The organism is Pseudoalteromonas undina (genome assembly GCF_000238275.3).
In the GTDB taxonomy this organism is placed as follows: Bacteria; Pseudomonadota; Gammaproteobacteria; order Enterobacterales; family Alteromonadaceae; genus Pseudoalteromonas; species Pseudoalteromonas undina.
Map to the genome: position 1 here is coordinate 519041 of NZ_AHCF03000004.1, position 115343 is coordinate 634383.

General features: G+C 39.3%; 103 protein-coding genes (2 of these 103 running past the window's edge). 65 read left to right on the plus strand and 38 right to left on the minus strand.

What is annotated here, in order from left to right; genetic code table 11:
• On the plus strand, positions 1 to 254 hold the end of the coding sequence (locus PUND_RS17210) for a diacylglycerol kinase family protein (protein ID WP_010389058.1). Its footprint begins 1375 nt before the window's first position; only the last 254 of its 1629 coding nucleotides appear in the window; the start codon falls outside the window, past its left edge; the stop codon is at positions 252 to 254.
• A gap of 40 nt (positions 255 to 294) precedes the next feature.
• Here the strand turns inward: PUND_RS17210 and PUND_RS17215 are convergent, their stop codons facing one another.
• Together PUND_RS17215 and PUND_RS17220 are read right to left on the minus strand one after the other, a co-directional pair.
• The gene (locus tag PUND_RS17215) at positions 295 to 606 is read right to left on the minus strand and encodes a VF530 family protein (protein WP_010389056.1); all 312 of its coding nucleotides are present in this window, start codon (positions 604 to 606) and stop codon (positions 295 to 297) included.
• A gap of 97 nt (positions 607 to 703) precedes the next feature.
• Entirely contained in the window at positions 704 to 1006 is a 303-nt protein-coding gene (locus tag PUND_RS17220) for a DUF1496 domain-containing protein (protein WP_010389054.1), read from the minus strand.
• A 104-nt stretch (positions 1007 to 1110) separates the two neighbouring features.
• On the opposite strand from PUND_RS17220, the gene PUND_RS17225 reads away from it, so the two are divergent.
• A complete protein-coding gene (locus PUND_RS17225) occupies positions 1111 to 1344 on the plus strand; it encodes a TIGR02647 family protein (protein WP_008464346.1) in 234 nt (77 codons plus the stop codon).
• Here PUND_RS17225 and maiA read toward each other — a convergent pair.
• Both maiA and hmgA read right to left on the minus strand, forming a co-directional pair.
• Positions 1341 to 1970: a maleylacetoacetate isomerase gene (maiA, locus tag PUND_RS17230; protein ID WP_010389052.1), complete on the minus strand. Its 630-nt coding sequence runs from the start codon at positions 1968 to 1970 to the stop codon at positions 1341 to 1343. The two genes, PUND_RS17225 and maiA, sit on opposite strands and share 4 nt — an antisense overlap.
• 7 nt (positions 1971 to 1977) lie before the next feature.
• Positions 1978 to 3279: a homogentisate 1,2-dioxygenase gene (gene hmgA, locus PUND_RS17235; RefSeq protein WP_010389049.1), complete on the minus strand. Its 1302-nt coding sequence runs from the start codon at positions 3277 to 3279 to the stop codon at positions 1978 to 1980.
• 152 nt (positions 3280 to 3431) lie between these two features.
• On the opposite strand from hmgA, the gene PUND_RS17240 reads away from it, so the two are divergent.
• Positions 3432 to 3863 (plus strand): MarR family winged helix-turn-helix transcriptional regulator, encoded by a 432-nt coding sequence (locus PUND_RS17240; RefSeq protein WP_010389046.1) that lies wholly within the window; start codon positions 3432 to 3434, stop codon positions 3861 to 3863.
• 48 nt (positions 3864 to 3911) lie between these two features.
• On the opposite strand, the gene PUND_RS17245 is transcribed toward PUND_RS17240, so the two are convergent.
• The 3 genes from PUND_RS17245 to PUND_RS17255 form a co-directional block, all read right to left on the minus strand.
• Entirely contained in the window at positions 3912 to 7061 is a 3150-nt protein-coding gene (locus tag PUND_RS17245) for a TonB-dependent receptor (protein WP_010389045.1), read from the minus strand.
• Positions 7062 to 7388: 327 nt separating this feature from the next.
• Positions 7389 to 10595 carry a TonB-dependent receptor gene (locus PUND_RS17250; RefSeq protein WP_010389042.1) on the minus strand — a complete coding sequence of 1069 codons (3207 nt, stop codon included), beginning with the start codon at positions 10593 to 10595 and terminating at the stop codon, positions 7389 to 7391.
• Between the two features lie 43 nt (positions 10596 to 10638).
• Positions 10639 to 11493, minus strand: coding sequence for a S1/P1 nuclease (locus PUND_RS17255; protein WP_010389040.1), 855 nt, complete (start codon positions 11491 to 11493; stop codon positions 10639 to 10641).
• Positions 11494 to 11729: 236 nt separating this feature from the next.
• Between PUND_RS17255 and PUND_RS17260 the strand changes: the two genes are divergently transcribed.
• Both PUND_RS17260 and PUND_RS17265 read left to right on the plus strand, forming a co-directional pair.
• Positions 11730 to 12599, plus strand: coding sequence for a type 2 periplasmic-binding domain-containing protein (locus tag PUND_RS17260; RefSeq protein ID WP_041709394.1), 870 nt, complete (start codon positions 11730 to 11732; stop codon positions 12597 to 12599).
• On the plus strand, positions 12599 to 13543 hold the full coding sequence (locus PUND_RS17265; RefSeq protein ID WP_010389035.1) for a Rossmann-fold NAD(P)-binding domain-containing protein: 945 nt from the start codon (positions 12599 to 12601) through the stop codon (positions 13541 to 13543). Before PUND_RS17260 ends, PUND_RS17265 begins: the two co-directional genes overlap by 1 nt.
• Positions 13544 to 13672: 129 nt before the next feature.
• On the opposite strand, the gene ushA is transcribed toward PUND_RS17265, so the two are convergent.
• Together ushA and PUND_RS17275 are read right to left on the minus strand one after the other, a co-directional pair.
• Complete coding sequence (gene ushA / locus PUND_RS17270) at positions 13673 to 15292, minus strand: bifunctional UDP-sugar hydrolase/5'-nucleotidase UshA (RefSeq protein WP_010389033.1); 1620 nt, start codon at positions 15290 to 15292, stop codon at positions 13673 to 13675.
• Positions 15293 to 15372: 80 nt separating this feature from the next.
• Positions 15373 to 15564, minus strand: coding sequence for a hypothetical protein (locus tag PUND_RS17275; protein WP_010389030.1), 192 nt, complete (start codon positions 15562 to 15564; stop codon positions 15373 to 15375).
• A gap of 294 nt (positions 15565 to 15858) precedes the next feature.
• On the opposite strand from PUND_RS17275, the gene PUND_RS17280 reads away from it, so the two are divergent.
• Positions 15859 to 16602, plus strand: a complete 744-nt coding sequence (locus PUND_RS17280; protein WP_010389028.1) for a peptidylprolyl isomerase — start codon at positions 15859 to 15861, stop codon at positions 16600 to 16602.
• 44 nt (positions 16603 to 16646) lie between these two features.
• On the opposite strand, the gene PUND_RS17285 is transcribed toward PUND_RS17280, so the two are convergent.
• On the minus strand, positions 16647 to 17066 hold the full coding sequence (locus PUND_RS17285; RefSeq protein WP_041709321.1) for an MAPEG family protein: 420 nt from the start codon (positions 17064 to 17066) through the stop codon (positions 16647 to 16649).
• Positions 17067 to 17230: 164 nt separating this feature from the next.
• Here PUND_RS17285 and PUND_RS17290 point away from each other — a divergent pair, with 164 nt between their 5' ends.
• Positions 17231 to 20113 (plus strand): insulinase family protein, encoded by a 2883-nt coding sequence (locus PUND_RS17290; RefSeq protein WP_010389025.1) that lies wholly within the window; start codon positions 17231 to 17233, stop codon positions 20111 to 20113.
• Between the two features lie 55 nt (positions 20114 to 20168).
• Positions 20169 to 20711, plus strand: coding sequence for a GNAT family N-acetyltransferase (locus PUND_RS17295; protein WP_010389023.1), 543 nt, complete (start codon positions 20169 to 20171; stop codon positions 20709 to 20711).
• Here PUND_RS17295 and PUND_RS17300 read toward each other — a convergent pair.
• From PUND_RS17300 to PUND_RS17310, 3 genes are read right to left on the minus strand one after another with little or no spacing between them, the layout of a single operon-like run.
• The gene (locus PUND_RS17300) at positions 20698 to 21315 is read right to left on the minus strand and encodes a PqiC family protein (RefSeq protein WP_010389022.1); all 618 of its coding nucleotides are present in this window, start codon (positions 21313 to 21315) and stop codon (positions 20698 to 20700) included. The genes PUND_RS17295 and PUND_RS17300 overlap by 14 nt on opposite strands.
• Positions 21315 to 22970 (minus strand): intermembrane transport protein PqiB, encoded by a 1656-nt coding sequence (gene pqiB / locus PUND_RS17305; protein WP_010389021.1) that lies wholly within the window; start codon positions 22968 to 22970, stop codon positions 21315 to 21317. The genes PUND_RS17300 and pqiB overlap by 1 nt, the downstream gene beginning before the upstream one ends.
• Positions 22967 to 24196: a paraquat-inducible protein A gene (locus PUND_RS17310; RefSeq protein WP_010389020.1), complete on the minus strand. Its 1230-nt coding sequence runs from the start codon at positions 24194 to 24196 to the stop codon at positions 22967 to 22969. The genes pqiB and PUND_RS17310 overlap by 4 nt, the downstream gene beginning before the upstream one ends.
• Before the next feature lie 140 nt (positions 24197 to 24336).
• Between PUND_RS17310 and PUND_RS17315 the strand changes: the two genes are divergently transcribed.
• Positions 24337 to 25107, plus strand: coding sequence for a substrate-binding periplasmic protein (locus PUND_RS17315; protein ID WP_010389019.1), 771 nt, complete (start codon positions 24337 to 24339; stop codon positions 25105 to 25107).
• A 3-nt stretch (positions 25108 to 25110) separates the two neighbouring features.
• On the opposite strand, the gene PUND_RS17320 is transcribed toward PUND_RS17315, so the two are convergent.
• A complete protein-coding gene (locus tag PUND_RS17320; RefSeq protein ID WP_010389018.1) occupies positions 25111 to 25920 on the minus strand; it encodes a thioesterase family protein in 810 nt (269 codons plus the stop codon).
• 239 nt (positions 25921 to 26159) lie between these two features.
• On the opposite strand from PUND_RS17320, the gene dnaK reads away from it, so the two are divergent.
• The 11 genes from dnaK (at position 26160) to PUND_RS17375 (ending at position 38815) form a co-directional block, all read left to right on the plus strand.
• Entirely contained in the window at positions 26160 to 28079 is a 1920-nt protein-coding gene (dnaK, locus tag PUND_RS17325; RefSeq protein WP_010389017.1) for a molecular chaperone DnaK, read from the plus strand.
• Positions 28080 to 28294: 215 nt separating this feature from the next.
• Entirely contained in the window at positions 28295 to 29434 is a 1140-nt protein-coding gene (gene dnaJ, locus PUND_RS17330; protein ID WP_010389016.1) for a molecular chaperone DnaJ, read from the plus strand.
• Between the two features lie 102 nt (positions 29435 to 29536).
• Positions 29537 to 29998 carry a Cys-tRNA(Pro) deacylase gene (ybaK, locus tag PUND_RS17335; protein ID WP_010389015.1) on the plus strand — a complete coding sequence of 154 codons (462 nt, stop codon included), beginning with the start codon at positions 29537 to 29539 and terminating at the stop codon, positions 29996 to 29998.
• A 152-nt stretch (positions 29999 to 30150) separates the two neighbouring features.
• Complete coding sequence (locus tag PUND_RS17340; protein WP_010389013.1) at positions 30151 to 30519, plus strand: response regulator; 369 nt, start codon at positions 30151 to 30153, stop codon at positions 30517 to 30519.
• A 131-nt stretch (positions 30520 to 30650) separates the two neighbouring features.
• Positions 30651 to 30902 carry a hypothetical protein gene (locus tag PUND_RS17345; protein ID WP_010389011.1) on the plus strand — a complete coding sequence of 84 codons (252 nt, stop codon included), beginning with the start codon at positions 30651 to 30653 and terminating at the stop codon, positions 30900 to 30902.
• Between the two features lie 161 nt (positions 30903 to 31063).
• Positions 31064 to 31327, plus strand: a complete 264-nt coding sequence (locus PUND_RS17350) for a CBU_0592 family membrane protein (protein ID WP_010389010.1) — start codon at positions 31064 to 31066, stop codon at positions 31325 to 31327.
• A 172-nt stretch (positions 31328 to 31499) separates the two neighbouring features.
• Positions 31500 to 33230: a sensor histidine kinase gene (locus PUND_RS17355; protein WP_010389009.1), complete on the plus strand. Its 1731-nt coding sequence runs from the start codon at positions 31500 to 31502 to the stop codon at positions 33228 to 33230.
• Positions 33223 to 34590 carry a sigma-54-dependent transcriptional regulator gene (locus tag PUND_RS17360; RefSeq protein WP_010389008.1) on the plus strand — a complete coding sequence of 456 codons (1368 nt, stop codon included), beginning with the start codon at positions 33223 to 33225 and terminating at the stop codon, positions 34588 to 34590. Before PUND_RS17355 ends, PUND_RS17360 begins: the two co-directional genes overlap by 8 nt.
• A 174-nt stretch (positions 34591 to 34764) precedes the next feature.
• Positions 34765 to 35721, plus strand: coding sequence for a porin (locus PUND_RS17365; protein WP_010389007.1), 957 nt, complete (start codon positions 34765 to 34767; stop codon positions 35719 to 35721).
• Between the two features lie 11 nt (positions 35722 to 35732).
• On the plus strand, positions 35733 to 37208 hold the full coding sequence (locus tag PUND_RS17370) for an SLC13 family permease (RefSeq protein ID WP_010389006.1): 1476 nt from the start codon (positions 35733 to 35735) through the stop codon (positions 37206 to 37208).
• Between the two features lie 188 nt (positions 37209 to 37396).
• Complete coding sequence (locus PUND_RS17375) at positions 37397 to 38815, plus strand: coniferyl aldehyde dehydrogenase (RefSeq protein ID WP_010389005.1); 1419 nt, start codon at positions 37397 to 37399, stop codon at positions 38813 to 38815.
• Positions 38816 to 38883: 68 nt separating this feature from the next.
• Here the strand turns inward: PUND_RS17375 and PUND_RS17380 are convergent, their stop codons facing one another.
• Positions 38884 to 39609 carry a tetratricopeptide repeat protein gene (locus PUND_RS17380; RefSeq protein ID WP_010389004.1) on the minus strand — a complete coding sequence of 242 codons (726 nt, stop codon included), beginning with the start codon at positions 39607 to 39609 and terminating at the stop codon, positions 38884 to 38886.
• Between the two features lie 311 nt (positions 39610 to 39920).
• On the opposite strand from PUND_RS17380, the gene PUND_RS17385 reads away from it, so the two are divergent.
• Positions 39921 to 40784 carry a DUF6279 family lipoprotein gene (locus PUND_RS17385; RefSeq protein ID WP_010389003.1) on the plus strand — a complete coding sequence of 288 codons (864 nt, stop codon included), beginning with the start codon at positions 39921 to 39923 and terminating at the stop codon, positions 40782 to 40784.
• Between the two features lie 109 nt (positions 40785 to 40893).
• Positions 40894 to 41907: a GGDEF domain-containing protein gene (locus tag PUND_RS17390; RefSeq protein ID WP_010389002.1), complete on the plus strand. Its 1014-nt coding sequence runs from the start codon at positions 40894 to 40896 to the stop codon at positions 41905 to 41907.
• A gap of 12 nt (positions 41908 to 41919) precedes the next feature.
• Here the strand turns inward: PUND_RS17390 and PUND_RS17395 are convergent, their stop codons facing one another.
• On the minus strand, positions 41920 to 42858 hold the full coding sequence (locus PUND_RS17395; protein ID WP_010389001.1) for a LysR family transcriptional regulator: 939 nt from the start codon (positions 42856 to 42858) through the stop codon (positions 41920 to 41922).
• A 117-nt stretch (positions 42859 to 42975) separates the two neighbouring features.
• On the opposite strand from PUND_RS17395, the gene PUND_RS17400 reads away from it, so the two are divergent.
• The 19 genes from PUND_RS17400 (at position 42976) to PUND_RS17490 (ending at position 65134) form a co-directional block, all read left to right on the plus strand.
• Complete coding sequence (locus PUND_RS17400; RefSeq protein WP_010388999.1) at positions 42976 to 44145, plus strand: efflux RND transporter periplasmic adaptor subunit; 1170 nt, start codon at positions 42976 to 42978, stop codon at positions 44143 to 44145.
• A gap of 9 nt (positions 44146 to 44154) precedes the next feature.
• On the plus strand, positions 44155 to 47304 hold the full coding sequence (locus tag PUND_RS17405; RefSeq protein WP_010388998.1) for an efflux RND transporter permease subunit: 3150 nt from the start codon (positions 44155 to 44157) through the stop codon (positions 47302 to 47304).
• The gene (locus PUND_RS17410) at positions 47297 to 48706 is read left to right on the plus strand and encodes a TolC family protein (protein ID WP_010388997.1); all 1410 of its coding nucleotides are present in this window, start codon (positions 47297 to 47299) and stop codon (positions 48704 to 48706) included. The genes PUND_RS17405 and PUND_RS17410 overlap by 8 nt, the downstream gene beginning before the upstream one ends.
• A gap of 11 nt (positions 48707 to 48717) precedes the next feature.
• Positions 48718 to 49743, plus strand: coding sequence for a zinc-binding dehydrogenase (locus PUND_RS17415; RefSeq protein ID WP_010388996.1), 1026 nt, complete (start codon positions 48718 to 48720; stop codon positions 49741 to 49743).
• 292 nt (positions 49744 to 50035) lie between these two features.
• A complete protein-coding gene (locus PUND_RS17420) occupies positions 50036 to 52291 on the plus strand; it encodes an acyl-CoA dehydrogenase (protein WP_010388995.1) in 2256 nt (751 codons plus the stop codon).
• Positions 52292 to 52614: 323 nt separating this feature from the next.
• Positions 52615 to 52932: a heavy metal-binding domain-containing protein gene (locus PUND_RS17425; protein ID WP_010388994.1), complete on the plus strand. Its 318-nt coding sequence runs from the start codon at positions 52615 to 52617 to the stop codon at positions 52930 to 52932.
• Between the two features lie 240 nt (positions 52933 to 53172).
• Positions 53173 to 53877, plus strand: a complete 705-nt coding sequence (locus PUND_RS17430) for a polysaccharide deacetylase family protein (RefSeq protein WP_010388993.1) — start codon at positions 53173 to 53175, stop codon at positions 53875 to 53877.
• 119 nt (positions 53878 to 53996) lie between these two features.
• The gene (locus PUND_RS17435) at positions 53997 to 54509 is read left to right on the plus strand and encodes a DUF4410 domain-containing protein (RefSeq protein WP_010388992.1); all 513 of its coding nucleotides are present in this window, start codon (positions 53997 to 53999) and stop codon (positions 54507 to 54509) included.
• 113 nt (positions 54510 to 54622) lie between these two features.
• The gene (locus PUND_RS17440) at positions 54623 to 55012 is read left to right on the plus strand and encodes a hypothetical protein (protein WP_010388990.1); all 390 of its coding nucleotides are present in this window, start codon (positions 54623 to 54625) and stop codon (positions 55010 to 55012) included.
• Between the two features lie 136 nt (positions 55013 to 55148).
• On the plus strand, positions 55149 to 55535 hold the full coding sequence (locus PUND_RS17445) for a hypothetical protein (RefSeq protein WP_010388989.1): 387 nt from the start codon (positions 55149 to 55151) through the stop codon (positions 55533 to 55535).
• 125 nt (positions 55536 to 55660) lie between these two features.
• Positions 55661 to 56050, plus strand: coding sequence for a hypothetical protein (locus PUND_RS17450; RefSeq protein ID WP_010388988.1), 390 nt, complete (start codon positions 55661 to 55663; stop codon positions 56048 to 56050).
• A gap of 113 nt (positions 56051 to 56163) precedes the next feature.
• Positions 56164 to 56478 (plus strand): hypothetical protein, encoded by a 315-nt coding sequence (locus PUND_RS17455; RefSeq protein ID WP_008466158.1) that lies wholly within the window; start codon positions 56164 to 56166, stop codon positions 56476 to 56478.
• Between the two features lie 84 nt (positions 56479 to 56562).
• Positions 56563 to 57087 (plus strand): GNAT family N-acetyltransferase, encoded by a 525-nt coding sequence (locus PUND_RS17460; protein ID WP_240539521.1) that lies wholly within the window; start codon positions 56563 to 56565, stop codon positions 57085 to 57087.
• A gap of 180 nt (positions 57088 to 57267) precedes the next feature.
• The gene (locus PUND_RS17465; RefSeq protein ID WP_041709397.1) at positions 57268 to 58215 is read left to right on the plus strand and encodes a protein kinase family protein; all 948 of its coding nucleotides are present in this window, start codon (positions 57268 to 57270) and stop codon (positions 58213 to 58215) included.
• 133 nt (positions 58216 to 58348) lie between these two features.
• The gene (gene upp / locus PUND_RS17470; protein ID WP_008466150.1) at positions 58349 to 58981 is read left to right on the plus strand and encodes a uracil phosphoribosyltransferase; all 633 of its coding nucleotides are present in this window, start codon (positions 58349 to 58351) and stop codon (positions 58979 to 58981) included.
• Between the two features lie 9 nt (positions 58982 to 58990).
• Complete coding sequence (locus tag PUND_RS17475) at positions 58991 to 60229, plus strand: uracil-xanthine permease family protein (protein WP_010388985.1); 1239 nt, start codon at positions 58991 to 58993, stop codon at positions 60227 to 60229.
• A 148-nt stretch (positions 60230 to 60377) separates the two neighbouring features.
• Positions 60378 to 62117: an HAD-IIB family hydrolase gene (locus tag PUND_RS17480; protein WP_010388984.1), complete on the plus strand. Its 1740-nt coding sequence runs from the start codon at positions 60378 to 60380 to the stop codon at positions 62115 to 62117.
• The gene (locus tag PUND_RS17485; protein ID WP_008115311.1) at positions 62110 to 63330 is read left to right on the plus strand and encodes a glycosyltransferase family protein; all 1221 of its coding nucleotides are present in this window, start codon (positions 62110 to 62112) and stop codon (positions 63328 to 63330) included. The genes PUND_RS17480 and PUND_RS17485 overlap by 8 nt, the downstream gene beginning before the upstream one ends.
• Before the next feature lie 25 nt (positions 63331 to 63355).
• The gene (locus PUND_RS17490; RefSeq protein WP_041709399.1) at positions 63356 to 65134 is read left to right on the plus strand and encodes an alpha-amylase family glycosyl hydrolase; all 1779 of its coding nucleotides are present in this window, start codon (positions 63356 to 63358) and stop codon (positions 65132 to 65134) included.
• A 76-nt stretch (positions 65135 to 65210) separates the two neighbouring features.
• Here the strand turns inward: PUND_RS17490 and PUND_RS17495 are convergent, their stop codons facing one another.
• The gene (locus PUND_RS17495; RefSeq protein ID WP_010388981.1) at positions 65211 to 66290 is read right to left on the minus strand and encodes an ABC transporter substrate-binding protein; all 1080 of its coding nucleotides are present in this window, start codon (positions 66288 to 66290) and stop codon (positions 65211 to 65213) included.
• A 134-nt stretch (positions 66291 to 66424) separates the two neighbouring features.
• Here PUND_RS17495 and PUND_RS17500 point away from each other — a divergent pair, with 134 nt between their 5' ends.
• The gene (locus PUND_RS17500) at positions 66425 to 66814 is read left to right on the plus strand and encodes a cytochrome b562 (RefSeq protein ID WP_008463840.1); all 390 of its coding nucleotides are present in this window, start codon (positions 66425 to 66427) and stop codon (positions 66812 to 66814) included.
• Between the two features lie 9 nt (positions 66815 to 66823).
• Positions 66824 to 67210: an OsmC family protein gene (locus tag PUND_RS17505; RefSeq protein WP_010388980.1), complete on the plus strand. Its 387-nt coding sequence runs from the start codon at positions 66824 to 66826 to the stop codon at positions 67208 to 67210.
• 50 nt (positions 67211 to 67260) lie between these two features.
• On the opposite strand, the gene ykgO is transcribed toward PUND_RS17505, so the two are convergent.
• On the minus strand, positions 67261 to 67395 hold the full coding sequence (ykgO, locus tag PUND_RS17510; protein ID WP_004586489.1) for a type B 50S ribosomal protein L36: 135 nt from the start codon (positions 67393 to 67395) through the stop codon (positions 67261 to 67263).
• The gene (locus PUND_RS17515) at positions 67392 to 67658 is read right to left on the minus strand and encodes a type B 50S ribosomal protein L31 (protein ID WP_008463845.1); all 267 of its coding nucleotides are present in this window, start codon (positions 67656 to 67658) and stop codon (positions 67392 to 67394) included. Before PUND_RS17515 ends, ykgO begins: the two co-directional genes overlap by 4 nt.
• A gap of 232 nt (positions 67659 to 67890) precedes the next feature.
• Here PUND_RS17515 and PUND_RS17520 point away from each other — a divergent pair, with 232 nt between their 5' ends.
• From PUND_RS17520 to PUND_RS17530, 3 genes are all read left to right on the plus strand, one after another.
• On the plus strand, positions 67891 to 68160 hold the full coding sequence (locus tag PUND_RS17520) for a hypothetical protein (protein ID WP_010388978.1): 270 nt from the start codon (positions 67891 to 67893) through the stop codon (positions 68158 to 68160).
• 266 nt (positions 68161 to 68426) lie between these two features.
• Entirely contained in the window at positions 68427 to 69233 is an 807-nt protein-coding gene (locus PUND_RS17525) for an alpha/beta fold hydrolase (protein WP_010388977.1), read from the plus strand.
• 5 nt (positions 69234 to 69238) lie between these two features.
• Complete coding sequence (locus PUND_RS17530; protein WP_010388976.1) at positions 69239 to 70147, plus strand: GGDEF domain-containing protein; 909 nt, start codon at positions 69239 to 69241, stop codon at positions 70145 to 70147.
• Positions 70148 to 70489: 342 nt separating this feature from the next.
• Here PUND_RS17530 and PUND_RS17535 read toward each other — a convergent pair whose 3' ends face one another.
• Together PUND_RS17535 and PUND_RS17540 are read right to left on the minus strand one after the other, a co-directional pair.
• Positions 70490 to 71530, minus strand: coding sequence for a metal-dependent hydrolase (locus tag PUND_RS17535; RefSeq protein WP_010388975.1), 1041 nt, complete (start codon positions 71528 to 71530; stop codon positions 70490 to 70492).
• A 113-nt stretch (positions 71531 to 71643) separates the two neighbouring features.
• Positions 71644 to 72531 (minus strand): LysR family transcriptional regulator, encoded by an 888-nt coding sequence (locus PUND_RS17540; protein ID WP_010388974.1) that lies wholly within the window; start codon positions 72529 to 72531, stop codon positions 71644 to 71646.
• A 115-nt stretch (positions 72532 to 72646) separates the two neighbouring features.
• On the opposite strand from PUND_RS17540, the gene PUND_RS17545 reads away from it, so the two are divergent.
• The 5 genes from PUND_RS17545 (at position 72647) to PUND_RS17565 (ending at position 76716) form a co-directional block, all read left to right on the plus strand.
• Positions 72647 to 73819, plus strand: coding sequence for an MFS transporter (locus tag PUND_RS17545; RefSeq protein WP_010388973.1), 1173 nt, complete (start codon positions 72647 to 72649; stop codon positions 73817 to 73819).
• Positions 73820 to 73968: 149 nt separating this feature from the next.
• Positions 73969 to 74784, plus strand: a complete 816-nt coding sequence (dkgB, locus tag PUND_RS17550; RefSeq protein ID WP_010388971.1) for a 2,5-didehydrogluconate reductase DkgB — start codon at positions 73969 to 73971, stop codon at positions 74782 to 74784.
• Positions 74785 to 74850: 66 nt separating this feature from the next.
• Positions 74851 to 75138 (plus strand): putative quinol monooxygenase, encoded by a 288-nt coding sequence (locus PUND_RS17555; protein WP_010388969.1) that lies wholly within the window; start codon positions 74851 to 74853, stop codon positions 75136 to 75138.
• A 377-nt stretch (positions 75139 to 75515) separates the two neighbouring features.
• Positions 75516 to 76196, plus strand: a complete 681-nt coding sequence (locus PUND_RS17560) for a DUF4145 domain-containing protein (RefSeq protein ID WP_010388967.1) — start codon at positions 75516 to 75518, stop codon at positions 76194 to 76196.
• A 265-nt stretch (positions 76197 to 76461) separates the two neighbouring features.
• Entirely contained in the window at positions 76462 to 76716 is a 255-nt protein-coding gene (locus PUND_RS17565; RefSeq protein WP_010388966.1) for a hypothetical protein, read from the plus strand.
• A 138-nt stretch (positions 76717 to 76854) separates the two neighbouring features.
• Here PUND_RS17565 and PUND_RS17570 read toward each other — a convergent pair whose 3' ends face one another.
• A complete protein-coding gene (locus PUND_RS17570) occupies positions 76855 to 77508 on the minus strand; it encodes a DUF6058 family natural product biosynthesis protein (protein ID WP_010388965.1) in 654 nt (217 codons plus the stop codon).
• Positions 77509 to 77680: 172 nt separating this feature from the next.
• Between PUND_RS17570 and dapA the strand changes: the two genes are divergently transcribed.
• Positions 77681 to 78598: a 4-hydroxy-tetrahydrodipicolinate synthase gene (dapA, locus tag PUND_RS17575; protein WP_010388964.1), complete on the plus strand. Its 918-nt coding sequence runs from the start codon at positions 77681 to 77683 to the stop codon at positions 78596 to 78598.
• Between the two features lie 68 nt (positions 78599 to 78666).
• Here the strand turns inward: dapA and PUND_RS17580 are convergent, their stop codons facing one another.
• Entirely contained in the window at positions 78667 to 80484 is a 1818-nt protein-coding gene (locus PUND_RS17580) for an Lnb N-terminal periplasmic domain-containing protein (protein ID WP_010388963.1), read from the minus strand.
• 39 nt (positions 80485 to 80523) lie between these two features.
• Positions 80524 to 80991 carry a DUF3015 family protein gene (locus PUND_RS17585; protein WP_010388962.1) on the minus strand — a complete coding sequence of 156 codons (468 nt, stop codon included), beginning with the start codon at positions 80989 to 80991 and terminating at the stop codon, positions 80524 to 80526.
• Between the two features lie 317 nt (positions 80992 to 81308).
• Between PUND_RS17585 and PUND_RS17590 the strand changes: the two genes are divergently transcribed.
• On the plus strand, positions 81309 to 82610 hold the full coding sequence (locus tag PUND_RS17590) for a DEAD/DEAH box helicase (protein WP_010388961.1): 1302 nt from the start codon (positions 81309 to 81311) through the stop codon (positions 82608 to 82610).
• A gap of 28 nt (positions 82611 to 82638) precedes the next feature.
• Here PUND_RS17590 and PUND_RS17595 read toward each other — a convergent pair whose 3' ends face one another.
• Together PUND_RS17595 and PUND_RS17600 are read right to left on the minus strand one after the other, a co-directional pair.
• Complete coding sequence (locus tag PUND_RS17595) at positions 82639 to 84144, minus strand: amidase family protein (protein ID WP_010388960.1); 1506 nt, start codon at positions 84142 to 84144, stop codon at positions 82639 to 82641.
• Positions 84145 to 84236: 92 nt separating this feature from the next.
• Positions 84237 to 85844: an NAD(P)/FAD-dependent oxidoreductase gene (locus PUND_RS17600; protein ID WP_010388958.1), complete on the minus strand. Its 1608-nt coding sequence runs from the start codon at positions 85842 to 85844 to the stop codon at positions 84237 to 84239.
• 188 nt (positions 85845 to 86032) lie between these two features.
• Between PUND_RS17600 and fdxA the strand changes: the two genes are divergently transcribed.
• Positions 86033 to 86356: a ferredoxin FdxA gene (fdxA, locus tag PUND_RS17605; RefSeq protein ID WP_010388957.1), complete on the plus strand. Its 324-nt coding sequence runs from the start codon at positions 86033 to 86035 to the stop codon at positions 86354 to 86356.
• A 141-nt stretch (positions 86357 to 86497) separates the two neighbouring features.
• Positions 86498 to 88744 carry a carbohydrate binding family 9 domain-containing protein gene (locus PUND_RS17610; protein ID WP_010388956.1) on the plus strand — a complete coding sequence of 749 codons (2247 nt, stop codon included), beginning with the start codon at positions 86498 to 86500 and terminating at the stop codon, positions 88742 to 88744.
• A gap of 91 nt (positions 88745 to 88835) precedes the next feature.
• On the opposite strand, the gene PUND_RS17615 is transcribed toward PUND_RS17610, so the two are convergent.
• From PUND_RS17615 to PUND_RS17645, 7 genes are all read right to left on the minus strand, one after another.
• Positions 88836 to 89540 (minus strand): TorF family putative porin, encoded by a 705-nt coding sequence (locus tag PUND_RS17615; RefSeq protein ID WP_010388955.1) that lies wholly within the window; start codon positions 89538 to 89540, stop codon positions 88836 to 88838.
• An 8-nt stretch (positions 89541 to 89548) separates the two neighbouring features.
• A complete protein-coding gene (locus tag PUND_RS17620; RefSeq protein ID WP_010388954.1) occupies positions 89549 to 90766 on the minus strand; it encodes a BCCT family transporter in 1218 nt (405 codons plus the stop codon).
• 166 nt (positions 90767 to 90932) lie between these two features.
• Positions 90933 to 92600 carry a choline dehydrogenase gene (gene betA / locus PUND_RS17625; RefSeq protein WP_010388953.1) on the minus strand — a complete coding sequence of 556 codons (1668 nt, stop codon included), beginning with the start codon at positions 92598 to 92600 and terminating at the stop codon, positions 90933 to 90935.
• A gap of 9 nt (positions 92601 to 92609) precedes the next feature.
• Entirely contained in the window at positions 92610 to 94073 is a 1464-nt protein-coding gene (gene betB, locus PUND_RS17630; protein WP_010388952.1) for a betaine-aldehyde dehydrogenase, read from the minus strand.
• A gap of 1 nt (position 94074) precedes the next feature.
• Complete coding sequence (gene betI / locus PUND_RS17635; RefSeq protein ID WP_081374111.1) at positions 94075 to 94650, minus strand: transcriptional regulator BetI; 576 nt, start codon at positions 94648 to 94650, stop codon at positions 94075 to 94077.
• Between the two features lie 439 nt (positions 94651 to 95089).
• Positions 95090 to 95392, minus strand: a complete 303-nt coding sequence (locus PUND_RS17640) for a hypothetical protein (protein ID WP_010388949.1) — start codon at positions 95390 to 95392, stop codon at positions 95090 to 95092.
• Positions 95392 to 95649, minus strand: coding sequence for a DUF3081 domain-containing protein (locus tag PUND_RS17645; protein WP_010388948.1), 258 nt, complete (start codon positions 95647 to 95649; stop codon positions 95392 to 95394). The genes PUND_RS17640 and PUND_RS17645 overlap by 1 nt, the downstream gene beginning before the upstream one ends.
• A gap of 145 nt (positions 95650 to 95794) precedes the next feature.
• Here PUND_RS17645 and PUND_RS17650 point away from each other — a divergent pair, with 145 nt between their 5' ends.
• Positions 95795 to 97075: a flavohemoglobin expression-modulating QEGLA motif protein gene (locus PUND_RS17650; protein ID WP_010388947.1), complete on the plus strand. Its 1281-nt coding sequence runs from the start codon at positions 95795 to 95797 to the stop codon at positions 97073 to 97075.
• 72 nt (positions 97076 to 97147) lie between these two features.
• On the opposite strand, the gene PUND_RS17655 is transcribed toward PUND_RS17650, so the two are convergent.
• From PUND_RS17655 to PUND_RS17670, 4 genes are all read right to left on the minus strand, one after another.
• Positions 97148 to 97951, minus strand: coding sequence for a DUF1338 domain-containing protein (locus PUND_RS17655; RefSeq protein ID WP_010388946.1), 804 nt, complete (start codon positions 97949 to 97951; stop codon positions 97148 to 97150).
• Positions 97952 to 97978: 27 nt separating this feature from the next.
• Entirely contained in the window at positions 97979 to 99445 is a 1467-nt protein-coding gene (gene astD / locus PUND_RS17660) for a succinylglutamate-semialdehyde dehydrogenase (RefSeq protein ID WP_010388945.1), read from the minus strand.
• 8 nt (positions 99446 to 99453) lie between these two features.
• Complete coding sequence (gene astA / locus PUND_RS17665; RefSeq protein WP_010388944.1) at positions 99454 to 100488, minus strand: arginine N-succinyltransferase; 1035 nt, start codon at positions 100486 to 100488, stop codon at positions 99454 to 99456.
• Positions 100489 to 100557: 69 nt separating this feature from the next.
• The gene (locus PUND_RS17670) at positions 100558 to 101763 is read right to left on the minus strand and encodes an aspartate aminotransferase family protein (protein ID WP_041709403.1); all 1206 of its coding nucleotides are present in this window, start codon (positions 101761 to 101763) and stop codon (positions 100558 to 100560) included.
• 190 nt (positions 101764 to 101953) lie between these two features.
• Between PUND_RS17670 and PUND_RS17675 the strand changes: the two genes are divergently transcribed.
• The 3 genes from PUND_RS17675 to PUND_RS17685 all read left to right on the plus strand — a co-directional run bounded on the left by PUND_RS17675 (position 101954) and on the right by PUND_RS17685 (position 104185).
• On the plus strand, positions 101954 to 102382 hold the full coding sequence (locus PUND_RS17675; protein ID WP_010388942.1) for an Lrp/AsnC family transcriptional regulator: 429 nt from the start codon (positions 101954 to 101956) through the stop codon (positions 102380 to 102382).
• A gap of 256 nt (positions 102383 to 102638) precedes the next feature.
• On the plus strand, positions 102639 to 103016 hold the full coding sequence (locus tag PUND_RS17680) for a hypothetical protein (protein ID WP_010388941.1): 378 nt from the start codon (positions 102639 to 102641) through the stop codon (positions 103014 to 103016).
• Positions 103017 to 103159: 143 nt separating this feature from the next.
• Positions 103160 to 104185, plus strand: coding sequence for a GGDEF domain-containing protein (locus PUND_RS17685; RefSeq protein WP_010388940.1), 1026 nt, complete (start codon positions 103160 to 103162; stop codon positions 104183 to 104185).
• Between the two features lies 1 nt (position 104186).
• Here the strand turns inward: PUND_RS17685 and PUND_RS17690 are convergent, their stop codons facing one another.
• The gene (locus PUND_RS17690; protein WP_010388938.1) at positions 104187 to 105110 is read right to left on the minus strand and encodes a hypothetical protein; all 924 of its coding nucleotides are present in this window, start codon (positions 105108 to 105110) and stop codon (positions 104187 to 104189) included.
• A gap of 376 nt (positions 105111 to 105486) precedes the next feature.
• Between PUND_RS17690 and PUND_RS17695 the strand changes: the two genes are divergently transcribed.
• The 6 genes in view from PUND_RS17695 to glgC are tightly spaced (at most 20 nt apart) and all read left to right on the plus strand, a layout consistent with a single transcriptional unit that may run on beyond the window.
• Positions 105487 to 105789 carry an isoamylase early set domain-containing protein gene (locus PUND_RS17695; RefSeq protein ID WP_010388937.1) on the plus strand — a complete coding sequence of 101 codons (303 nt, stop codon included), beginning with the start codon at positions 105487 to 105489 and terminating at the stop codon, positions 105787 to 105789.
• Positions 105790 to 105798: 9 nt separating this feature from the next.
• Positions 105799 to 107793 (plus strand): 4-alpha-glucanotransferase, encoded by a 1995-nt coding sequence (gene malQ / locus PUND_RS17700; RefSeq protein WP_010388936.1) that lies wholly within the window; start codon positions 105799 to 105801, stop codon positions 107791 to 107793.
• Positions 107794 to 110016 carry a 1,4-alpha-glucan branching protein GlgB gene (gene glgB / locus PUND_RS17705; protein WP_010388935.1) on the plus strand — a complete coding sequence of 741 codons (2223 nt, stop codon included), beginning with the start codon at positions 107794 to 107796 and terminating at the stop codon, positions 110014 to 110016.
• On the plus strand, positions 110009 to 112072 hold the full coding sequence (gene glgX, locus PUND_RS17710) for a glycogen debranching protein GlgX (protein WP_010388934.1): 2064 nt from the start codon (positions 110009 to 110011) through the stop codon (positions 112070 to 112072). Before glgB ends, glgX begins: the two co-directional genes overlap by 8 nt.
• A complete protein-coding gene (locus PUND_RS17715; protein ID WP_010388933.1) occupies positions 112065 to 114590 on the plus strand; it encodes a glycogen/starch/alpha-glucan phosphorylase in 2526 nt (841 codons plus the stop codon). Before glgX ends, PUND_RS17715 begins: the two co-directional genes overlap by 8 nt.
• Positions 114591 to 114610: 20 nt before the next feature.
• On the plus strand, positions 114611 to 115343 hold the 5' portion of the coding sequence (glgC, locus tag PUND_RS17720) for a glucose-1-phosphate adenylyltransferase (protein ID WP_010388932.1). It continues 542 nt past the right edge of the window; only the first 733 of its 1275 coding nucleotides appear in the window; its start codon is at positions 114611 to 114613; its stop codon lies beyond the right edge, outside the window.

Below are 115343 nucleotides of genomic sequence, written 5' to 3' on the forward strand. Positions count from 1 at the left end.
ATGTAAATTGGTTAACGCCAAACAAAGATAATGAAACCACGGTATTAAGTATTGCTGAGCTGATGTTTAGCAGTATTACGCAAACGCATCTTGCTATTAACTCGCATTATACCAATGCAAAACGTGTAGAAATAAGCGCAGGTGAAACGCTAAATTACGTGATTGATGGCGAGGTTAAATCTGCAGATAAAGTGGTGGTGAGCATTAACCCTGCGTCGTTAAATGTAATATGCCAAGAGCAAACACCTGATTAGAAAGGCGTATGTATTACGCCATTGTTATTTTATGAGCCTTTTATTTTTTAATAGAAGGCCATACAAAACCTGATGTATCAGGTTGTGAGGATTCTGACTGCTTAGTCGGTTTATTTCTAGGCTTACGTAACGGCTTGTTATTAATGGTATGGATATAAAGCGCTTCTACTTTATCTCTTGCCCAAGGCGTTTTACGTAAAAATTTTAAGCTTGATTTTATACTTGGCGAATCTGTAAAACATTTGATATTTACTTGCTCGCCCATTGCTTTGAAGCCTAAACGTTGTTCTAGTTCAACAAGAATTTGCTCTAAAGTTACCCCATGAAGCGGGTTTTTTGGTTGATTATTCATAGTCACACTGCTTTTTTAAACTGCATGTATTGTAGCGTATCCCACCGCATCTTAATAGTTTAGAGATGGCTGACAAATCCCAGATTGTTAATCTTGATTAATTTACAGTAATAGTAGAGGGCTTCTTAGGATAAATAAGGTTACCTTGTTTATCGAGCTTTAGCCAAATTAACTGACTGTTGTTATGTTGGGGGTATTTAGCAGCACAAATAAGGGTAACAGAATGAACTTGCAGTATGGCACCTTCGCTATAGCGTTTATTATCATACCAGCACTCAGTATTAGTGTTTATAAGCTGGGTAACATCAACAATAGGAAGCGTTTGTATTGTGTTAGCGTAGCTTAAAGCTGAAAAACACAAGCATAAAACAGCAATCATAAAAGTAAAATAATAACGCATGAATAACCTCAAGGTGTTTAAAATAACTACACTTAGCAAAAAAACATGCTAGGGTAAGTAAGACAACTTTAGTAAAACACAGAACAATAAAAAGGTGAACACATATGCTATTTAATCAAACGATGATTGACGAATTTACACTACTTGCCAAATTCCCACGCGAAAGCAAAATGCAGGGCATTAAACTCCATTCAGATGCTGAACCCGCTTTACTGAGCGCAGCACAACGTTTGTTTGATAAAGGCGTTATTGATAGCCCAGATGGTGGTTATTTAACTGATCTGGGCTTAGACTTAATTGAGCACGTCACTGTAATACACAGTGCGTTAAAAAGTTAGTTTGCGTCGGGTTGATTTTCTGGGGCTGCATCAATAAAGGCGGCCAACTCATTACAACGCTGATAAACGGCTGCTATTTTAGGGTAGGCAGCCATATCTACTTTAAAACGAATGGCATTAAATACCTGCGGCACTAAACATACATCAGCTAAGCTTGGCGACTCGCCTGCGCAAAATGTATTTTTGCTATCAAGCATGCGTTCTATTTTTTCAAAACCAACTTCAACCCAGTGTCGGTACCACTTATTTTTTGCTTCATCATCGACATTGAGTTCACTACTTAAATATTTTAGCACCCGTAAATTATCAATAGGATGAATATCACAGGCAATTGCATAACTTAAATTGCGAATGTGTGCTTTTTGCCATGCATTACCTTGCAATAATGGTGTTTCAGGGTATTGCTCTTCAAGGTACTCTAAAATTGCTAGAGATTGACCTAATACGCCGTCTTCTGTTTCTAAAGCCGGTAACAGCCCTTGAGGGTTTTTCTGTAAGTAATCTGTGCTTTGTTGTTCTGATTTTAATAAGTTAACAGGTACCAATTGATGATCAATATTTTTTAGATTTAATGCGATTCGAACACGATACGCTGCAGATGAGCGAAAATAAGTATAAAGCTTCATAATCTTATTATCCTTGATTGCCATTAAAGTATTTTTTGATTGTGCGCCAGCAATCAGTGTAATTAGCTTGACGCTCTTTACCTTCTAATGCGTATTTAGTCGGCGATATTACATAACGTGACTCAAACATAAACGCCAACGTATTATCGTAGCGTTGTGGCTCTAAATCGGCGTTTGACGCTTTTTCAAATACGTCTGCTTCAGGACCATGCGGCGACATACAGTTATGTAAGCTCATGCCACCTGGCACAAAGCCATGCTCTTTTGCATCATATACCCCTTCTATTAAGCCCATAAACTCACTCATAATATTACGGTGATAGTAAGGCGGGCGGAAAGTGTTTTCAGCCACCATCCAACGCGGTGGGAAAATAGCAAAATCGATATTTGCAACGCCTTCAGTACCCGATGGTGAAGTGAGTACGGTAAAAATTGAAGGGTCGGGGTGATCAAAGCTAACGGTATTCATGACATTAAAGCGAGCTAAGTCGTATTTATAAGGCGCACTATTGCCTGTCCAAGCAACAACATCCAGAGGAGAATGACCAATATCACAACGAAACATATTGCCATTAAATTTAGCAATCAGTTCAAAATCACCCTCAATATCTTCAAAAGCCGCTACTGGATAGTGAAAGTCACGATCATTCGCATAACCGTTGGCACCCACAGGGCCGCGCTCAGCAAGGACATAGGCATGGCCGTAGTTTTCACAAATATAGCCACGGGCAGTGTCGGTTAGTAACATTACTTGAAATTTAATACCACGCGGAATAACGGCAATTTCGCCGGCTTTAATAGTTAAATGCCCAAGTTCTGTTTTAAGTAGTAGTTCACCTTGTTGCGGTACAAATAACATTTCTCCATCGGCATTATAAAAAAAGCGCTTGTCCATGGATTTATTGGCGACATACACATGAATACCAATACCGGCTTGCCCATTCGCGCTGCCATTGGCAGCCATAGTGATTAAGCCATCGATAAAGTCAGTGGGTTCTGCTGGTATATCAATTGGATCCCAGCGGAGCATAGTTGGTGGAGTCGGTACTTCGGTAATGGGAGCGGTTCTAATTAAGCCATTGTCTATGGCTGTATAATCGCCTTGCACAACCGATGGGCGAATACGATACATCCAAGTGCGGCGGTTATCAGAGCGCGGAGCGGTAAATGCAGTGGTACTGAATTGCTCCGCGTATAAATCATATTTTACTTTTTGCGGACTGAATTGCCCAATCGGTAATGCACCAGGCAGCGCTTCGGTTTCAAATTCATTGCCAAAGCCGGTCATGTAGTTTAATCGTGTCGCCATTACAGACTCCTGTGAAAGTGGGGGAGTGTTATGTTTTTGTTATTTACGCTAAGATACTCTCAAGTGAGACTAATATCAAATACACTGCTTATGACCGTTGTAAATAAAAGTGAACAGATAAAAGTCGTATGTAAATAAATAAGTGATTCAATATGAAAATAGATTTAACGACATTTTTACCCTATCAAATAACACACTTAGCAACACAGGTAAGTAATGATTTTTCGAGTATTTATAAAAAAGAGTTTGATTTAACTATTCCTCAGTGGCGAATAATGGCTAATTTAGCGCACTCAGGCCAAAGCACAGCAAAACAGTTATGTATTCAAGCAGATATGGATAAGTCGACAGTATCAAGGGCAGTAAAAACGCTAATAGATGAAGGGCTTATTTATAGTGAGTTAAATAAGTATGATAAGCGCGCTGCATTTTTAATGTTAACTGATAAGGGCATGGCTTTGTATGAAAAAATAACGCCACAGGCATTGCAGTGGGAGCGTGCATTATTAAGCTGCTTGTCGGATGATGAACAAAGCCAGTTAATCGCTATTTTTGAAAAATTAAAAAATAAATTACAGGCATAAAAAAGCCCACAAAGTGGGCTTTTAAATAGACTAATTTAATTAATCAAATTAGAACGTGTAACGAACACCTACACGCATTTCCCATAAAGAGGCATCGCGTTGTACAGATTGCTCAGCACTACGTGCACTGAAGTCTGAGTAGACGTATTGACCTTGATCATTCGTTTTAACTTTAAGCATTCTATTACCTACGAATGAGCCTTTTCTTAATACACCCCAGTCATCGTTTAACATATTAGTTAAGTTATCGATTACGAAGAATGCTTCACCTTTATGGCCGTCCATAAAGCCTGGTAACTCTTGAGTAATTTTAAAGTTAAATTTAACGAACCAATCAGAGTTCTGTTGGTTACGACCTGCGATTTCACCACGCTTAAGACCTTCAGATGCGATAAAGTCGTTAAACTCGTTGATTTCATCAGCACTCATGTCGTAGATCACATTAGGATCGTTTTCAAGCGGTACATATAGCAATTGACGCGAGCGATTAGAGTTTGCGTCACCAAATGCACTATCGCTTCCGTTAAATGTGAAGCTATAAGGTAAACCTTTGTATGCTTCACCAAATAGGTTGAAGCGAGTGTTATAACCATCAAAGAACTCATGCTTATAACCTAGGTTTAATGTAAAGCGATGTGGGATTTCGTAATCAGATGAAGCCACGCCAGGGTTACCCGGGTTTGATGTTGCTAGGTTACCGTAGTTTGAGCTGGCTACAGAACTAGTCATTGGGTTTACATCATCAGCATCAGTGTAAGCGTAAGAGAACTGCATACTTACGCCGTTATCGAATGCTTTGCTTACTGCTGCTGAAATAATTGATGATGAACCGCTATCACCGTTAACATTAGTTAATAATAGCTCGCCATCACGACCTTCAATTGATTCATACAAAGGACGACCGTCAAAACTTACTTCACCAGTAGGGCGAAGTGCGATATCTCGTAATGTCGCTGCATCGCGCTTATCAGTGTAAAGGTAATCTAGAGCAATTACATAATCGTTTTCAGTAGTGTAGGTTGCACCAATCGAATATTTCCATTCTGATGGAATTTCAAAGTTAGGATCTACTGCATTTGTTGTAGCATCACCTGAACCAATTTCAGTATTCGCTACTTTATCAAACATATCTTGTGGAACGTCATAACCTGGCGTACCACCGTTTACATTCGGTGTATCAAATAAATCTACAAATGTTTTAGCATCGTCACCAGTACCTACTACGTAAGAGTTACTGATATCGCCAATTCTAGCTCCGATATTTGTGATGCCATCATTTGAATATGAGTTAGACAACCATACATTTGGGTTACCGCCTGAGAACAAGCCAACACCTGCACGCACTTCTAGTGCATCGGTTGCATACCACTCAAAACCTACACGTGGTTGAATTAAATCAATACCGTCAAACGTTGACTGGTTACTAAAACCGTAGCGATCAGTATAGTTTTGGTTTAATGCTGGTTTGTCATCGCTTGAATAACTATCATAACGAAGACCAAATGTTAATGATGCATCGATATCTGAAAAGCTATATTCATCTTGTACATAGAATGTATTTTGTGAGTAAGCGAAGTTAGCAGCTGCATCTGTTGGATCATTTGTGCCTGCTGCATTATTGTAATACACAGCACTTGCTATACCTTCCTTGTAATCATCGATAGATGCAAAACGCCACTCACCCTCAGTATGCTGTACGAATTGATTAAATACTTCTAACTTCTCATACTCAAAACCAGCAGTAATCGTGTGTTGATCAAGGTAGTAAGTACCTGAGAACTTAGCTGTTGTGGTGTCGTAGTTTAAATCATTTGATTGACGAGAGTCATCAGGACCTACGTAAACAGTGGCAGCTTTAGTATTGATTTGGAACTCACCAAAGCTGCTTGCCGCGTCTAAAGATTGAACACGAGCGTCAAGCTCTGATTTACCTAAGCGAACTTCAGTTGAGAAATCATCATTCCAATCAGAGTAAAGTGATGCAACAATTGAAGTAAACTCAGCACCTTGCTCATAAAAGTGGCTGTCGAATGCAAGCTCATCACCATCTGCATCTGATTGCGATAAGGTAAAGCCATCATTGTAGTTATAAATTAGGTTAGCACGGTGATCATCGTTGATGTTCCAATCTAATTTTACTAAGATTTTTTCATCTTCTACTGGTGAGCTTGCTGGTGTAGCACCGGCTTCGTAACCGTAAACATCACGTGTAATCTGTCTAATTTCATCAATTTCTGCAGAAGACACTAAAGATGAATAGTTAAACTGTTTAACACCTTCAAGTTTTTCGTAAGAGGTGAATAAGAAAAGCGTATCATTGATTAGTGGTAAGCCAACGTTGAAACCATAACGCTTTTCACTGAAGTCACCGTTATCAACGTCATTACCTTCAATCTTATCGCCTTTCATTGAATCGTTAGTGTAATCGTAGAATACACCACCGTGAATGTCGTTGCCGCCAGATTTGGTAACTGCATTGATGTTACATGATGTAAAACCACCATATTGAACATCAAATGGTGCTAATTCTACTGCTACTTGCTCGATTGAATCAAAAGAGAATGGAGCGCGAATTGTAGGGTAACCGTTTGAGCTTAAGCCAAAGTTATCGTTCATGCGAACGCCATCAAGGGTTAAGCTGTTAAAGCGTGGGTTACCACCACCACAGTTGATTGAACCACGGCTATCATCGATAGCAACACGAGGGTCAATACGAATAATATCTTTTAAATCACGGTTAATAGCTGGTTGATTTTCAAGATCGCTTAACGTAAATGTTGAAGCAGGACCCGTACCACCAGACATAGTGCTGATAGGGCGACCTGTAACAACAATTTGCTCAATATCTGAGATATTTTCAAGTGAAGTATTAACAGGGTAGTCGCTACCAATGTTCAAAATAATATTATTGAACTCTTGGTCAGCGTAGATGTCTGAGTCTACGATTACTTTGTAAGGGCCGCCAACACGAAGACCTTTAGCAGTAAAGTAACCAGCGTCATTTACTTGCGTTGTTTTAACAGAGCCAGAAGGCACATGTAAAATTGTTACTTTAGTGCCGGCAGCAGGGTTACCGTTAGGGCCCATAATCTGCCCTTTAATTGCAGAAGTTGTTTCGTTTGCAATTGCAGCACCACTCACACCAACACATGCTGCTATAGCAAGTGACAGAGCTGTTTTGCGAAGTTGAATTTTCATTTTATTTTCCCGTGTAGTTAAATAAACTTTTAATAGCTTTTTTATTTTAATTTTGGACTAAGCGACCGCAAAATACACTTAATCCAAAATACTTACATAGTGTACCTTATTTGTTTGTTACAAATAAAATACAACTGTAATTTTTTTATTATAAAACACTTTATTTTTGAAATTTAGCATTTTATCTATGTTTCAATATTTTACCGTGCAGATAGTAAGTAGTTTTTATGACAAACAGATGAAAAGTTATTTTTTCCATAAAAAAAGCCATTACATGCATGTAATGGCTTTTTTAATTTTATGAGCTTTTGATGTGCAAGTTATAGGTTAAAACTTATAGCTAACACCGATTTTAGCTTGCCAAGCTGATGAGCTAGTTTGATATTGGCTATAGTTACGAACATCAGCGCCATTAAATCTGCTATCAATTATATAACGACCTTGATCGTCTAAGCCGCCAAAGTCGTAAACTGCTTGGTCAGAGAAACCTAAGCGCTTTTCTACGCCCCAGTCACTGTTTAATAAGTTGGCAAAGTTATCAATCATAAAGTAAACCTCACCGCTATGACCTTTTGCAAAACCTGGGATCTCTTGTTTAACGCTAATATCCATAGTGGTAACCCATGGTTGCGTGCCTGAGTTACGGTCTAAGATTTGACCTCGCTCAGAAATACCCGCTCTATTAAGTAGTGTCTCAAGTTCACTCCATGATAGCCCTGATTCATCCCAGTTTACGTTTGCATCATCTGCACCAGTTGGAATATACGCTAAATAAGCTGAGCTTGAATAAAAGTCACGCGTATCACCTAAGTCACTATCTTGATACATACCCATAGTATAGCTAAATGGACGACCAGAGCGACGTTCAAAATACACATTAAATCTTGTGGCATAGCCACTGAAGAACTCAGTGTTATACGCTAAATTAACTTTAAAGCTATGCTCTACTTCATATGCACCACGGGCAGCAAAGTCTTCATTTCGGCTCTTAGTGATATTGTACTGATAGTTGCTTTGTGCACGTGATGAAGAACCTGAAGACGCTTCTGTTACATCTTGATGTGCATAGCTTGCTGAAATATAAAGGCCATTTTCCCACTCTTTAGCAAGTGCTGTTGAAATAATAACAGAACGACCATCATCAGTTGAGTTAGTCATTGCGATATCGAAGTTATCAGCTAAGTCACCGCTGTAAATACTTTCATAGATAATACGTTCGCCGTCTGCCGCTACACCTACAGGTTTAATGGCGGTGTTATGCCACACAGCTTCGTTTTCTTTTTTGTGATAAGCAATTTCTGCTTGCCATTTAAAGCCTTCACCTAATAACTCAGAATCAAAGTCGTACTCAAAACCAAGTTGTGCACGGATGCTTGACGGTAGTTCAAAATTTGGGTCAACATAGTTTGTGCTACCTGCACCTTGAACTAAAGTGCCTTTTATGGCATCTGGTACTTGAGTGATATCAGCTTGATTATTAGCATAATAATCGTTAATAGCACTTTGAGGTGCATCTACAAAAGTAATGCCATCGTTTTGGAATGAGTTATTGTACCAAACGTTAGGGATACCACCTTGGAAACGACCTACACCACCGTTAACTGTTAATGCTTCTGTAGCGTAATACTTAAAGCCAATACGCGGTAGAATAATATCTAACCCATCGAGGTTTTCTTGATTGCTAAAGCCATAGGTGTTTAAAAAGTTTTCGTTGAGTGTTGGTTTATCATCAGAAGATAAACGCTCATAACGAACACCTGCTGTTACTTCTAAATCATCACCAACATAAAAAGTATCTTCAATGTAAAGTGCTAATTGATTACGGGTTGCGTCGTAAGCGGTGTCATTAGGGTTATTTGTAAAGGCATTGCTGTAGCTAAAATCGTACTTTCCTTTGTAGTTACCTACTTCACGATTTTCGAAACCATTAAAGTTATCAAATTCCCATGAACCGAGTGAGTTAGCTGCAAAAAGGTTGTATAAGTTTAACGACTCATATTGCATACCAAAGTTAATTTCATGCTCGTCCATTAAATAAGTGGCATCAAGAGAAAGTGTTAAATTTTCTGTTGCTGAGCTATTTGCATGGCGAAACTCATCGGTACCAAAGTTATAAGAAGGTCCGCGGAAGTATTCTTCAACTTTAACGCTACCAATATCAGAATTTGTTAAACTTCTCGATGATACATCTTTGTATGCAATACCGATTTCAGTTGAAAAGTCTTCGTTCCAATCTGAATATAGCTTGGTAGCAAAGTTATTAAACTTGGTTGCGTAGGTATAACGACTTGATGCAAACTGAACTGATGTGCCACCAGTACCAAAGTTTGTTTCATCTTTGTCATCTTGCCACTGATAGGTAAAATCTAAGCGATGATCATCAGCAATGTTCCAGCTTAATTTTACAAGTAATGTTTCGTTGGTGTCTTTAGGGTCGCCTCCAAGAGAGTCTGTTAAGCCGTATTCGTTATTTAGAATATTAAGGAAACGGTTATAGCTTTCTTCACTCACATCGTATTCGTTGGTTGCGCCTGAACCTTCAAAACCATAATCTAAATCTAGTTCGCTTGACCATTTATTGTAGTTAACAAAGTAAAATAAGGTATCGTCTATAAGTGGGCCGCCAACATTAAAACCGTAGCGTTTTTCAGTTTGGTTAGGTTCTACTTGTTCAACGATGTATGTACGGTGACCATCGTCATCTAAAACAGGGCGGTTATCAGCAAACACTTGAGAAATACTGTCTACATCGCCAGCAATATCTGGTGTTGATGTTTCGTAAAAACCAGAAAACTTAAGTTCGTTAGTACCTGACTTAGTTACCGCGTTAATAGTACCACCACCAAAGTTGCCTTTAGAGGCTGAAAATGGAGAAACATCAACAGAGATCTGCTCAATCGCATCAAGGGCTACAGGGGGCTGAGAAGTAGGGTAGCCGCCGTAACTTAAACCAAAGTCGTCATTTTGGCCAATACCATCTACGGTTAAACCATTTGTACGTGGGTTGCTACCGGCAAAGGTTAGCTCGCCGCTACCATTAATACTAGCAAGTGGGTTTAAACGTGCGATGTCTTTAATGTCACGATTAAAGCTAGGCATGTTGTTGATGGTATCTTCACCAAACGTGCTGCTAGAACCACCCGATTGTTGGACAATTTTATAACCAGACACTTCAATTTTTTCAATATTGAGTGGTGCTAATTGCGACGTTAATCGGTAAGTTTCGCCAAGGTTTAAAAAGATGTTTTCAACGGTGGTATCGTTAAACGTATCAGAGTCGATGATCACTGTATATGGTCCACCAACACGTAAACCATTGGCTATAAAAGTACCACTTTCATTGGTGGTTAGCTCACTGATTGTGCCGGTAGGCTGATGAACGACCTTAATTTTAACGTTTGCAGCGCTCGCACCTGAAGGTGTGGTTATTTTACCACGCATTGCAGACGAGGTGTCAGCAGCCATAGCGCTTGTTGAAACTCCTAGAGCAAGAATTACTGCTCCAGTTAATTTCGAAAGGCGAAGCTTAGTCATAATGTTGATTTCCCATTTAGATGATTTAAGTTAGAAACTGAATTTATTTTTTGGTTTGCTGTGTTAAAGCCATTTTTGATTTCTTGTTAGTAGGATCAAATAATGTATTTAACAATCCAGCTAAGCGAATACCAGCTTGTTGCAAGCGGGTTTTCACAATAGGGGTGTTAGTGAAAATATAGTCGTAGCTAATATTCTCATCTGTTGATTTGTATATTTGTAAAGCAAGGTTATGTGACTCTTCAAGCCAACTTGTTGGCGTACTGTGTAAATACTCGCTAATTAGTTCGCTGTTATTGGTATTTATAAATTGAGCATATTCAGTAAAAGATAAATTTTCATTTTCTACTAGCTTAGTATCCCACAAGCTATGAAGATTGGTTTGTTGGTTGAAGAAAGAAACCTTAATGCGATTACCGCCTCTATCTTCAGCCCTACCTGCATGAAATGGTTGATGGCTGTCGCCGACTAAGTGCACTAAAAAACGTAAACTAAACTGCTTGGCTGCAAGGCTTGCTTTGTCATCCTTCAATACTTTAATTGAATAGTGAATGCCTTCTAATATGTTTGTTACTGATTCTTTATGTTCAGTGTGTTCGTGGTTAAAGCTGAATTTTGCATCGTCATCTGCGTTAATATAGTGCCAGCGTGATGATTTTTTTTGCCAAAAATCACCTGGTGCAGAGCGCATTTCATCTGGCCATGTTGAAACCTGTGCTAAAGATTCACCATTAAGATAAGGAATAAGTGCAGTTTTAGTGTTTTCGCTTATGTGCGACTCTGCAATTTTCCCAACGACGCGGTGGCCATTTTGCCCCCAAGCATTACAGTCTGTGCTTGCAAATATTGCACTAATTAATAGTGTTAATGAAAGCGAATATTTTACATTTATCTGCATCGAGGCATCCTAGTAAGTGTGATATCTAATTTGTAAAAGCTTATAAGGTCAATTGTCCTCACTTTTCATCATGATAGAAAGGACTCAATAAAATTCATACTTTCCTATTTAATGCTCTTTAAAATCAATATCTTGAGTTTGATGGGTAAAATTACCTATTGTAATAAGTAAATAAAATTGTTCAAATGAGTTATTACTCTATTTTAAATCGGTGTTTTTTGAATATTAAAAAGTTAATGTTGCATAAAACGGCAATTGTTACATTTATGTTTATAGCACTGTTGTTTAGTTGGTTTGCAGGTCACTTAGTTGTGGGTGAAAAAGAAATAGTCTTTCCTGTGATGATAAAAACATCAACGACATGTCAAACAACGACAACAGCTAATCAAAATCAGCTTATAGTATTTACCCCCTCAAAGTATGTTGCTCAATTGCTCACTCAAAACCTGTGTGACGATAAAGTCGTGGCAAAGCAATATGGGTCTGTGATTGGTTATTGGGGCTACAGAACAGTGGATAGCTTAGAGTTTGTAGGAAAAGGTATTGCGGATTTAATTTTAGCTAAAAATAATATTATGGAAGCGTTTAGAGCTGAGACTACTTACAATTATCAACCCGTGGTGGGCTTTTCAGATTACACCGCGTTCTTTATATCTTCAAAAGAAAAGCCACTGATCACTAAACAGTATTTTTTAGACAAAAGAATAGGCCTGCTAGATTATCCAACTAGCCGCTCTGGGCATATTTTACCAAAACAAACATTTAAGCAATTAGGGCTTAATATTGCTCAGCTAAAAATAACCTATGCCAGCTCACATAATGAATTGAGGGAATTATTGGCGAACGGGCAAGTTGATCTTATTGCCTCCTTTTGGAGAGAAAATGATAGTAAGCGCTTCTCAAAAAATTATATTACCCCTATAAGCAGTAATGTTGCAGGTACCCGTTGGTACTTAAAAATGCAGCATAACAATACCGATTTACTATGTGCTGTGCAGTCTCACTTACTAAGTATGTCTAAAGAACAATCGTTTCGATACTATCAAGATGTTGAGCCATATTGGCAATGTAATAATTACCCCGTTACCTTTATAGGGGAGTCGTAATGAGAAAGCTTGTATCGTCATTAGGTGTTTTTATATTATTCATCGTTTTTTCTGTCGTGTTTTATATTTCAACAACACATAAACAGCAACAGGTAAACAAGTTACAAATAACCCAAATAGAAAAACAAATCGCTTTAGACTTACCTTTGCTCGATTTATCAAATGAGCTGCTTAAGCACTCGGGTAATAAAGCGGCTTTACAGCATTATATTCAAACAGTAAATGCTCAGATTCAAGGTACGGGTATACAGGTGATTTCGATAGTGCCAAAGCACGAGTTTAACTTATCCTTGAAAGCCGATGAGTTTATTCGAAAACTAAATAGTAATAATAGCGTGGTGTTTATTGTTTTATCTTTAAAGCAAGCATATTTTTCGGCTGATGTAGTGACTATTTATATACTACTTTTTGGTATTAGTGTATTACTTATGTTCATGATGAAGCAGAGTATTACTTATCAAAAAAATAAAAAACTAGGTACTGAGCAAGACTCAATTGCCCCAGAATCAAAGTCATTAACACTCGTGATTGATTTAAAAAGTAAAACATTATCCAATAGTTATTATCCTGATCAACAAGTAGCCTTAGCAAATAAGCCACTATGTTTTTATTTAGCACTTGTTGAATTTTGTACTAATAATCCAGAGGTTAAACTTAACCATAATAAAAATGTGCCCGAGGAGTTGCTAGAACTTGCAAATAAGTACTTTTATCGGTTAGTTGAACTCGGGCATACTATTAGAAAACGGCCAAACTTTAATAACAGTTTAGAAAAAACCTTAAGCGAAATACGTGCGGCGCTAGATGATGTATTAAATGATTGCCCAGAGCAGAAGGAGTTGTATTATCCGCCAAAGGCATTTGGAGAGGGCTCTCGTTCACGGATGCACAGCTATGGCTTAGTAAATGTTAGCCAAGGCAATATAGAAATAATAGGAAAGTAATTTAGTTTTATCGTTTAGGGTGAGTGATTTGTGGGCTGAAATGTTTGATTAACTAGCTTTGCTCTCACATAAAGTTTAATGAAGAGTGTCATTAGCATTTTAATGACACTCTTCGCTGTTCACATTAGATTATTTAGGTGCAAATTCACGAGCATCAACGGGGCTATGTTCAGCAAAAAATCGCTTTAAAGCTTGCGAGTCAGTTTCATCAGTGCTTACAAAACCTGCCATTTGTGTAATTTTTGGATAACTATCGCCACCTGAAGCGTTATATTCATTAATACTCATGCGGTATGTTTTGCTTATATCAAGCGGTTTTCCAGCAATGAACACGTTAGTTACCTGCTCACCTTTCAATTCAAATGCTAAGTTATGATATTGCATGTAAGCCCCAGAGTCGGGTGGAAAACGTGTCACAACGTTTAAATAGGTTAAAATATCACTGCCTTTGAAGTCGATATAGGCGACACGATTTTTGAAAGGTTGTACTTTAAGTATATCTTTATAGCTCACGTCACCTGCATTAATGCTATCGCGAACACCGCCACCACTAATAATACCAAAATCCGCACCCACGGTGTTTATTTGTGCTTGGATGATGACGCGCGCAAGGTTTGTTTGTTCAAAGCGTACTTTGTTGCGATCTCCCTCAAGTCTGTCATTGACGAAGCCAATTTTACCCTCAATTTGCTTTGCTCCTTTTTGTTGGTACGCCGCTAAAAAGGTTTGCAGTTCTGGATCTGGTTTAATGTAATTTGCTGAAAGTACGGATTTTACGCTCCCGTCTTTTTGCTTTTTATCTACGTATAAATTAACGGGTAATAATTGATAACTGAGCAGTGATAATTGGCCACTTTCCAATTTAAACTCCGCTTTTCCCACATACTTGCCCCATTCATGGGCTTGCATTATCCATGTTCCATTTTGCTGATCTGGTTTACAGGCTAAACCCGGTTTAAAGTGCTCATCAGTAACATTTTCAGCAGCCATACACACTGGCTCTTGGGAATGGCCACCAATAATCATATCAAGGGCGTTTTTATCTAAAGAACGAGCAAGTGTGACATCACCAGGGGCATTGATCCCATAATTAGCATCTACATAATGGCCCATATGCGTTACCGCAATGGTAATGTCAGGGTTATATTTTGTTTTTAATGTTTGTGTAAGTGAGGCGGTTATTTCAACCGGATCTTTAAAATCTAAGTGACCAATGTATTGCGGGTTACCAATTTTAGCAGTGTCTGTGGTTGTTAAACCAATAACGGCAATGGTTAAGCCGCCTTTATTAAATATTTTATAGCGCTCAAAAATAGTTTCGTTAGTTTGTTTATCGAAAATATTGGCAGATAAAAGAGGGAAGTTAGCCCATTGCTGTTGTTGTTTTAATACACTTAATGGATTATCAAACTCGTGGTTACCTAATGCCATTGCGTCATAGCCAATTTTCGACATGCCTTTAAAATCGGGCTCAGCAAATTGCAGGTCTGATTCAGGGATGCCGGTATTAATATCGCCACCTGATAATAATAACACCTGATGTCCTTGTGCCTTTGCATCTGCTCTTAGCTGGTCAATTAAAGTTTTACGCGCAGCCATACCATATTCGCCTTTTTCGTTATGCCAAAAGCGACCATGGTTATCATTGGTATGAAGAACTGTTAAATATTGTGCTGCAGGTTTATTGACAGAGTCGCTGGCACAGCCAGATAAACCAAGGAAAAAAACAAGAAAAATAAGTGTACGCATAAAATACCTATCGATGAATAAAAGCTCAATCTAGTAGGTGGCTAGTTTAAACTAGTTCGAGGTTAAAAAAACGCACTTCTTTATGTTTTTTCAGCCAGCGAGGCTTCACGCTGTTGTTCTACAACTCTGTTTCTTCGTGCTAGTTCATCTCGTGCATATTGAGATTTTTGATGATTAACATCAATCATCCACTTCAAAAAGCTAACGGGCAATTGGGTGTAAGGTTCACCTTGGTGTAGTCCAAAGTCACAAATAGTCGTGTTGTTAGTCATTATATTTACTCCTATCACTTTGTGAGTTGATAATAACAAAAAAAAAGTGATTGATAAGGGGCTTTTTAAGTACCTTGCTAGGTTTAAAATTCATTAGAAAGAGTAACCGTGATGCACACTAGGGCACTCAGGCAATTAACTACCCATAACATGTTTAAAATTAAAATGTAAACAGTTGTAACTATGGTGTAATTGATTTGCTATGAATTGTAGCGTTAAGTACTTATGTATCGATTTATAAAATGAATAACACTACTCTATGACGCCTAATGACAATAAAAAATAGGAAAAATAATGAAGAAGCTTATCTTAGCGTCAATTTTAACTGCAGCAAGTTTTTCAACCGTAGCAACCATAGTCGAAATGCAGACGAGCCAAGGAACGATAGAAATTAACTTGTTTGATCAACAAACACCTAAAACAGTAGAAAACTTCCTAAGTTATGTTGATGATGCCGCCTACAATCAAACGGTTATACATCGCTCTGTTGATAAGTTTGTTATTCAAGGAGGGGGTTTTACTTTTTCTGATGAAATGGATCCAATTACAACTAAGCCTGCGGTAATAAACGAACCTGTTTATTCAAACGTTAAAGGGACAATTGCTATGGCAAAGCAGGGCGGTAATGAAAACAGCGCTACTAGCCAATGGTTTTTTAACATGAGTGATAATAGCCAAAACTTAGATTTGCAAAATGGTGGATTTACAGTATTCGGACAAGTCACTGCGCAAAGCCAAGAAACCTTAGATAAAATTGCTGCCTTAGTTCATTGTTCTCAGATGCCATTAGTTGGTGTTACTAAAGAGCAATGTTCAGATGAAAACTTAATCATTAGTAATGAAAACTTGGTATCAATTCAAAGTGTGGTTGTGCTTGATGATGATCCTAATTCAGCACAAAACTTAACACCAAAAGAGAATACATTAATTGATAACGTTGAAGTTACACCACCAAAAACGTCAGACTCTAGTGGCAGTATGGCATGGTTATTAGGTGCACTATTGCTAGTAGCACCTCGCTTAAAACGTGCTAAGTAAACTTTAAAAAAATAACGGCGAATTATTAAATTCGCTGTTATTTTTTAGTTTAAAAGTACACCCAGCAATAGCAAAAACCACATTACAAATACAGATAAGCAGCCTAGTAAAAATACTCTAAAACGGGCTCTTAAATGATTACTACCAAGGTGAATGAGGCTATGAATAATGCGTGTGGCTACAAATATACACGCCAATACTGCGATAGGGACACTTGCCATATTAAGCTGTAAAGCAAGTAAACATCCCGCATAAAAAAGCACAGGTATTTCAAATTGATTGCTAAAATTACGATCCGCTACTCTCACATGATCGCCTGCATTATCGAGGCGCATAGCAGCAAAGTCGCTTAACTGTATTTGTTTATTTTTAGCCGCTGCAAAACGACGTTTTCCCATAACCACCATAACAACTAATGAAAGTGTTACCTGCACAAACATGGCCATTATTATTATCTTTTCCATAACTTACCTTATTATTTTCTTTGAGTATTCGATTGTTATTCACAATGTGTTACATAATTAAGTGCTAATTAGTAGCATAGTATTAATTGATAGTGGTAGTTTATAGCTGATTTAGTCTTTTTAAAACGCTAATACCTTATTCTACGATAACGGATAAAACTAAAATGAAACACATCATCGGCTTAAGTGCAATTGCACTAGCAATATTAAGCGGTTGTTCAAATACCGCCACTCTTTCTCAATCACCACAAACCTCACTTTTATCACCAACGCTCGTTGTAAGCCCTAACGATAATCGTGAATATAAAACACTAAAGCTTGCTAACGATATTGAAGTGATTTTAGTCTCTGATCCAAGCGCAGAAAAATCAGCGGCTTCACTTAGTGTAGGTGTAGGTCTGTTACACGACCCAATGAGCCAGCAAGGTATGGCGCATTATCTAGAGCACATGCTGTTTTTAGGTACTGAGCGATACCCTGACACTAAAGGGTACTCCGATTTTATGACTAAAAACGGCGGCGCGCATAATGCTTACACTTGGCTCGATATTACTAACTACATGTTTAAAATTAATAACGATGCGTTTGATGAAGGCTTAGACCGCTTTTCAGACTTTTTTAAAGCCCCTAAGCTTTACCCAGAATACACAGAAAAAGAAAAAAATGCAGTAAATGCTGAATGGTCAATGCGTCGTGAAATGGACTTTTTCGGCCAATTTAAACTTGCACGTAAAATGATGGGTGAGCATCCGGCTAACCGATTCTTAATTGGTAACCTTGAAACCCTAGGCGATAAAACTGATAGTTCATTACACAAAGAAACGGTTGATTTTTATAATAAATATTACTCATCAAATATTATGAAAGTGGCGCTGATTTCGAACTTACCAATTTCAGAAATGCAGAAAAAAGCACAAAAATACTTTGCTGACATTGAAAATAAAAATATTGAAAAGCCAAGTGTTACTGCTAGCTTAGATTTTGATAATGCCGGTGGTAAACGTGTTTTTTACTCACCAAATGAAGACGTAAAACAATTACAACTCGGTTTCACAATTACTAATAACCAAAATGAATTTGCAGTAAAACCTAATCGCTTTGTTGCCTATTTACTTAGTAATGAAATGCCAGGTAGTCCAGCGCAAATATTACGTGATAAAGGGTGGGTATCTCAGTTATCAGCCTCTGCCTCTCCAAATCAATATGGCAACTACGGTTCTTTGAACGTGAATATAGAGCTGACTGATGAGGGTATGAAAAACCGCGAATCAATTGTCGCGACAATCATGCAATACATTGACTTGATTAAGCGTGAGGGCGTTAATAGTAAGTACTTTAATGAAATTCGCACTTCTTTAAATAATCAGTTCAAATTTTTAGAAAAGGGCGATGAGTTTAACTATGTCAGTGCGTTGACTCAAAGCATGCAAGATTACCCGTTAAACCATGCGATAAACGCACCGTACTACTATGCTCAATTTGATGCTGATGCGGTGAACAATGTACTTAAGCAACTTAATGCCGATACACTTCGCATCTGGTATATTTCTCAACAGGAAGATACAGATTCTGAGCTGCATTTTTACGATGGCAAATATAAAATTAACGATATTAGCGATGCAGAAATTGCCAGCTGGGAAAAACCAAGTGATTTTAATTTAGCATTGCCAAGTGTTAACAATTTACTACCAGAGAGTTTTGCTATTAAAACGCAAGCTTTTAAAGAGCAGAAGCATCCTGAGCTTAGCTATGATAAAAACGGCGTAAAAATTTGGCGCCAAGCAAGTCAGCAGTTTGCAGAGCAGCCTAAAGGTTTAGTTGAGGTGTATATCAACACGCAAACAGGTTTGCATGATATTAACTCAACCGTACTTTATTCTGTTTGGGCTGATCTGTATAACACTCAATTAAGTCAGTTACGAACTGAAGCTGCCATTGCTGGCATGAACGTTAATTTAAGCTCAAGTAATGGATTGGTGCTATCGTTAAGTGGCTTTACCGATAAACAAGATATTTTACTTAAACAAGCGTTAGCTGGGTTTGATGCTGAAATTTCAGCACAAGCGTTTAATCAAGCGATTGACCGTTATCAGCGAGATTTACTGAATCAACAAAAACAGTTCCCTTATGCACAAGCATTTGGTGAGTATTCAAAGCTGACTCGTACTGGCAGTTTCGATACAGAAGCGCTAATTAAGGCTGCAAAAACACTAACGCTTGCTGATTTACACGCTTTAAAGCAAAGCACCTTAGCGAATAATAACTTACGTGTATTTAGCTACGGTAACTACAACCAAAAAGACATTGATGCTATTGCTGCTGAGTTAGCGGCTATCTTACCAAGCAAACATACTCAAACGGAGTTTGCACGCAGTAAAGCGTGGTTACCGCAACCGGGTGAAGCGCGTGTATTACACAAAGATATTGATGTCGCCGATGTAGCTGTGGTCGATATGACCATTCACCCAACTCCTGGTTACAAACAAAAAGCACAGGCAGCTGTATTGCAAGGTCACTTTAGAACAATCGCGTTTGATAAAATGCGTACTGAAGAGCAACTTGCTTATGCAGTAGGCGCATTAGCGCGTCCTATTGAAGATTACTCAGGTATTGGTTTATTTATCCAAACACCAGTGAAAGGGCCGAAAGACATTCAAGTGCGCTTTGACAAGTTTAAAAAAGAGTACGCTTCTGAGCTTAATGCCATGAGTGAGGAAACATTTGCACAGCTTAAAAATGCAACTTTGGTTTCGTTAAAAGAACAGCCAAAGAATTTAAGCGACGAAATGAGTCCATTGATTAACGATTGGTATCGTGAAAACTTTGATTTTGATTCAAGACAAAAATTAATTGCAGAGGTGGAAAAAGTCACGCTTGCTGATATTAAAGATTACTACCAGCAAACAATGTTAAACCCAAAAGCAGCACGTTTAAATGTGCAGCTACGCGGCACTAAGTTTAATGATAGCGAGTTTGCTGATTTGCCAAATCAAACTAAAGTGACGAGTTTAGATGCTTACTACAGCGATATAAAATTGCAAAAGTAAGTTTGAAATTACTCTAAAACCAAAAAACCCAGTCATTGTTGACTGGGTTTTTTTAATGTCGTTAAATTATAGTATTGGACACCAAGGAGTTATTTTGAATATTGCTTTTAAAACTGAACGTTTACTTATACGCTTCGCACAAATAGCAGATGCGGCGGAGTTAGTTAAGTTAGTTAATCAGGCCAACTTTATTAAATACATTGGTGATAAAGGTATTTACACTTTAGACGACGCTAAAAAATACATCAAAGACAGTTTTATATCTGCCCACAAAGAACACGGTTTTGGGCCTTATATAATCACACTTCATGATGAAACGGTTATTGGTATTGTTGGTTTTTATCAGCGAGCGACTATGCAACATCCCGATTTAGGGTTTGCGTTAAAAGACGGCTTTGAAAAAAAGGGATATATTTTTGAAGCAGCTACAATACTTTTAAATAACAGACATAAATTAGGTATAAAAGATGTATGCGCAATTACTTCAACGGCTAATTTAGGATCTCAAAATGTACTATATAAACTAGGTTTTACTGAGGTAGGTAAGGCATTCATCAATGCTGATAAAGCCACTATCAAAGTGTTTATTTATGATTGAGTCTTGTTTTTTCAATTTCTTTTGCCGCAAGAATGTTGATTTGTTGCCACATTTTTTCAAGAGTCGCCACCAATGAATCATAGCCATCATCATCGATTGGCATAACAGATGAAAAATTATGGATGCTTAGTAAACGTCTACCTGATTCTGGGTGAGTGTAGTATAAACGCCATAGCCCTGAAATATCTGCATTACCTTGCAGATCACCGTTAAAGTGGTGTAGTTCGTATTCTAATTCGTAAAATGTTTGTTGCTGTTGGTCGGTAATGACCGGCAATCCTTTAATAACCATCCAGTTGGTCATGGTATTAAATAATGTTTGCTGCGCGCTGGCACTCAGCATAACATCAGGTGATTCCCCCCATAGATGATAATTAGCAGCATGAATTTGATTACTATCTACTTTCATCGCAATACCCCGATTATTCAATGCCCCTCTTAAGGTAACTGTTTGCACTCTGAGTTGTGCCTGTGTATCTTGCACATTACGAGAAGAGTCATTAATGGGTTGCTCAAACTGGTAATATTGAGTTGCAGTTTGAATAGCCGAACTACAACCACTGATAAAGAGCACACTTGTTAAAAGTAAAAATAGTGCTTTCATTATTGTTTCCTCGGTTGCGGGTCACTAGGCAGTGACTTATCAAAAATGAGCGTGTTAGGCTGTTCGTTTAAACCACGAGTAAGTGGTTGGAATTCTTCAGATAAACGTTTAATTTGTAGCAGTGTTTGTTCAAGCTGGTGGTGCATTTGAGATCCTGCTTGGTAGCTTGCCATTGTTTTATCGAATTGACGCATGGTTATTTCAAACTGTTCCATGCTTTTGGTTATTTTTTCGAGATTACGATTAAAGTCACCGGGTAAATTTTGGGTATCAGGTTTACTTAATAATATGCGCATCTCGCTGGCCAATGCCTGATACTCGCTAAAGGTTGTTTGCATTTTTGCCAAGCTGTCTTCAATTTTTAAATTATTTACTTTATTCAGTACATCAGACACTTGGTCAGCAAGCACGGTTATCCCGCTCGATACACTAGGAAATACATCATATTGAGCAAGCTTTTTAAGTTCGCTTTTAGGGGTGTCGGTATAAAAGTCAAAATCAACATAAACTGCACCGGTTAACAAATTCCCTGGCTTTAATGATGCCCTCATACCATTTTTTATCCACTCGATTATGCTTGATTTCCAATACTCTTTAGCTAAGGCGTTGTTGTGGTATAAACGTCCATATTCGACTTTGATCAATACAGGGACAGCGGTGTTTTTAGCACGAAAGTGAGCGGGTTTGCCATCTATTATTACGTTCGCGGGAGCTTCAACTACAGTACCTATGCGTGTACCGCGATATTCTACTGGCGCACCTACACGTAACCCACGAATGGATTGTTCAAATTCGATAAGGTAATAATCAAAGTCATAAAAGCGTTCTTCTAGAGCTTGTTTGTAACTTTGACTTAAAGAAAAGCTATGACCGTCTTTTGCCAAATCGCCGGGAGCTTGCTGGTCAGGTAGACCAACAGAAATACCACCTTTTAATAACTTGCTCAGTGAACCGGTGTTAATATTTATGCCATCAGCAGAAAGATCTATTTCTATTCCTGAGTTAACCCAAAAAATAGAGTTTAAGGTGATCAAGTTCTCGTAGGGAGCTTTAATAAAAATACCGTATTGCATTGCTTGGTTTTTCCAATCAAAGGTGGCGGTTTCTATTTGGCCTATTTTATAGTTTTTAAAAAATATGCCAGTACTCACATCGAGTACTTCTGCATTGTAACTGAGCAACTTAAAGCGTCCACCTTGTACATCTTTGCCTATTAATGCAGGCTCTTCTTGAAGTTTAAACTGCTTCTTTAATTGTTTGCTCTCGCCTGGTGAAAACTCTAAATAAACCCCTGAAAGTAAAGTACTCATACCAGTAATGCCGGTTTCATCTATGCGCGGTTTTACAACCCAAATGCTGGCATCTTCGGTAAGTAAATTATCGTAATTTTTATCTATTTGTGCCCGAGCTATTACGCTGTCTTGGCTGTCGGAAAGGCGTATATGATCTATTTGACCTATTTTTACACTACGCACTTTAATTTCTGTTTTACCAGCAATAATGCCCTCGGCTTGCGGCATAGTGATGTAGATTGTTTGCCCTTTATTTAATTGATACTGATAAAGCATCCAAATACCAACAAATAAGGCAACCGCTGGAATAATCCAAATCGCAGAAATCCGTGTTTTTTGTGCTACGTTGGCTGTTTTAGTCATGCTTTATTCTCTGCGTTTTTATTTTTAGGTGAATCCCACAGTAAACGAGGGTCAAATGCGTGTGCTGCCATCATTTGGCATAATACCATAACAGTAAAAAAGACGATGCCTAAACCCGGTATAACCGACATTAAGTTTCCTAACTGCACAAGGGCGACTAATATAGCCACAACAAATACATCAATCATAGACCACTTTCCTATAAATTCAGTTAGTTGGTACACTTTTGTGTAACCTTTTGTATAAAGGTTGGCGGGCTTTGTAACCATAATGCACAAAAAGCTTAAAATAAGCGCCTTGGCTAATGGCACCACTACACTTGCAAAAAATATAATCAGCGCAATAGGGTATGAGCCACTATTCCATAAGGTAATTACACCGGAAATAAGGGTTGCAGGAGTTTCATCCCCTAGGCTAATAGTGTACATAATGGGCAGTAAATTTGCTGGGATATAACAAATAAGTGAAGTAACTAACCATGCCGCTGCCTTTTGTACGCTGTAGGGGTTTCTTAAATATGTTTTACTATGACAACGAGGGCAGGTGGATTCGATACTTAGTTGGTGGCAAACATGACAGGCTTTTATATTGTCATCTATCGCACGCTCTATGCCAGCACTACCTTCAAGTCGAGTTGCAGGGCTTACCTGAGACCATAACCGGGCACGATTTAACCGTGTTAACGCACTAACATATAAAACTACAAATCCCACATAGGCAAAAAAGCTAGTGCCAAAACTAACATCAGCTAATGACATTATTTTAACCATACTAACCAAAACACCAATCAAAAATATTTCTGACATGATCCAAGGTTCAAGTGCCAGGGTAAATTTTAATAGTCTTCTTGCAATTGCTTGCGGAAGTGTTTTAAGTGCTCCTAAGTGCAATGGGATTAAAATAATGAGCAAGCTCATAGGTAAAATAATAATGCTGATATCAATAAATAGGCCAAGTAGGTCACTATCATAATTAAATAAAATACGAGCAGCGTCAGGTAGGGTAATCGTTTGGGTAATACCGTTGCTACTAAAAGAAATAAATGGATAAAACATACTGCTGAGCAACATCAGCAGTGCGCTGAGGCTCAGGGCGACTATTTCGATGTCATTATTAACATTAATACCGCGAATCTTATGGTTGCAGCGAGGGCACAGTGCGACTTGCTTTGCATCAATGTCGGGAATATCAATGATAAGATCACAGCTTGGGCAGGCAGTTTGCAAAATGTTAGCTTATAGTTAATTCAATAATTTAAATATTGCTATAATTAATAGCTAAATACAAACACTGCGGCTAAATTACTAACAATATAATAAGAAAAGTAACCCCAACAACTGAAAATAAAAACGGATTAGGTGATAGTGTGAAAGTGGTATTTTTATTAGCCTTAGTGTGTTTATGTGGCGATAGCTTGGCATTTGTTAAAGGTATTAATCAGCAGCGAGTTACTATTGCTGCTAACCCTACAGTTGCACCTTATGTAATAAGTGAAAATGATTCAGGTATTCAGCTCGAGATTGTAAAAGCAGCACTTAGTAACCAAAATATAAATAAGGTTGATGTGCAATATATGTCAAATCAGCGTGCCGATGCCTTATTGAATCGAGGGCATGTCGATATTGCATTAAATTATTCGGGTATTTTAATTACTGGCATATATCGAAGCCAATCTGTTGTCAGTTATGAGAATGTAGTGGTGAGTCTTAAAAAGAGTAACTTCACTATTAATACGATTTACGATCTGGCCACTAAAAGCGTTTTAGCATTTCAAAACGCACCCGCTTATTTACCAAAAGAGTTTGGCCACAACTTAGAGAACTTGAGAGGGTACGAAGAAGTACTTAATCAACAAGCGCAGATTCACCATTTAATGGCAGGCTGGGTTGATACGATTATTCTCGATAGACGCATATTCCTTTACTACTTAAAGGAATATCAAAAAACCAATGCCACAAAAGATTTTGTTATCCATGCTATTTTTCCATCTGCGGCAAGGCCTGCGTACTTTAATAATGATTTGCTGAGACAGCAGTTTGACAAAGGCTTAGCCAACATAATTCAAAGCGGTGAATATCGCACCATAATGCTTAATTTAGATAAACAATATACTCAGCGCGACTTCACTCGTTTTTAGTTGTTAATCAAATAACGCCACGGTTTGGCGAGTTAAGGCTATAAGCTCTCCTGATTGCGACCAAATACAGCCATCTTCAAGACCATACCCATCTTTTGAATGATGAGTGATTGCTTCAAACCCCAGCCATTCACCTGGCGCTAAGTTAGGCGCTTGTACAAACTCTAAATACCACGACATGCTACTTGCCGGTGCTGGTTGTTTAAACATTTGCAGCAATGTTGGCGGCCATGCGTCAGTAAGAGCAATAACATGGGCTTCAGTAATTTCTTCTGGCGCATGTTTAAAACGCATCCAACCACCTAAATGAGAGGTCTCAGCACTGCTAAACGGCATGGCTCCTTGTTGAGGGCACAAATCAACATGTTGAAAAAACTCTGGCATTTGCCCAGGCACAAACCCTAAGCAGTGACGTTCGTTCACAGGGTGTAAGCTTAGCGACTTTGATACCGGTACATTAATTGATGAATTACGATTTTTAGCAAAACAGGCCTGCACAATTACGCATACTGAATCATCCTGAATTGCTTTGGCGAGCACTTGGGTGCTGCTTTTCCCTTCACGTAATATTTCTACCGACAAAGAAAATGGCTTTTCAGCCAACAAAGGGCCTACAAAGTTTGTGCTTAAAGAAAGCAGTCGTCTTGTTGAATCAACTTTATTGCGCATTGCTTGATAAAGAAGCGCCGCAGAGAGTCCGCCAAAAGCCGTTCTACCTTGGCACCAATTAGCAGGGAACTGCATAGTATTGGTTTCTGGGCCTGTTTTCTGACTTACTTGAGAGGCGAGTTGTAATAATTGTTCAAAGTGCACAAATAATGTCCTTTTGATGTTATTTACTAAATTTATATCACACACAAACTCATCAGACCAGATAATAAAGGTCCTCTTAAATAACAAAAAATGAGCAATCCTTACTCTTTTTAGGGTTATTTAGTAAATAAATTAAAAAAAATGAATTTTTTTTCATTTTTACAGTTGAATTAAGTTTGTAGCATCCCTATTAACTAGTCATCGAACGTATTAACGAATTTAGAAGTTGGAGAAGATTCATGGGTAGAATTATTGGAATCGATTTAGGTACTACTAACTCTTGTGTTGCAGTACTTGATGGTGACAAAGCACGTGTTATTGAAAATGCGGAAGGCGATCGCACAACCCCGTCTATTATTGCTTACACGCAAGACGGTGAAACGTTAGTAGGTCAACCTGCAAAACGTCAAGCGGTAACTAACCCAACAAACACATTGTTTGCAATTAAGCGTTTAATTGGTCGTCGTTTTGAAGACGAAGAAGTACAACGTGATATCGGCATCATGCCTTTCAAAATTATCAAAGCTGATAATGGCGACGCATGGGTTGAAGCGGGCGGCGAAAAACGCGCTGCACCACAAATCTCTGCTGAAGTACTGAAAAAAATGAAGAAAACAGCTGAAGACTTCTTAGGTGAAGAAGTAACTGAAGCGGTAATCACAGTACCAGCATACTTTAACGATTCACAACGCCAAGCAACCAAAGATGCTGGCCGTATCGCGGGTCTTGAAGTAAAACGTATTATTAATGAGCCAACGGCTGCAGCTCTTGCATACGGTATGGATAAAAACCGTGGCGAAAACGTAGTAGCGGTATATGACTTAGGTGGTGGTACTTTCGATTTATCAATCATTGAAATTGATGAAGTTGAAGGCGAGCACACATTTGAAGTTCTAGCGACTAACGGTGACACTCACTTAGGTGGTGAAGATTTCGATAACCGTGTTATCAACTACTTAGTAGCTGAATTTAAGAAAGATCAAGGTATTGATTTACAAACTGACCCACTTGCTATGCAACGTGTTAAAGAAGCAGCAGAGAAAGCAAAAATTGAGCTTTCATCAGCACAATCTACAGAAGTAAACCTTCCGTATGTAACCGCTGATGCGTCAGGCCCTAAGCACATGAACGTTAAACTAACACGTGCTAAGCTTGAGTCACTAGTTGAAGACTTAGTAACTAAGTCAATTGAACCGCTTAAACGCGCACTTGCTGATGCTGACCTATCTGTGAACGATATCAACGATATCATTCTTGTGGGTGGTCAAACTCGTATGCCACTTGTTCAAAAAACAGTAGCGGAATTCTTCGGTAAAGAGCCACGTAAAGACGTTAACCCTGATGAAGCAGTTGCAGTAGGTGCAGCGATTCAAGGTGGTGTACTTGCTGGCGACGTGAAAGACGTACTATTACTAGACGTATCACCATTATCTCTAGGTATTGAGACGATGGGTTCAGTAATGACGGCACTGATTGAGAAAAACACTACGATTCCTACTAAGAAATCGCAAACATTCTCAACAGCAGAAGATAACCAGTCTGCGGTAACCATTCATGTGCTACAAGGTGAGCGTAAACGTTCAAGCGACAATAAATCTCTAGGTCAATTTAACCTAGAAGGTATTCGCCCAGCACAACGTGGTACACCACAAATCGAAGTAACATTCGATGTGGATGCTGACGGTATCTTACATGTATCTGCTAAAGATAAAGACACAGGTAAAGAGCAAAAAATCACTATTCAAGCATCTTCAGGTCTAAGTGATGAAGAAGTTGAAAAAATGGTTCGTGATGCAGAAGCACATGCTGAAGACGATAAAAAGTTTGAAGAGTTAGTAGCTGCACGTAACCAAGCTGACGCACTTGTTCACGGTACACGTAAACAAATTGAAGAAGCGGGTGATGAACTACCAAGCGAAGACAAAGAAGCGATTGAAGCGGCTGTTGTTGACCTTGAAGGCGCTATTAAGAGCGACGACAAAGCAGAAATTGAAGCTAAAACACAAGCACTTGCTGAAAAGTCTCAAAAACTAATGGAAATTGCCCAAGCTAAAGCACAACAAGCGGGTGGTGATGCCGGTGCAGAGCAACAACAGTCTGCTAAGCAAGACGACGATGTTGTTGATGCAGAGTTCGAAGAAGTTAAAGACGACAAGTAATTGTTACTAACGCTTCTCGCTAACCGAAAACACCATGACTACATTGTGTGTTTAAGTTAGGATGAACACCTGAGGCGCGTAGGCTAAAGCTTAACGCGCCTTTTGCATGTAAGAGATGCAAGTAAAGTGCTTTAAAAATTCAATGATAAATCGATATGATTTATCGGTTTGTCCAGCAGCTAGCGCTGCACATAGAAAAGAGTAGTGTGATAGATATGTCAAAACGCGATTATTACGAAGTCCTCGGCGTAAGCAAAGATGCGAGTGAGCGAGACATAAAAAAAGCGTATAAACGCTTAGCGATGAAATATCATCCAGATCGTACCGCCGGTGATAAAGACCTTGAAACCAAGTTTAAGGAAGTAAAGGACGCTTATGAAGTGTTAACTGACTCGCAAAAACGTCAAATGTATGACCAATACGGCCATGCTGCCTTCGAACAAGGTGGTGGCGGTGGTCACGGTGGCTTTGGTGGCGGTCAAGGTGATTTTGGTGATATTTTTGGTGATGTATTCGGTGATATTTTTGGAGGCGGCGGTGGCCGACGCCAATCTCGCCAGCAGCGTGGTTCAGATTTACGTTACAACATGGATTTAAGCTTAGAAGAAGCGGTTCGTGGTAAAGACGTTGAAATTAAAGTACCGACTTGGGTTAGTTGTGACCCGTGTGATGGCAGTGGTGCCAAAGCGGGTTCTAAGCCAAAAACATGTACAACATGTCACGGTGCTGGCCAAGTACAAATGCGCCAAGGCTTTTTTGCCGTACAACAAACATGTCCAACATGTCATGGACAAGGTCAAATTATTTCAGATCCTTGTAACAAATGTCATGGCCAAGGCCGTGTAGAGAAAACCAAAACACTATCGGTAAAAATTCCAGCAGGTGTTGATACAGGTGACCGTATTCGTTTATCTGGCGAAGGTGAAGCTGGTATGCACGGCGCACCAGCAGGTGATTTGTATGTTCAAGTGTCGGTTCGTGAACATAAGATATTTGTTCGTGAAGCGAACAACTTATACTGTGAAGTGCCTATTAGCTTTACTACAGCAGGCCTTGGCGGTGAAATTGAAGTGCCAACATTAGATGGCCGTGCGAAACTTAAAATACCTTCAGAAACACAAACGGGCAAAATGTTCCGTATGCGTGGTAAAGGTGTTAAGTCTGTACGTAGTGGTGCTCAAGGTGACTTAATTTGTAAAGTGGTGATTGAGACACCTGTGAATCTTAACGAGCGTCAACGCGACCTGCTTACTGAACTTGAAGAAAGCATGGGCAAAGATAGCTCAAAAAATCGTCCAAAAGAGCAAGGCTTTTTTGATGGCGTTAAAAAGTTTTTTGATGACCTGACTAAGTAATTATTAGGGTTAACAGAACTTAGGTAAAAACGGCGCTTTTTTAAGCGCCGTTTTTTTGTTTAATATGGTAAGTTATCAGAAATTTATTAAGGACAATATCAGATGACCCCTGCAATAGAACAGCTAAAAAAATCCCGAATTAAATTTGATATACTCAGCTATGAGCACGATGTAAACAATACTAATTATGGCCTTGAAGCAGTTGAAAAGCTAAATCTTAATAGCGCTCAAGTATTTAAAACATTGGTGTTAGAAACCTCAGAACAACAACTAATTGTTGCTGTGACGCCAGTTACTCAGCAGATTAATTTAAAGCAATTGGCTAAGCTCTGTGTAGTAAAAAAAGTAATGCTGGCAGAGCCGCAAAAAGTACAGGCAAGTACAGGATATATTTTGGGAGGCGTTAGTCCTCTTGGACAAAAAAAGCGCTTAAAGACCTACATACACTCAAGCGCATTAGACTTTGATACTATTTATGTGAGCGCAGGTAAGCGAGGACTTGAAATTACACTCAGCCCAGCATGCTTAGCTGAGCTTATTCAAGCTTCGTTTGGTAATTTCTAATGCTGACTTAATTATCAAACTTGCGTCGTGTAAATAAAACTGATTATTTGCTTCAACAGCTTTAGTTAACTAATGTAAATACTACCTATAGCAGTTTTTGTTAATTCATTTTAATGAAGATTTGTTTGTACCTACTTTGGTTAATCATTCGTATGAGAATATTAGTTGTTGATGACATGCCATTAATGCGTCATGTGCTCATTAATATGTTGAGGCAGTTAGATTATAAAGACATTGTTGAAGCAACCGATGGTCTGCAAGCGTTAACTATACTTAAAAATCAACTTATAGATTTGGTTATAACAGATCTACATATGCCAAAAATGGATGGCCTTACCCTACTGGATGCTATTAGAAAGGATACTGAGCATGCTCAGCTCCCCGTACTTATGGTGACTTGTGAAGACAGCTCTGAGACTGTAAAAAAGATAATTAATGCAAAGGTATCAGGGTTTATTATAAAGCCCTTTAGTATGAATGTGCTGTCAGCTCAATTAACACGTTTAGCTAATAAAGTTTAATCGCACAATATTTTTAATCTAATTACTTAATAAACATAACTCTGATTATTAATTCCTACGCCCATCAATTTCTTTTCTATCATGTGATAGCATATGCTATTAACTAATCAAAAAGTAATGATTGAGGAAGTATGGCTAAGCCCAATAAAAAAGGGCCTACAAAAACGGTCGATATATTTTGTTCTGCGTGTAAGGCACCGTTATTCAAATACCGTAAAGGGGGGAAAGGTGCTTTAGTAAAATGCTTTATAGAAAGAATAACCCAAGATCACACCCATACTGAATGCGTATGTCCAGGCTGTGAGCGGCCTTTTGCTCGCCCAGCGACTATAAGAGGGACTGCAGCTTATAAAATGATAGGTGGTAAAGTCACTTTTAAATAAAGTAGCTATTTAACCCAAACTATCAAGAGGCGGACATAAGCCCTTGTTTGCTTTTTTTTCACTGGTAAACTTCGCTGGTTTTGCTGTTTCAATGATTGAAAAAAACCCTCCCCATGGATTGGGCCAGTCAGTTGGGTTTTAAAATGGAAAAGGATAGACGTGTGATTGCACTTTTATTTGATATTGTTGGTATGAGTGGCACTTTTTTAGTGGTTGGTTCGTTTTTTTTACTGCAACTAAATAAAGTATCGCCAAAAAGTTTGACGTATAATTTAATGAATTTAAGTGGCGCTATTTTGTTACTTATTAGTCTTTGCTATAACTTTAACTTAGCGAGTTTTGTAATTGAAATATTCTGGATCGCAGCCTCATTAATTGGTTTGTATAAGTACTTCAAAGACAAGCCAGCGCTTGCAAAAGCGTAGATTAAGCTAAAACAGCATCCCCTTGCAGGGAATTAAACCGTGAGATATTTTTAGTTTCACGGTTTTTTAGTTTTAATACACTTGTTAACAAAAAGTTTCTTCTGCAAAGACCTATAAATCGATACAATAGTGGCTATTACTTATTATTGGCACCTTGGTGTCATAGGCGTTTATGTTCTCCATCCCTAAAAAAATTATTTTTGCTTGTATTCTGTTAGTGCTGTTATTAGTGGTTACATTTTCATTTGGCCGTGCTTATGATTTAGGCCAAGCTAAAATTCAAGCTGACCAACAGGTCATTCAATTAAATAATTATATTGATAATGAACTCGCGCGCTTTGCAGCTATTCCTCAGCTCCTTACTGAAAATAATTTATTGATTCGTTTTACTAATAATGAATCACAACACTTCAATGCAATTAATAATTACTTGGCTGATATTCAACAAGCCAGCGGTGCCTCAGATGTATATATATTAGATACTCATGGCGACGTTATTGCCAGTAGCAACTGGCAAACCGACTATACGTTTTTAGGGAGCAACTTTGCATTCCGGCCTTACTTTAAACAAGCTTTTGCCGGAGAAAAGGTCGCCTACTTTGCTCTTGGACAACGCTCGAAAGAACGCGGAATATACTTCTCGCAGGCTATTTACCAAGATGGCAAAGCCATTGGCGTTGTGGCACTAAAAATTAATGTGGCTAAATTTGAAAACGATCGTTCGTTATTAAATACTTCAAAAGGCAGTCATTTTTATTTACAGCTTGCGGATAAAATTATTGCTATGTCAGATGAGCCAGCATGGCGTTTAAACACGTTTACAGAGCTTGATATTACTACACGTCGCGATATTAAACAGCGCCGTGCTTACTTAGATCATCAACCGTTACAAATAAAGCAGCAGCGCTACAAAAGTCAGGGCATTGAGCAATTTAAAATTGCTAAAGATGAATATGTTGCCGCTTCAAGACCACTGACACACCTAAATGCAACCATGACGGTATTGGTTGATATTTCAAGCATAAATGCATTACAGGTGCCCAGATTGTTATGGCTGGTGTTGTTTTATTGGGTATTTATTTTTGTCGGATATAGCTTATTGGCACGCTTTGCCGGATATAAAAAATTACTGTACTCGCGTCACAGTTTAGAACTTGAAGTATTAGAGCGCACCCAAGCGCTTGAAAAAGCGCAAACAGCACTAGTACAGTCGGCAAAATTAGCCACAATAGGGCAACTAAGTGCGGGTATTAATCATGAAATTAACCAGCCACTGAGCGCCATGAACACTTATTTGGCAAGCGCTAAAATTTTCCTCAAAAAGGGGAAACTCAATGCATTAAGTGAAAATTTAATTATTATTGAGAATTTGGTAGAGCGGGTGCATAAAATAGTGGCGCAGCTTAAACACTTTAGTAAGCCGGCGACAATGCAATTGCGACCACATCCACTGTCGGCGTTACTAAACAATGCGTTGATGATCACCCACCCGCAACTTAAACAAGACGATGTTAACGTCAGTGCTCCGCAGTTTTCGCAAGAGATCACGGTGTGGGTTGATGCATTAAAATTTGAACAAGTACTGGTTAATGTGATCACCAATGCGTCACAAGCAATGAAAGGTGAGCCTAAACGAGAGCTTAGTTTCGATGTTGAGTGTTTTGAGGAGCGCGTTAAGCTTTCTATTTTAGATAGTGGTCCAGGTATTGAACACCATGTGCTGGGATCTATTTTTGAACCCTTTTACAGTACCAAGTCAAGTAATGGTTTAGGGCTGGGCTTATCAATATCAAAGCAAATTATTGATTCATTTAATGGTTACTTAACGGCGCACAATCGCCCTCAAGGCGGTGCACAGTTTATTATTAGTTTATCAAGCATAGAGGCCCCAAAAAATGATTGAAGCCGTTGTTTGTAAGCAAGTGGTTGTTATTGATGATGAGGCGATGATCCGTGATTCGTTAAATCAGCTTTTAACCCTCGAAGGGTATGAGGTGCAGTGCTTTAGTGATGCGAGTATTGCTTTAAGCCGTTTAAGTCGCAATTTTTATGGCGTTGTCCTCAGTGATATAAATATGCCAACTATGGATGGTTTAACTTTTATTGAGCAGGTAAAAGCATTCGACAGTGAACTTCCGGTAATATTTTTAACAGGTTATGCCGATGTTTCTGTGGCGGTTAGAGCAATGCAGTTAGGTGCTTATGATCTATTTGAAAAACCCCTGAACGAAAATTTATTAGATTGCATTGCTAGGGCCTCAGACAAACGTGCTTTAGTTATGGAAAACAGAGCTCTGAAGCGTGCGGTTGAAAAGACCTCCGCGCCCGGTGTGCGCATTTTAGGCGAGACCCTTAAAATGCAGCACATGATGAACTTACTCAACACAGTGATTGATACACCCGCAGATGTATTAATTGAAGGTGAAACTGGAACAGGTAAAGAATTGGTTGCCCGTTACTTACATGATCATAGTAACCGTTCAAGCTGTCAGTTTGTGGCTATTAACTGTGGCGCGGTGCCTGAGCAACTAATAGAAAGTGAATTGTTTGGTGCTGTTAGTGGTGCATATACCGGCGCAACACAAGATCGCAAAGGCAAGTTTGAGTTTGCACAAGGCGGCACGGTTTTTTTAGATGAAATTGAAAGCACTCCCTTGTCACTACAAGTTAAATTACTACGGGTGCTTGAAGAGCGAAAAGTTACCCCTGTAGGGGCAAATAAAGCCATTGACCTTGATATTCGTATTGTTGCGGCCACCAAGGTCGATTTACTTTCGTTAGTAGAAAAAGGTGAGTTTAGAGCCGATTTATATTATCGATTGAGTTTAGTTAAAGTGAGTATTCCCGCATTAAGAGATAGAAAAGCCGATATTCCTTTGTTGTTTAAGTACTTTAGCTCTATTGCGGCCACTCGTTTTCATAAACCTTTGGGTGCGCTTAATATTGAGTTACAACAGCGCCTACTTGCGCATGATTGGCCTGGCAATGTTCGTGAATTAAGAAACCAGGCTGAACGAGCGGTATTACTTGGCCCCGATCTGGCTTTTGCACAGAGTGACTCAAGCAGTAGTGGCTCTTCGTTATCATTGGATTTAAGCCTTGCAGAAAAGGTCAGCTTTTATGAACAGTCTTTAATTGAAGAAGCCTTAGAGCTTAATCATGGCAGTATTAAAGACACCATGGCAACGTTGCAAATCGCGCGCAAAACCCTCTACGATAAAATGAGTAAATATAACCTTAATCGAGATATGTTTACCGATTAGTGGGTGGAAATGGTGAAAGTAGGTATTTAAAGTGTGTGGAAATCCGCACATTTCAAAGCTTTTTATCATGGTTTTATTTTTTAAGTCACTGAAATTTATTGTTATTATCTAGTTGGTCATGTTCTTGCTCTACAGTTGTAGACAACAAGTAACATCACATAATTAGGATACATAATGAAAAATAATCTATTCCAAGGTTCAGTACTTGCTGCGTTATGCAGTGCTGCCACACTACCTGTAACAGCGTTTGCTGCAGATTACACTGTGTATGGTAAAGCCGAAGTACAAATTGCCAACACCGATACTGGCATTATGCGTTACGCAGATGAAGGCACACAAATAGATGCCCCTTTTTCGCGTATTGGTATTAAAGGGGACCATAAATTAAATGAGTATTTTACTGCCGTATTTAAATACGAGGTTCAAGTAAAAGGTTTTGAACACGACGATACCAATGAGCCTTTTGCAGCACGTAATACTTACCTTGGCCTAAAAGGTGCGTTTGGTGAAGTGGTCGTAGGGCGAAACGACACTCGCTTTAAATATTCAGAAGGCAAGCTTGATAACTTTAACGAAACCCAAGCAGATATTTCACAAGTTATTGCCGGACAAGACCGATTAGGCGACACCATTACTTATACCTCTAAATACTGGCACAATGCACAGTTTTCATTTACCTATGCGCCAAAAGATGACAACAAAGATAACGAAGCAGGATTTGCGGCAACCCTGATTTATGGTGACCGTAGTTTAAATAAAACACCTTACTCTATTTCAATTAGCCATGTTGACTCACTTAATAACATTAAAGCAAGTCGTGTTGCAGGCGTGTATAAATTTGAAAAGCTAAAATTAGGTGCGTTATACCAACATTCAGAATCAATTGATGGTACTAAATCAGGGAATGGTTATGTGTTAAGTGCAAGTTACAAGCTCGATAAATGGGTTCCTAAAGTACAATTTGCAAAAGATGATTCAAAACTACGTCAAGCATCAGACGCTACTCAGTGGACTACTGGTGTAGACTACATCTTTGATAAGCAAACTACCGCTTACCTTTTATATACTGACCTCGACCTAGAAGAGAATGCTGATAACAGTGTTGCGCTTGGTCTTAAATATAAATTTTAAAGGCTGTTAATATGACAAAACGTATTTTAGAAAATAACGCCAATAAAAAGCCGTTTATGCAATGGCTGTTGTTGTTACTTGGTCCATGTGTAATGTTACTGACCTGCTTAGTTGAGCCGCCAGTAGGAATGTCGGTTGCTGCTTTTAAAACTGCAGGCTTAGCATTTTGGATGGCGTCGTGGTGGGTAAGTGAAGTTGTGCCCATTCCTGCTACCGCATTACTTCCTTTAGTGATTTCGCCTATCGTAGATATAGCGGCTATAAAAAGTGTTGCAGCTCCTTATGCGCATCCATTGATCTTTTTATTTTTAGGCGGTTTTTTAATATCAATTGCTATGGAGCGTTGGGGGTTACACAAGCGTATTGCATTAAGAACTATGCTTTATGCAGGTAAAAAACCAAGCTTACAAATTTTAGCCATGATGTTAGTGACTGCATTTTTATCAATGTGGATGTCTAATACCGCTACCGCAGTAATGATGTTGCCTATTGCCTTATCTATCACTCATTTAGTTAAAAGCTCAGATCCTAGTAATGAGGGGTTTGGTAAAGCACTTTTACTATCTATTGCTTATGGTGCGAGTATTGGTGGTATTGCTACTTTAATTGGTACTCCTCCGAATGCATTAATGGCTGCATACCTATCAGATAGCTACCAGATTGAAATTGGCTTTGCCCAGTGGATGATAGTTGGTGTGCCATTAGCACTTGGCATGTTAATCATCAGCTGGATTTGGCTAACTAAATTTACCTACAAAGTTGATGCGAATGTACAAGCAAACAAGCGAATTGATACTAAAGCGGTATTCTCTTCGCAGCTAAAAGAATTAGGTGAAATGCAACGTGCTGAAAAGGGCGTGTTGTTTGTATTTGCGTTTGCAGCTATTTGTTGGATATTTAGACCATTACTAGGCGATGTAACCGGCCTTAAAATTTCAGATACGGGTATTGCTATTGCAGCGGCATTATTATTATTTGTACTACCTGCAAATAAAGGCAGTGATGAGCGAATTTTAGATTGGGAAAGTGCAGCTAAAGTACCTTGGGGTGTGTTGCTTTTATTTGGGGGTGGCTTGACGCTAGCCTCGCAAATTAAATCATCTGGATTAGCTGTCTACATTGCCAACATGATTGAGGGTGCCAGTGCAATTCCTTTAGTTATGAGCATTCTTGTGGTGGTGGCACTCATTACTTTCTTAACGGAAATTACCAGTAATACGGCAACAGCCGCAGGCTTTTTACCATTGCTGGGGCCTGTTGCTGAGTCAATAACTGGCAGTCCGTTAGTGTGGGTTATTCCAGCTGCGATTGCGTGTAGTTGTGCGTTTATGATGCCAGTAGCCACACCACCCAATGCGATTGTGTTTGGCTCGGGTGAAATTAAAATGAAAGACATGATCCGTGCTGGCTGTGTGTTAAATATTGTCGCTATAGTTTTAATTACCTTAGTAACAATGACCATAGCAGCCCAGGTTTTTGGCTTTTAATAACCCACTTTAATCAACTAACAAAACAGATAACCGATGCACATAAAAGCTGTGCATCGGTATGAGTTCCAACCAACCTTATGAGTGTTTTTGCAACGCTTTTCATTATGTTGCAAAATCACTCTTTATTGCTCGTGTAACAGATCAAGGTTATAGTCTTGAAAACGTTATAAATCGAGTAGCCTATTTTGACCACTGATACATTATCTACAGGGACTTTGCGTTCACAATTTAATGAACTAAAGCACTCTTTTGAAAACACCCCTTACTTACCCATTGAGCAACGCCTTGCTTTACTCAAGAAAGTACGCGCTAACATTGTAACGCTAGAGCAAGACTTAATTGCTGCAGTATCTAAAGATTTTGGTTACCGAACGGCCTTTGATACCTTAGTAGGTGATATTTTGCCCACCATGCAGGGGCTTGCACATATTATTAAAAAGTTACCTCGCTGGTCTAAGCCTAGTCATCGCAGCGCGGGGTTAAGCTTATGGCCCTCAAAAGTAAGTGTAACCTATCAGCCTATTGGCGTGGTGGGTGTGATTGCACCGTGGAACTATCCTATTCAATTGGCATTGGTGCCGGTCATCACCGCGATTGCAGCGGGCAACAGGGTTATGCTAAAGCTCAGTGAATTTACGCCTAATACCAATGCGGTTCTTGAAAAAATATTTATAGGTGAATTAAGCCAACACTGCACCATTATTCAAGGTGGCAGCGAGGTGGCGAGTGAGTTTTCATCATTACCCTTTGCACATTTATTATTTACTGGCTCAACAGCGGTCGGTAAGTTGGTCATGGGCGCAGCGAGTAAAAATTTAACACCAGTCACTTTAGAACTAGGCGGAAAATCGCCAGTCATTGTGTTAGAAAAAGCAGACGTAAATAAAGCCGCTCGTGCTCTATTATTTGGCAAAATGGCCAATGCAGGGCAAATATGTGTGGCTCCTGACTACGTATTTGTTCCTAAAGCACTAGAACATCAGTTTATTAAAGCTTTGTGCACACTTTATAAAAAGCACTTTAAGCAAGGTGTTGAAGGGAAAAACCTGACCTCTATTATTAGTCCAGCTCATTATCAACGTCTGCTAGGTTATTTAGAACAAGCACAACAACAAGGCGCTAAAATAACAAAGCCACTTGAGCAAAATCAACAAGATGCTGAAAAACACCGGATGGGTCTGCATATTGTGACGCATGTCACCGACGAGATGCAATTAATGCAAGAAGAGTTATTTGGGCCTATTTTACCGATTATGAGTTATGACAAATTAGATGATGCGCTTAATTATATTCGACTACGCCATCATCCATTAGCGGTTTATATTTTGGGCCAAGACAAGCAAGCGCAACAGTACATTATTAAGCAAACACTTAGCGGAACCGTTGCCGTTAACGATACATTAATACAAGTAGCTGCCGATGATGTACCATTTGGCGGGGTGGGTCATTCAGGAATGGGGCATTATCATGCTAAAGAAGGCTTTTTAACCTTTAGCCATGCAAAAAATACCTTAGTATCAGGCTCGTTTAATCCGCGTATAGGTTTATTACTTAAACAAAATAAATTACTGATCAAAGTGCTAAAGTGGCTTTATGTAAAATAGCCTGTAGTACTTAAAATAAAAAAGCTGAATGAATCACTTCATTCAGCTTTTTTAGTTATTCTTTTGGCTTAAAACATTCGCCCTTCACCCGCATAAGTACCCGCTAAAATTTTATTATAAATAGCATCGGCTTTTTCTTTAGCCTCAGCGACTTCCTTAGGGAGCATAGTGCGTTCATCAAGTTTACGACTGTGACTAGCTTGCATATTACCGTTATACTCAGCAATGGTATTCCACACATACGACATTTCAAGGTTTTTTGGCATTCCTAAGCCTTCGAAATACATCAGTGCTAAATTAAATTGTGCAAGAGTGTAATTATTTGCGGCGGCTTTTTCATACCATGTTCTGGCGGCTTTATAATCTTGGCTCACGCCATCGCCGTTGGCGTACATTACCCCTAAATTATACTGTGCAGCAGGAAGGTTTTTATTGGCTGCTTTCTCAAATAAGCTAATAGCCATTTGTTTGTCTAACTTTACGCCATTGCCTTCGTCATACAATACTGCAAGTGCAAACATCGAATCTACATGATTCTTTTTAACTGCTTGTTGATAAAGCTCTGCAGCTTTGTAGTAGTCGCGAGTAACTCCATGTCCGCCCTCGTACAACTTACCTAGTTCGTAAATACCTGGGGCATAGCCTTTGTCTGCAAGGTAATTAAACTCTTTTAGTGCTTCCTCAAATTGCCCTGCGTTTGCAGCTATTATGCCTTCCTCAAGCCCTGCATAAGCATAAGGTGTAGCAAGTATAATGCCCGCAAAGAACATTGCTTTTAAATTAGACTGTGACATATGCATGTCTCCAAATTAGTTATCGTTGTTGGTAAGCATCATAACGATTAATCATTTACTTCTTACTCGAGTAGCTAATAAATTATGAGCTAAATCAATAACGCCAACGTTTATAAATTAGATATACAAACGTATTAACAAGTAGCTTTAACTATAGCTCAAAAATTCTAAACTTAAGCACATAGCTATGATATAAATTGCGTTAGCTTGCGATTCTATAGAAAAATGAAAAAAATAAAAGCAAGCAGTAGCTTACATAATTACTTATGATGATTTTTGGCAACCAAAGCATCATACAACGGGGTCTTTTCATGTTAAATAATTTAAAAAATATAAAACTAGGCAAAATTATTTTTATAACCAGTTTGTTATTTATTACCAGCTGTTCAACGACATTTGCCTATAACAACCTAGGTTGGTTATCGTCATTTTGGATAGATGATTACGTTGATCTTAATAAAAGCCAATCTAAGCAGTTAAAAGCGATTATTAACGACACCCGAGATTGGCATCGTGAAGTTGAATTACCAAAATATAAAGCCGATTTACTCGACCTAAGACAATTGCTAAACAATGAAGCCGATACTGCGCAGTTGATGGATAAAATAACCCAAGTGAAGCAGCATTGGCGAAACTTGCTGTTGCATACTAGTGACCCTTTAATTGAGTTAGCGCTGACCTTAACCCCATCACAGCGAAGTGAAATGGTAGAAAATATTCGCGAGCAAATTAATGATGAAATCCAAGAGCACGCTTCATTAGCTAAAGAGGAGCACCAACAACAACGCTTAGAGAGGCAACTAGATTATTACAAGCAGTGGCTTGGCAAACTCACTTCTGAGCAGCAAACGCTCATATCACAAGCCAATAGTGGGCATATCTCTACCAGTGATTTATGGTACGACTATAAACTAACGCGTTTAGCCGCACTTGAAGCCCTTTTTAGCCAGCAAACACTTAGCGAGGCAGAGTTTACCCAGCAATTACACACCATTATCACTGAGCGTGAGCAATATATGAGTAATGAGCTGCTTGAGCAAAATGAACAAAATTTAAAAGCTTATGCGCATTTGCTACTCAAGTTAAATAAAACGCTGAGCGTTAAACAGTTAGCGCATGTTGACGAAGAATTTGCAGATTTAGTGGGTACTGTTAATGACTTGCTTACAGATTGAGGTTGTTTTCTAATTCTTTTTGCTTGTTTTTACTGGCTTATTTAGCTGAAAATTGTGATTTTTGCATTTCAGGGGTATTATAAGCCATCAAAAATATTTTAAGTTATCCATGGATATAGCTGCTCTTAATAGTACAAAAACGCTACGCAAGCACGTTCTTAAATGGATGTGTATTTGCTTTGGTTTTTTGTCGTTGGTGTTTGCCGTTTTTAATTTATCAGTAAATAATTTACACCTTGTTGGTGGTCTCGAAGTCGGCTTTTCCTTATTATGCTTGTATATTTTTAAGCACTCACAAAAACACTACCCTAAGCGCTGGCATGCCATTATCATGTGTTTAGCCATCTCTTTAATTGTGTTGTGCGGCACTTACTTAGCCCCCCTTAAAAACGGTCTGTTTTTATGGACATTTATTTTGCCTATTCTTTATTACTTACTACTTGGTAGGCGTTATGGGTTAATTTTGTCTTCGGCATTACTTTTTTTGCAGTTGATGGTGTTATCTCAAAAACTGCCACATTCATCGTTTTCAGCTTTTAACATAGGGCTTAACTTATTATTCGTATACATAAGCATATGGGCCATATCTCATGTTTTTGAAGGTAATAGAGCTGATTTTTCGAAACGTTTAAAAAATTTAGCGTTACTCGATCCCCTAACCGGTGCTGGTAATCGTTTATCAATGAACCAGTATTTTGAAGTAGAGCTCAGAGATAAATCTCAACTTTACTTATTTTTACTCGATTTAGACTACTTTAAACAAATTAATGATCAGTATGGGCACGAGGTGGGCGATAAAGTGTTGGTTGAGCTAGCAACATTATTGCGTGTCACTTTTGCTAAAGGGTATGTATTTAGAGTGGGAGGTGAAGAGTTTTCACTAATGAGCAATTTTGATAGCCCGCAAGCAGCCTTAGCAATTGCAGAAAAGTTAAGACTCGCAATACAAAATAAGCACATCATTGCCAATGGTGAAACCATTAAGTTAACCGCTAGTATAGGCGTTGTTCAATACCAGCAACAAAGCCTAAGTGAACTAATAGACTTGGCTGATAAACAACTTTATAAAGCCAAAGAAACTGGTCGCAACGAGGTCTGTACTGATATTTTAGTGCATGGTTAAGTTTATTGCGGCTTAATACATTTGTTCAAAATCAGGAATACTGTTTTCCCAAATCGGTTTTTCTTTACCAATATATTCACGTACAGCATCAAAAAATAACCGGGTTCTTACCGGTAAATCACGATGTGGGTATACTGCATACATGGCACTGTGTTCCATTAATTTTAGATCCGTTAATAAAGGCACCAGTTGTCCATCAATCACTTCTTTATCCAATATAAACGCGGGAGCTAAAACGTAAGTGGTCCCAGAGAGTGTTTTCATTAACAGTGCTTCAGCATCATTGGCTCTAAATACACTTTTAATTTTTTGTTCGCATTGTTCACCCAGGTGGTTGTAGTAACTTACTCCATCAACTCGCAGTGAACTACTTGCGTAACTAGCGGCGGGTAATTGTGCTAAATCAGTTATGTTTTTCGGCATTCCATAGGTTTCGATAAATGCAGGGGAAGCTAAAAGTAATAAACGATTACGCGCAATCTTTCGAGCAATCAAAGAGGAGTCTTTTGGCTCACCTACTCTAAATGCTAAATCAAATCCTTCTGAGACAATATCGACAAGCCGATCATCTAAACGAAGTTCTACTTCTACTTGCGGAAAGCGCTTTTGGAAATCGTTGATCACTGGTTGTAAATAACGCCGACCAATTAAAGTCGATGAGGTAATTTTTAATACGCCACGAGGTTCTAAGTGATAATTCTCTGCCATACGCAGGGTATCGCCGAGTAGGCTTCGCAACTCGTCCGCTTTTTTTATCATTTCAGCGCCTGCTGCGGTAAGTGAAAACGAGCGGGTGGTTCGATTTAATAGCCTCACGCCTAGCTCATCTTCTAAACGACTAATTTGTTTAGAGATCACGGAACGATCAATGTTGCGTATTTCAGCAGCTTTAGCAAATGATCCCTGCTCAACCACTTCAAGCAGCATTAAGAGTCGGCTTGTTGTATCCATTATTGCACCATTGTGTCACTTTGATGCCATTTTGGCACTAATGAATTTAAAAATCTATTGTTTTTGTCAACAAGTATGTTCCGTATTATGTATCGCCTAATTAACAGGAGCGTCGTTATGAACAAACACTTAGTTGCTACAGCCTTATCTGTTGCATTGATTACTCTGACCGGTTGTGCTGAGGAAAGCACAGCGCAATCAGCACCCGCACAACAATATCAAGCTATTGATGTAGCCCAAGTCCTGGTCAAGCCTGTACAAAGTTGGCATACCTATACAACGCGCTTAGAGTCACCGCAAAAAGTGGCATTAATGCCGCGTGTATCAGGCATTATTGAGCAAATTGAATTTAAAGAAGGGGATGCTGTTAAGCAAGGTGATGTGTTATTTCGCCTTGATGATCGTTCATTTAGAGCCACGGTAGCTAGTTTACAAGCTCAAGTTAAAAGTGCACAAGCGGCTCTTGAACAAGCAAAAAGCGAAGCATCACGTGCGGTGCGTCTAACTGAGCGTAAAGCAATTTCTACAGAACAAGCGCAAGCTCGTACCTCAACGTTACGTCAGCGTGAAGCACAACTTGCTGCACTTAAAGCGCAGCTTAAAGCCGCAGAACTTGATTTAGAGTTTACCTCTGTGGTTTCACCTATTGATGGAATTATCTCTCGCGCAAACATCACTAAAGGTAACAACATCCTTGCCGGGCAAAGCGTGCTCACTTCAATTGTGTCTAATGACAAAATGTATGCTTACTTTGATGTCGATGAACGCACTTGGAACAATGCATTTGATGATGTTACTGCATCAAGCAAGCAACCTGTCGTTATGCAAAAAGTAGGGCAGAGTGATTTTAATTACAACGGCCACATCAACTTTATAGATAACCAAATTAATGCTTCTACTGGCACATTACGTGTACGAGCGGTATTTGAAGATCGTAGTAACGAGCTACGCTCAGGCTCTTTTGCACGGATTAAATTGGCTGCCAATGCAATACGCGAAACCGTCATTATTCCAGATAGAGCTATTGGTACTGATTTAAAAAATCGTTTTGTTCTTACTGTGGGCGAAAATAATGTACTGCAATATAAATTGGTTACTGTAGGTGAGCGCTATGGCGCATTACGTGCCATTACCTCTGGCCTTGAACAGGGTGATGTGATTGCCGTGAATGGGCCAGCTCGCGTAGGGCCGGGCATGCCAATATCACCAAATAAAGTGACAATTAATACCCAAGGTGTGGCATTTACACTCACTGCTAACCCTGCCGATTTAGTTGCTAAGCAATAAGGTTATTAAATGAAATTTTCACACTTTTTTATCCAGCGACCGATTTTTGCGGCCATGCTGTCGCTGATTATTTTGATTGCGGGTGGCATTTCTTTATTTCAGCTGCCAGTCAGTGAATACCCAGAAGTTGTGCCACCCACAGTGGTAGTGACAGCCAGTTACCCGGGCGCAAACCCAACGGTTATTGCACAAACAGTGGCAACACCGCTTGAACAAGAAATAAACGGCACTGAAAACATGTTATATATGTTTTCACAAGCGACCAGTGACGGGCGCATGACTTTAACCGTAACATTTGCCTTAGGGACGGACTTAGACCGTGCTCAAGTACAAGTGCAAAACCGAGTAAATAGTGCATTACCGCGGTTACCACAAGAGGTACAGCGTTTAGGGGTAGTTGCTGAAAAGTCATCACCCGATTTAACCATGGTGGTGCATTTATATTCACCCCAGAATAGCCATGATACGGCGTATTTATCAAATTATGCCGATTTAAACATTAAAGATGAAATAGCACGTTTACCTGGCGTGGGTGATATTCAGTTATTTGGTGGTGGTAAATATGCTATGCGTGTGTGGTTAAATCCAGATGCATTAGCAGCACGTGAGCTTACAGCAATCGATGTTGTGGCTGCTTTGCGCTCGCAAAATCAGCAAGTTGCAGCGGGTAGCTTAGGTGCTCAACCAATCTCTAACGATAGCCAATTTCAAATTTTATTAAACGTGAAAGGCCGCCTAAACAGCATTGAAGAGTTTAAGCAGGTTATTATTAAAGTAGGTGAGCAAGGGCAACTTACGCGTTTGTCAGATGTGGCGCGTGTTGACTTAGGCCAAGACTCGTACTCACTGCGTGCTGAACTTGATAATCAACCCGCATTGGCAATGCCAATATTTCAACGTCCGGGTTCAAATGCAATTGAGCTTTCAGATCAGGTCCGTGAAACCATGGCACGTTTATCGAAAGATTTTCCTGAAGGTGTTGAATACGACATTGTTTATGATCCAACTGTGTTTGTTCGTGGCTCTATTGATGCGGTAATAGCGACATTGCTTGAAGCAATCGCATTGGTTGTTATTGTAGTTATTGTATTCTTACAAACGTGGCGCGCATCTATTATTCCGCTTATAGCTGTGCCAGTTTCACTCATTGGTACCTTTGCTGTAATGCAATGGCTTGGTGTTTCTATTAATACCTTATCGCTATTTGGTTTAGTACTGGCTATAGGTATTGTGGTTGATGATGCGATTGTAGTGGTGGAAAATGTTGAACGAAATATAGAAAACGGCTTATCGCCGCTTGAAGCAACACGCGTTGCAATGACAGAGGTAACCGGCCCAATTATTGCCATTGCATTGGTATTGTGTGCGGTATTTATTCCAACGGCCTTTATTACTGGACTTTCTGGACAGTTTTATAAGCAATTTGCTTTAACCATAACTATTTCAACAGTTATTTCAGCGTTTAACTCACTGACATTGTCACCGGCGCTAGCAGCCTTATTGTTAAAATCGCACGACGCAAAACCAGATGCGTTTACCCGCTTATTAGATAAGTTATTTGGTCGCTGGTTATTCAAGCCATTTAACCGACTGTTTAACCGTGGTGCAACAGGGTATGAAAAGCTAGTACAAAAGCTTATTCGTATGAGCGTGGTGGTAATCGTTGCTTATGTTGCTTTAGTTGGCGGCACGATTAAGTTGTTTGACGCGGTACCTGGTGGCTTTATACCACAGCAAGATAAGCAATACTTAGTTGCCATTGCGCAGCTACCAGATGCAGCAAGTTTAGACAGAACTGAAGCGGTAGTAAAACAAATGCAGCAAATAGCGCTCGAGGTTCCTGGTGTTGCAAACACCGTGGCGTTCCCTGGTCTATCTGTAAATGGGTTTACTAATAGCCCTAACAGCGGCATTGTGTTTACACCATTGGCGCCTTTTGCAGAGCGTACCGATCCGAGTATGTCGGCTTCGGCTATTGCAGCGCAACTAAACCAACGTTTTGCAGCTATTGATGAAGCGTTTGTGGCTGTATTTCCGCCACCGCCAATTCAAGGATTAGGCACTACAGGTGGCTTTAAACTGCAAATTGAAGATAGAGCAAACAAAGGCTTTGAAGCATTATTTAATAGCTTGCAATCAGTGATTGCTGCGGCGCAAAAAGATCCGGCGTTAATGGGGCTGTATTCAAGCTTTAGAATTCAAGTACCGCAAATGGATATTGATATTGACCGCGAACAAGCACTTATCCAAGGTATTGCGCTTGATGAAGTATTTAACTCATTGCAGATTTATTTAGGCTCAGTGTATGTAAACGACTTTAATATGTTTGGTCGTACCTACCAAGTAAATGCTCAAGCAGATGCTGAATTTAGGGTAGACCCAGAGCAAATACTAAACCTAAAAGTACGTAATCGTGCAGGTAATATGGTGCCACTAGGCTCAGTGCTTACGGTAACGCCAACTATAGGCCCTGATCGTGTTATGCACTACAACGGTTACCCAAGTGCTGAACTTAACGGCAGCCCAGCGCCAGGTTACAGCTCAGACCAAGCGCAAACAGCGATTGAAAATGTATTGGCGAAAACGCTACCTACTGGTATTGAATATGAGTGGACTGAGGTAACGTATCAGCAAGTACTTGCCGGCAATACTATGGTGTACGTGTTCCCACTGGTGGTATTGCTTGTGTTTATGGTACTGGCTGCACAGTATGAAAGCCTACGTTTACCATTGGCCATTATTTTAATTGTACCTATGACTATATTCTCTGCGTTATTAGGGGTGTGGTTTGTAGGCTCAGACAACAATATATTTACCCAAATAGCGTTAATTGTACTGGTGGCACTGGCCTCTAAAAACGCCATTTTAATGGTGGAATTTGCCAAAGATAAACACGACACTGGATTATCGCACCTTGAGGCTATGTTGGCAGCGTGTCGCATGCGTTTACGTCCTATTTTAATGACCTCAATTGCCTTTACCGCGGGTGTTATTCCGTTAGTGTTGGCAACCGGTGCCGGTGCTGAAATGCGTCATGCAATGGGTAACGCAGTATTCTCAGGTATGATTGGTGTGACTGTATTTGGGCTATTATTTACGCCAGTGTTTTACATGCTGGTGGTAAAAAAGCAGCGCGCTGAGGAGTCTTCAAATGACTAAATTACATTTAAACAAATTTAAAATGCCGGCATTTTTAGGCTCAGTGTTAGCGATTGCAGTGTTATCTGGCTGTGCGAGCAAAATAGATACAGCAGCTGAGCAACAACAAGTAAACGAGTTTGTTGCTCAAGCAATATCAGCAGAACAGTATGTTGGTGAAGATGAGCAAAACTGGTGGTACAAGCTCGGTTCAGCGCAATTAAACCAGCTTGTTAGCAAGGCTTTGGCTAATAACTACGACTTACAAACGAGTCAGTTAGTGCTTAAAAGTGCGCTGGCACGTATTGGTGAACAACAAGCACAATACTTACCGCAAGGCGGTGTTGAGGTTGGAGCTAAACGAAGTGGACTAGGCGATACCAATAGCCGACAGTCAAGTGCAAATGTTGCACTTGACTGGCAGCTCGACTTATTTGGTCGAATAACTGCACTCGTTGATGCCGCAAATTCACAAGCTATGAGCCAAGCAGAGCAAGTTAGGCTATTACAAATTGAAGTTGTGTCATCTGTGGTTAAAGGGTTTGCTAGCTATCAGGGCAACCTGCAAAAGCAACAAATTATTGAAATGCAAATAGAAGCACTTGAACAAAGCATTCAAGTGCTGCAGGCGCAAGTAGATGAAGGTGTGGCAAATGAGCTTGATTTAAACCGCACCATGGCGCAACTTAGGCAGCAACAAGCGCTCATTCCGGCGATTGAATATGCTAAGTTTCGTGACTTATCTACGCTGTCGGTATTGAGTGCACAACCAACGCAATCACTGAGTATTGATGATGAACGCGCTATATTGAGTAAGGCATTTCAAGTGTCATTAGCAAAGCCTAATCAAGCGATTGCACTAAGACCCGATATTAGCCGAGCATTATATAACTTTAGCCAAGCAAATAGTTTAAGTGTGGCAGCCAGTAAAGCTCTATTACCCGATATCAGCTTAAGTGGTTTTGCGGGCGTACTAAGTCTGGGCAGTAATGGTTTTAGCGACACCCAGCAGCAGTGGCAAGTTGCACCACAAGTACAATGGTCTTTATTGAGTTATCCTGCGTTGTTGGCTCAGCGTGATGCGCAGCAGTTTTTAAGTCAAGCTGCTTATACTGACTATCAACAAGTGGTGTTAAAGGCCATTAACGAGAGTGAACTTTCATTGCAATACTTGGTCAATCAAGCACAGCAATCGCGTTTTGCTGAGCAGCGGTATCAGTTTGCTAATAATGCATTTTTACAAGCACAAGCAATGTATGAAGAAGGGCAAATTCCTTACTTAGAGTTGTTAGATGCACGTCAGGATGTTTTAATAGCACAAGAAAATGCTGTTGATTCAACTATTTCATCGTTACTGGCTAAGGTAAATGCTTACCAGTCATTTAATGGACGATGGAGTTACGCGTTAAGTAATACTAACTAGTAGAGTTTTTGATGCCTAATACTGTAGTTACAAACCCAGATACTATTCCTTCATCTATGCAGGCTATTGCCTTAATAGAGCCTAATGAGGATATTAACTTAACGGATATTCAATTACCTGTGCCTCAATGCACAGGTAATGAGCTGTTAGTAAAAGTGGAGTATGTTGGTTTAAATCCGGTGGATGCGCAATTTGCTAAATCTGGCTTTTGTTTATGGCAGTATCCGCATGTTTTAGGCTTGGATGCAGTGGGTGTAGTGGTTAAAGCGGGTAAAGGCGTATTTCCTGGCGTGGGTGAGCGTGTAATGTGGCACGCCAGTATTGGTGAGCAAGGGATATTGAGCGAATACGCAAAAGTGCCTAATTATGCAGTGTCTATCATTCCGCAGCAATTAGCCAGTGATAAGGCTGCTACTTTGCCCTGCGCCGGAATGGCAGCGCTTATCAGCTTAGATAAATTAGCCGTAACTGAAGGCGATACCCTCTTTGTTGAAGGCGGGGCAGGTGCTGTAGGTCAATTTGCTATTCAATTTGCAAAGCAGCGTGGTGCCGATGTATTTACAACCGCCTCCAAGCGTAACCACAAATTGGTTAAGCAGCTAGGGGCTGATGTAGTCTTTGATTACAATGACAAAGCCTTATGTGACAAAATTCGCCGAGAGCTTGGCCCACAAGGATTTGATGCCGTTATTGATATTATGGGTGGGGAATCGACCATTCAAAATATCGAGCTAATGCGTTTTTGTGGTCGTATTGCTTGTTTAAATCCACTGCCTAATTTTGAACAGCAGCTAATGTACCGTAGAGCACCCAATATTAGTATTGTATCCTTAGGTGGCGCGTGGTTAGCCAATAGCCTATGCGCGCAGCAGCGCATGAGTTTTATGGGTAATTTGTTGCTTGAAACGGTCTCTAATGGCGAAATAATTCCTCCAGAAGTATTAGCTGTTGATTTTAACGCAAAGGCTGTTTCTAGCGCATTAAACAACCAGTTAGCAGGTGGTTTTACAGGTAAACAAGTGGTTAAAATAAGCTAGGTTTACTCACATTCCCATATTTAAAAAGCGCAGCCTAATTTTAGGCTGCGCTTTTTTGTTTCTACTTTATTACCAAATCCGTATTTGCGGCGCCAACAACCAGAATTATTAAATTTTTAACAAAAAAAATAATAATTCAGCGTACATGTGTAAGCCTTTTTATTTCAACAGTTTACGTTCAGGTAAAGAAAATAAATTGAAAAAACTGTTAATTAATTGAATAGAGTAATTGATCTAAACCGATTTTTATGACGTAATGTAGGTATTATTTATCTGGTCGGATGAGTTCGTTATGAGTTTACGTACAAAATTAAAAAAAGTATTACCAAGTATTTCAGTTACTGAGCAAGAAGCGCTAGACGCTGGCGATGTATGGCTAGAAGGGTCTATCTACCAAGGTAAACCAGATTTTAGCGCGCTACGCGATGTACCTGCGGCAAAATTAACCGCAGACGAACAAGCGTTTCTAGACGGTCCAGTACAAGAACTACTAGGCATGATTGATGATTCAGTCATTCAAAATGGTATTCATTTACCAAACGACATTTTAGAGTTTTTGAAAAAAGAGCGTTTCTTCTCGCTGATCATCCCTAAATCGTTTGGCGGTTTAGAGTTCAGCCCATACGCTAACTCAACAATTGTAGGTACTATTGCAACGAAAAGTTCAGCTGTTGCGGTAACTGTAATGGTACCAAACTCGTTAGGCCCAGGTGAGTTACTACTTCACTTCGGTACAGATGAGCAACAAGCACATTACTTACCACGTTTAGCAAATGGTACAGACATTCCATGTTTTGCATTAACCAGCCCAGAAGCAGGTTCTGATGCCGGCGGTATTCCTGATGTAGGTACCGTAACTAAAGGCATGTACAACGGCGAAGAAGTACTTGGCCTAGAAATTACATGGGACAAGCGCTACATTACACTCGCACCAATTGCTACTGTACTTGGTTTAGCGTTTAAAGTAGTTGACCCTGATGGTTTATTGGGTGGCAAAGAAAACCTAGGTATTACTTGTGCACTTATTCCAAAAGAGCACCCTGGTGTAGAACTTGGTAACCGTCATGATCCTATGGGTATCCGTTTTTACAACGGTACTACACGTGGTAACAAAGTATTTGTACCAATGGACTTTATTATCGGTGGTCAGAAAAACATCGGTCGCGGTTGGCAAATGCTAGTTAGCTGTTTAGGCGCAGGTCGTGGTATTTCATTACCAGCATTGGGTGTAAGTACAGCACAAGTTGCATTTAAATCAGCTTCTGAGTACGCAGCAGTGCGTGAACAGTTTGGTTTATCAATTGGCCAATTTGAAGGTATTCAAGAAAAGCTAGCTGACATTGCAGGTAAAACATACCTACAAGAAGCAATGCGAGTATTGACAACTGAAGGTTTAGGCATGGGCTTAAAACCATCGGTAGTAACTGCAATCGCTAAATACCATATGACAGAGCTTGGCCGTGATGTGCTTGACTCAGCAATGGATATTCAAGCGGGTAAAGCAATTCAGAATGGTCCTCAAAACACGCTTGCTAGCGGTTATGTGGCGCAGCCAATTGCCATTACGGTAGAGGGCGCAAACATTCTTACTCGTAACCTGATGATCTTTGGTCAAGGTGTTATGCGTTGTCACCCATATCTACAGTCTATGGTTGAGTCTATCCACAGCGATGACAAAAACGCAGATGCAGAATTTAACGGTATTTTACGTAAAACAATTGGTTACAGCACAGCAAACAGCTTACGAGCCTTCCGCTTAGGTGTGCTACCGTTTACCGCGAGTGCAAACTCAGCATTACCAGAAGTACGTGACTACGAAAAAGCAGTGCAAAAACTATCAGCTAAATTAGCTGTCTATGCTGACTTCTCGTTACTAGTACTTGGCGGTAAATTAAAGCAAGCTGAAATGCTTTCAGCACGTTTAGGCGATGTAATGAGCTTCTTGTATGCAGCTATGGCATCTATTAAGTATTACGAGCAAAAAGTAGCAAGCAGCGAGCGTGAGCAAGCGGCTCCTTACTTCCATTATGCGACTCGTTTTGCACTACAAAGTGCAGAAGAAGCATTGCACAAGTTCTTAGACAACTTCCCTGCAAGTGGTACTCGTAAGTTCATTCGTTTCATTACTATGAACTACTCAACTAAAATGCCAAAAATTAGCGATGATTTAATTCGTGAATTAGCAAAACAAGCTCAGCTTGATACGGCATTTAAAGCGCAAATCACGCATTTAGTTAAGCCAATTGAAGGTGATGGTCATCACATCAATGAGCAAGCTTACAAAGCTAAAATGGCGTCACTTGAGCTATTAGCTAAAGTGAAAAAAGCGCTACGTGCTAAAACCTTTAAGCCGGGTACGCGTTTTTCAATCACACTTGAAAATGCACTTGCTGCCAAAGTAATTAACGACGCTGAATTTGTTCAGTTAAGTGACTACAACAAAAAGCGTGAAAAAGCGATTCGTGTTGATGAGTTCGACTTCGATATGAACATCCTAGACGACAACGCACAGCCAGTTAATCCGCTTAAAAGCGTGGTTAACCAATAAAATTCAATAATGCAAAGCGCCTGCAGTTTAGGCGCTTTTATTGATACAAAATTAGTGTGGAGTCCTGCTTGAGTAACATCAAGCGGGGCTTTTTTATGGGTGTGATTTAAGCTCATAACTAATGACGACTAATTTAATGGTACAGAACATTATTAAACGTTGTTGTAGTGTGTTTTAACAATGGGTGGTAAATAACCTACGTAATTACTTGTTTACATTAGAGTTGTTTAGTGGAATTATTAAGCGTATGTAATATACGCCGTTTTGAGGGTTATAACCCCCAAAGTGGTGTTTAATAAGCTGTTATGTTTTAGGGAAAAATTATGATTTATACGACAACGGAAACTGTTCCTGGTAAAGAAATCGAAGCTGTATTGGGCATAGTTAATGGCAACATGGTTCAGTCTAAACATGTTGGTCGAGATATCATGGCTGGTTTAAAAGGAATAGTGGGCGGCGAACTCAAAGGCTATACCGAGATGTTGATGGAAGCTCGAAATGTAGCGTTAGAACGATTAATAGAAGATGCAAAAAAGTTAAATGCCGATGCAATAGTAGGAATACGGTTTACAACTAGCTCAGTTACTGATGGGGCATCAGAAATATTAGTGTTTGGCACAGCCGTTAAACTTCGAACATAACAAACAATTTAAGCAGATTCGAAACGCTTGGCATTTTTGGTGTTTTCTTCCAAAGCCAAGAAATGAGGACGCTTTCCTCTTTTCTGCACTGTATTAAAAGAACAGCCTGACTAAAAGTTTAAAGTTGGCAATGTGTTAACTTATTTGTTAAAAAGAAATTAATAAATATATTAGTGGGGCGCTGGCAGAGATATGCGCGATGAGCACACTATAAAATTGTTATGCGCAAATGGAGTCTGCATGAGTAAAATAATCAAACTATCAGCATTAGTGCTGATCATATTTATTGCTTTATGGCAGCTGAGTAAGAATGAAAAATTTCAATTTTTTGGTAACCTTATAGATCGAGTAGAAACAACTGAAAAAGTAGTCGCATTAACTTTTGATGATGGTCCGACTAGACTTAAAACAAAAGAAATTCTCCAAATCCTAGATGAATCAGAAATTAAAGCTACCTTTTACCTAGTCGGCAAAGCTATAGAAGAAAACATTCAAGAAACAAAAAATATCATTGATAAAGGTCATGAAGTTGGAAACCATTCATATACTCATCAACGTATGGTTTTGAAAAGTTATAACTTTGTTGCAGATGAGCTAGAAAAAACTAATGAGTTAATTACAGAGGCAGGTTATAAAGGTGAAATACATTTTAGACCACCTTATGGTAAAAAATTGTTTTCGCTACCTTATTATCTAAATAATAATAATATAACTACCGTTACGTGGGATGTGGAGCCTGAAACTTATTTAGATAAAAATGCTAGTGCAAGTGATATATCCGATTACGTTGTCCAAAATACTAAGCCAGGGTCAATTATTCTTTTACATGTAATGTTTAAATCTAGAGGTAATTCAATGGCTGCGGTACCTTTAATTGTTCAGCAGTTAAAAGATAAAGGTTATCGCTTTGTTACAGTATCTGAATTAATAGGCAGTAGCGCATAACAAGGTGCTTAAAAGGACTAAAACAGTTTGCTCGTTTTTTGCAAAGTACCGCAAAAAAGCCAGCCAACCATTTTAGCCTCTTAGCAAAGTGTTAGCTATTCAAGGAAATTTAGCATTCAATGAAGAACTTTATTTTAATCATCTTAGTAAGCTTAATTGCGGGTTGTGCTGCAAACATTAAGCAATCAGTAAAAACATCGAACATGCAGCAAGGAGCCATACCAAATAGTATATCAGTAGCTATATCCTCATCTAATTCAATCTCTAAAAGTAGAGATTTAACTAAAAGTATCACTGAACTTAATACATTAATAACTACAGATTACAAAGGTAATTTGATACCAAGCAACTCATCTAATCAGGCTGATATCTCCGTGGAAATAACAATAGAGCATTTTCGTTATGTTTCAGGGTTTGGTCGATTTATGGCAGGTGTAATGGTAGGTGATGCCGAATTGATGCTAAACGTTAAGCTCGTAGACCTATCCACAAACCAAATAGTTAGTGAATCGCAACTAGACACTCGTTCAGAGTTTAGTGAAGGAATATTCGGTGCTACAACTTCTAGACAGTTAGAAGCTATGTCTAAAAAGATAGTTGATATCATCAATTCAAGTGCAAAGAATAGCTAACAAGCAATCAGGCAGGGACAAATGCTAGTTGGCCAAACAACGGCCAAAACGCTCCCATGAGCACCTGTTGTAAGGTGTTATATGAAATTAGGAGAGAACTTATGTTGAGAAGGATGTCTTTGATATTGCTGGTTTGTACATTTTGTGCCCATTCAAGTGAAGAGGTACTTTCTATTGATAGAGTTGTACCTAATAGTTTTGATTTGGCCTTCCCAAATGAATCAAACATTCAGCCAGAGCAGAGTGATTTTAGTGTAAATAATTTTGTATTAATGAGTAATGATTCTGGTGAGCGTTGGGCGGTAGTAACCTTGACTAATATGGCATCAGGTCGAAGAAGTCTAACTAATAAACACCTAATGGCTATCGTTGCAGACGGGCAACGAATTGCACCATTGGAGTTTTTACAATCATTCAAAGCAGATGAGACACTATCGTTAACCATCAACTTTGGTGAAAGTAAGTTTCCTTTGCTATCAATCTATTCAAGGTCTGGCAAATAACAAACACATCAAAATGCTCGCAATCTCGCTAGGATATCAAAACTACACGGGGATTGAGTTTGGGCTTGGCCAAGTTTAACTAAATCGCCGTTACGTTTTAGCCCTTTATACGGGCTTATTTGCACAAGGAGGCAAAGTGAATATCAGACATATTTTATTACTCGTTATCATCTTATTTATATCTGGTTGTACTACGTCAGGCCAGCTTTATTATATTGATGCTAAAGGTAATGAGAAACTTGGTTGTGATGTAGAATTTGTAGGTATGCCAAGTGTTGATAAATTTGCTGTTGAATATGCTTTAAGCCTTTGCGCTAAAAGCATTGTTAAAAAAGGCGGTGTGATCCAGGAAGAACACCTTTTAATGATTGATACAGCTATTCCCTTAGCCTCATGTGAACAGGCTTGGACTCACGAATTAGCTAAGCAACAATATCAGGCTAAAAAGTTAACTAAGAAAGAGTATGGCTACATTGTTGCAAATATAGATTTAGGTTTAGCAACAGTCAACAACTGTACATAACAGGCGCTTTAAGCGCGGAACTGCTAACAGTTGACTCAGCTTCGTTACATACACTTTAGCCAACAATTATCAGCCCATTATGCGGGCTTTAGGTTTTTATCAAAATATGGAGTTTTATTCTAATTATGGAAGAATCAGTTCAAGTCGAAAATAATGAAGATAGTATAGAGAAATCTCGAAGTGTAGAAAAAAATAAAATCCAAAATGAAACAATTACAACAGAGTTACATTTTGAGTTGTTAAAACAGTATGCATGGCTATCATCTGCAATAATAGGTGCTGTTGTTATACTTATTCAATTAAAAGTACTTACCTTAGGCTCAAAGGTTTATATTCCTTTAGGTTGTTTTTGTTTTTCAATTCTTAACTCTTTAATTGCTCAAGACTATATAGTTGAGTCATTAACAAAAGGTAAAACTATTTATGATATCTCTAAAAAAGTCTATATATTACGCAACTTCTCTATATTTGGTTTAGGGGGTGGCGTAGGGTTACTTGCTTATAGTTTTATTTAGACAACAAACACATTAAGCAGGACAAAACAGTTGGCTTTTGTTTCTACGTCGCTTATTTTAACCAACTATTTTATTGCCTCTAATGGGGGGTTAAATACCTAAATGGAGTTTAGATGAATATTCAAGTTTTTAGACCAAAACAATTTGTAGATATGGCGAGAGACTATAAGTTGTTTGCGGATGACGTAGAAGTTGCCACTATAAAAAGAGGGGTTACGCAAACAGTAAACATCCCTGATTCAACTAAAACTATTCAAGCGAAAATAGATTGGTGTTCAAGCCAAACTTTTCCTGTAGCCTCAATTACTGACAAAGGAATTATTATTAAAAATTCTTTTGGTAGTAATATATTCAAATTGCTTTTTTTAACTATTTATTATGTCAGTTTCGGTAAAAGCAAATACTTATCGGTAACAAACGGTATTTAGCATTTACATTAAACGGACAATGCTCTTCCCCCGTTCTAGTGAACACATCCTCATCAATTTAATTAACAATTTTAAGTCTGATGTTTGGCGAAAGGATTAGAGGCTCATATGGTGTTTGACAAACTGGCTAAACATCATGCTAGTCAACTGTTAGATTTTGAATTAGAAAATAAGCAATGGTTTGAAACGCTAATTGAGCCTAGAGCTAAGTCGTTTTATTCAATAAAAGGTGTTACCGAGCACATTGATTTATTAATTAATCAAATGAATGAAGGCACTTGTTATAGTGGGGTATTACTTCAAAATAACATTATAGTTGCACGAGCAAATATTAAGGACGTCTCAAATAATGAAGCGTTTGTTGGCTATCGTGTGGCTGAAGCTTTTACTTCTAAGGGGGCTGCTAGTTTTTGTTTGTCACAGCTTATAAATATTGCTCAAAGTAAATTTAATATTACTCAGCTGAAAGCGTTGGTCTTGGAAAATAATCCCGCATCAATGCGTGTACTAAAAAAATTTGGTTTTCAAGCCATAAATACAAATGTAAACGCTATAACTATAAATGGTAGGCGACTAAGTTGTATAGAGTTCTGTGCAAAATACGCATGACAAGCTGCTTTTTGTGGTATGACTAATTTGGCCATCCATTCAAAAACTAGCATTCGTTTTTTATATACTGGTTTGTGTAAAACCATATGAACTTATTTATTAAGAGCTTTGTTTTAAGACCTTTTTTTTAAAACACTGTCTAATGTTAAACTAACTAAAATTTAGCAACCTAATATGGCTATGTCTTTTTATCTTCCATTACTTACCCCGCATTTTCAACGTATAGCTATTGGCGAAACCCTAACCTCGCTTTGGAGTGGCTGTGGTCAAATTGTGAAGTGCCAACTTGATGAGCAAGCCTGTGTGATTAAAGCGATTAAAGTACCCGATCATATTAATCACCCTAAAATTAAACAAAGCAGCTTTGCGCTTAATAGAAAGCGTGACTCTTACCACGTTGAATATGCGTTTTATAAGCAATTTAGCCATAAATTGCCTAAGCAAGCAGCAAGTATTGAATGCATTAAAGCAATCAACAAGGGCGATGAGTTTGCCTTGGTTTTTAAAGATTTTTCAAAGCTGGGGTACAGCCAAGCAACCACCGAGAATATAAAAGCCATATTAAACTGGTTGGCACATTTTCATGCCTTTCATTTAAATACAAAGTTTGATGGTTTATGGGCGCAAGGAAGCTATTGGCATTTAGATACACGCCCTGATGAATTTAATAACTTACCTGAAAAGTCCGATATTAAACAGGCTGCATCACTGTTAAACGGCGCATTAGAGCAGTGTGATTATAAAACGTTAATTCATGGTGATGCCAAGCTTGCTAACTTTGCCGCTAATAGCCAAGGGCATATTCTCGGTTACGATTTTCAATATGTGGGGGCGGGTGTTGGGGTGATTGATGTAATGTATTTTATGACCAGCTGTATGGATGATTCTGAGCTTCATAAACACTCACAGAGCTACCTTGATTATTATTTTAGCCAATTGAAGCAAGCTCTGAGTGACTATCAACCGCAAATTAATGCTGATGATGTTGTTACACAATGGACTCATTTATGGCCAGTGGCGTGGGCAGACTTTTATCGGTTTTTACTTGGGTGGAGCCCAGAGCACAAAAAGATTAACAGCTACATGCACGCTCAGGTAAATAATTGGTTAGCGAGTAACAACTCATAAACACAAAAATCTTTATAGTTGTGGCTAAATTAAATATTTTGGCACGAACTATGAAATCAAGACTAAAATTAACAGTCAAACGGCCTGTTTTAATATAAAATACGTAAAATTTTTTATCACTAGGTTTATTACTATGGCTATTCACGTTATTTCTCATCCCCTTGTTCAACATAAGTTAGGTTTAATGCGCGCGCATGGAATTAGCACGAAAAGTTTTCGCGAGTTGTGTTCAGAAGTGGGCACATTATTAACTTACGAAGCCACTAAAAATCTAGAATTAGAAGATAACGAAATTACAGGCTGGGACGGCAATAAACTTAAAGTTGAGCACATTAAGGGTAAAAAAATTACCGTGGTGCCAATTTTACGTGCGGGCCTTGGTATGATGGACGGCGTAATGTCGTTACTCCCAGCGGCTAAAGTGAGTGTAGTGGGTTTAGAGCGTAACGAAGAAACTCTTGAGCCAGTCCCCTACTTTGAAAAACTAGTGGGTAATATTGATGAGCGTTTAAGCTTAGTGATTGACCCAATGCTGGCTACTGGTGGTTCTATGATCGCCACCATTGATATGCTTAAAAAAGCGGGCTGTAAAGAAATTAAAGTAATCGTACTGGTTGCTGCACCTGAGGGCGTTGAAAAAACATTAGCCGCTCACCCTGATATTGAGATTTTTACTGCCTCAGTTGATAGCCATTTAAATGAAAAAGGTTACATTATTCCAGGGCTTGGCGATGCAGGTGACAAAATTTTCGGTACGGTTTACTAAGGTTTAGCAGTGCAAAATAATTCTACATTTTCTATAAAAACCATTTTAACCGGTGCCCAAATGCTATTTGTTGCATTTGGTGCGTTGGTATTAGTGCCAATATTAACAGGCCTAGATCCTAGCGTAGCCTTATTTACCGCTGGTTTAGGTACTTTGTTGTTTCAATTTGTGACTAAAGGCCAAGTGCCTATTTTTTTAGCTTCGTCATTTGCGTTTATTGCACCCATTATTGCCTCAGTGCAAATGTGGGGCATACCGGCCACGATGGGTGGTTTAATGGCGGCGGGCTTTACTTATATGCTATTAAGTTTATTGGTGAAGTTTAAAGGTACAAAAACCTTACATAAAATTTTGCCGCCAATTGTGGTAGGCCCAGTGATTATGGTGATTGGTCTAGCGCTTGCGCCTGCAGCGGTTAATATGGCGATGGGTAAAAGTGGCGATGGTGGCACACAAATCATTGCCTACGACAGCGCTATTATTATCTCTATGTTCTCATTGCTCGTTACTTTAGTGTTTGCCGTGTGGGGTAAAGGGGTATTTAAATTAATACCTATTTTAGCCGGTGTTGTTGCCGGTTACACGCTATCGTTATTTATGGGTATAGTGCAATTTGAAGCCGTAAGTAATGCACAGTGGTTAGCTGTGCCAAACTTTGTGTTACCAGAGTTTAAATGGCAAGCCATATTATTTATGGTGCCGGTGGCAATTGCGCCTGCTATTGAACACATTGGCGATATGATGGCAATTAGCCAAGTTACAAAAAAAGATTATTTGAAAAAACCAGGATTACATCGCACCTTATTTGGTGATGGTTTAGCCACTTCTGCCGCATCCTTATTTGGCGGCCCACCTAATACCACTTACTCAGAGGTAACCGGTGCGGTAATGCTTACTAAAAACTTTAACCCTAAAGTAATGATGTGGACTGCCATTATCGCAATTTGCTTAGCATTTGTTGCTAAAATGGGCGCTAGTTTGCAAACCATTCCGGTGCCAGTAATGGGCGGAATAATGATTTTATTATTTGGCTCTATTGCGGTTATTGGTTTAAACACCTTAGTTAAATCGGGCGATGACTTAAGTGAGCCGCGCAATTTAAGTATTGTGGCACTTATTTTAATTTGTGGTATTGGTGGTATGTACATAGGTAGTAGTGAGTTCAGCCTAGAAGGTGTGAGCTTATGTGCTATTTTAGGCATAGTATTAAACTTAGTATTACCCAAAGCACAGAGCGACCAGAGTTAAGTTTGCACTGTGGTTAAAAATATTGCACCAAAAAAGCGCATTTTAAATGCGCTTTTTTTTTAACCTACTAAAAAGTAACAATAAATAATATTGGTCTAGTAACTGCATTTCCTTAGTCATACCCTATAGTTGACTCAGGGATTGTTACATGGAGATCAAGAGTGTGGATATAAATGCTTTTTTAGTAAAACACCAACTGCCGTTGAAATATCAGTATATTAGCGAGCAGTATTTTTCTGCTATTGCGCAGGACATTCTAACCAGTAAAAAAACAGCCCCTTTATTTGTTGCGATTAATGGCTGCCAAGGCTCAGGAAAAACCACGCTTGGTGATTATTTAGTAACTTGGTTTAGCCAAAATACTCACCTAAACTGTGTTGCGCTTTCTATTGATGACTTTTATTTATCAACTCAAAAACGCCAACAGTTAGCGCAAGATGTGCATTGTTTATTCGCCACTAGAGGCGTTCCGGGTACACATGATGTTGCGCTGATGGATAACACCATTAGCCGTTTATTAAATACTGAAGTAAATGTACCGCTGCCGCGTTTTGATAAGCAACAAGATGAACCCGTAGCAAAAAATAAATGGTTAACTAATAGTCAGCCGGTCGATATTGTTATTTTAGAAGGGTGGTGTGTAGCCAGTGAACCACAGCAGCCTTTTACGCTAGTTGAGCCTATTAACGAGCTAGAAAAATCATATGATCAACAAGGGTTATGGCGTCGCTGTATTAACAGCTGTTTAGCCAATGAATATAAAACCGTTTTTGATAAAATCGATTATACAATTATGCTCAAAGCCCCGAGTTTTGATGATGTGTTTGCGTGGCGCCAAGAGCAAGAACACAAGTTAATTGCCAAACAAGGGCTGGGCGCAGGCACTATGACCGATGAGCAGTTATTGTGGTTTATTTCTCATTTTGAACGCATCACGCGTGAAAACCTCAACACCCTTAGTGCTAAAGCAAATGCACTTATAGAGCTCGATAGTAATCGAGATGTAACTGCGATGGTGCTTACAAGCGATAGTATTGTACAACCTATCATTTTTACCGATTTAGATGGCACATTACTCAATCACAGAGATTACAACACCGATGCGGTAGATACCTTATTACAAGAGCTGCAATACAGCGGTGTACCTGTGGTATTTAATACCAGCAAAACATTTAGTGAAGTAGTGGCACTGCAACAAGCGCTTAATATTACACAGCCTTTCATTGTTGAAAATGGCTCGGCTGTTTATATTCCTAAAAATTATTTTAATCTCAGGCCAATTGGCTGCAGCGAATACCAAGGCTACTGGTGTTACTCGTTTGCTGCACCCATTAGCAATTTATGGACTGATTTAAAACGCTTAAAAAAAGACTACGGCGACCAATATAGTTTGTTTAGTGAGCTGACCAGTGAGCAGGTAATGAAAATGACAGGATTAAACCAGCTACAAGCAACGCAAGCACAAACCCGTCAATACTCAGATCCGCTCTACTGGCATGGCGATGAGCAGCAACTAAATGAATTTATCAATGCGCTATCAGTATATGGCTACGAGGTTAAAGTAGGCGGGCGCTTTGTTCACATTGGAAAAAATACCGATAAAAGCATGGCTCAGCAATGGTTAGTGCAGCAGTTTAATACGCAGTTTACTAAAGCGCTGAGCATTATTGCGCTAGGGGATAGTGAAAACGATAAGCAAATGCTAGAAGAGGCTGATATCGCCATCATCATTACCAATCCAGAGAGTAAAAAGCCAGTTAAATTAACCTATAACAAAGCGCGCTATTCTCAATTGCCGGCACCGCTAGGCTGGGTTGAAGAAATTACAGCACTACCTTGTATTAACAGTATTTTACCCAGTTCTGAGGAGTATAGTTTACATGGCTGATTTTTATCAAAATGGCATTATTACAACACTACATAACATTGCCAATAGACCCGTAGACGATTTAGAAAAAGAGTTACTTGGCTTTAGTAAACAGCGACCAATGGGGCTTATATTGCCTTCATTATTTAGTGAGTTAGAAGGCCCTGCTTTACAAAATATTGTTAAAGAGCTGCAACAAGTACCGTATTTATCGCAAATAACTATAGGCTTAGACAGAGCCGACGAAAGCCAGTATCGCTATGCATTAAACTTTTTTAAATCGCTCGATCAAAACCATAAAGTGTTGTGGAACGATGGCCCACGTTTGCAGGCGCTCGATAAAGAGCTTCAAGCTTTAGGTGTGGCGCCACGCGAGCTCGGTAAAGGCCGTAATGTGTGGTATTGCATGGGCTATAAACTCGCTACCGCGGAGGTTGAGTCAATAGCACTACATGATTGCGATATTTTAACTTATGACCGAGGCTTATTAGCGCGATTAATTTATCCCGTTGCACATCCTCGATTTAACTATGAATTTTGTAAAGGCTTTTACCCGCGTACTGCCAATGGAAAAATAAATGGTCGAGTATCGCGTTTACTGGTTACTCCGTTATTACGCTCGTTTAAAACCATATTAGGCAGCAGAGACTATCTTGAGTATATGGACTCGTTTCGTTACCCATTAGCCGGTGAATTTTCGTTTAGACGCGATGTATTAAACGATATTCGTATTCCTAGTGACTGGGGATTAGAAATTGGCGTATTAAGCGAGATGTACCGTAATTACTCCCATAACCGCTTATGCCAAGTTGATATTGCCGATAACTACGATCATAAACACCAAGAATTATCGCTAGATGACCAAACTGCTGGCCTTTCTAAAATGTCTATTGATATAACCAAAGCGTTATTTAGAAAGCTAGCGACCCAGGGGGTTACCTTTACCAGCGAAACCATTCGCTCATTAAAAGCGACTTATTACCGCATTGGTTTAGACTTTATTGAAACCTATCATAATGATGCGTTAATGAATGGCTTAACACTTGATATTCACCAAGAAGAAAAAGCGGTAGAAATGTTTGCACAAAATATTATGAATGCTGGCCAACACTTTTTAGAAAACCCAATGGAAGCGCCATTTGTGCCGAGTTGGAACCGTGTAGCTTCGGCGATGCCCGATGTACTAGATCGATTAAAAGAAGCCGTTGAGCTTGATAACGAACAATACAGTTAAATTGGTATACTTAAACGAGGCGCCTGTGGACATAGTTAGGGAACAGTTTTTTCAACGAGTCGAACAACATTTACATACTATTTATCAAGGGGTTGAGTTACCTATGTCGGTAGCTGAGTTGGCTGAAGAATTAATCACCTTGATACTAGGTAATAACCCACTTCGCGATCCCACGCCGCACACTAATCGCTGGGATGAACAAGATATTGTTTTAATTGCCTATGGCGATTCTATTATAAATCATGAAGACAGTGAGTTAGCAGTTGGAACTCCCCTAGAGGCGCCGTTAAAAACCTTGCATCGCTTTATAAAAGAGCAGTGCGATCACCAGCTTAATGCACTGCATATTTTACCTTTTTATCCGTACAGCTCAGATGAAGGATTTGCGGTAATGAACTATGCGCAAGTTAATGAAGCGCTGGGCGATTGGCAAGACATTAACGCGATTGCAAAAGATGTAAAGTTAATGGCTGATTTAGTGATTAATCATTGTTCTAGCCGAAGCCTTTGGTTTGAAAACTTTTTAACCGATACTCACCCAGGGAAAGACTACTTTAAAACAGCCAGTTTAACTGATGATTTAAGCCAAGTAGTGCGCCCACGAACCTCGCCATTATTACATACGGTAGCCACAGCAAGCGGTGATAAGCATGTATGGTGTACATTTAGTCATGATCAGGTGGATTTTAATTTTGAAAACCCTGAGGTTTTAAAAGAGTTTGTTGGCATTATTCGCCACTATTTAGATAACGGTATTCGCCTATTTCGCCTTGATGCTGTGGCCTTTTTATGGAAAAAACTCAACACCAGTTGTATAAACTTGCCACAAACCCATGAAGTGGTGCGTTTACTGCGAACGCTGATTGAGCATGCTGAGCCCAGAGTGGTGATTATTACCGAAACCAATATTCCTAATCAAGAAAACCTATCTTACTTTGGTAATGCCAACGAAGCCCATGCAATTTATAACTTTGCTTTGCCGCCGTTGTTATTGCACACTTTACTTAGTGGTGATAGTACCGCGCTTAAGCACTGGATGATGAGCATGCCGCCAGCGCAAAACGGTACCGCATATTTTAATTTTATAGCCTCTCATGATGGCATTGGTTTGAGGCCAATTGAAGGCTTATTACAACCGAGTGAAGTTGCTTCGTTAGTAAGTACGACCATGCAATTTGGGGGTCGTGTTTCAATGCGCACCAGTCACGATGGTACACATACCCCCTATGAGCTAAATATTGCCTTGTTTGATGCCTTACAAGGTACGCATAATGGCGCAGATAAATATGGGCTTGAGCGTTTTTTGTGTGCCCATGCCATTATGTTTGCTATGGAAGGAATACCGGGGCTATACATACATAGTTTACTTGGCACAACTAATGACTATGAGCGCTTTGAAAATTCGCAGCACAATCGCGCAATTAATCGTCATCGCTGGCAAGAATCAAAATTATTAGCGGCTATTGAAGAAAAATACAGCCACCATTACCAGGTGTTCAAGGGAATAAAACAGTTATTATCAGTGCGTAAAAGGCAAGCTGCATTCCATCCTAATGCTACACAATTTACTTTGCACTTAGGAGAGGGGTTATTTGGTTTTTGGCGACAAAGTATAGACCGCCAACAAAGTATTTTTTGTGTTTATAATATTAGCAGTCAGCCACAAAGCTTAACCTTAGCCGACTTAAACTTAATAAATACCCAGCAATGGGTTGAGCTAATTTCTAAAACAACACTTGATGAATCCCAACAAACCATGCTGTTAGAACCCTATCAAACGCTTTGGTTATCCAATAAGGCATAGGGACATTTATTATGGTAGGCAAAATGCGTTCAGAGTTTTAAATAAGGGAATAGTACTGTAAAGGGGCTTTACAGTGCTACTTCTCAAGCGCTAACAGTAAATTCTCTATAGTAAATTCATGCCAGTCAGCGCGTGTTTTACTAAATTGCATAAAGTCTATTTCAGCTAGTCCTGTTTTATTTATCGCGTTGTATAACGGGATGTTCGCAGCGTTAAGCGGATAAAAAATATCAGCTGGACGATGAAGCAAGGGGCTATGTTTTGGTTGAGTATGGTTGTCGAACAAATTAACTAGGGCATAAGCGCCTAACAACACATGGCCTCCAATAGATACATCAAGCTCTGAACCATTATTAGGTGGAGCCTCCCAGTTAATACCACCCACAATAACTTGCGATTGCTTGTTTAGTTGCTTTAATGCCCTTTTTGCGCCAAACGCAATGGCGTCATTCGCACACCATATAATGTTAATTTCTGGGGCTTGCTGCATATACGCTAAGGTTTTTCTAAAACCTTCTTGCTCAGACCAATTGGCAACCTCTTTAGCGATTAACGTAACTTGCGGTGTTTGCGTTAAAAAGTCCATTAACCCTTGGGTACGCATAATAGAAGCAGGCGTTGCATAATCGCCTAATAACGCTAGGGTATGTGCTTGTGTTGTTGTTTTTTTAGAAAACGTATTATAAAGCTCTTGCATTAATAATCTGCCTGCAACGCGATTATTTGGGGTAATACTACCGACTATATTAGTGCCATTTTTGCGTAACTTATCAACTGACGCAGGCGAGGGGCGATTTAATAAAAAGTAAATAGGGACATGTTTACTGTCTATTTTAGAGAGGTACTTACTGGTAACATTTTTTTCGTTTACGAGGATCAGATAATCGGGCTTATCATTTATAGCCTGCTGAATAAGCTCTTTCATTAAAATATGATTTCGGTTTGCGTATTTTATCGTTAATGTAACATCTAAATCAGTGGCTGCATTTTGCATGATTTTAGAAACATCAAACCAAAAGTTTCCGGTGCTGTTCTGTGCATTTTCAGTGTTAGAAAAACCAGGGTTAATAAATATGACTTCTAGGGCATAAGCACTATAACTACCCAACAGAAGGCAGGTAAACGTTAGCAGGCGGTATAATTTAAACAAGGACATACATTTCTCTATAAACTTTTCAAAGCTCAATTTTATCCTTGCTAAAGTGCTCCTTGGTGACATCTAGGCGTTATGCTATATAATACCCCACTAAGTTTAGCATGTATGCAGCAATTATTTTTTAGGATGTATTAATGAAAGCAGTTTTGTTGTTAATGGTATTAATATTTAGCCAAACAGTTGCCGCTAATGAAATGAGCGACTTAGAAAAGACCATGAAAAACATTGGGCTTGCTTATAAACAAAGTGTTGAAGCAACCCAGTTAGCAGAATTTAATGGCGCTATCGATGAGTTTATTGAATTGATAGAGCAAAGTAAGCAAGCCAAATTTTATAAAGAAGCCGAAAAGTCGGTGCAGGGGCTAGATAAGGTACTTACTCAAGCTCAGTTAGCCAAAAAAGCAGCGAACGAGCAGGGGCTTGAGGCGGCAAAAAAACCACTTAAAGCAATTGATAATTTACGCAAAAAATATCACAAATTACATGAGCCTCCAGGCTTTTTTGAATTATTGTTTGGAAAATAAGGATTAGTAATGGAAATTTCGGTTTCAATGTTAGACGGTCAAAAATTAAGTGCTAAGTTTGGTGAGCATGAAGTTATAAGCGATCAAAGCATAAACGCTGGTGGTGATGCAGAACATCCAGAACCGTTTGACTATTTTTTAGTAAGCATGGTGTTGTGTGCTGGTTTTTATGCGCGTAAATTTTGTCAGCAAAGAGAGATCTCGACCGAGGGGATGACACTGACACAAAATAACGAAAATGTAGATGAAAACGGTCAGAAGCTTTTTTCAATCGAAATTGGCTTGCCAGAAGGTTTCCCAGATAAATATAAAAAAGCGCTGATTGCTGCGGTGAATACATGTACCGTGAAAAAGGTTATTCAAGCAGTGCCTGAGTTTTCTGTTGTAGTTAAATAAACAGACCCTAATAATAATGCCGAGTATAAACTCGGCATTATTTTATCTTGCTACTTTTTCTTCATACCCTGCACAGCTTTAAATCTAGGGTTATCTTTACATATCACGAATACTCGCCCTTTGCGCTTTACAATTTGACAACCTGGTCGTTGTTTTGCACTTTTTAATGAACTTAAAACTTTCATTTGCTTTCCTTTTTAGCTGTAGAGAGGTTTTTAAACCGACGATTAAATTGCGCAACGCGTCCATCAGTAGCGAGCGTTTTTTGTTTGCCTGTATAAAATGGATGTGAGTCACTTGAGACATCAATAGGAACATAAGGGTATGTTTTACCCTCAATTTCTATAGTGCGATTGGTTTTAATGGTTGAACCAATAATAAAGTAAGAATCAGCTGCAGTATCATGAAAAGCAACCACATGGTAATCAGGGTGAATATTGGGCTTCATAAAATGTCTTTAGTGTTATGTGATAGTATATCATTTAATTTAACGTATTTATTTTCCCTTTGCAAATCATTTTAAATAGCCTTAAACGCAGTGTAATTGCTTTGTATTTGCACAAAATAGTCAAAAAATAAGCACTTAGATCAAAAGTACTGGCTATTAGTATTTAGGCTGCTATAACTAGACTCAGCGAACAAAATAATAAGAATTTAATAACGTTAATAGAGGTAGTTTTATGAGTGACGCTCAGGCACAACAAGACCAAATCGACCAAGGAGTCATGGATACTCTCAGAGAGCGTGACCACAGTATATTGGCTAAACAAGTTGATTCGTTAGGGTGTTCTCATAACGACATCATTGAATTACTTGCTCATTATTTAGCATTAAGCGAACAAGAAGATGATGAATTATTTGACGATTGGTTTGACGCGCTTTCAAAAGAACAACACACCGTATTAAAAGTATTTGAAGTTTATCGTGGGCAGTACGAGCACCAGAACTAATCCGTTTGGTTGTAATAGCCATTTTATTTAAGATGATGCCGGCTAATTTAATGTTAACAAAAGTGTGTGTTTTTATCCCTAAGCAAAATAAATAATCACACTTTTTAATACAATAGTATGTACTTTTTCTCTTGATGATTTTTCATCTAACTAATTGATGTATAAAGCTTTGCAATGAGTTAAACTTATTTATATAAACAGTAGCCCTCACTATGTTTAATAAATATACTACTTTTATTGGGTGAACAAAGAAAAGGATCATTCTAATGCCGCACTTAAATGAAATACGCAAAAGAAACAACGTCAAAATAATTGGCAAGGGTGATAAAACCTTGGTTTTGGCTCACGGATTTGGTTGTGACCAAAATATGTGGCGGTTTGTTACTCCAGTGCTTGAGCAACATTTTACTTTAGTGCTGTTTGATTATGTAGGCTCTGGTAAGTCTGATATTTCTCAATACAACAAAAAGCGTTATTCGACCCTTGATGGCTATGCCAAAGATGTACTTGAGATATGTGGCGCACTTGCTCTAAGCGATGTGACTTTTATAGGTCACTCTGTTAGCGCAACAATTGGGGCGCTTGCCGCCATTGAGCAGCCAGAGTTATTTACTCAGCTTGTTATGGTTTGTCCTTCACCGTGCTTTTTAAATTTACCCCCTGATTATTTTGGCGGGTTTGAAAAACAAGACTTGCATGAGCTACTTAACCTGATGGATAAAAATTACATTGGCTGGGCCAATTATTTAGCACCTTTAGTTATGGGTAGTTCTCACCCTGATGAATTTATAGCCGAGTTATCGGGGAGCTTTTGTTCAACCGATCCACTGATTGCAAAAACCTTTGCAGAAGCCACTTTTTTATCTGATTATCGCGCGACGCTTAAACATATAAAACAGCCGTCATTAGTTTTACAAAGTGAACATGATGCTTTAGCCGCGCCATCTGTAGGCGAATTTGTCGCAAATGAAATACCTAACGCTACGCTCCAAGTTATAAGCGCACATGGTCATTGTATTCATATGACTCACCCAGAAACAGTCGGCCGTTCGATTATTGACTTTGTGAGTTAACCTTAATGCCACTGCATCAATTAGATGATAATAGAGTTACAGATTACTCTGCTGATTACTTTTTAAGTGGCGCATTGGTGACCAATGCGGATAACGTAATTGTTTATGTAAATACTTATTTTAAAAAGGAACTACACTGGCATTGCAATGAACTTATTGGCAAGTATATTGACAAAATCCTAACTAAATCTTCAAAAATATTTTTACAAAGTTATGTGCTTCCTACCTTAATACACGAAAAAAAATGCCAAGAAATGCAGTTAATTATGCTCAGTGCTCAGGGGGAGCGAATGGCGGTTACCGTTAATGCTCAGCTTGACGAAAAGGGGTTTATATACTGGAGCTTTTTTAATGCTACGCAGCGAGATAAACTCTACGATGAGTTGATAAAAACACGGGAAAAGCTAGAAGCACAAACTGAGCGCTTGCAATCTTTAGCGTCTACCGATGAGCTAACATCGCTATTAAACAGGCGTGAAATGGATTACCGCAGTGTTTTATTACTCGAACAAGCAAAAAGAACACACCGCTCAGTTGCACTATTAGTGATTGATATTGATGATTTTAAACAGATCAACGATACATATGGTCATTTAGAGGGCGATAGGGTGCTAAAAGAACTAGGCCAATGTCTTAAAAAAATAAGCAGACAAACTGATTTAGTTGCACGCTATGGTGGGGAAGAGTTTTTAATTATGCTGCCCGACACCCATAGTGCAGATACCTTAATATTTTGCCAAAGACTACACCAATTAATTGCTGAAATAAAAGTGGGCAGTGAAGGGCTAACAGTCAGTGTAGGTGCATGTATGAGTGATAGTAACAGCACGTTTACAGAGCTGTTTAAGCATGCTGATAACGCTGTTTATCAGGCTAAGGCAAACGGCAAAAACACCACTTACATGCATTCTTAATTCATGTTACTAGGGTCTGTTGACCTTTGCGTATTAAAATTTGTTCAAACTAGGAGCGGTTTAATCGCGACGCGAGATTTGTAACCTAGTGGGCTAAGTAAAAACCGAGCAACAAAGAGTAAATTGCCCCTAGGCAGAACCCTTCGGGCAGCCCCTGTTTGGCATTGATGCTGCGTTATCGCTTATTTATGGGGAATAACCACACTACATAGGCTCTGCCTTGCCTAAATACCAAACAGACTGCTGCAAATATAACCTTGAAAGGTCAACAGACCCTATTCAAGTGATTAAGCAACAATGTTGTTTGGCTCTTTTTACAGGCAGTGCTTGCTTAACCCTTAATTATGGCAACGAGCAGTTATTTTTAGCCAATGGAGATGCCAGCGAGACTTCAGGTTGCCAAATTCGCTGCCAAATATTACCGGCATTACTAAAACTAGGGCGCTGAGAGAGTCGCTCAAAACTACCCACTTTAATACCCGAGTCAGCTTGCTCACCTACCACAAAGTTAAATACATATTGGCATTCCATACCCATTCTTAAATCTGACAAAATCACGTTATCGGTTTGCTGGCGAATAGAATAAAACCCTTTTGTAAACCATTGTAGCCTTTGTATGCCCCATTGGTTGTCAATAGGCTTAATTAAAGACGGTGTTGTATTGTAGGCATTTAAGGTTACATCACTGGGCGAGTCAAACACGGAGGCGTAACCCTCGTAGTAGTGACCGTCAGACATCACTACTACACGCCAAAGTAAAGTAGTGAGCGGGGCAGGCGTACTAATATAGCCGGTTGCGTCAATATCGCGATTGTTCAGTGCTGTTTTTACCTTGTCGTCAATATTGAGTTTAAACACAAAGGCAAGGCATAAATACGCTGTGCTTAGGCTAAGTGTAATTGCATTGATTTTATAGGCTTTACTTGTGCTTATTTTAGGTAATAAAGTAAAAGCTAAACCAATTAATAACGGTAAGGTGTAAAGGGGGTCAATAATAAACATGCTGGATACCCCAAAAGGGTATTCACTTAAGGGCCACATTAGCTGAGTACCATAAACGGTGAGTGAATCTAATAAAGCATGTGTTGATAAGCACAAAAAAACTAACCAAAACCAACGAGCTTTATAAGCCTGCATGCCTGTGTGTATTTTTAATATTAGCCACACAATCAGCGGGCTTATTAATAAATGCACAAATAAAGAATGGCTAAAACCGCGATGATAGGTAAATGCCTCTACACTGCCGCCATAGGGTAAAAATACATCTAGATCGGGTAAAGTGCCTAAAATAGCGCCCCACGCAACGGCTTTTCTACCTACTTTATTGCCTAGTACCGCGTAGCCTACGGCACTGCCTAATGCGACTTGTGTTAAAGAATCCATACTACCTCATCCAAATAATGCAACTGCAGTGTTTATACTCAGCTTAATCTTAAAACCGTCAATAATGTAAATTATTTCATTAAGTTGCTCTTTAAACTCAATTTAAAAGCGATTTATAAACTTAGTCGCGGTTGTATAAAATCTAAAAATGCAACGATACGGGAAGAAACCGCCCCATTTTTGTAATAAACGCCATAAATAGATTCTCGATTATTTGGGCTACTCACGCTGTGGGGTAAAACTTCTATTAATCGTTTTTTGGCTAAATCTTCTGCAATCATAAATTGTGAGAGAAGTGCTATGCCTTGATCAGCAATACATAAATGCCTAATGGTTTCGCCGCTGCTAGCCCTTAAATCAAAGTGCAGTGATTGCTCATGCTTCAAGGGCCATTGATTAAGAGTATTGGGCTCACTGAAGCCAATTAGGTTATGGTTTTTAAGATCTAAAACTTGCTGTAACGGTGGCGCATTTTTTAAATAATCAGCGCTTGCGACCAATTTTAATTTACTTTGGCCTAATTTTCTCGCATGCAGGTTTGAATCTTTTAAGTCTCCAATGCGAATAGCTAAATCTGTTTTGCGCTCAAGTAAATCAATAATATTGTCGTGTGAGGTAATATCGAGCGTGATTTGCTGGTATTGCTTTTTAAATTCATTAACTAGTGGCGCTAGTTGATGTAAAACAAAAGGGCTTGCTGCATCTATACGCAAGTGCCCGCTAGGTGCTTGCTTAAGTAGCTTTATTGTTTCTTCCCCTAAGAGCAGCGTGTTTAAAGCCTTTCGCGCATATTCTATGTATATATGCCCTTCCTCGGTCAGTTCTAAGCGCCGAGTTGTTCTGTTTAGTAATGTGCAGTTTAGCCTGTTTTCGAGGCGAGATAGCGCTCTTGAAACCTTAGCTACATTTAAATCAAGTAAACTAGCCGCACCGGAAAAACTGCCACAATCAACAATGGTAATAAACATTTCTAGATCTTCAGTTTTAGCTTGAACAGGCATAAATTCACTCATTTATATTTGCAAAATAAACAAAAGTATTTTGCCATTTATGCTATTTATTGCAAAGGAGTTTTTACACACACTATGCATCTATATTAAAAATGAGGATGTATTTATGCCATTGGCTTTATGGGCGCTTACCTTAAGCGCATTTGCAATTGGAACAACCGAGTTTGTTATAGTGGGTTTAGTGCCAACTATTGCAAACGATTTAGGCGTGAGCTTACCATCAGCAGGCTTACTAGTGAGCTTATATGCAGTTGGTGTAGCTATTGGCGCACCGGTACTCACTGCATTAACGGGTCGCTGGAACCGAAAAGTGGTACTTATAAGTCTTATGGGCTTATTTGTTATGGGTAATTTATTAGCTTGGCAAGCGCCGAGTTACGAAACACTAATACTGGCACGTATACTAACAGGCTTAGCTCACGGTGTATTTTTCTCTATTGGCTCAATGATAGCAACAAGCTTAGTAAGTAAAGACAAAGAGGCGAGCGCTATCGCAATTATGTTTACCGGCCTTACGGTAGCGCTTGTAACGGGTGTGCCATTAGGAACATGGATTGGCCAGCACTTTGGCTGGCGTGCAACGTTTTTAGTGGTTTCGGCATTAGGTTTAATTGCGCTAATTGGCAGCGCTATTTTAGTACCAAAAAACTTAAAGCAGTCTATTCCGGCGACGTTTAAAGAGCAGCTACAGGTTATTGTTAAGCCGCGCTTATTGCTCGTTTATTTAATGACTATATTAGGCTACGGCGGAACGTTCACCGCGTTTACTTATTTAGCGCCTATATTAGAGCAGCAAACTGGCTTTGCACCATCCGCTATTGGTTTAATAATGCTGGTTTATGGTGTGTCGGTAGCTGTTGGTAATATATGGGGCGGAAAATTAGCCGACAAGCGAGGCCCAATTAGTGCACTGAGTATTATATTTAGCGCGTTAACAATTATTTTATTGGCTTTCACCTTTACTATGGAATCAAAAGTAGCCGCAGTGCTGACTATTTTAATATGGGGGGCATTTGCATTTGGTAATGTACCAGGATTGCAGCTTTATGTAGTAAAACAGGCAAAAAAGCACACTCCTAATGCGGTAGATGTAGCATCGGGCTTAAACATCGCGGCGTTTAACATTGGAATAGCCTTAGGCTCTGTTACAGGGGGGCTTGTAGTCGAGCATATGGAACTAAAAGATACCGCATGGATTGGGGCCGTTGTTTCATTACTGGCTTTAATAGTCACTCGATACAGTGGCAGGCTAGATAAACATAATGTTCAGGCTAAATAAAGCCGAACTCATATAGGTTAGTCTTGAAATAAAAATTAATGACCTCAGTATTCACATGAGGTCAAAATTTTAAATCAAAAAAAGTAATAGGTGTATTTAGTAAACGCGTCGTTTGAATTTTAAACCTATTATTAAACAAGGATAAAGCTATGACACAACGTGTAATTGAAATGCCAGATTTAGGTATGGGTACTTTTCGTTTAGAAGGTAAAACAGCTTATGAATCTGTAAAAATGGCGTTAGAAGTTGGATTTCGCCACATTGATACCGCGCAAATATATGGCAATGAAGAGCAAGTTGGCCAAGCAATTAAAGACAGCAATATTCCTCGTGAAGAATTATTTATAACCACCAAAGTATGGAATAACAAGCTCAACAAAGCTGACTTTGTTGACAGTGTTAAAACATCTTTAGAGAAGCTACAGCTTGATTATGTCGACTTATTGTTAATTCATTGGCCAGCACCGGTAAATAATGAACCCATGAGTGAATATTTAACCGAGCTGCTATTAACAAAAAAGCTGGGATTAACTAAACATATTGGTGTATCTAACTTCACCATTGCCAACTTAAATGAGGCAATGCAAACCTTAGATCCTCGCGAAATATTCACTAATCAAATTGAGGTACATCCATATTTAACCAACACTAAACTGCGCGCTTTTTGCGATCAACATAAAATTCATGTTACCGCCTATATGCCATTTGTTGTGGGTAAGGTATTAACAGATCAAACCATTATTGATATTGCTAACAAGCACGATGCAACGCCAGCGCAAGTGGTTATTGCATGGGAAAATGCCAATGGCATGACCACCATTCCATCATCGACTAAGCGTAAAAACTTAGAAGATAACTTTAACGACAAAGTTAAACTTGATGATGAAGATATAGCGCGAATTGATGGCCTTGATTGCAACGACCGCCAAGCAACGCCCGACTTTGCACCACAGTGGGATCAATAACCAAAAAGCCAGAACCAAAACAGGTGCAGTTGAGCTGCACCTTTATTTTTTAAACAAGGAACACCCATGTTAACGGTAATTGCTACACTATCGAGTGAAAATAGCGATGCAGAGCGTCTATTAACCGAGCTCGAAAACTTACAACAGTCCTCGCGCCAAGAAGTAGGCTGCCTGCGTTACGAGCTATCAGTTAAAAACGATGCTGAGCAAACTAGCTATTTAGTGAGTGAGCAATGGGCGTCTAATGAGCATTTTGAAGCCCATAAAAACGCACCACACTTTAAAGCGTTTGGTGATGCAGTAGGTGAATTTATTACCTCTATTAATATTGATGTGTATAAAACTATCGGTTAAATGACTCTCAGTTAATAGCAAAGCAGGAGCTGTAACTTACAGCTCTTTTTTTGAAATATCATCTCCAAATACCCCCTTCAAATATCATCCTTTCTCCGCTGTTCTTTTAAACCCAAAGCCGTTTATAAAGGCGATTTCATAATAGTTATCTTTAATAAGACACTGCTGTTTGCATCGGTAGTACAGGGTTGCCTGATATTACTGATTACACCCTTTTTGGTATAATTTTGCATAATCATAAACAGGTTAGGAGATAACTAGTTGTTTACAAATATTCTTTGATGGTTAATATAAATACAAAAGGAATGTATGGACATTTGACGGTTTATAAACCGATAGATGTCGTAGACTAAATTGTTATGTTCTACGGAGGAAAAATGATTAATATTGGTAGAAATGGCATCCAAATAGATCAAGAGCCAAACAGTTGTCCTGTTTGCAATCATTTAGTATCTCCAAACAGAACTGAGATATTTAAAGAAATTAATACAGAGAATTCGAATTGGAGTCGATATTTAGAGGGACTATACGAATGTCCATCACTTAAATGTGGGCATCTGTTTCTTGCTCACTTTGAGAGAAAGTCTAAAAGTAAAGGTGCAAGAGATGGCTATTTTACTTATACGCATTCGACACCTAATCTCTTTAAAACAGTTGAGTTTGATGAAAGAATAGCCACTATATCCCCAAGTTTTGTTGAAATATTCAACCAATCAACAAATGCAGAGCAAGCTGGGTTGAGTGAAGTTTGTGGTATGGGCTATCGAAAAGCACTTGAGTTCCTGATAAAAGATTACTGTGTATCATCACAAACTGATGATGCTGAAAAGATCAGGAAAATGATGTTGATGCAATGCATTAATCAATATATCACTGACATAAATGTCAAAGAATGTGCCACTCGTGCAGTTTGGTTGGGCAACGATGAAACACACTATCAACGCAAGTGGAAAGACAAAGATATTGGTGATCTTAAACTGTTGATCAACTTAGTAATTCACTGGGTCGTTAGCAGCCTAATGACTCAAGAGTATATGCAGTCGATGCAACGAACATAAAAAACGCATCAAAAATCGCCCTACGGGCTGGGCTTCGCTGACGCTCCGCCTTTTATGTGAGCGTTATAACAAAATTAACAAGACACCCATTTTTAATTTTGTACCTTCTATGTTTCAAACTAGATTTTGTTCAGTGCAGATAGGAAATTAACACATTAACAGGACTCCCATCTTTAATTTTAAGACAGAAGCAGAATGGTGGAAAATGAAGATTATCTCTAGATTTCTAAGCAAGACCGAAAGAGTAGAGTATTATTTTGCAATCATGTCAGACCATATGGAGCGTCCGTTTATTTTAGGTGCGCAAAGTGTTGATCCAAAGCTTCCTTCAATTGCTCAGTGGGGGGCATCTTCAAGATTTGGACTTGATAGTCTTGATACCATTGAAGGAAAGTTATGGAAAGATTGGCGCTCTTCTTTAGAAATGCTTGGTGCCTCATGGGTAATACCAATTATTGAAGAGTCAGTAATAAAAGATGATGTATCTCATGCGGTTAATGAAATCATATCTAAATCGTAAATCTGCAATTAACAAGGCTTAGTTGTCGGACTGTTTGTCTCGTTGCACTAAAAAATAAGCCGCAAAGCACAGTGTTGGCATTGCTTAATAAAACCAACAATCCATACATAGCTAAATCCCCCAGCCAAACACTACCCTTTATTTAATCGATAAGTCGTATTTTAAAATAAGGGCATCAATATAGCGGCTACGTAATGTGAGTTGCTTTTCGTGATCGGCGCCATGGCTAAGGGCTTTATTTAAAAGCTTCATGGCAGGGTGAATACGGGTGCGCTCATCTTTATCTAAACTGGCTTTGCTGCGCAGTTCGGTTATATCGTCTACTGATAATCTGCCAATATCCACAGCCACAATTTCATCAATTAAGCCGTTTTGGGTGAGCACCCCATATTTACTGCATAAAAATTGTTGCCACACTTGCTGTAAATGCTCTTCTATTTCACAGCCAAACAATTCTTCGTTAAATATAAAGCCTTGCTGTGCAAGCTTTGCCAAACATTGGGTATAGTGCTGGGCAAACAGATTAAAAGCCTGGTTAGATGACTCAATTTTTTGCTTAACTAATCCTTGACCCCAGTTTACACAGCCACGGGGGTAATAATCGTCGTATTCTTCACATTCATATAACCCTGAATAAGAGCTGCAACTCATCTGGTTTTTAATGCAATAACTTGGCTTAGGAAAAATGCTTTGAGCTTGCCAATCTTCAAGAGTTTCAGTGTCTATGTTGAGTGCTTGGCATAACTCATCAGTGTGATAAAAGTGAGTGCTTAAATAGTCAGATAAACGCATAGTGGCTCGCTTAATAGTAAAAAACAAAATACTGTTTATTTATACAGTTTTTTATTTTGTATCATCAAACCCAATAACACAAGCCATTTTATAATTAAATACTGGCTATCACTGCAAATAGCGCGGTAAATATGGTACAAATAGGCCAAGTATTAATAACAATGATTTTTTTATGCGCACCCTAGAACAAATTAAACAAGCAAGCCTTATTACTGCAATTAAAACACCTTACTTAGCCAATGGTGAGATCGATCTTGCAAAGTATGATGAACTCGTTGAAATACAAATTGCAGCGGGTGTTGACGGCATAGTTGTTGGTGGCACCACCGGTGAAGGCCAGTTAATGAACTGGGAAGAGCACTTAATGCTAATTGCGCACAGTGCCAATAAATTTGGTGATAAATTACTGATTGTAGGCAACACCGGAAGTAATAATACGCGCGAAGCAATTAAGGCAACTAAATATGGTTTTGCCAGCGGCATGCATGCCTCATTGCAAATTAACCCTTACTACGGGCGCACATCAATTGCCGGTGTTAAAGAACACTTTAAACGTGTGCTTGATATTGGTCCGGCGTTTATTTACAACGTAGCAGGGCGCACAGGTCAAGACCTCACCCCTGATATTATTGAACCACTAGCACAGCATGAGCACTTTATTGGTGTTAAAGAATGTGGTGGCAATGAGCGTATAGCGCACTATGAACAACAAGGTATTGCGTGTTGGTCTGGGAATGATGACGAAGCACACGATGCACGCCATATCCATAAAGCACATGGTGTTATTTCAGTTACGTCTAACCTGATCCCAGGGTTGTTCCGTCAATTAATGGATAGTAAAAATGATGCGCTTAATAACTCATTACAACCATTAATGAACTGGCTGTTTTGCGAGCCAAACCCAATTGCCATTAACACCGCGATGATCATGACAGGTGCGGTTAACCCCGTTTTTAGAATGCCTTACGTGCCGCTCAACGATGAGCAACAGCAACAAGGTGAAACGCTAATTAATCAGCTTAATGAGCAAGATTTTGTCGGTAGCCGAGCGCAGTGTGTGGATATTAGTAAAGTTTTGATTTTATCTTAAATTCTTAAACTCTTTATTAGACACGCTTTTAAAGCAGCCTACTGTGAACACAGAGGCTGCTTTTTATATTATTGCCAATAGTAGTTGAGTTTAAGCTGCCACATAGCTGAATTAGCGTGAGTGACCGCCAATCTAATATCAATATCTTGGTTAATAGGCACTGCCAGTTCTAGTTTGGTTTGCGCAGGGTTTTTAGCATTTAAGAATGACTTTTCATAGGATGCTCTGAGTTTAATACCTGAGTCAGTACCGGTAATAATCCCCATCTCTACCGACGAATCATAAAAGTGGCTATTTTTAGCTAAATCACCCAAGTAACCATTAACTAAGCTATAGGCTAAGGTGTTGCTGCTAAATTGCCAAGCTTGTCCGGCTCCCCCCATAACAAAACTACGTTTACAGGTTCTGCACAGTGCTGGTTGTCTGTCGAATCCCACATTGATTTTCCACGACCACTTAGATTCATTAGCCCAAGACAATTGGCTTGGATTGAATGACTCCAAATCTAATAAATGAATTTTGTTTATGTAAGTTTCGCCATCTGTAAACATCAGTTCGGTATCTAACATTTCTAAATTAGAAAATGGAATGCGGGCAATATCAGAGGCAAGGGTATCAAAATAGCTCAGCCTAAAACCCACAGTGTACTGTGTTTGCTCAGCCGTGTGCATCGTAGAAATTGAGCTGTTAGAGGGCTTTTGGCCTTTATGTGGTGGCTGCTGGTTAAATTGAAATCTAACTTTGTTTTCGCCCATTGGCAGCTTTAAGCGCGCTTTGATTAGCGCATCTTTTAACTCACTTATTTTTACAGGAGTTTGTTTTTGAATTTGTTTCACTTGTACAAGTTCAAATAGAGCTCCAATAATGGCTTTTTGTGACTGCACTGGCAAAGCTAAAAACGATTCGTTTTTAAGTACTGCTGATTCGGCAAAAATTTGTTTAGCAAAGCTGAGCTCTTTTTCACTTAAAGATTGCACATATTTTGAAAATACAGTGTCGCGCGAGGGAGTAAATGTGATGTTTTTAACCGCTGATTGCTCTTGGTAAGTGGCCGAGTTTAACCTTGAAAAAATAGTGGCAGGTATTACCCAAGGAGAGCTTTCGCTAGTTAGTTGATCGCCAATAATCAACTCAACAATTTGTGCGAGATGAAACGCGCAGTTTTCATCGGCAAAGTAATAATCAAATTCAGTGCCTAAAATCTCCCATAAGTGATTAGCAATAAAAGCTACATCGCGCTCGTTTAGATTTAGGGTATATTCCCATAAGTCTCTTAACTCTATTTCGCCGTAATTATGCTGGTGGCGGTAAAATAGTTGATCTGAAAAACCAGCTTTATAACCACCAAATAAGCCTTTAAGAATATAAACTAAGCCGTTTTCATTGTCAGGAACATGTGCGCCATAGTTAATACTGTAATCTAATAATTTGTTTTTTGATTCGGTTGAGCGATTAAGTTTAAGTAATAAATGACCATATAACGATGCGGGGTTACTCATATAACCAGAGGCAAATACTAAACTAACAGAGTGAATTGCTTGCTGCTCTCGCCATTGCTGTAACTTTGGACACTCTGCAGCTGGCATTGAAAAGGTTAAACCTTGCTCTTTAAGCCATTGATAACGAGAAGGGTAGCGACATTGCATTAAGGGCTGGTTATTAAAAGCATGGATTGTTGCTTTTAATTCGGCAACAGGATCATCACGTCCGTTATCTGCAATAAAAAAGGATGCGTTAGTAATATAACTAATAGTAGTTGGTTGATTTTTGTAATGCCCTAATTTCAACCATATTGGGTGTTTTGCTAAAACAGAGATAGATTGCGTGGCAGAACTTGAGAAAGATATTAATAAAAAAACGCTAATTAAATAAAATAAAGGTTTCATTGTTTAACCAAAAAAAAGGGCTGTTAAGCCCTTTAATTATTAGATTGCAGCGCATTGAGATGAAAAGTTAGTTGTAATTTTACCTTCAACTAATTCATAAAATGCTTGTGCATTGTCTATTGGTGCGTTTGCGTAATCGCTGCGTACCGAAGTGATAATTTGTTGATGAGCAGTTACATCACAACCACGTACGTTAAGCATTGCAGAGATATACTCGCCTTCACCCTGTGCTATTTCTTGTTCTAATACAGGAAAAGTTTGTTGAATAAACTGTGCTGTTTTTACGTTAGCGCCTTCACAGCTCTCTACTGAAGAAATGTTAGACGATACCGCGGTTGTTCCTAAATCCCAAATAATATTAGAAATTGCTGCCGCAACGCCATTGTCTGGGAAAACCATTGCACCAATACCACATTGTTGCCATGGGTTGATGCCACTTTTTGCTTGTGACGGCATTGAAACGAACGCGCTTACTAATACCGCAGCAGTTAAACATCTTTTTATCATTATTAATTTCCTTTAATTTATATACACCCCACAAAACGGGCGAAGAATTTTACCTGTTTTGGTTATTTAAATGCAAATAGTTATGTAACACAATGTAAAATAACGGTGTAAAATTTATAAAAGTGCAATAAAATTGCGAATTAACGGGAATAAATCTTGCGAGTTAATACCATTTAGCTAACTTAAACAACAGCTGATAATCGCTAATTATCCTGCATTTTATAAATTAGCGGTTTCTGGTGTTTAAAACTAACTGTTTAAGCGATTTTACTGTATAATTTGCGACCCTTGATAATGTGGCCGCAGGTTATACAGCAATGAATTTTAAATCTTTTAGTTTTGCCCCTGAACTTATTCAGGCGTTAGACGAACTTAATTACCACACCCTTACGCCCATTCAGCGCTCAGCTATTCCGGCTGTTCGTAAAGGTAAAGACGTTTTAGCAAGTGCACAAACCGGTACAGGTAAAACCGCTGCATTTGCACTCCCTATTATTCAAAAGTTATTTGAGTCAGATTGCAGCACTACGAATGCGCCAAGCGCCTTAGTCCTTGCGCCTACGCGTGAGCTTGCAGAGCAAATAGCGAATAACTTTAAAGACTTTGCTAAGTACACTCAGTTAAAAGTAGTGAGCTTATTTGGTGGTGTTAATACCGCAGGACAAGAAATTGCACTCAAAGAAGGTGTTGATGTTGTAGTAGCAACACCAGGACGTCTACTTGATCATATTCGTTTAGGTAACTTAAGCCTTGCTCAAGTAAAACATTTAGTACTTGATGAAGCTGACCGTATGCTTGATATGGGCTTTATTAATGATATGCAAAGCGTAATAAAAAGCTGTGCAGATGAGCGTCAAATTTTATTGTTTTCAGCTACCTTCCCAGCAGCAATTAAACAGTTCGCCTCTAAAGTGTTAAAGCAGCCTGAAATTGTTCGTGTTGATCAAACTAACAGCACCGCAAGCACAGTACAACACGTGGTTTACCCAGTAGAAGAGCGCCGTAAGCAAGAGTTGCTTTCTGAGCTGATTGGTAAGAAAAACTGGCAGCAAGTGCTAGTGTTTGTAAACATGAAAGAAACCGCAGATGAGTTAGTAACTGAACTTAACTTAGACGGTATCCCAGCGGCAGTATGTCATGGCGATAAATCGCAAGGTAATCGTCGTCGTGCGTTGCGTGAATTTAAAGAAGGCAAAGTACGCGTGCTAGTTGCAACAGAAGTAGCGGCCCGTGGTATTGATATTGACTGTTTACCGCGTGTTATTAATATTGATTTACCTTGGCTTGCTGAAGATTATGTTCACCGTATTGGCCGTACTGGTCGTGCTGGTAACCAAGGACAAGCAATTTCGTTTGTGAGTCGCGAAGAAGAAAACATGTTGTTTGAAATTGAAACCTTAATTGGTCAAAAAATTAAACGTGTTTACTTAGAAGGTTACGAAGTAAGTAATCGTGAAGTACTGATTGATAAAATTGGTAAAAAGCCAGCGCATTTACGCCGCACCCGTGCTAATAAGCCATCAGGCCAGGCTACCGGTGAAGCGAGAGCGAAAAACCGCTCGCGAATTTCTAATGTACGTAAAAGCTTAAAAGGCGAAAAGCTGTCACTTAAAAAGTAAGACAGCTAAGCCATTAAAAAACCTGAGTTTACTCAGGTTTTTTTGTGCCTAATACATTATCGATAATAGCAGCGTACGCATAAGCAGCCGCTTCATCGTTTTGATTAGCAATAACCGACAAACCAACCGGTAAGTGGCTTACTTTGCCAACCGGTAAAGTAATATGGGTAGTCCCTGCAATGGCAGGTAATGAACTGCTACTGCCTTTAAAGTTATCGCCGTTAATTAAATCGGTTTTCCAAGCCGGTGAAACGGTGGGCGAAATTACAATATCTAGCTTATTATTGCGGTATAAATTGCTAATAGCGCGCTTTGCAAGTGCGCGATATCGCGCTTTGGTGCTTTTGTATTGTTGTTTTTCACTCAAATCAACTGCGTTAGCTTGTTGTAAAATATCTTGCTCAAAGTAGGGCATTTCCTGCTGTTTATTTGCGATATTAAATGCGATTAACTCGTCTAAACTTTTTACGGTTACCTGCGTTGGTGTTTTGCTTAAGTAGTGGTTAATTTCGGCTTTAAAGTCGTAAAGTAGGATGGCGTATTCATCAACGTAAAGCGTGCTTAAGTCATCTTTTACTGCAACATTGACAACGGTATGACCTGCGTCTTTTAATGTTTGTAACTGCTTAGCGTAAAGCTTTTGTGTTGCCACAGTAAACTTACTGGCAGGTAACGCGCCTATCCTCAGTGATGGCTTAGGCGCTATGCCATCAAGCGTTCTATTTACGTTGAGTGTCGATACATCGTCTGAATCTTCACCTTGAATGACTGATAATACCGCGAGTGCATCTTTTAAAGAATGCGCCATTGGACCTACCGAATCTTGGCTACTAGAAAGGGGGATCACGCCTGCGCGTGAAACTTGCCCCATACTGGGTTTAATGGCGTACACCCCATTAACCGAAGCAGGGCAGGTAATCGAACCGTCGGTTTCTGTGCCCAGCGCAATAGGCGCAAAATTTAAAGCAACCGCCACAGCAGAGCCTGAGCTTGAACCACACGGATTACGAGTTACATCATGGGCGTTATGGGTTTGTCCGCCAATGGCACTCCAGCCAGATGACGAATACGATGAGCGAAAATTAGCCCATTCACTTAAGTTCGCTTTGCCTAAAATAATAGCGCCTGCTTGGCGTAATTGTTTAACCACAAAGGCATCTTTATTAGTAACGTTATTTTTAAGTGCTAATGAACCCGCTGAGGTGGGTAATGTACCTGTTGTTTCAATGTTATCTTTTAGTAATACCGCAATACCATGTAAAGGGCCTGCCCATTTTCCGGCTTTAAACAGCGCATCGAGTTGTTTGGCTTGTTCAATTGCAGTGGGCTCAATACTAATTACCGCATTATATTTAGGATTGAGCTCGTTTATTCTGTCGATATAAGTGCGGGTAAGCTGCTCAGCCGTGGTGGTATTATTTTTATAGGCATTGTGAATGTCACTAATGGTTTTAAGCTCTGTATTATTATCCGCTGCGTATAAATTAGGTATTGTACAAACACATAAGGTTAAAAGTAGCCGTTTTATAATCATTGTTATTATCTATTTTATGGAAACACAGGTTATTTTTAGCACAAAAAAACCTCACGTTGTGAGGTTTTTCGATAAAGTATAATTTAATAGAGTTAAGCGTTTTCTAACATCGATAACGCAACCGCTTCAGCGGCTTTAATGCCATCAATACCCGCTGATAAAATACCGCCTGCATAACCTGCGCCTTCACCTGCAGGGTAAAGCCCTTTGGTATTAATGCTTTGGAAAGTTTTATCGCGCTTGATACTGATAGGTGAAGACGTACGTGTTTCTACACCCGTGAGTAAGCCATCATTGGTTGAAAAGCCACGAATTTGTTTGTTAAAGGCAGGAATTGCTTCACGTAGCGCTTCAATGGCAAAAGCTGGCAGTACTTTGCTTAAATCAGTCAGTTTTATACCTGGCGTATACGAAGGCTGTACATCCCCTAAATTAGCCGACGATTTACCTTTTAAAAAGTCACCAATCAGCTGTGCTGGGGCATCATAATTTTTACCACCCAGCTCATAGGCTTGCTCTTCTAGCTTACGCTGTAAATCGATACCAGCTAAAGGGTGGCCTGGAAAATCTTTTTCTGGCGAAATACCCACAACAATAGCACTGTTCGCATTTCGCTCACTACGAGAATATTGACTCATACCGTTAGTGACCACACGGCCTTCTTCAGAGGTAGCGGCAACTACAGTGCCGCCAGGGCACATACAAAAACTGTATACGGTTCGGCCATTATTACAATGGTGTACCAATTTGTAATCGGCAGAGCCCAAAATAGGGTTACCCGCGTTATCGCCAAAGCGGCACTCATCAATCATTGATTGTTTATGTTCTATTCTAAAGCCTACTGAAAAGGGTTTTGCTTCAACATAAATGCCTTTATCGTGGATCATTTTAAACGTATCACGGGCACTGTGACCAACCGCTAAAACCACATGGCGAGTTTCAAGCTTTTCACCATTAGAAAGTGTCAGCCCTGTAACTTGGCCGTTGTCTAAATGGATATCGTCAACGCGGGTGCTAAAACGAATCTCACCACCAAGTTCTATAATTCGGGCGCGCATTTTTTCAATCATGGTTACTAGTTTAAAAGTACCAATGTGCGGCTTACTAACGTATAAAATTTCTTCAGGAGCACCAGCCTCTACAAATTCAGTGATCACTTTACGGCCATAATGTTTAGGATCTTTTACTTGGCTGTAGAGCTTACCGTCTGAGAACGTGCCTGCACCACCTTCACCAAACTGAACGTTTGATTCGGTATTGAGGGCCTTTTTACGCCAAAAGCCAAAGGTGTCTTTGGTGCGTTCACGTACCTCTTTACCGCGCTCTAGAATTATTGGTTTAAAGCCCATTTGTGCCAGCACTAAACCGGCAAATAAACCACATGGGCCAAAGCCAATTACTACAGGACGCTCTTTAATGCTGCTATTAGCGTGTGCTACAAATTTGTAGTTGGTGTCAGGGGAGACTTTAACGTGTTGATCTTTTTCAAACGAGGCTAACAGTTGTGCTTCGTTATCTACCTCAACATCAAGCGTGTAAATCAGTAAAATGGCGCTTTTTTTACGTGCATCGTAACCGCGTTTAAACACATTGTAGCTGTGTAGCTGCTCTGGACTTATATTTAATTTATTGATGATGGCTTGGCCAATAGCATTTTCGTCATGGTCAAGCGGCAGCTTTATTTCGGTTAAACGTATCATTAATATCTCTTTTGGTGTCATAGCGGAAAGTAAATACCGCTCACAATAAGGGGAGTGCACAAAGCGCTAATTTATAAGCGCCATATATTACGTTAAATTGTTCGCTTTTGGCACATATTTATTGTGTTTTGGTAAGGGTTGGGTATGATCCGCAGCTGGTAAAGTTAAATATTAGGTATTAAACCACTATGGCGTTTGTAGTCACCGAAAACTGTATAAAATGTAAGTACACTGATTGCGTATCGGTGTGCCCTGCAGATGCATTTTTTGAAGGCCCTAATTTTTTGGCTATTAGCCCAATAGACTGTATTGACTGTGGTTTATGTGTGCCTGAGTGTGCAGCTGATGCCATTTATCAAGAAGATGAATTACCTGAATCGCAAAAAGAATTCACCCAGCTTAATGCAGAACTGGCAGAAATATGGCCACGTATAACGCAAGTCAAACCTGCACCTGAAGATGCCGATAGCTGGAATGGTGTGGCTAATAAATTAAAACTTCTCGACACATAACTACTTCCTAAAACTTATTATTAGTTTTTTGTTAATTTTATTGCAAGTTTTAACGCGCAAGTATTAACAAACGTACCTGTATAATTTACACTCCAGACCAAAGTTTACTTTCAACAAGTAAATAAACCTAAATGGATGTTTATGCAGTACTTTATACCTACAAAAATAATAAAATTGCTGTTGTTGACTAGCTTCAGCCTTGTTTTAACTCTCAGCCCTTATGCACTTGCCGATAAGCTTAATTATCAACTTGCACACATTAATAAAAACATTGATGTAGATGGCGTGCTTAACGAGCCGCATTGGCAAGAAGCAACCCGTGTTGCGGTAAATTATCAAGATGAGCCGAATGAAAAGGGCACACTACCGGTAAAAACCGATGCGTATATTTATGACGATGGTCATAATTTGTATGTAGCTTTTGTTGCTTATGACCCAGAGCCGAGTAAAATTCGTGCGGCGCTTCGTGATAGAGACACGCTTTGGCAAGATGACAACGTCGGTTTGGTAATTGATACCTTTAACGATGAGCGTACCGGCTATGAGTTTTATGTAAACCCACTGGGCGCCCAAGGCGACATTCGCATGACAGATACCGATGAGTGGGTATCTGATTTATCGTGGGATGCTATTTGGGATAGTGCCGGTACCATAAACGATCATGGTTACGTGGTTGAAATGCGTATTCCGTTTAAAGCTCTGCGCTTTGCACAAAATCAAGCCGACTCTACTTGGGGCTTTTCGATGATGCGCAACTATCAGCGTGATGTGTTGTATCAATTATCAAGTACAGGCTTTGACCGTGATATTAAATGTAGTTTGTGTCAGTTTGACAAAATAACTGGATTTAATAATTTAGCACCGAGTAAGAATCTGCAATTAACGCCAACCTTAACCGCATTAAGAAACGATCAAAAAACACAGGTACCTGGTGCGTGGGATAACGGCGATGTAAATACAGAAGTAGGGCTTGATCTGCGTTGGGGCGTCACTAAAGATGCAGTTATTAATGCCACCATAAACCCTGACTTCTCTCAAGTAGAAACCGATTCGTTAGAACTGGATGTAAATACCACATATTCTATTTATTACGCTGAAAAACGTCCGTTTTTCTTAGATGGCGCATCATATTTCAAAAGTAATTTATTTGAACTGCTTTATACCCGTACCATAGCTGAGCCTAATATTGGTGCAAAGCTCACCGGTAAAACCGATAGCCACAGTTATGCGCTAATGTTTGCTGATGACGATAACAGTAATGTTTTACTGCCCAGCAACCAAGGCTCAGGCTTTGCCAGCCTAAATGATAAAACTAAGGCGGCGGTGGCTCGATACCAATATGATATTGGCCAACAAGGCACTATTGGTGTTACTTCAACACATAGAGAAAGTAGTGATTACCATAATACGGTGTTATCGGTTGATGGCAGCTATTGGTTTAATCAGTCAGATACGCTTAATTACCAAATAGCCCATGCTGATACCAACAACTCGCAGTTTTTAGTTGATAACTACAATTTAGCAGAGTCTCAGTCTGATCGGGCTTATGCATTAAAGCTGACCCGCGATAAGCGCGATTATAAGCTTTACGCTACCTATGACAATATAGGTGAGGATTACCGCACCGATTTAGGTTATCAAGAAAAAGTAGACTACGAAAAAGTAGGCTTTGGTGGCGGTCAAACTTGGTATGGTGATGAACATGATATGCTAACAACTTGGTCATACACCGCCGATTGGGATAAAACGTGGGCTCAAAATGGCGACTTGCTTGAAGAAGAATATGAAGGTTACATGACCTTTCAAGGTCAAAAGCAGTCTGTATTTGAGCTTGGTTTATTAAATCGCTATGAAAACTATAATGGCAATTTTTATAACCAAAATATTGGCTATTTATATACGGCTTTTAGACCTACTAAAGACTTAAGACTATCGTTATACGCCGAATACGCAAGCCGTATAGATTACACTAATGAGCAGCTAGGTGATGTTTTAACTACACAATCACAGGCTGTTTGGGATATTAATAATCACTGGCAGTTAGATGTTAGACATAATTATAGTCATTTAGATGATTACCAAGGGCGACGCGTATTTACCGCAAACCTTGTTGATTTTAGGCTTTATTATAAGTTTAGTATGCGCGCTATGCTTAAGTTGATTTTACAGTTTGAAGACATAGACAGAAATGAAGATGCTTATTTTTATCAGGTTAGCGAAATCAACAAAGATTATGGTAGTCAGCTGGTTTACTCATACAAAATTAACGCACAAACGCTATTTTATTTAGGTTATTCAGATAAAGGCTATCAGGATGACTCGTTAAAAAGCATTGAGCGAGACCAACGTACTTTCTTTACTAAAGTCAGTTATGCGTGGCAGTTATAACGCTATAAATACTATAAAAGCAAGATTTTGCTAGGCAATAAAAAACACGCTAACCAGTAGCGTGTTTTTTATAGAAAGCAAAAGCTAACTATTACAAGTCAAAAGTACGTGAGATAGCAAGTACAATTCGCTCATCTGCGTAATCGTAGTCCAAGCTGGTATTCTCAGCAGCTACTTCAATACCAAACCCTTCATAGCTTGTTTGGTAAGCTAAGCGGTAATGATGATACGATTTGTCGCCCTTAGCTTCATCCCACTGAAATTTGTTGCCATCGAGTGAGTTTGAAATATCAAAGCTGGCACGAATTGCATGATTTGGTGCAAGCTCGAAAGTGTGCGCAATCATCGAAATCACATGGCCAGTATCGTAGCCAAAGTAATCCCAGCTGTACCAAAAGTTAAGCTCTGTTTGACCGTAGTCACTGGCGTAACCAAATTTAGTATACGCTTCTGCGTAGTTACCATCGCTGTTATTACCTTGGTAAGTGTAATAAGCAATACCGTAATCAAGGCTTACTTGTTGGTTTAACTGAATGTATCGGCCTACATATGCATCTAGTTCGAAGTCGGTTTCATCACCAAAATCTACGTTTGATGCCCATACACCTGCATAAACACCGTTATCGTACGCATAGTCAAGACTTGCTTGTAGCGCTGGATCGTTATCTGTTTGAGTAACACCATTAAAGGTGTAATCAGATGCAGCAGTAATTGTTGTTGACCAGTTAGCTGCTGCTGTTGTTGATAAAACAGTTAATGGTAAAGCGATAAAAAATTGTTTTAATTTATTGTTCATGTGATTTCCTAGCTGATAGTTTCTATTTTTGTGTAATCAATTTTATTCGCTTTAGGCGATCCTTCGATATTGCTGACTGTTTTAAGTTTGCTGTAGGCAATAAAACCAATGCAAATAAAGAATAACCCTATAACTAAAGCACCAACCCATTGAATTTGCAAAAACTCAAGTTTAAATAACAGTGTTAATAATGATAAAGCGACGACATTCATGGCAATATACTTAAATTTACCAAAGCGTTTTACAGTTAAGTTTAAATTATCTGTGTATAGACGGATCAGTGAATCAAGCGAGTTAATAACAAACACAATACCTACAAACACCATGGCAAAGTTTTTAATGCCTGCAGTTGGAATGCCCGCTTCGTGGTAGTGATATAACACACTGAACCAGATAGCGATTGGTATTGACGGAAAAATTAACATAGCGCCGAGTACTTGGTATGTTTTTAAACCACCCACAAAACGTGATGTAAACTGGCCAATCATGATACTCCACGCAAACCACCAAAATAGGTAAAACTCATGGTAATCATTCAGTGGTAATACAAACTCATTGATATTGGCAAAGTAATTACCAATTAATCCAATGTTTTTAGTAAATGCAGAGAGTTCGCTATCGCCAAATAAGAAGGCATCAGCCCACATAAAACCAATTAACGCGATAAACAACCAAGTAGTAGCAATACTTAAAAAGCGAACATATTTAATATCGGTGCTTGAATACACCGCAAAACAGATAGCGGCAAGCACGATTAAGTAAAACTCAGGAATAACATTTGAGCCGTCTCCGAGTTCAGGTAAATACCACGGTAGGTTGCTCAATAGTAAGTAAGCGGTAAACGCACAAGTACCAATGATAACTACGTTGTTTAAAAATTTAACCCATGGAATTTCAAAAAATTTTACTTTGGGTTCTATTACACAGAAATAAAAGCACGTAAGAAAATAAAATCCCCAAATTAAAAATCCCCAATAACCAAACTCAATAGAGAGAGGGTTGGCAAATGCATATTCTGGGCTTGCTTTTATGTCTGCATAACCGGCAAATTCGGTTAAAGGAAACATAATGAGGCCAACGTCTAGGCCCGAGGTAAACAGGATTGCTATAAAGGTGAATGTTCTCACTGGTGTGACGCCTACTACGCGTACATTGCCCCATTTAATTAAAATAGCAACAATCGCAAGTAAGGTGAAAATAATGCCAGCATTAAGCCAAATAGTCATTATCGCCCTCCCAGAATGAATAAAAGTAACACATATATACTCCGTTTTTTATTGTGCTTGCATTAACACAGACATAACCTATTTATGCTTGTGAGCCACTGCAAGGCGCATAAAGGCACTCCTTAAAGCATTTTGCTTAAAAGAGTGGCCTTTATGGCAGGCTAAATTAAAGGGTTTTATTTCGTTGTGTAGTTTGCCAATCAGTGGCATTCACAACATCAACTCCTGTATGAGCTAAGGGCTTATTTCCTAAAATAATATCAGCGGCTTTTTCGGCAACCATAATGGTAGGCGCATTTAAATTACCGTTAGGTATTGTTGGAAAAATTGACGAGTCAACCACACGCAAGCTTTGCATGCCATGCACTTGAGTGTTTGAATTAACCACCGCCATGGCGTCTTCACCCATTTTACAAGAGCAAGAGGGGTGGTAAGCACTTTCTACTGCTTGGCGTACAAAGGCATCAATTTGCTCATCAGTTTGAACTTGTTGCCCTGGTTGAATTTCTTCACCACGGAAATTGTCAAAGGCAGGTTGTTCAATGATTTCACGCGTCAATCGTACGCACGCTCTAAAGCCTTCAATATCATCTTGATGCTCTAGGTAGTTAAATACAATTTTAGGTGGCTGTGTTGGATCAGCTGATGCAATAGTGACACTGCCTCGGCTCTTAGGCTTGTTATGACCTACATGCACTTGAAAACCATGCCCTGCAAAAGCACTGCGTCCATCGTAACGCATTGCTGCCGGTAAAAAGTGATACTGAATATCTGGCCATTCAACACCTGGCTTTGAGCGAATAAACGCACATGATTCAAAGTGATTAGTTGAACCTAAACCTTTACGGGTAAGCAGCCATTTTGCACCAATCAAGCCTTTAGAAAATAAACCTAATTTACCGTTTAAGGTAATGGGTTGATTACATTTATATTGAAAGTAAAACTCTAAATGATCTTGCAAGTTTTGACCTACACCTGGTAAGTGATGCTTTACTTCAACACCTGCATTTTCAAGTGCTTGCTTATCACCAATACCTGACAATTGTAACAGGTGAGGTGATCCGATAGAGCCCGCACTTAAAATAACCTCTTTACTTGCTTGCGCTGTTTTAACTGCGCCATTGAGTTTGTATTCAACACCAGTTGCTTTTTTACCGTCTAAAATAACGCGCTGAGCAAGTGCACCGGTAACGATTGTTAAGTTGCTACGATGCTTAATTGGGTCTAAGTACTCGCGAGAAGCAGAGCTACGCACACCGTTTTTAACAGTCATGTGCATAGGGCCAAAGCCTTCTTGTTGAGCACTATTGTAGTCATTTGTGGTTGAGTAACCAGCCTCTGCACCCGCTTCAATAAATGCAGTGTATAACGGGTTTTCCATGTTATTGCCGTTATTAACACCTAGCGGTCCTTTACCACCACGATGAGTATTTTCACCTAGGTAAAAGCTTTCTGCCTTTTTAAAATACGGTAAACACGCTTGGTAATCCCAGCCGTTAGCGCCGTGTTGTTGCCATTCGTCAAAATCTTTAGCATGGCCACGTACATACACCATGCCATTAATCGAAGATGAGCCGCCAAGGACTTTACCGCGAGGGCAATGCATTTCACGGTTATCTAAGTGTGGCTCTGGTTGCGTATGAAATTGCCACGCAAACTTATCGGTATTCATTGGAATAGACAATGCGGTAGGCATTTTTATAAAGATGCTTTTATCGCTGCCGCCGGTTTCAAGTAACAATACCTTGTTACTTGAATCTTCAGACAAGCGATTTGCTAACACACATCCAGCTGAGCCCGCGCCTACAATAATATAATCAAAAGAGTGGTTCATAATGATTCCTTAAAACGGGCTTTCTATGTCGGCCATACCAACATAAACAGACTTAGTTTGCGTGTAATGATCAAGTGTTTCTATACCATTTTCACGACCAATACCCGATTGCTTATAGCCACCCACTGGCATTTCTGCTGGCGAGTTACCGTAAGCATTAATCCAACAAATACCGGCTTGAAGTTGATGAATTACGCGATGAGCGCGTTTAATATCGCTAGTGAAAACGCCTGCAGCTAAACCTAAGTGAGTGCCGTTAGCACGTGCAATTACATCATTTTCATCATCAAATACTAAAACGCTCATTACTGGGCCAAAAATTTCTTCTTTAACGATGGTCATTTCATCGTTGCAATCAACAAACACTGTCGGCGCTACAAAATAGCCATTTGGTGCAGATGCTGGAGAAAGCGTTGAACCACCCGTTAATAATGTTGCACCTTCTTTAAGGCCTTTGTCGATGTAACTCATCACTAAATCTTGATGCTTCTTAGAAATAAGCGCGCCAAAGTTAGTATTTAAATCTTGCGGGTCACCGGCAATAATATTGTTTTCGGTACGTGTTTTAAGTTCATCAATAAATTGTTGATACACATTCTTGTGAACATAAATACGAGTGCAGTTCGTACAAATTTCACCTTGGGTATAAAAGTTACCTAGCATGGCAGCACTTACTGCTTGCTCAATGTTGGCGTCATCAAATACTAATAATGGCGATTTACCACCTAGTTCCATAGTCACATCTTTTAATGTGCCTGCAGCACTGGCGACTACTTTTTTACCGGTACCTACTTCACCAGTAAATGATACTTTTTCAATATCTTGATGTGCAGTAAGCCATTGGCCTACTTCACCGGCGCCTTGAACTACATTAAATACGCCAGCAGGGACGCCTGCTTCAATAAACACCTCGGCTAATTTAATTGCACCAAGCGGCGTTTCTTCAGACGGCTTAAAAATAAATGCATTACCCGCTGCGAGGGCTGGGCCTGATTTCCAACATGCAATTTGTAATGGGTAGTTCCATGCACCAATACCGGCACAAATACCTAAAGGTTCTTTGCGTGTGTAGTAAAAGTCATCGCCAACCATTTGTTGTTGACCAACTTGTGCAGGGGCAAGACCTGCAAAATATTCAATTACATCTGCGCCTGTTTCAACATCTACGCAGTTAGCTTCTTGCATTGGTTTACCAGTATCGAGCACTTCAACCAGTGCAAGCTCATCATTGCGCTCGCGTAAAATAGCAACGGCGTTTAGTAAAATACGGCTGCGCTCAATAGGGGTCATCGCTGACCAAACTTTAAAGCCTTGTTTTGCACTTTCTATCGCTGCGTTTTGAACATGCTGGTCAGCGACTTCAACGGCATAAATTACCTGGCCGGTTGCAGGATTTACTACATCAAATGTTTCGCCGCTTTTATTTGCAAGGAATTGGCCGTTGATAAAGTTTTGATAGATAGGTGTAGTCACGTTAGGCTCCATATTGCTTGATAAGTGAATGCACGTAGTTTTTAGCTAGTGATTCACTGTGTTTAAACTGATTTTCGTCTGATTGGCTTAATACGGCACGAAGCCATAAGCCATCAATCATTGCTGCGGTTAATTCAGCCGCGAGGGTTGCTTGCGCTAAAGGCATTAATTGCTTAAATGAAACGGTTAAATTGCTTTGCAAGCGTTTACTGTTTACATTTTGTAAACGATGAAGTTCCTTATCGTGCATTGATTGCGCCCAAAAACTTAACCACGTCCGAGTGGTGTCTTTTCGTTGTTGTACTAGCGCAAAGTTTGATTCAACAATAAACATTAACCTTTGAGTTGCTGTGGTATTTTCATTAACCTTACTAATTAAGTCGTCTTTCAAGTTCGAGAGTAAGTAACGCACAGTTGCTTCAATTAGCCCCTGTTTCCCACCAAAGTAATGGCTAATTATGCCTGATGACATTCCAGCGTTTTTACTAATACTATTGATAGTAGTCGCCTGTAATCCTTTTTGAGCAACTGACTCTATAGTCGCGTCAATTAGCTGCTGACGCCTTACAGGTTCCATTCCAACTTTAGGCATAATTTTTATTAATTGATCGTTCAATAAAGATAAGCTTAAGGTAATAGCTCTAACAATTCAAGGCTTGTGTAAATGGTAAGAGAGTAAAGTATGGATAAATAATTAACAAAATGAGTATGAAATGATGCAAAATTAACAACTCAAGACCTTGTTTAAAGTCCTTAAATAACAATAGTTTGTATGTTTTATTGGTGTTGTTCTTTATAGTGTAATCAATTCTTTACGAGGTGAGTGAAACTTTTAGTGATTTATTTGTTAGTGCGATAACTATTAGAGTACTAATTGTATTTTTTACCAGCAGGGCATTTATATAAAGGTAAAGGGAATAGATATGTTGTTGCGATCAAAATCAGGTTTCAAAGAGAAATATGGGAGGTAAATTAAACAAATGTTAACGCGAAGTAGGGGGAAAATAAGGCGCTGTTTAGCTTTCAACAACACCTTTAAATAATAAGGGATAACGTCTTAAGCGATTGCCAATATAGTCATCGGCCATGATCTGCTCACAAATTTCGTCGATGTTATCAGTAGCTTCAAACACCCAATCAAAACGTTCAATCGCAAGCAAAAAACCGCGCTTTAAGTGTGTTTGTTTGCGGTAATAAGCAAGATTATTTTTTATCAGTTGCAGCCTTTCAGGCTCAGCTTTTAATTGCGCAATAACTTGGTGAATAAACTGCAAATTGCGCGAACTAGTTGGTCTATTTCGTCTATTTGTTGGTCGCATTACTCTTCGTTAGCTATGTTGTAAAGTTTCTTCAAAAAGTCGTCTTTGTGTTTGTCATGTTCGTAATCTAAATGGTAGGTATTATGAAATCCAAAGCGTAATAACACCCCACTGCCTTGTAAGTAAACGGTATAGCCGTCAATATCAGAAAATGCAGTGACTCCCTGATAAAGCTTACCTTCTTCTGTGGTTTCACCTCGTTGCTGGATACGTTCGTAAACCGCTAGAATCTGTTTGTTGTCGATTTCATTTTTCATTGTCTGCACCTTTATTTACTCTTTCATACGCTATAGATATGCGGGTCGATCATCATAAAAACAATAGTCAAGAATGTGTGATATTGCTTTGCTATTTTTAATTTATAAATTATGCTCAGAGCTCACTCTATGTTGAGCTTTTACCATGATAGACAAGGCGTTACTTTTAAAAACTCGTGAATTATCCGACCAACTCATTGCGCTGCAAACCCCCATTAGAATTCTCGATGCAATTAATTGGGATAAACAGACTAAAGAAGAATTTTTTAGGCAAAAATGCCAAAAAAATCCTTTAATAGACCGTGCTTACTACCAACAGCGAGATTTAGGGTTTGTGCCTAGTGAGTTGCGCCAAGCATTTTCAACACTGCACCGAAATATTATTAATCAGTTGGGGCAATTAAACCCAATAACTCAATATATGGGTAAAATGTGTAGCGAATATAAAACAGTGCTTAATATGCTGGAGTACCGAGGTACTGCCGAATTTCATGACTTGTCGGTAGAGCTTTTTGGGCATCCAAAAGACCTTTTTCATGCTGGTGAGCCATCGTTATCTGAGCTTGCTAATATGCTTGAGCAGCCATTAAAAAGTTTGCTTGATGCGAACATTTTGCCTGAAGATCCTAAAAATATTGATGCCAGTGATGCGGTGCGTATTTTGTCTGAGCAGGTCAATGCCAGTATGCAAGGGATTAATGTCGAAGTAATGCTTAGTGATGGAATTGTCAGTGATGCGGCAGCAGGAGCTAACAATATAAAGCTTAATCAAGATGTTAAGTTTTCTCAGCGCGAATTAGATATTTTAGAGGTGCACGAGGGCTGGATCCATGTAGGCACCACTCAAAATGGCTTAGCGCAACCTTATTTAACTTGCTTGAGTAAAGGCACGCCAAGCTCTACCGTTACCCAAGAAGGGCTTGCAGTACTGACCGAAATAATCACTCTTAAATCAACACCACGTCGCTTATCAAAATTAGTAAACCGTATTCAAGCGGTCACCAAAGTGATTGATGGTGCTGAGTTTGTAGATATATACCGAGATTATGTAGCACAAGGGTTATCAAAAGACGACAGCTACACCCTTGCACAGCGTGTATTTAGAGGTAGCACCGCAACCGGCTTACCGTTTACTAAAGACATTGCTTATATAAAAGGCTTTGTATTGGTTTATAACTTAATTCGGGTGGCGATACAGCTTGGCAGAATTGACCAATTACCGCTATTGCTGGTGGGTAAAATATCAATTGATGATTTTAGGTTAATATCGCAACTACATGATTTAGGTGTGATTGAAAACCCACAATTTGTGCCGCCTCATTTTAAAGATTTAAGAGGACTTGCTACGTGGCTGAGCTTTGGTCGTTTTATTGGTAATTTGTCATTTGAACAATTAGAAAACGACTACAAGCCGTTGTTTTTATGATTTATAAGTGAGCTTTTTCTCAGAAACAAAAAAAGCCCAAAAATGGGCTTTTTTTAATTTAGCACAACACAGTTAACGTGCGTTGGTGCTCTCGAAAATTTTATCTGCAGAGGCTGCAACAAATCCAGTGTAAATTTCACCATCAGGTTTTGGATAACGAATAGCAAACTCGTAAAAACAGCTAGGAATGCGCATATCGCCATCGCTAAAGGTCACAGCGTATTCATCAGCTAATGTTGATGATTGCTCTAATAGCACTTCTGGTGAGCCTTTTACTTCGCCTCCTGAGGTATTAAGTGCAAAACCGGCATCTTTAAGAGCTTGGTTTACATCATGGATGTTATCAAATTTAGCTAAGGTATTAATGTTCACAGTAAAATGATTTGCACGGTAACCCCACGCAGACATCCACGCTGCATATTCGCTCTCAGCTAATAACTTTTTGTAAGTATCAGTGCTTACTTGCCAATGTGTGCCTGAATATAAAAAATTATCGGCAGTCACAGCGCTTTCGTCAATTTGTGCCACCATATCCGTAACGATTGCTTGTAGCTCAGGCGAACATTTTTCAACTAATAATTCAGAAATAAACACTTTTGGCTGTGTCGGATCGCTATGCTCATAATGCTTGGCGTAGAGTTTTTTTGCTTCAAAGTGATATTCACCACATTCTTTATAACCAATAGCTAAAAAGTGCGCAGCTAGTTTTTCAAGGCCTACTTTTTCTATGTTAAAAGTACGCAGTGCAATATGGTCGTTAATAATGTCGTCTTTTTGCGTTGAGCCTAATAAGTCATGAATTTTATCAGCTGATGGCGTTACTGTTAGGTAGTTTTGCCATAAGTTATCAAATAATGTGTTTACATCAGTATGCATGGTAAATCCTTAAATTTTCTAAAATTGTTATTCAATAATTAAGCCCGGCGCGAGGGTTTGCGGTAAGTTAACTTTTTCTGACTCTACTGAGGCCACTGGGTATGCGCAGTAATCAGCAGCATAGTATGCACTAGCTCTGTGGTTACCACTGGCACCTATGCCGCCAAATGGCGCTGCGCTTGATGCGCCTGTAATAGGGCGGTTCCAGTTAACAATACCGGCACGAATACGTTTTAAAAAGTGGCTGTAATCATCTTCGCTGTCTGCAAGTAAACCTGCAGATAAACCAAAGCTGGTGTTATTCGCCTCTGCTATAGCGCTATCAAAGTCAGTGTAACGATATACTTTAATTAGCGGGCCAAAGTGTTCTTCATCGGCAATTTCATCGATTTTAGTGACATCAATAATACCTGGGCTGACAAAGCCAGTGCCTGGTTTTAATTGTTTAAGCTCAACGAGTACCTCAGCACCTTGTTTAACTAGGTCAGCTTGCGCTGCAACCATGCCTAAGGCGGCTTTTTCACTGATCATGGCACCCATAAATGGTTGATCGTCAGCAAAGCTATCATCTACAAGGATATTTTTGGTTGCGCTGATCAGCTTTTCTAAAATAGCATCGCCATTGGCTGATTTTTCAATAAATAATCGACGTGCACAAGTACAACGCTGACCCGAAGTAATAAAGCCTGATTGAATAATATCGTGAACGGCTGCGCTCACATCAGCAACATCTTTAACCACTAGCGGGTTATTACCGCCCATTTCAAGCGCTAAGATTTTACCTGGATGGCCTGCAAATTGTTTATGTAATAAATGCCCTGTGTTTGAGCTACCAGTAAAAAATAAGCCATCGATATCTTGATGTGAGGCAAGTGCTTTACCTGTTTCTAGTTCACCTTGAACAAGGTTTATAACCCCAGCAGGTAAGCCTGCTTTTAGCCACAGCTCTAAAGTAAACTGTGCTACGTGAGGAGTTAGTTCTGATGGTTTAAACACCACGGTATTACCCGCTAAAATAGCAGGGACTATATGACCGTTTGGTAAATGCCCAGGGAAATTATATGGGCCAAAAATAGCCACTACACCATGTGGTTTGTGGCGAATAAAGGCTTTTGCGCCAGGCATTGGGTTTTCGGTTGTGCCAGTTCGCTCATTGTAAGCACGGATAGCAATAGCAACTTTGCCTGTCATCGCACCGACTTCTGTGCGCGTTTCCCATAGTGGTTTACCTGTTTCACGAGCAATAATGCTAGCAAATTCTTCGCTGTGTTCTTTTAATTGGGCAACAAAGTTTTCTAAAATGGTAATACGTTGTTCAATTGGCATATCTGCCCATTGAATTTGCGCGGCTCTTGCCGCTTCAATAGCACTGCTAACTTGTTCGGGGCTGGCACCATTACCTTGCCAAACAACTTCGCCATTGCTTGGATTAACAGAATTAAAAGCAGGGCCTTGGCCTGCGTGCCATTGGTTATTAATTAGTTGTGTGTTCATAAATAGTGTTACAGGCGGAAAAATCGCGCTGCATCTCCTTGATTTAAATGAAGTGCATCAGCTACTTCTTGGCTGATAACTAAGGTGTGCTTTGCTTGATTATAATGAGCGTGTTTAGTGAACGTGGCTCTAAAGTCGCTAACCCCTTGATTACAAATAGCAAGGGTATCTGAGCTTTGCTCATTAATATGTTCAAGTTCACCAATGGTAATTGGGCACACTTGTGAATCACGAATACTGCGAATATTACCGAGCTTTGCCTCTACCGTGGGACCTGCGTCAAATAAATCAACGTAGCCACGATGTTCAAACCCTTCTTTTTCAAGCAACTTAAGTGCAGGCTTGGTTTTATCATGAACATGACCAATCACCGCTTGTGCTTTTTTACTTAGCAAGTTTACATAGATAGGGTATTTAGGCATAAGCTCGCTAATAAATACTTTATCGCCTAAACCAACTAAGTGATCAGCTTGTGGAAATTCAATACTAAAAAAGTGTTCTTGTAACCATTGCCAAAATGGAGAGTGCCCCTGTTCATCACTCACGCCACGCATTTCAGCAATTACAGTGTCGGCAAAGCGTTCACTATGTTGTGCCATAAATAAAAAGCGTGAACGTGATAAAAACCGCCCTGTTAAGCCTTTTCTGCTGTCTTCACGTAAAAATAAAGTACATATTTCTGAGCAGCCTGTGTAGTCGTTACACATACTTAAAATATCAACGGTATTGTAAACGTTTAAGGTGGGTGAATGATGGACAGTTTTACCTAAATGGTAGTGATACAAAGGCACAGACAAACCGACGGCCGCTTCTATGGCGGTAGTACCAATTACTTTGCCAGTGTCACTGTCTTCTAAAACAAATAAATAGCTTTCATCGATAGGCTTATTTACATTTTTAGTAAAGCTGTTTTGTGCACGGTCTATTTTTTCTTGTAGTTGTCCATCATCGACAGGTAAAGAGGTGAAACCATGGCCTGATTCAATGGCAATCTCTTTAAGTGCTGCAAAATCATTGACAGTAATAGGACGTAATACTTGCATTAACTACTTGCTCCAATAAAGCCCTGAGGTAAACATTTATCTCAGGGCTTTATATGTTTTACTTAGTGATTAACCGTTTACAACTTCGCTTACTGCTTTTTCAAAGCGAGCTAAGCCTTCCTTAATATCCTCAAATGGGATCACTAATGAAGGTGTAAAGCGGATAACGTTCATTCCGGCTACTAAATTCATTAAACCGTTATTAGCACTTGCAACTAAAAAGTCGCGAGCACGGCCTTCAAATTTTTCATTTAATGCAGCACCAATAAGTAAGCCTTTACCACGGATTTCACTAAATACATGGTATTTTTCGTTAATGGCATTTAGACCATCACGGAACATTTGTTCACGTTCTTTTACGCCATTTAAAACCGCAGGGGTATTTACTGTATCAAATGCAGCTTCTGCAACAGCACATGCCAATGGGTTACCACCGTAGGTAGAACCATGAGTCCCTATTTTTAGGTGTGCTGCAATTTCAGTAGTCGTGATCATAGCGCCAATTGGGAAACCGCCACCTAATGCTTTAGCCGTGGTTAAAATGTCAGGAATAACATCTAGGCCTTCGTATGCGTATAAGTGACCTGTACGGCCAACACCCGTTTGCACTTCATCAAAAATAAGCAGTGCGTTGTGTTTAGTACACAGCTCACGTACTTTTTGTGCAAACTCATTGGTTGGTGGCACAATACCGCCTTCACCTTGTAATGGCTCCATCATTACTGCACAAGTATCATCGCCAATTAAGGCTTCAAAGGCAGCAATATCATTGTAGTCACAATGAACAATATCAGCAGGCTTTGGCCCAAAACCATCAGAATAAGCGGCTTGGCCACCTACAGTTACAGTGAAAAAAGTACGGCCATGAAAGCCTTTATTAAAAGCGATGATCTTAGACTTTTCAGCACCAAATTTTTCCAAGGCAAAGCGACGCGCTAGCTTTAAAGCCGCTTCGTTTGCTTCAGCTCCTGAGTTTGCAAAGTAAACTTTTTCTGCAAAGGTAGCATCAACCATTTTCTTAGCTAAGCGAAGTGCTGGCTCATTGGTCATTACATTTGCTAAGTGCCAAATTTTTTCGCCTTGCTCTTTTAGTGCGCCCACTAATGCAGGGTGACAATGACCTAAACAATTAACCGCAATACCACCGGCAAAATCGATAAATTCGTTGTTATTTTGATCCCACACGCGTGAGCCTTCACCACGAACGGGAATAACTGCAGATGGGTTGTAATTAGGGACCATTACGTCGTTAAATAAATCTCTGGTTACTTGCATTTTTACACCTAAATTAATCACATAAAAAATACGTTGCTGAAAAATAACGATAAGCTCAGGCTTATTCAGCAATACAATGCGTTCATACTTATTAAAAATGTCATTATCAAAGGTTATGGATTAAATTTGCAGTGCTATTTTGTGAAAAATGATTAGAATAATAGTCAAAATAACGAACCTTATTAGCATTATGATAACTCCCCAAGATAAAAAGCTACTATCAGTATTAAAAACGAACGCTAGAGCAAGTATTTCTGACCTTGCAAGGCATTTAAATTTATCCCGTTCAACAGTGCAAAGTCGCATGCTTAAGTTGGAGCAAAGCGGGGTGATTAAAGGGTATAACGTTGACTTTGGAGATGATTTTTTAAATAGCTTAGTTTCTGCACATGTCTCAATAAAGGTCAAACAAAAGCTAACGACTAAAACCAACGTAGAGTTAAAACAAATAGATGCCATATCTCAGTTGTATGCAATTAGCGGTGAATTTGATTTAATTGCCATTGTCGAAGCTCAAAATCTCGAGCAGTTAAGCCACTTATTAGACGATATAGGTAATTTAGATGGGGTAGAGCGCACTCGTTCATCGGTTATTTTAGAAACCAAATTTAAGCGTTAATTAGATTTATTTCTAACCATTCAGTGAGTATTAATTATTTGCATTTAGGCTCACTTAATTGTAATCTCCCCGTTATTAGAAACAAGGATTGTTTTTGACCAAATCAATAGGCTTTTCGCCCCTGCATTTGCCACAATCCTCCAATACTGAACAAACCTGATAAGTATAGTTATTACTTGCAAGAACACTAGTTGATTACAATGTGAGAAACAGGACGTTTTGGCAAAACAGCTCAAAAACATTACAAGGAAATGTTATGAAATATACAACACTAGCTGCTGCAGCCCTATTAATAATAGGTGGCTCATATTTAAGTGCAAAGGCCACTTTATTTGACTCAAGCGATAACATAACGGTTGAAACTTACAGCGACATATTTTTTAAACTAGAATCCTCACCCGTCAATATTGATGAGATTATTACTGGCGCGAGTCAGTTTGCCAATAGCTTATGTGATGAAAGTATTTATCAAGAAGTTATTGGTGAGTCAGTAAACTCATGTAAGCAAAAATTCAAACAATCACAAGCGCAATGTGCTGACTTTATTACAAAAAATAGTCAGGCTATGTACACTGATAAGGTTGCCATAACGCTCGTATCTGAAAAATTTATAAATTGCATGACGAATAGCTAAGTTATATTTTGTTCAAATTTTGCCCGAAACTCCCTATTTGACTGGGTGACATTGGTATTTCAATATTTTAATTAGCATATTATACCCTGTGGTCTATGCTGAATTTATAAGTTGTTAATGCCCAGTTTGCTTTAGGGAGTACAATGCAAGAAAATTTACTAAACTCAGTTATCAAAATAACAAAAAACAGAGACGTAGACTCACTTGAATACAGCTTGATATCGACCATCCAAGAGTTTATTGGGTGTAAAGAAGTTTCAGTTTATAAAGACATAGAAGTTCAGGGTCAACTTACCATTGAACAAAGCCTTTGTTTGAAAGTGACTGGTGAAAAGCAATTTGAGTGGGTACAACGACAAATTGTTGCACACCCCGAGGATGAGCTTTTATCCTGCTTACGTTCTGCTTGCATTATCACGGTGCAATCAACAGATGGCATCGAACGCCGTTGGTTACCCATTACCCGCCAAGAGAAAACAGTCGCCGCAATTTCTGTGGTTTCAAACAGCCTAGATAGTCCAGCCCAGGTGATGTTAAATGCTTTTTGTCGTATTTTTGAAAATTATTTAGTGATTCTTCATGAAAACGAAAGAGATAAATTAACAGGACTATTAAATAGACAAACTTTTGAGAAAAAAATAAAACAACTGATTGAAAAACAAGTATTAAAAGTCCACAGTTCATCTCGAGATGAGGGTAAAAGGCAACAAAAATACGCATCTACATCTTGGTTAGCTATTTTAGATATTGATCATTTTAAAAATATAAACGACAAGTATGGTCATATTTGCGGTGATGAAGTACTGCTGATATTAGCGCAAAAAATGCGTCACTTTTTTCGTTCAACCGATTTAATTTTTCGCTTTGGTGGTGAAGAATTTGTGATTGTTTTTGAGCCCACTGATGCAGATTCCATATGTAATAAAATGGCAGAATTTTTACAACTCGTCAGAAATACTTCGTTTCCTTTTGTTGAAAACATGACGATCAGTGCTGGTTTAGCACGTATTAGCCCTTATGATTTCCCAATCACTGTAATAGAAAGTGCCGACAAAGCACTCTATTACGCTAAAAATAATGGCCGAGATAAGTTTTGTGTATACGAAGATTTAATCGCTGAACAGCTAATCAACGTACAAGAAAACGATTCAGAAATAGATTTATTTTAACCTACTGGGCTTGTGCGTGGCTTCGCTGTACCTTTACCTTAGTAACTTGATCGAGCTTTAAAAAATAAACATTACCGCCAATGCCTTTAAATTCCTCATCGGTAAAGGCAATTGTATTATCATCATAAAACGTGATCGCTTCTTTTTGGGTCACAATACCAAGATCAATTTTAGACACATCACCAGAGAAAAACTTATCCCCTTTAAAATTTTCAAACAGCCAAATGCTGGTTGAGTCTAGTAGCGCAAGTTTTTTTCTATCTGGGCTGAGTGCTGCAGAGGTGATCCAGCATAACTTTTCCATGGTGGTGCAGGTTCTAAATGAGTCAATTAGCTGGGCGTCAAAATTTGCTGCATGATCGCCTACTTTGTAAACATTGGTAATACCATCAAAAGGTTCAGTTCGGTTTTTAGTAAATAAATATAAGTGCCGGCCAAAAGCGACAAAAGCTTCTAAGTCATAATTGCGTTGATCAGGTTGTATTGGACTGCCGTCTAATTCTGGGTAGGTAAATTTAATTATCTCGGCTTCAGTGGTATTTGTTTTAATATCAATCGGGTTTTCTATTTTATAAATGGTTAGCCACTTACGTTCATTTTTATTATTACCAAAGTCACCCAAGAAAAAATGACCAAAGTTATTTTGTGTCATGTCCTCCCAATCAATGTTTTTTGCGTTGCTGACTAAAATCTCTTTAGCGATAGAGCCATCGTCATTGAGTCTATATAGCTTAGGTTCGTCACCACTGTCATTAATAGCCCACAGACGTTTATATTTATCAAACTCAATGCCGGAAATTTCTTTTAACTTTGGGTCTACAGAGACAAGCTTTTTACTATATAGTGTATAAATTGAACTACCAACAACAGCAATGGTAGTGAGAAAAACAATAACAGAGGTAATAAGAATGCTTTTTTTAATCATAGTTTTTAAATATTTATCGGCATTGGCTAGGTAGATAATTATTATCGCTGATGATGTTGTTAAGCTAAAGGTTTTTTAACCTCAATGTGGTAATAAAAACGATTATGTGTGAATTGTTGTAAAAGAAATTTAATCGGGTGTAGTTGGTTTAAAAATTGCTCAGTTAAAGAGCTTACCTAAAAACCTGTTTAAAATGGTTGAAAACTGCACCAACCTAGTGCGGTAAAATAAATAACGCACTGTAATAATGCGTAAATAAAGTTTTGTTTAACTTTAAGCTTGTTTTTATGTGAATGAATGGATTCCACATCGCCTATTTAAGCTGTTTGGCCTGTGGCAAAGATGAATAACCCTTACGGTTTAGTTGGAGCCTATTATGTTGAATAAACGCTTTTTTAAGACAAAAAACGAAGCAGAAGTCACGTTTGAATTTTCTCATCCTGATGCTGATGATGTCTGTTTACTTGGGGAGTTTAATGATTGGCAGCCAGTGCCAATGAAACTGAACAAAAAGTTGGGTGTGTTTAAGTGTAAACAGCGTTTGCCTGTTGATAAAGAGTTTCACTTTCGTTATTTGATTAATGGTAAGCAGTGGGATAACGACCACCAGGCTGATGGTTATCGGGCTAATAATTTTGGTTCAGAGAACAGTATAGTAAATACACAACGCATTAATTAAGGTTGGTGAATGGACGCACTATCGCAATTATTTTATTTGCATGGAATAGGCTATGAATACACTAAGTACACTGGTGAACACGTTGTTTTTAGCGAACAAACGCGCAAGTTAGCCTTGCAGTGTTGTGGCGTTGACACCAGTGATGCAGCGCAAATAGATAAGTTAAATTACCAATTAGATGCAGCCACTTGGTTAACGCTTGCACCGGCTGTTAGCTTAGTAAAGCAGCCTAGCAATGTGCTTAAAGTACGTATTAAAGAAACCGACGCGCACCATAAAATTACGCTTAACATACCTGCATTAAATATTAAGCTACAATTTGAACAAATTGCTGACTATGCGCCATTAGGCGAGTATTTTTTAAATGACTGCCGTTATATTGAAATAGCGTTGCCACTTACCCATTTACCTACGGGTTATTATGATGCTTTGCTGAGTATGGGAGCGCAATCGGCAACTACACAAATTTGGTCTATCCCGGAAAAGGTGTATCAAATTGCCGATAGTAAACGCCTTGGCTTATCAATTCAGTTATATACATTAAAAAACCAAGCCGGAATGGGAATTGGTGATTTTAATGATTTACTTGAATTAACCACGTTATGTGCAAAACAAAAAATGGATTATATTTTACTTAATCCTCTGCACTTATTATTTGCAGATAACCCAGAGTGCGCTAGTCCCTATAACCCCAGTAACCGCGCGTTACTCAATCCATTGTATATAGCAATTAACTTATCGCCCGATAGTATTAACAATCCCGCTTTAGATGATTACTTATCTTCTTGTTGTTTAACGTCGCACAGTGAGCAAGATATAACCTTTATCAATTATAAAACGGTTACTGAGCAGAAATATAATGCCTTTAAACTGCTTTTTGTGCATTTTCAACAACAGGGTAGTCAAGCACGGCAAGACGAGTTTACAGCCTTTTGTAAACAGCACCGTGATGTACTTGCTATGCTAGAAACCACAGAACCGACATTCGACCATTACCTGCAATGGCAAGCACATAGCCAACTCATACTGTGCCAACAACATTGTATCGACCAAGGAATGGCGATTGGTTTGATTAACGACTTAGCAGTTGGCTGTGCTAAAGAGGGCAGCGAATATAAACATCAGCAGAAACTGTTTAGCCAAGATGCGACTGTAGGAGCTCCACCGGATCCTTGGGCTGAAAGTGGCCAAAATTGGGGTTTGCCAGCAATAAATCCTCAGCGCCTTGCTGACAATAACTATTACTTTTACCGCTCACTTATACGCGCCAATATGAATGCTGTGGGTGGATTACGCATTGATCATGTTATGGCAATTAGACGTTTATGGTGGTGCTTTAACAATAATAACAGCCAAGATGGTTGCTATGTTTACTATCCATTCGAGCACTTGTTAGCTATTTTGAAAATAGAATCTCACCTAAATAAGGCTGTCGTGATAGGCGAAGATTTAGGTGTTGTGCCACCTGAAGTAAAAGAAGCGCTGGTGAGCAGTGGAATTTTTTCAAACAGTTTATTTTATTTCGAAAAACAACAGAATGATGAATTTGTTAATCGTGATGAGCTTAGCGAACAATGCCTGCTGATGATTGCCAATCATGACGTACCGCCATTTGTTGGCTGGTGGCAGCATAGTGATTTAACCCTCAAACAACAGTATCAGCTGATTGATGCCACTAAACACCAGCAGCTAGTGCAGCAACGTCAACAAGAGCAACAACGGTTAGTTGATTTTATTAATGCACAAGACACACATTCTGACATGTCATTAAACACCGATGCTTTTGCGATTTATAGCGCGCTGGCTTTGTGTTTAGCAAAGTCGCCATCGCGATTATTTGCCCTACAAATTGATGACTTAGACAAACAATGCTACCCAGTTAACATTCCGGGTACAGATAAAGAATATCCCAATTGGAGACGGGTGTTAACACATACGTGCGAGGATATTTTTACTGATAATGCATCACTTTTGACTGCAATACATTCAATGAGGAATGGGTAAATGGGCAGTATAAAAAATATGAAATCAGCGCCTTTGGCTGATTATGACGCACAAGTTACTGCGCTCGCAGCAGGACGCTTTAAAGACCCGTTTAGTTTTTTAGGAGCGCACAGTACACAAAGCGGCATAGAAATTCGAGTGTATTTGCCAGCAGCACTGCAGGTTGAATTGTTAATTGGTGATCAAACAATTACTGCATTGCGCTATAAACAAAGTGATTTATTTATAGCTGAGCTATCAAGCATGCCGAGCAGTATGTATCAATGTCATGTTAGCTATAAAAGCAATAATATTACCATTTACGATGAATACAGTTTTAGTAGTACCCTTGATGAGCAAGCAATGTACTTGTTCAATGAAGGGAGTCTTGAGCATGCTTATGCGCACTTAGGCGCGCAATTTATTACTCAACAGGGCGTTGACGGTGTTCGTTTTTGTGTGTGGGCGCCAAATGCTGCCAGCGTTTCAGTGATTGGTGAATTTAACTTTTGGCAGTCCAATCGTCACTTTATGCGATTTCATCCGGCTAGTGGAGTATGGGAGTTATTTATCCCGGGGCTGTGCGCCGATATGTGCTACAAATTTGCTATCACCACACTCAGTGGTGAAGTTTTAGATAAAGCCGATCCCTTTGCTTTTAAAATGCAGCAAGCGCCAGGTACAGCAAGCATTTTACAATACAAACCCACCCCTATCACGCTTAGTGAACAAGCGATCAAAAATAGGCAAAAGCGTAATCATATTGATGCCGCTATTAGTATTTATGAAGTGCACTTAGGTTCTTGGCAACGCGCTGAGCATAATCGTTATTTAAGCTACAGCGAGCTGGCAGATAAGCTTGTAAGTTACGTGGTTAAAATGGGGTTTACGCATTTACAACTTATGCCTATCAGTGAATACCCGTTTGATGGTTCTTGGGGTTATCAGCCGGTAGGCTTGTTTGCGCCTACAAGCCGCTTTGGTGATTACAACAGCTTTAAATACTTAATTGAGCAATGCCATAAAGCCAATATCGGTATTTTACTGGATTGGGTGCCGGGGCACTTTCCAAGCGACCCTCATGGGTTACATTGTTTTGATGGCACCCATTTATATGAACATGCTGATATGCGTCAAGGGTTTCACCCTGATTGGAATACCTATATTTATAATTACGATCGCCCTGAAGTTAAAAGCTTTTTAATATCAAATGCAATGTATTGGCTCAGTCAATTTGGCATAGATGGACTGCGAGTAGATGCGGTGGCATCTATGTTGTATCTTGATTACAGCCGAAAAGAAGGGCAATGGGTGGCTAATTGCTACGGTGGCAGAGAAAACTTAGGGGCAATTGAGTGCCTTAAACAGGTAAACATACGCAGTTATAAAAATAACCCCGGTATTATGATGGTTGCTGAGGAGTCAACGGCGTGGCCTGGGGTGACACAAAGTGTTGAGCATAATGGTTTGGGCTTTGGTTACAAATGGAATATGGGCTGGATGAACGACAGCCTGCATTACATGCAGCAAGACTCACTATTTAGGAAATACCACCATCATAAAATGACATTTTCTATGGTGTATGCTTTTAGTGAAAATTACATTTTACCACTGAGTCATGATGAAGTAGTCCACGGTAAAGGTTCACTTCTAAACAAAATGCCTGGTGACGATTGGCAACAGTTTGCTAATTTACGGGCTTATTATGCGTTCATGTGGGCGCATCCAGGAAAAAAACTTCTGTTTATGGGCGCCGAAATAGCACAGCGAAAAGAGTGGGATCATGACCATTCAATAGACTGGCACTTGCTTGAGCATCAAAGTCATCAAGGTATTCAAGATACGGTTAAACGCCTTAATCATGTGTACCAAGCCCACCCAGCACTTTATGAGCTTGATAGCTGTGCTACAGGCTTTTCATGGATAGATAATAATAACAATCAGCAAAGTATATTTAGCTTTATTCGTTATGCTAAAAGTGCTGACGATTTTATGGTTGTTGTCGCTAATTTTACCCCTACTGCTTATCAACATTTTACTTTAGGCGTGCCTGCTAAAGGCAGTTATAAGGTGATATTAAATACTGATGAGTCATGTTTTTTTGGCTCAGACATTAATATCACTGATGAGCCAAGCCAACTTATTCATTCAATTAATCAACCAAGCCATGGCTTTGATCACAGTATTACATTACAGATGGGTGGCTTAACCACTGTTTACTTGCAAAAGGTGAATAATGAGTAATTGCTTTGAGGTTACCCATGGTGCATCTCTTCCATTGGGCTCGACTGTACAAAACAACGGTGTCAACTTTGCCTTATACGCCCCTAATGCAAGCCAAGCTTTTGTTTGTTTATTTGATAAAAGTGGCCATACAGAAATATTAAAAATAGCTATGAATATTAATGAAGGCGGGGTGTGGAGTATTCACGTTGCGCCACTGAGCGCTGGCGCATTATATGGCTTTAGGGTTGATGGTGAGTATAACCATGAAAAGGGCATGTTATTTAATGAACATAAGTTATTGATTGACCCTTATGCAAAAGACTTGTTTAACGAGTTTACTTGGAGCGAGCGCCATTACGGACAAATGCCGATAGGCACTAAAAGCGAGGTTAATAATGCGATAGATATGCCTAAATCTAAAGTGACTACATCGGTTGCTTATACCAATAAAAAGCCACAGCATAGCTGGGCTAATACGGTAATTTATGAGTGTCATGTAAAGGGTGCTACCTGTCGTCATCCAGGTATTCCAAAAGTACAGCAAGGCACGTTTTTAGGCCTAAGCCACCCGTGCTTTATTGAGCATTTAAAAAGTTTAGGGGTGACCGCTATTGAGCTTTTGCCTGTGCATGCGTTTATAAGTGAACAGTTTTTAATTACTAAAGGCCTGCAAAATTACTGGGGCTACAATAGCATCAATTTTTTTACTCCCCACAAAGACTATTTGGTTAATGACGATATAAACGAATTTAAACAGATGGTTAGCGAATTACACCGCGCCAATATTGAAGTTATTTTAGATGTTGTATACAACCATACTGCTGAGGGCGGCAGTGATGGACCTATATTGTCTTTACGTGGCTTCGATAACCTCACTTATTATCGCACTATTAATGGGCAGCCCAATGTATATATAAATGATACTGGCTGTGGTAACACCTTAAATATTGATCATCCAAAAACCTTGCAATTGGTTCTTGATAGCTTGCGGTATTGGGTAGAAGTTATGGGAGTGGATGGCTTTCGATTTGACTTAGCCACCATTTTAGGGCGTTCAAGTACGGGTTTTAGTGCCTCTCATACGTTTTTACAGGCCGTTGCACAAGATCCTATATTAAATAAAGTAAAACTGATCAGTGAGCCGTGGGATATAGGCCCTGGTGGGTATCAGTTAGGTGCTTTTCCTGCTCCTTGGCGTGAGTGGAATGATCAATACCGTGATGTGATTAAACGCTTTTGGCAAAGTGAAAAAGGCATTATTAGTGATGTAGCTAAGCGTTTACATGGCTCGTTTGATATTTTTGAACATAGCAATCGAGGCCCACTAAATAGCATAAACTTTATTACCAGCCACGATGGTTTCACCCTCGCCGACTTAGTCAGTTATGAGCACAAACATAACCAAGCAAATGGTGAAAATAATCAAGATGGCCACAGCGCTAATTATTCATTCAACTGCGGAGTTGAGGGATTTAGTAGCGATCCTGAAATTATGAACTTACGGCTCCAACAACAAAAAAACTTTTTACTTACCTTGCTACTCTCTAAAGGGGTGCCAATGATAGCCGCTGGCAGTGAAATGGCCCATTCTCAAGGTGGTAATAATAACGCTTATTGCCAGAATAACCGCACAAGCTGGCTGGCATGGAAAGACTCACAACTAAACCATTGCTTAATTCAGTTTATAGATGATGCATTAAAAATTAGGCACGGTCACAGTGCGTTTAAACACAGTGTGTTTTTAGATGATATTGATGAACGTTTCACCGTTAAGTGGTTCACCGAGCAAGGTAAAAAAATGGATGAAACACATTGGCATGAAGATAAGCGACAATTTTTAATGTATAGCTTACTTGATAAGCAAAATAAGCACGCCTTATTAATTATTTTAAACGCCAGTAAACAGCCCGTGGTCTGTCAATTACCACAATCGCCCATTACTGCGACATGGGCGTTAGTGTTATCAAGCGTAAATAACGCATCAACTGTTGTTGAAGAAGATGCAACCGTGAATATTTCAGCACAAAGTAGTTGGGTTTTTAGTGCCAATTTAGAAGGCGAAGATTATGACTAAGCAAGACGAGCAAGTGTGTGTGGTAAAAGGCTGGCAAGAAGGCCCGGTTATTGATGAAAGTACCTTAAGTGATGATTTAACTCGCCACTTTTATTACACCTTAGGGCGTGATGTGGTGGGAGAGTCGCAGTTGTATTTATATCATGCATTGGCGCTGACAATAAGAGATAGACTCGTTGCGCGTTGCAGAGAAACTAATCAGCAAATTAAACAACAAAAACGCCGCAAAACAGCGTATTTATCGCTAGAGTTTTTAATGGGTAGAGCACTGGGTAATGCGGTTCTCAACCTTGATTTAGAATCTCAGGTAAGTACTGCACTGCAAGCTTACTGTACTGAGCTGGAAAATGTAGAACAAGCAGAGCATGATGCTGGCTTAGGTAATGGTGGCTTGGGGCGCTTAGCGGCATGCTTTTTAGATAGTTGCGCGAGTTTAGCGCTGCCAGTAGTGGGTTATGGAATTCGCTATGAATACGGCATGTTTAATCAATCAATAAAAGAAGGCAACCAAATTGAGCAGCCAGATAACTGGCTACGCGAAGGTCACCCTTGGGAATTGAGCGCTCCAGAGCAAGCTAAACGAGTTAAGTTCTCGGGTTATGTACAAAGTTATACTGATAAATTTGGCCGTGAACATCGCCAGTGGATGAGCTCCCAAGATGTGCTTGCGGTTCCTTATGATGTTCCCATTCCGGGCTATAAAAATAATATTGTTAATACCCTTAGGCTTTGGAAGTCTGAAGCAACCGATGAATTTAATTTAACCGAATTTAATGCCGGTAGTTATTCAGAAGCGGTGGCGCAAAAAAACCTCGCAGAGCAAATAACCATGGTGTTGTACCCTAACGACAGCAGTGAAAATGGTAAAGAGCTGCGTTTACGCCAGCAATACTTTTTATCATCGGCAAGCATTCAAGATGTACTGAGCCAGTGGATTGAGCAATACGGAGATAATTTTACTGATTTTGCTCAGCATCATATTTTTCAGCTTAACGACACTCATCCTAGTATTGCCGTGGCAGAGCTGATGCGAATTTTAGTTGACGACCATGAACTCGACTGGGATCAGGCATGGAACATCACAACCAAAACCATGGCTTATACAAACCACACCTTATTGCCGGAGGCATTAGAGAAGTGGTCAGTGGGGTTATTTGCTAAATTATTACCACGTATTTTAGAAATTATTTATGAGATTAATGCCCGTTTCTTAGCAGAGGTTGCAAGGCATTGGCCGGGTGATGTGCAAAAGCAACGAGACTTATCATTAATTGAAGAGGGCGAAGAGCCGCAAATTCGCATGGCTTTCTTAGCCATTGTTGGTAGTTATTCAGTCAATGGCGTAGCCGCACTGCATACTAAGTTATTAACTGCGGGTTTGTTTAAAGATTTTTACTCATTATGGCCTGAAAAGTTTAATAACAAAACCAATGGGGTGACACCAAGGCGTTGGCTTGCTTATTGTAATCCGGGTCTGAGCCATATTATTAGCGAGAAAATAGGAAAAGACTGGGTAGGCGACTTTGCAAAAATTAGCCAATTACGCCGTTTTTATGATGATCCGCAATTGCACGTAACATGGCAGCAGGCAAAACGGCAAAACAAGCAGCGTTTAGTCGATTTAGTAAAACAAAAGTGTGGCGTCGAGTTTGATGTAAATATGCTATTTGATGTGCAGGTAAAGCGTATTCATGAATATAAGCGCCAGTTACTCAATGTCCTACATGTTATTCATTTATACGACCGCATTCGTCGTGGCGATACACAAGGCATGGTACCTCGTTGTGTATTACTTGGAGGTAAAGCCGCACCTGGTTATATGATGGCGAAGAAAATTATTAAACTGATTAATAATGTTGCTGAGGTGATCAACAAAGACCCTGAAGTATCGATGTTTTTAAGAGTTGCCTTTTTACCAAATTACAATGTGACCGCCATGGAAACTATATGTCCTGCAACAGATTTGTCGGAGCAAGTTTCTACAGCAGGTAAAGAAGCATCCGGTACCGGCAACATGAAGTTTATGATGAATGGTGCGCTCACAATAGGCACGTTAGATGGCGCGAATATTGAAATCCGCGATGCAGTAGGAGCTGAAAACTTCTTCTTATTTGGCGCACAAGCCGAGCACATTGACGAAATTAGAGCGCATTATAATCCCAGTGAAATTATTGCGAATAACTCAGATCTAAACAGCGTGATGCATCTCCTTGAAAGTGGTCATTTTAATCTATTTGAACCCGGCTTATTTGATGATGTCATTAGCGGCATTAAAAGCAAAGACGATGCATGGCTAACCGCACATGACTTTGCCAGTTACATTGCAGCGCAGCGTGAAGTGGATAAAGCGTACGCTGATCAAACCCACTGGACTCAAATGAGTATTTTAAATACCGCGGCCAGTGGCTTATTTTCTAGTGACAGAACAATAGGCCAATATTGTGATGACATATGGCACTTAACCCCACTAGATACTTCACAGCAAACAGTAAAAACAAACACTGACACTAATAGCTGACACTAAATGGAGAGAGTAATATGCCCAGTTATGCAAATCGCTATATAAGTAATTTAACCAGAGACACCTATGCACTCATTCTAGCCGGCGGACGAGGTTCTCGTCTTCATGAGCTAACAGACTGGCGTGCAAAACCAGCCGTTTATTTTGGCGGCAAGCACCGTATTATTGATTTTCCACTATCAAATTGTATTAACTCTGGTGTAAGACGAGTAGGGATTGCAACGCAATATAAATCTCATTCGCTAATACGCCATGTAAATCGTGCATGGGGGCACTTTAAAAAGGAGTTAGGCGAGTCGGTTGAGATTTTACCTGCATCACAGCGCAATGGTGATGAATGGTATTGCGGTACTGCCGATGCGGTATTTCAAAATATGGATATTATTCGCCATGAACTACCTAAATATGTAATGATTTTGTCAGGCGATCATGTATATCGTATGGATTACGGCGGTTTGTTAGCAAAGCATGTCGAAAATGGTGCCGATATGACCGTATGCTGTTTAGAAGTCGCGGTTGAAGAAGCAGCGAACACCTTTGGGGTAATGACCGTTGATCAAGAAAATCGAGTGCGACGATTCGACGAAAAACCAGCTGAACCAAGCTCTGTGCCTGGCAAACCAGGTACATGCTTAGCGTCAATGGGTAATTACGTATTCAATACTGAGTTTTTATTTGAGCAATTACAAAAAGATTCACAAACCGAAGGATCAGGACGTGATTTTGGTCATGACATTATTCCCGCCATTA

What these genes read in the sequence shown, in the direction of transcription:
- PUND_RS17215 (WP_010389056.1), bottom strand. Translation starts at nt 606, where the DNA reads ATGAATAATCAACCAAAAAACCCGCTTCATGGGGTAACTTTAGAGCAA.
- PUND_RS17220 (WP_010389054.1), bottom strand. Translation starts at nt 1,006, where the DNA reads ATGCGTTATTATTTTACTTTTATGATTGCTGTTTTATGCTTGTGTTTT.
- PUND_RS17225 (WP_008464346.1), top strand. Translation starts at nt 1,111, where the DNA reads ATGCTATTTAATCAAACGATGATTGACGAATTTACACTACTTGCCAAA.
- maiA (WP_010389052.1), bottom strand. Translation starts at nt 1,970, where the DNA reads ATGAAGCTTTATACTTATTTTCGCTCATCTGCAGCGTATCGTGTTCGA.
- hmgA (WP_010389049.1), bottom strand. Translation starts at nt 3,279, where the DNA reads ATGGCGACACGATTAAACTACATGACCGGCTTTGGCAATGAATTTGAA.
- PUND_RS17240 (WP_010389046.1), top strand. Translation starts at nt 3,432, where the DNA reads ATGAAAATAGATTTAACGACATTTTTACCCTATCAAATAACACACTTA.
- PUND_RS17245 (WP_010389045.1), bottom strand. Translation starts at nt 7,061, where the DNA reads ATGAAAATTCAACTTCGCAAAACAGCTCTGTCACTTGCTATAGCAGCA.
- PUND_RS17250 (WP_010389042.1), bottom strand. Translation starts at nt 10,595, where the DNA reads ATGACTAAGCTTCGCCTTTCGAAATTAACTGGAGCAGTAATTCTTGCT.
- PUND_RS17255 (WP_010389040.1), bottom strand. Translation starts at nt 11,493, where the DNA reads ATGCAGATAAATGTAAAATATTCGCTTTCATTAACACTATTAATTAGT.
- PUND_RS17260 (WP_041709394.1), top strand. Translation starts at nt 11,730, where the DNA reads ATGTTGCATAAAACGGCAATTGTTACATTTATGTTTATAGCACTGTTG.
- PUND_RS17265 (WP_010389035.1), top strand. Translation starts at nt 12,599, where the DNA reads ATGAGAAAGCTTGTATCGTCATTAGGTGTTTTTATATTATTCATCGTT.
- ushA (WP_010389033.1), bottom strand. Translation starts at nt 15,292, where the DNA reads ATGCGTACACTTATTTTTCTTGTTTTTTTCCTTGGTTTATCTGGCTGT.
- PUND_RS17275 (WP_010389030.1), bottom strand. Translation starts at nt 15,564, where the DNA reads ATGACTAACAACACGACTATTTGTGACTTTGGACTACACCAAGGTGAA.
- PUND_RS17280 (WP_010389028.1), top strand. Translation starts at nt 15,859, where the DNA reads ATGAAGAAGCTTATCTTAGCGTCAATTTTAACTGCAGCAAGTTTTTCA.
- PUND_RS17285 (WP_041709321.1), bottom strand. Translation starts at nt 17,066, where the DNA reads ATGGAAAAGATAATAATAATGGCCATGTTTGTGCAGGTAACACTTTCA.
- PUND_RS17290 (WP_010389025.1), top strand. Translation starts at nt 17,231, where the DNA reads ATGAAACACATCATCGGCTTAAGTGCAATTGCACTAGCAATATTAAGC.
- PUND_RS17295 (WP_010389023.1), top strand. Translation starts at nt 20,169, where the DNA reads ATGTCGTTAAATTATAGTATTGGACACCAAGGAGTTATTTTGAATATT.
- PUND_RS17300 (WP_010389022.1), bottom strand. Translation starts at nt 21,315, where the DNA reads ATGAAAGCACTATTTTTACTTTTAACAAGTGTGCTCTTTATCAGTGGT.
- pqiB (WP_010389021.1), bottom strand. Translation starts at nt 22,970, where the DNA reads ATGACTAAAACAGCCAACGTAGCACAAAAAACACGGATTTCTGCGATT.
- dnaK (WP_010389017.1), top strand. Translation starts at nt 26,160, where the DNA reads ATGGGTAGAATTATTGGAATCGATTTAGGTACTACTAACTCTTGTGTT.
- dnaJ (WP_010389016.1), top strand. Translation starts at nt 28,295, where the DNA reads ATGTCAAAACGCGATTATTACGAAGTCCTCGGCGTAAGCAAAGATGCG.
- ybaK (WP_010389015.1), top strand. Translation starts at nt 29,537, where the DNA reads ATGACCCCTGCAATAGAACAGCTAAAAAAATCCCGAATTAAATTTGAT.
- PUND_RS17340 (WP_010389013.1), top strand. Translation starts at nt 30,151, where the DNA reads ATGAGAATATTAGTTGTTGATGACATGCCATTAATGCGTCATGTGCTC.
- PUND_RS17345 (WP_010389011.1), top strand. Translation starts at nt 30,651, where the DNA reads ATGGCTAAGCCCAATAAAAAAGGGCCTACAAAAACGGTCGATATATTT.
- PUND_RS17355 (WP_010389009.1), top strand. Translation starts at nt 31,500, where the DNA reads ATGTTCTCCATCCCTAAAAAAATTATTTTTGCTTGTATTCTGTTAGTG.
- PUND_RS17360 (WP_010389008.1), top strand. Translation starts at nt 33,223, where the DNA reads ATGATTGAAGCCGTTGTTTGTAAGCAAGTGGTTGTTATTGATGATGAG.
- PUND_RS17365 (WP_010389007.1), top strand. Translation starts at nt 34,765, where the DNA reads ATGAAAAATAATCTATTCCAAGGTTCAGTACTTGCTGCGTTATGCAGT.
- PUND_RS17370 (WP_010389006.1), top strand. Translation starts at nt 35,733, where the DNA reads ATGACAAAACGTATTTTAGAAAATAACGCCAATAAAAAGCCGTTTATG.
- PUND_RS17380 (WP_010389004.1), bottom strand. Translation starts at nt 39,609, where the DNA reads ATGTCACAGTCTAATTTAAAAGCAATGTTCTTTGCGGGCATTATACTT.
- PUND_RS17385 (WP_010389003.1), top strand. Translation starts at nt 39,921, where the DNA reads ATGTTAAATAATTTAAAAAATATAAAACTAGGCAAAATTATTTTTATA.
- PUND_RS17390 (WP_010389002.1), top strand. Translation starts at nt 40,894, where the DNA reads ATGGATATAGCTGCTCTTAATAGTACAAAAACGCTACGCAAGCACGTT.
- PUND_RS17395 (WP_010389001.1), bottom strand. Translation starts at nt 42,858, where the DNA reads ATGGATACAACAAGCCGACTCTTAATGCTGCTTGAAGTGGTTGAGCAG.
- PUND_RS17400 (WP_010388999.1), top strand. Translation starts at nt 42,976, where the DNA reads ATGAACAAACACTTAGTTGCTACAGCCTTATCTGTTGCATTGATTACT.
- PUND_RS17405 (WP_010388998.1), top strand. Translation starts at nt 44,155, where the DNA reads ATGAAATTTTCACACTTTTTTATCCAGCGACCGATTTTTGCGGCCATG.
- PUND_RS17410 (WP_010388997.1), top strand. Translation starts at nt 47,297, where the DNA reads ATGACTAAATTACATTTAAACAAATTTAAAATGCCGGCATTTTTAGGC.
- PUND_RS17415 (WP_010388996.1), top strand. Translation starts at nt 48,718, where the DNA reads ATGCCTAATACTGTAGTTACAAACCCAGATACTATTCCTTCATCTATG.
- PUND_RS17420 (WP_010388995.1), top strand. Translation starts at nt 50,036, where the DNA reads ATGAGTTTACGTACAAAATTAAAAAAAGTATTACCAAGTATTTCAGTT.
- PUND_RS17425 (WP_010388994.1), top strand. Translation starts at nt 52,615, where the DNA reads ATGATTTATACGACAACGGAAACTGTTCCTGGTAAAGAAATCGAAGCT.
- PUND_RS17430 (WP_010388993.1), top strand. Translation starts at nt 53,173, where the DNA reads ATGAGTAAAATAATCAAACTATCAGCATTAGTGCTGATCATATTTATT.
- PUND_RS17435 (WP_010388992.1), top strand. Translation starts at nt 53,997, where the DNA reads ATGAAGAACTTTATTTTAATCATCTTAGTAAGCTTAATTGCGGGTTGT.
- PUND_RS17440 (WP_010388990.1), top strand. Translation starts at nt 54,623, where the DNA reads ATGTCTTTGATATTGCTGGTTTGTACATTTTGTGCCCATTCAAGTGAA.
- PUND_RS17450 (WP_010388988.1), top strand. Translation starts at nt 55,661, where the DNA reads ATGGAAGAATCAGTTCAAGTCGAAAATAATGAAGATAGTATAGAGAAA.
- PUND_RS17455 (WP_008466158.1), top strand. Translation starts at nt 56,164, where the DNA reads ATGAATATTCAAGTTTTTAGACCAAAACAATTTGTAGATATGGCGAGA.
- PUND_RS17465 (WP_041709397.1), top strand. Translation starts at nt 57,268, where the DNA reads ATGTCTTTTTATCTTCCATTACTTACCCCGCATTTTCAACGTATAGCT.
- upp (WP_008466150.1), top strand. Translation starts at nt 58,349, where the DNA reads ATGGCTATTCACGTTATTTCTCATCCCCTTGTTCAACATAAGTTAGGT.
- PUND_RS17480 (WP_010388984.1), top strand. Translation starts at nt 60,378, where the DNA reads ATGGAGATCAAGAGTGTGGATATAAATGCTTTTTTAGTAAAACACCAA.
- PUND_RS17485 (WP_008115311.1), top strand. Translation starts at nt 62,110, where the DNA reads ATGGCTGATTTTTATCAAAATGGCATTATTACAACACTACATAACATT.
- PUND_RS17495 (WP_010388981.1), bottom strand. Translation starts at nt 66,290, where the DNA reads ATGTCCTTGTTTAAATTATACCGCCTGCTAACGTTTACCTGCCTTCTG.
- PUND_RS17500 (WP_008463840.1), top strand. Translation starts at nt 66,425, where the DNA reads ATGAAAGCAGTTTTGTTGTTAATGGTATTAATATTTAGCCAAACAGTT.
- PUND_RS17505 (WP_010388980.1), top strand. Translation starts at nt 66,824, where the DNA reads ATGGAAATTTCGGTTTCAATGTTAGACGGTCAAAAATTAAGTGCTAAG.
- ykgO (WP_004586489.1), bottom strand. Translation starts at nt 67,395, where the DNA reads ATGAAAGTTTTAAGTTCATTAAAAAGTGCAAAACAACGACCAGGTTGT.
- PUND_RS17515 (WP_008463845.1), bottom strand. Translation starts at nt 67,658, where the DNA reads ATGAAGCCCAATATTCACCCTGATTACCATGTGGTTGCTTTTCATGAT.
- PUND_RS17520 (WP_010388978.1), top strand. Translation starts at nt 67,891, where the DNA reads ATGAGTGACGCTCAGGCACAACAAGACCAAATCGACCAAGGAGTCATG.
- PUND_RS17525 (WP_010388977.1), top strand. Translation starts at nt 68,427, where the DNA reads ATGCCGCACTTAAATGAAATACGCAAAAGAAACAACGTCAAAATAATT.
- PUND_RS17530 (WP_010388976.1), top strand. Translation starts at nt 69,239, where the DNA reads ATGCCACTGCATCAATTAGATGATAATAGAGTTACAGATTACTCTGCT.
- PUND_RS17535 (WP_010388975.1), bottom strand. Translation starts at nt 71,530, where the DNA reads ATGGATTCTTTAACACAAGTCGCATTAGGCAGTGCCGTAGGCTACGCG.
- PUND_RS17540 (WP_010388974.1), bottom strand. Translation starts at nt 72,531, where the DNA reads ATGCCTGTTCAAGCTAAAACTGAAGATCTAGAAATGTTTATTACCATT.
- PUND_RS17545 (WP_010388973.1), top strand. Translation starts at nt 72,647, where the DNA reads ATGCCATTGGCTTTATGGGCGCTTACCTTAAGCGCATTTGCAATTGGA.
- dkgB (WP_010388971.1), top strand. Translation starts at nt 73,969, where the DNA reads ATGACACAACGTGTAATTGAAATGCCAGATTTAGGTATGGGTACTTTT.
- PUND_RS17555 (WP_010388969.1), top strand. Translation starts at nt 74,851, where the DNA reads ATGTTAACGGTAATTGCTACACTATCGAGTGAAAATAGCGATGCAGAG.
- PUND_RS17560 (WP_010388967.1), top strand. Translation starts at nt 75,516, where the DNA reads ATGATTAATATTGGTAGAAATGGCATCCAAATAGATCAAGAGCCAAAC.
- PUND_RS17565 (WP_010388966.1), top strand. Translation starts at nt 76,462, where the DNA reads ATGTCAGACCATATGGAGCGTCCGTTTATTTTAGGTGCGCAAAGTGTT.
- PUND_RS17570 (WP_010388965.1), bottom strand. Translation starts at nt 77,508, where the DNA reads ATGCGTTTATCTGACTATTTAAGCACTCACTTTTATCACACTGATGAG.
- dapA (WP_010388964.1), top strand. Translation starts at nt 77,681, where the DNA reads ATGCGCACCCTAGAACAAATTAAACAAGCAAGCCTTATTACTGCAATT.
- PUND_RS17580 (WP_010388963.1), bottom strand. Translation starts at nt 80,484, where the DNA reads ATGAAACCTTTATTTTATTTAATTAGCGTTTTTTTATTAATATCTTTC.
- PUND_RS17585 (WP_010388962.1), bottom strand. Translation starts at nt 80,991, where the DNA reads ATGATAAAAAGATGTTTAACTGCTGCGGTATTAGTAAGCGCGTTCGTT.
- PUND_RS17590 (WP_010388961.1), top strand. Translation starts at nt 81,309, where the DNA reads ATGAATTTTAAATCTTTTAGTTTTGCCCCTGAACTTATTCAGGCGTTA.
- PUND_RS17595 (WP_010388960.1), bottom strand. Translation starts at nt 84,144, where the DNA reads ATGATTATAAAACGGCTACTTTTAACCTTATGTGTTTGTACAATACCT.
- PUND_RS17600 (WP_010388958.1), bottom strand. Translation starts at nt 85,844, where the DNA reads ATGATACGTTTAACCGAAATAAAGCTGCCGCTTGACCATGACGAAAAT.
- fdxA (WP_010388957.1), top strand. Translation starts at nt 86,033, where the DNA reads ATGGCGTTTGTAGTCACCGAAAACTGTATAAAATGTAAGTACACTGAT.
- PUND_RS17610 (WP_010388956.1), top strand. Translation starts at nt 86,498, where the DNA reads ATGCAGTACTTTATACCTACAAAAATAATAAAATTGCTGTTGTTGACT.
- PUND_RS17615 (WP_010388955.1), bottom strand. Translation starts at nt 89,540, where the DNA reads ATGAACAATAAATTAAAACAATTTTTTATCGCTTTACCATTAACTGTT.
- PUND_RS17620 (WP_010388954.1), bottom strand. Translation starts at nt 90,766, where the DNA reads ATGACTATTTGGCTTAATGCTGGCATTATTTTCACCTTACTTGCGATT.
- betA (WP_010388953.1), bottom strand. Translation starts at nt 92,600, where the DNA reads ATGAACCACTCTTTTGATTATATTATTGTAGGCGCGGGCTCAGCTGGA.
- betI (WP_081374111.1), bottom strand. Translation starts at nt 94,650, where the DNA reads ATGGAACCTGTAAGGCGTCAGCAGCTAATTGACGCGACTATAGAGTCA.
- PUND_RS17640 (WP_010388949.1), bottom strand. Translation starts at nt 95,392, where the DNA reads ATGCGACCAACAAATAGACGAAATAGACCAACTAGTTCGCGCAATTTG.
- PUND_RS17645 (WP_010388948.1), bottom strand. Translation starts at nt 95,649, where the DNA reads ATGAAAAATGAAATCGACAACAAACAGATTCTAGCGGTTTACGAACGT.
- PUND_RS17650 (WP_010388947.1), top strand. Translation starts at nt 95,795, where the DNA reads ATGATAGACAAGGCGTTACTTTTAAAAACTCGTGAATTATCCGACCAA.
- PUND_RS17655 (WP_010388946.1), bottom strand. Translation starts at nt 97,951, where the DNA reads ATGCATACTGATGTAAACACATTATTTGATAACTTATGGCAAAACTAC.
- astD (WP_010388945.1), bottom strand. Translation starts at nt 99,445, where the DNA reads ATGAACACACAACTAATTAATAACCAATGGCACGCAGGCCAAGGCCCT.
- astA (WP_010388944.1), bottom strand. Translation starts at nt 100,488, where the DNA reads ATGCAAGTATTACGTCCTATTACTGTCAATGATTTTGCAGCACTTAAA.
- PUND_RS17670 (WP_041709403.1), bottom strand. Translation starts at nt 101,763, where the DNA reads ATGCAAGTAACCAGAGATTTATTTAACGACGTAATGGTCCCTAATTAC.
- PUND_RS17675 (WP_010388942.1), top strand. Translation starts at nt 101,954, where the DNA reads ATGATAACTCCCCAAGATAAAAAGCTACTATCAGTATTAAAAACGAAC.
- PUND_RS17680 (WP_010388941.1), top strand. Translation starts at nt 102,639, where the DNA reads ATGAAATATACAACACTAGCTGCTGCAGCCCTATTAATAATAGGTGGC.
- PUND_RS17685 (WP_010388940.1), top strand. Translation starts at nt 103,160, where the DNA reads ATGCAAGAAAATTTACTAAACTCAGTTATCAAAATAACAAAAAACAGA.
- PUND_RS17690 (WP_010388938.1), bottom strand. Translation starts at nt 105,110, where the DNA reads ATGATTAAAAAAAGCATTCTTATTACCTCTGTTATTGTTTTTCTCACT.
- PUND_RS17695 (WP_010388937.1), top strand. Translation starts at nt 105,487, where the DNA reads ATGTTGAATAAACGCTTTTTTAAGACAAAAAACGAAGCAGAAGTCACG.
- malQ (WP_010388936.1), top strand. Translation starts at nt 105,799, where the DNA reads ATGGACGCACTATCGCAATTATTTTATTTGCATGGAATAGGCTATGAA.
- glgB (WP_010388935.1), top strand. Translation starts at nt 107,794, where the DNA reads ATGGGCAGTATAAAAAATATGAAATCAGCGCCTTTGGCTGATTATGAC.
- glgX (WP_010388934.1), top strand. Translation starts at nt 110,009, where the DNA reads ATGAGTAATTGCTTTGAGGTTACCCATGGTGCATCTCTTCCATTGGGC.
- PUND_RS17715 (WP_010388933.1), top strand. Translation starts at nt 112,065, where the DNA reads ATGACTAAGCAAGACGAGCAAGTGTGTGTGGTAAAAGGCTGGCAAGAA.